Genomic DNA, 114,490 nt, shown 5'->3' on the forward strand with positions numbered 1-114,490 from the left:
ACGTCAACGCCCACCTTTCAAGGACCCGACGATGAGAACAGCCGATTCGCTATGGAATCGCGTGCGCCGTGCACGCGTTGTGTCGACGTGTCTGGCGGCCGGCGCGCTCATGCTGATGACTGGCCACGCCGCCGTCGCAGCCGATACGAAGATTCCAGTCGTCGCGGCTGAGAACTTTTATGGCGACGTCGTGCACCAGCTGGGCGGCGATTACGTCAGCGTGACGAGCATCCTCAGCAACCCGGATCAGGATCCGCATCTGTTCGAAGCCAGCCCGAAGACAGCGCGCGCGTTGCAGAACGCCAGCCTTGTCGTGTACAACGGCGCCGACTACGATCCGTGGATGGCGAAGCTGCTCGCTGCATCGAAGAACGGGAAGCGCACAACGATCGTCGCCGCTGACCTTACCGGCCGGAAAAGCGGCGACAATCCGCATCTCTGGTACGCGCCGTCGACGATGCCGGCGGTTGCGCGCGCGGTGAGCGCGGCGCTCATTGCCGCTGATCCGTCGCACAAATCGGCGTACGATGCGAACCTCGCGACGTTTCTGGATTCGCTGAAGCCGCTCGATACAAAGGTTGCCGCGTTGCACGCGAGCTATGCGCACGCGCCGGTCACCGCGACGGAACCGGTGTTCGGCTATATGTCGGACGCAATCGGTCTCGACATGCGTAACCAGCGCTTCCAGCTCGCCGCGATGAACGACACTGAAGCGAGCGCGTCGGATATCGCCGCGTTCGAGCGCGATCTGCGCGAGAAGCGCGTACGCGTGCTGATCTACAACAGCCAGGCCACCGAAGCACTGACAAAACGGATGCTGAAGCTCGCGCAGCAATCGAATGTGCCGACGGTGAGCGTCACCGAGACGCAACCGGCGGGCAAGACGTTCCAGCAATGGATGCTGTCGCAACTCGACGACCTCGGTGCGGCGCTGGCAAAGAGCGGCGCTGCCGACAAGGCAAAAGGAACTACGCAATGACACCGACTGGCGCCGCGCCGCGCGGCTCCGCTCCCGTGCTCGAACTCGATCACGTCACGCTCGAACTGGGCGGACGCACGATCCTGAACGACGCGAGCCTCGTCGTGAACCAGAACGAGTTCATTGGCGTGCTCGGGCCGAACGGCGCGGGCAAGACCACCCTGATGCGCGCGGTGCTCGGCCTCGTGCCGGCTGCGAGCGGCGCGATCCGCGCGCTTGGGCAGCCGGTCGAGCGCGGTAATCCGTCGATCGGTTATATGCCGCAGACGCGCAGCGCGCTCGCCGGCCGCCGCGTGCGCGGGCGCGATTTCGTCGCGATGGCCGCCGACGGACACCGCTGGGGTCTGCCGCATGGCGGCGCCGCGGCGCGGACGGAAGTCGATCGCGTGCTCGATCTGGTTGGCGCACGCGATCTCGCCTTGCGGCCGTTGTCGGAGCTGTCGGGCGGTGAGCGCCAGCGTCTGCTGCTCGCGCAATGCCTGCTTGGCAATCCGCGTCTGCTGCTACTCGACGAGCCGTTGATCAGCCTCGATCCGCATCATCAGAAGAGCGTCGTCGAACTCGTGCGACGCGTACAGCAGGAACTGGGCATCACGGTGCTGTTTTCCGCGCATGAGCTGAACCCACTGCTGCATGCGCTGGATCGTGTTCTGTATCTCGGCAGCGGCGTGGCGGCGCTTGGCACCGTCGATGAAGTGATCACGAAGCCGGTGCTGTCGCGACTCTACGGTTCGTCGATCGACGTGATGCGTGTGAATGGCCGCATCTTCGTGATGTCTGGCGACGTCGAAGTCGAAAAGCACGACCACGAGCACGAAGACGATCACGGCGGCGGACATTCGCACGGGCATGACCACAACGGCCATTCGCATTCACACTCGAAGGCGCACAGCCACACAAACCGCGACGGACACACGCACGATGTTTGAATACGATTTCATGGTGAACGCATTCGCCGCTTCGGGGATCGTCGCGGTGCTGGCGGGCATCGTCGGCTATTTTCTGGTGATGCGCGGGCAGACGTTCGCCGGCCACGCGCTGTCGCACGTCGGCTTCACCGGTGCGACGGGCGCTGTGCTGATCGGCATTTCGCCGATCTGGGGGATGATCGGCTTCACGCTTGCGGCGGGCGTCGGTATGGGCGCGCTCGGCGAACGGCTCGCCGGACGCGACGTCGCGATCGGCGTGATTCTGTCGCTCGCGCTCGGCTTCGGTTTGCTCTTTCTGCATTTCTTCACCGCGTACGCGACGCAGGTCACCGCGCTGCTGTTCGGCAACGTGCTCGGCGTGAATACGTCGACGCTCGCGGTGCTCGCCGCGCTTGGCATCGTGAGTCTGCTGGCGCTCGCGGCGATCATGCGGCCGTTGCTCTTCGCATCGTTGCAGCCGGAACTCGCGGAAGCGAAAGGCGTGTCGCTGCGGCTCGTGTCCGTGCTGTTTCTCGCGATTGCGGCGCTCGCCGTCGCGGCGTGTACGCAGATCGTCGGCGTACTTCTGGTGTTCACGCTGATGGTCGGGCCGGCTGCCGCCGCGCAGAATCTCACGACGCGCCTTTCCACCGGTCTCATCCTCGCCGCGCTGCTGGCGCTGGCGCAGGCGTGGCTCGGCGTGACGCTCGCGTTCTACACGGACTGGCCCACGAGTTTCTGGATCACCGCGCTCGCCGCGCTGGTCTACGGTGGAAGTTTTTTAGGCCGACGTTAAACGCTTCTCGCGCCCAGGGAGAAGGGACGCCGGAGAACATCCGGCGTCCCTTTTTCACATCGTCACGAACGCAACGCTTTATCCGAGCAGCACCTTCGCGTGATGCGCGACATGATCCTGGATGAAGCTCTGGATGAAATAATAGCCGTGGTCGTAGCCTTCATGACGACGCAACGTCAGCGGCTGTCCTGCGGCACGGCACGCGGCCTCGAACACATCCGGATTCAGTTGCTCGGCCAGAAACTGGTCCGACAAACCCTGATCGACCAGAATCCCTTCGGCGAACCTGTGCGACGCACTCGCAACCAGTTCGCTCGAATCGTACTGCCGCCACGCGTTGCGATCGTCGCCGAGATATCCGCTGAACGCCTTCACGCCCCACGGACATCTTGAAGGCGCGGCAATCGGCGCGAACGCCGATACCGATCGATAGATCCCGGGATTACGCAGCGCCATCATCAACGCACCGTGCCCGCCCATCGAATGGCCGAAGATGCCGAGCCGCGAGCCATCGACCGGCAGATTCGCCAACACGGTTTCGCGCAGTTCGTCGCGCATGTACGAGTACATCCGGAAGTGCTTCGACCACGGTTCCTGCGTCGCATCGACGTAGAAGCCCGCGCCGACGCCAAAGTCCCACGCGGCGCTTTCGTTCGGAATGCCGGCGCCGCGCGGGCTGGTATCCGGCGCGATCAGCGCGATGCCGTGCTGCGCTGCGAAGCGCTGCGCACCCGCCTTGATCGGAAACGTTTCCTCGGTGCACGTCAAACCGGCCAGATAGAACAGCGCCGGCACGTTACCGTGCGACGCCTGCGGCGGCAGAAACACCGAGAAGCGCATCGGCAGGCCGATCGTCGACGAATCGTGACGATAGAACCGCTGCACGCCGCCGAAGCATGCGTGCGAAGACAGAAGTTCGAGCATGAAACGCCCCTGGTACGTTAGTACAGTACGACCGAGCGGATCGACTCGCCCTTCTTCATCAGATCGAAGCCTTCGTTGATGCGTTCGAGTGGCAGACGATGCGTGATCAGATCGTCGATATTGATCTTGCCTTCCATATACCAGTCGACGATCTTCGGCACGTCGGTGCGGCCACGCGCGCCGCCGAATGCCGAGCCTTTCCACTCGCGGCCCGTCACGAGCTGGAACGGACGCGTGCTGATCTCTTCGCCCGCTGCCGCCACGCCGATGATGAACGACTGGCCCCAACCCTTGTGCGTGCACTCGAGCGCCTGACGCATTACCTTCGTGTTGCCGATGCACTCGAACGAATAGTCGGCGCCGCCATCGGTGAGCTGCACGATATGGTCAACCACGTTCTCGACTTCGTTCGGGTTGATGAAGTGCGTCATGCCGAACTTCTTCGCGAGTTCGACGCGGCCCGGGTTCAGATCGACGCCGATGATCTTGTCCGCCCCAACCATCTTTGCGCCCTGAATCACGTTCAGGCCAATCCCGCCCAAACCAAACACGACGACATTCGCGCCTGCTTCAACTTTCGCCGAATACACCACGGCGCCCACGCCCGTCGTCACGCCGCAGCCGATGTAGCAGATCTTGTCGAACGGCGCGTCTTCACGCACTTTCGCCACCGCGATTTCCGGTACGACGATGTAGTTCGAGAACGTCGACGTGCCCATGTAATGGAACAGCGGCTTGCCGTCGAGCGAGAAGCGCGACGTCGCGTCGGGCATCAAGCCTTTGCCCTGTGTCGAGCGGATCGCCTGACACAGGTTCGTCTTGCGCGACAGGCAGAACTTGCACTGGCGGCATTCCGGCGTGTAAAGCGGAATCACGTGATCGCCTTTCTTCAGCGTACCGACGCCCGGACCGACATCGACGATCACGCCCGCGCCTTCATGGCCGAGAATTGCCGGGAAGATGCCTTCCGGATCGGCACCCGACAGCGTGTAGTAGTCGGTGTGGCAGATCCCCGTTGCCTTCACTTCGATCAGCACCTCACCGGCGCGTGGCCCTTCGAGATCGACTTCCTCGATCGTCAACGGTGCGCCGGCTTTCCAGGCGATGGCTGCTTTTGTCTTCATCGTGAATGCTCCTTTGAGTCTGTGAATGCGGAGATCGACCTTCAGGGTCGATCGACATGTTGCGTGTTCTGTTCAGGTTCGCGTGGAAGCCGTGGAAAGTGCGGGAAACCAGTCCTCCACGCGTCCATATAGATCGAGGAAGCGCGCATAACGCGCGGCCAGCGCACGGTCGCCTTGCGGACCCGCGACGCGTGTCGTCGCAGGCGCAAGCGCCGCGAGATCCGACGCGTGCCAGTGGCCGCTCGCGAGACCGCCTAGTATCGCCGCACCGCGCCCCGCTGCGTTAGGACAATCGACCGCGTGCAGTTCGACATCGAGCGCGTCGGCCAGCATCTGACGCCAGCGCGCATCGACGGAACCGCCGCCCGCCAGCCTGAGCGACGCGACCTCGGCGCCGCTGCGACGGATCGCGTCGAGCCCGGCGCGCAGCGAAAACGCGACGCCTTCGAATGCAGCACGCATCATCGTGCCACGCGTGTGACCGAGCGCGAGGCCTAGCCAGCCGCCGCGCGCCGACGGATTGAGCCACGGCGAACGCTCGCCGGTGAGATACGGAAGGAAGGTGAGCCCGGGCGCAGCAGCATCGGCGAATGCCTCGCGATAGGCGTCCGGCCATTCGTACGACAGCCAGCCGCGCACGGCTTCGAGCGCGACACCGACGTTCTGCATCGCCGCCATGCGATACCAGTGATCGGTCGCCGCGCGATAGCGATGCAGACCGCGCGATGTGCTGGGCTCGTCCGTCGCGAGGACGACGATCTGGCCGCCACTGCCCGTGGTAAGCAGCGCGTCGCCATCGTTTGCAAGGCCGCTGCCGAACGCGGCGCACGGCGTATCGGCCGCGCCCGTCGCAAGCGTAATGCCCGCGCGCAAACCCAGCGCGCGCGCTGCCGCTTCGGATAGCACTCCCCCCGCCGCATACGAAGGCGCAAGCGGCGCGAACCATTCGTGCGGCACGCCGAGCCGCTCGAACAGCGCGTGATCCCACACGCCGGCCGGATCGGCAAGCGCGGTCGCACATGCATCGGACGGATCGGTGACGACCGCGCCACCCAGCGCGACGCGCAGCCAGTCCTTCGGTTGCAATGCCCAGCGCGTGGATTCCGCCATGCGCGGCTCGTTCAGCATGATCCAGCGCAGCAACGGCCCAGCCATGCCAGGCGCAACGGGATTGGGTTGCGGCTCCGGCCACGCATCCAGCAGCGACAGCGCACGCGTATCGGGCCACAGCATCGCGGAGCGCACCGCGCGACCCTGCGCGTCGGTGAGCACGACGCCGTGCATCTGCCCGGAAAAGCCGATCGCGCGAACGTCATCGCGCTCGTCGGCGGGCAGTTTGGCTGCGGCTTCGCAGAGCGCGCGCCACCACGTATCGACGGAGATTTCGGCCCAGCCCGGATGCGGCGTCGCGATTGCGTACGCGACGCTCGCTGTCGCACGCTCGTGCCCCTCCTCATCGACGGTCGAAAGTTTCAGTGAGCCTGTGCCGAGGTCGATGCCGAGAAAACGCATGGGCGAGGAATATGAAAAAGATGGAGAAATTGACGCGAAAGCGAGGTGCGTTCAACGCGCCGCAGTCGGGACGTAAAAAGCGCAAATCGCGGGTTAACCCCGCCACGCGGACGAGCGCGTCGAAACGACACTATGCGCTGCGCCGAATACGTCTCATCGATTTTCACACATATCGCGTCATATGCACCTCGCCGGCCGCATTCGCGTTGCACACCGCCTCACGGGCCTCAGCGCCGGATTGGCTCGCCCGCGTATTTCGGACGGCTTTCAAACGCGCGTCCGGCATATGATCGCCGCGAAGCCCGGAATAGGCCACAGCGGTCTTGTTGCATCTTTTCATTCCCCCTACCTTGGAGTCATCCCGAAAACGAGATGTGGAGAGAGACAAAATGCAATCGAACACGGTTCACCCGTGCGACGAGCGGCTGCCCGCCGGCCAGTTGCTCACGTTAGGTATTCAGCATGTGCTCGTCATGTACGCCGGGGCGGTTGCCGTCCCGCTGATCGTCGGCAGCGCGCTCAAGCTTCCGAAAGAGCAGATCGCGTTTTTGATCAGCGCCGACCTCTTCTCATGTGGTATCGCGACACTGATCCAGACGCTCGGGCTGTGGATCTTCGGCATCCGTCTGCCAGTCATCATGGGCTGCACGTTCGCAGCCGTCGGCCCGATGGTCGCCATCGGCACCAATCCGTCGCTCGGTATTCTCGATATCTTCGGCTCGACGATCGCCGCGGGCATCGTCGGCATTTTCCTTGCGCCGGCGATCGGCAAGCTGTTGCGGTTCTTTCCACCAGTCGTGGTCGGCGTGGTCATTTCGGTGATCGGGCTGTCGCTGATGGAAGTCGGCATCAACTGGGCAGCGGGTGGCGTCGGCAATCCGGATTATGGCAACCCGGTCTACCTTGGTCTGTCGTTTGTCGTGCTGATGCTGATCCTGTTGATCAACAAGTTCGGCAAGGGCTTTATCGCGAACATTTCCGTGCTGCTCGGCATCGTCGCGGGCTTCGTGATTGCCGCGCTGCTCGGCCGCGTCAACATGGAAGGCGTGACGGCGGCGCCGTGGGTCGGCTTCGTGATGCCGTTCCACTTCGGCCTGCCGCACTTCGATCCGCTCTCGATCGCGACGATGGTCACCGTGATGTTCGTCACCTTCATCGAATCGACCGGCATGTTCCTCGCGGTCGGCGACATGGTCGATCGCCCGGTGGATCAGAAGACGCTCGTGCGCGGCCTGCGTGTCGACGGTCTCGGCACGCTGATCGGTGGCATCTTCAACTCGTTTCCGCATACGTCGTTCTCGCAGAACGTCGGCCTGATCGGCGTGACGGGTGTGAAGAGCCGCTTTGTCTGCGCGATGGGCGGTGTGATCCTCGTGCTGCTCGGCCTCTTTCCGAAGATGGCGCAGGTGGTGGCGTCGGTGCCGGCGTTCGTGCTCGGCGGCGCGGGCATCGTGATGTTCGGGATGGTCGCGGCGAACGGCATCAAGGTGCTGTCGAAGGTCGACTTCGTGAAGAATCACCACAACCTGTTCATCGTCGCGGTGAGCATCGGGCTCGGCCTGGTGCCGGTCGTCTCGCCGCACTTCTTCTCGAAGCTGCCGCCCGCGCTGTCGCCGTTGCTGCATAGCGGGATCCTGCTGGCGTCGGTTTCTGCGGTCGTGCTGAACCTGATCTTCAACGGCGTAAAAGGCGAGCGGGCGGCGAAGAACGCGATCCGGCACGCAGGCCACGATTTCGACGGCCGCGTGAACGCTGAACTGCTGTCGCGCGACGACACGCTGCATACCGCGCACGATTTCGATGCGCGTGCCGCAGACGCGCACTGAAGGGCGGGCACCGCGCGATCCACGGCGGGCGCCAGAACGTTGGGATGTGGGGGAACGCGGGACCGAACGAACGCCGGTTCGCCGGATCGCCACAACTTAAAACGCCACGGTTTGACGAAACCGTGGCGTTTTTTTTGCTGCTTCCGATCCCAGCGATTACAGCTACAGCCCGCCGGATCAGTCAGACCCCAGGCATCAACCCGCCGAAGCAGGCGCCGAAGCCGCTGCCGGCGCACTAGCCGCGCCGTAGTCGACCGGCGCATCGGCCGGACGCGGCTGCTCGCCTGCCCGCTCGATCCAGCCGCCGCCGAGGAACTGGTACAGATCGACCAGGTTCGTCAGGCGCTGCAGACGCGCGGTAATCAATGTCTGCTGTGCCAGATAAAGATCGTTCTGTGCAGTCAGCACCGCCAGATAGCTGTCGACGCCGCTCCGGTAGCGCAGGTCCGACAGTTCGAAGCGGCGTTGCTGGGCGAACGTATTGCGCTCGCGCGCTGCAATTTCCTGATCGAACGTGCCACGCGCCGCCAGACCATCGGCGACTTCGCGGAAAGCCGTCTGGATCGCCTTTTCATACTGCGCGATCTGGATGTTCTTCTGTACGTTCGCGAGATCGAGATTCGCCATGTTCGCGCCACCCTCGAAGATCGGCAGCGTGATCTGCGGCGCGAACGACCACGCTGCGGAACCCGCCTTGAAGAGACCACCCAGCGTCGGACTCAACGTGCCGAAGCTGCCGGTCAGCGAAACCCGCGGGAAGAACGCAGCGCGCGCCGCCCCGATATTCGCGTTGGCCGCCAGCAGGTTCTGCTCGGCTTCCATGATGTCCGGACGACGTTGCAGCAGGTCTGACGGCAACCCAGCCGGAATGTCCGTCAGGACATTCTGGTCGGTCAGCGGCAGGCCCGGCGGCAGATCGGACGGAAGGGGTTCACCAATCAGCAGCACCAGCGCGTTTTCCGCCTGCGCCCGCAGCCGTGTCTGTACCTGCAGGCTCGCGAGCGCCTGCTCGACCACGGTCTGAGCCTGACGCAGATCGAGCTCGGAACCCGTGCCTGTGTCGAACTGCAGCTTCGTGATGTTGTACGAATCCTGCGCGGTCTTCAGCGTGCCTTCCGTGACCTTCAGCAGGTCGTCGGTAGAAAGCAGCGTCAGATACTGATCGGCAACCGACGACACCAGCGCGATTTCCGCCGCCTTGCGCGCCTGCGCCGTGGCCAGATATTGCGCCAGCGCCTGATCCTTCAGGCTCTGAATCCGCCCGAAGAAGTCGATTTCCCACGATGCATTCAGTCCGACCGAATAGGTGTTGGAGATCGTCTGGCGGCCAATCGACAGGTCCTTCGGCGTGCGCTGCTTGCTCTCCGAAGCGGCAGCATCCAGCGTCGGGAACAGCGCAGCGCGCGTGATCTGATACTGCGCGCGGGAAGCCGCGATATTCAGCACCGAAACGCGCAGATCGCGATTGTTCTTCAGCGAAATCTCGATCAGCCGCTGCAGACGCGGATCCGTGAAGAAATCGCGCCAGCCGATATCGGTCGCCGCCTGGCCGTTCGCACTACGGGTGCCGTGATCGGCCGCACCTGGCTGCGTCGAGTAGACGCCGCCCGTCGGGAAGCTGTCCGACACGGGCGCGGCCGGGCGCTCGTACTTCGGCGCCATCGTGCAGCCCGCGGCGAGGAACGCCACCGCGACTGCAATCAAAGAATGTTTTTGCATCTCAATGCCCTTCCTTGCCCGAGCCGTTGCCACCCGCGCCGCCTTCCGGATCATGCGGATGGTGCTGGTTGTAGTGTTCCATCGCAGCATCCGGGTCTTCCTTCTCGCCGCCGAACTTCGCGCGGATCACGACGAAGAACATCGGGATCATGAAGATGGCGAGGAACGTCGCCGTCAGCATCCCGCCGATCACGCCGGTACCGATTGCGTGCTGGCTTGCCGAACCCGCGCCGTTACTGATCGCGAGCGGCAACACGCCGAGAATGAACGCGAGCGACGTCATCAGGATTGGACGCAGCCGCAGACGCGAGGCTTCGAGCGCCGCTTCCACCGGACCCATGCCTTCCGACTGCTGCAGTTCGCGGGCGAATTCCACGATCAGAATCGCGTTCTTCGCCGACAGCCCCACCGTCGTCAACAGCCCGACCTGGAAGAACACGTCGTTTTCGAGCCCGCGCAGCGTGGCCGCCAGCAGCGCGCCGATCACGCCGAGCGGCACCACCATGATTACCGAGAACGGGATCGACCAGCTTTCGTACAGCGCCGCGAGACACAGGAACACGACGAGGATCGAGATCGCGTACAGGATCGGCGCCTGCGAACCGGACTGACGTTCCTGGAACGACAGACCCGTCCATTCGTAGCCGATACCCACCGGCAGTTTCGCCGCGATGGATTCGATGGCCGTCATTGCCTGACCGGTCGATTTGCCCGGCGCTGCCGCGCCCTGGATTTCCACCGCCGAGATACCGTTGTAACGCTCGAGCTTCGGCGAACCGTACGTCCACGTACCGCTGGCGAACGCCGAGAACGGCACCATCCCGCCCGCGGAATTCCGCACGTACCAGTCGCTCAGGTTTTCCGGCGTCATACGGAACTGCGCGTCACCCTGCAGGTACACCTTCTTGATCCGGCTGTCGGTATCGAGGAAGTTGTTGATGAACTGCGAAGCCCACGCGATCGAGAACGTCTGGTCGATCGCCGCCAGCGACACGCCGAGCGCCGCAGCCTTCTCGTGGTCGATGTTCACCTTGAACTGCGGCGTGTCGTTCAGGCCGTTCGGTCGCACCTGAGCGAGCGTCGGATCCTTCGCAGCCATGCCGAGCAACTGGTTCCGCGCGGCCATCAGCGCCTCGTGGCCGACACCCGAGCGATCCTGCAACTCGAAGTCGAAACCGGCTGCTGTACCCAGTTCAGGAATCGACGGCGGATTCACCGGGTACACCAGCGCGTTCTTGTAGCCGCCGAAGTGCATGAACAACCGGCCCACCAGCGCCTGCACCTTCTGGTCGGAATGCTGGCGCACGGCGTAATCCTTCATCCGCACGAACACGAGACCCGCGTTCTGGCCGCGACCGGCGAAGCTGAAGCCGTTCACCGTAAAGGTCGACTCGACGATGCTCTTTTCGCTGTTCAGCAGGTAGTCGGAGATGTCCTTTAGCGCGCGCGCCGTCGTTTCCTGCGTCGAGCCGGAAGGCGTCTGCACCAGCACGAACATCGTGCCCTGGTCTTCGTCAGGCAGGAACGACTTCGGCAGCTTCACGAACAGCAGCCCGACCGCGAGGATCACCACCATATAGATGATGAGCCAGCGACCCGAACGCTTGATCACGTGGTGAACACCGACGTGGTATTTGTCCCGGCTTTTATCGAACGTGCGGTTGAACCAGCCGAAGAAGCCCTTCTTCTCTTCGTGGTGACCCTGCGGGATCGGCTTCAGGATCGTCGCGCACAGCGCCGGCGTCAGAATCAACGCGACGAGCACGGACAGCACCATCGCCGCCACGATCGTCAGCGAGAACTGCCGGTAAATCGCACCGACCGAGCCGCCCGAGAACGCCACCGGCACGAACACCGCCGACAGCACGAGCGCCACGCCGACCAGCGCGCCGGTAATCTGGTCCATCGCCTTGCGGGTTGCGTCGCGAGGCGATAAACCCTCCTCTGCCATCACCCGCTCGACGTTTTCCACCACCACGATCGCATCGTCCACCAGCAGACCAATGGCCAGCACGAGCCCGAACATTGACAGCGTGTTGATCGAGAAGCCCACCAGCCCCATGATCGCGAACGTGCCCAGCAGCACCACCGGCACGGCGATCGTCGGGATCAACGTGGCGCGCAGGTTCTGCAGGAACAGGTACATGACGAGGAACACCAGCACGATACCTTCGAGCAGCGTCTTGACCACTTCCTCGATCGACAGGCGCACGAACGGCGTCGTGTCATACGGATACTTCACGACGAGACCGTGCGGGAAGTATTTCGACAGCTGGTCGACCTGGGCGCGGACAGCCTTCGCCGTTGCCAGCGCGTTGGCGCCGGTGGCGAGCTGGATACCGAAACCGGCGGTCGGCGCACCGTTGTACTTCGTGTCGAAGTTGTAGTTTTCGCCGCCCAGATCGATACGCGCCACGTCCTTGATCCGGACCTGCGAACCGTCCTGGTTCACCTTCAGCAGCACGTTGCCGAACTGCTCCGGCGTCTGCAGCAGCGTCGCTTCGGTGATGGTGGCCTGCAGCAGCTGGCCCGGCACCGACGGCGTGCCGCCCAGCGAACCGCCGGCCACCTGAACGTTCTGCGCCAGCAACGCGGTCTGCACATCGACCGGCGTGAGACCGAAGTTGGTCAGCTTGCTCGCATCGAGCCAGATCCGCATCGCGTACTGCGAGCCGAACAGCGTCACCGTGCCCACGCCGTCAAGACGGCTGACCGGATCCTGAACGTGCGACGCGACGTAGTTCGCCAGGTCGTACTTGCTCATGCTGCCGTCTTCGGACACGAACGCCATCACCATCAGGAAGCTGCTGCTCGACTTCGTGACCTTCGTACCGAGTTGCTGAACGACCTGCGGCAACAGCGGCGTGGCGAGCTGCAGCTTGTTCTGCACCTGCACCTGCGCGATGTCGGGGTTGGTGCCGGCCGCGAAAGTCAGCGTAATCGTCGCCGTACCCGAATCGTCCGAAGTCGACGACAGGTACAGCAAGTGGTCGAGACCACTCATCTGCTGCTCGATCACCTGCGTGACGGTGTTTTCAACCGTCTTCGCCGATGCGCCCGGGTACGTTGCGCTGATCTGCACGGCCGGCGGCGCGATGGTCGGGTACTGCGCGATCGGAAGCGTAAAGATCGACGCGACACCCGCGAGCATCAGAATAATGGCGATCACCCATGCAAAAATCGGGCGATCGATAAAGAACTTTGCCATGAAGCGGGCTCCCTGTTATTGCGCGCCCGATGCAGCAGAGGCAGCCTGAGCCGTCTGCGCACCGCTGGCCGCTGGTGCGCCTTGAGCCGTAACGCCGGAGGCGGGGGTGGCCGGCAGTTGCGCGGCGACCGGCTTCACTGTCGCGCCCGGACGGACCTTTTCGGTGCCCTGCACGATCACACGATCACCCGGGTTCAGGCCGCTCTCGACGACCCAGCTCGACTGATACGTAGTCGGTGCCACGAGCTGACGCAGCGCCACCTTGTTGTCCGGGCCGACGACGAGCGCCGTCGGCTGGCCCTTCTGGTCGTGCGTAATGCCGATCTGCGGCACCAGCAGCGCCTTTTCGTTCACGCCTTCCTCGATGCGCGCGCGCACGAACATGCCCGGCAGCAGCACGCGGTCCTTGTTCTGGAAAATGGCGCGAATCGTGACCGAACCGGTGGTCTGGTCGACCGTGACGTCGCTGAACTGCAGCTTGCCGGTTTCCGGATAGGCACGGCCGTCTTCCAGTATCAGCGTGACCTTGGCGGCGTTGATACCGCTCGTCTTCACACGACCTTCCTGGATTTCGCGGCGTAGCTTCAAACCGTCGAGGCTCGACTGCGTCAGGTCCACGTAGACCGGATCGAGTTGCTGAACGGTCGACAGCAGCGTGGCCTGGCTCGCCTGCACATATGCACCCGGCGTGACCGACGATTTGCCGATGCGGCCTGTGATCGGCGACGTGACATCCGTATAGCCGAGGTTGATCTGGGCGCTGTCGACGGCGGCCTTGCCGGCGGCGACATCAGCCGCGGCCTGACCTTGCGCGGCGACCGCGTTGTCATAGTCCTGCTTGCTGACCGCGTTCGCTGCGACGAGCACCTTGTAGCGGCTGGCCTGAGCGGACGTAGACGCAAGATTCGCCTGCGCCTTCGCGAGCGACGCCTTTGCGTTATTCAGCGTCGCGATATACGGCGCCGGATCGATCTTGTAGAGACGTTGACCGGCCTTGACCTCAGTGCCTTCCGTGAATTCGCGGCGCAGCACGATCCCGTCGACCCGCGCGCGGACTTCCGCGACGAGGAACGCACTGGTGCGGCCCGGCAGATCGGTGGTGACCGGTACAGCCTGCGGCTCGACGGTCACGACGCCGACTTCGGGCGTCTGTGGCGGAGGGGCCGATTGTTTTTGTCCGCATGCTGCAAGAAATATTGCAACCGTCGCGGCACTGATTAAGCGGAATGGAACCCGTTCGACGCGCATGGAGCGACCTCTGTCAAAGACTGAGAATGAAAAAGTGCGCGCATCCCTACCCCGGGGACGACGGCGCACACATGCGTCTTGAGACGCCTGATCGATAGCCCTGTAAATTCCAGGCCCGAGTCGTAGCCAGATCGTAGCCAACGCGTGGCCGGACCCTGGCCGAATCCAGGCAAAAGCGCGCCAAACCGGGAAATGCCGCACTGCGACGCCCTCTCAGGCGATTCGCAAGCGTTTTAAAAGACAACAGTGTCGGATATTAACCGGTCGACACGGCTTGGGCTATTCGATCGATGGGGTGCTATTATATATACATTCATGAATGCACGTAAAAGACCGTTTGTAACGTGCTGCGTGCCGTAGCGGCAAGATCAATCCGGAAACAGGCTGGCTATTGAACGGATTGTCATCGGCCGTACTTAATAACATCCGGGACAACCCGCAATCCCGCATACACCGCAGGGCAGACAGATATGGTTCGCCGAACCAAGGAAGAAGCGCTGGAGACGCGCAACGGCATCCTCGACGCCGCAGAGAAGGTCTTCTTCGAGAAGGGTGTATCGCGCACCTCGCTGGCGGACATCGCGCAGGTTGCCGGTGTGACGCGCGGCGCCATCTACTGGCATTTCGCCAACAAGGGCGATCTCTTCACCGAAATGTTCGACCGCGTGCTGCTGCCGCTCGACGAACTGAAGGCCGCGTCGCTCGATCCTGAGGAACCCGATCCGCTCGGACGCATGATCGATATCTGCATCGTGTGTCTGCGCGATACGGCCAACGACCCGCGTCGCCGGCGCGTGTTCGACATCCTGTTTCTGAAATGCGAGTTCGTCGAGGAAATGGGACCGGTGATGGCGCGCTATCAGAACAACATGCGAGACGGGCTGGAAGGCATCAAGGGCGGTGTGCGCAACGCAATCTCGAAAGGCCAGTTGCCGGCCGATCTCCACGTAGCGCGCGCGGCGTCGATGATTCATGCGTTCATCAGCGGGTCGTTGCGCGACATGCTGTTTCTGCCAGGCGCCTTCGACTTCGGTGAGCATGCCGAACACATGGTCAAAGGCATGTTCGACGCGCTGCGCACGAGTCCAGCGTTCCTCAGGGGCAGCGCGGCCGGCTCCTGAATTTCTGCGGGTTGTGCGGACCTGAATGCGAAAGGCGGAAACCTTGCGGTCTCCGCCTTTTTTCATGCGCAGCGTCGCTTCAACGCGACGCTGGAGGCGCGAGGTTGACTTACGCCGTCGCCTGCGTCGCCCGTGCCTTCTGGTTCGACGCATAGATCGAGCCGCGCCCGAGCGGCTTGCCTGTGGTGAGTGCGTCGATCCATTGATCCGTGCTCGCCACCGCCGCAAAACGCGACTGCAGCACGACGCTGAACACGCGATGAATGTCCTCGGCGCTCGCGAAGCCCGCGCTGTTTTCGTACGGCACCGAACCGCTCGCATCATGCAGGAATTCGACCGCGAGGCCCGAGTGCAGCGCGTGGTTGATCGTCGACGCGTCACAGTTGTGCGTCATGTAGCCGACCACCGTCAGCGTGTCGATGTCGTGCCGCGCGAGCCACTCGCCGAGATCGGTGTCCGTGAACGCGCTCGGCAGGGCTTTCGTGATCAGGTGATCGTGCTCACGCGAGGCGACCACCGTGTGCAGTGCGGCGCCGTCGGACCCGCTCGCGAAGATCGGCGACGCAGCCGGCGCCAGATTCTGCACCACGATCACCGGCACCGCCGCGGCGCGCGCCGCATCGATCGCCCGACCGATATTCGCGAGCGACGTCTCGACTGGCGGAAATTCGATCGGCAGATCGCCGGTCACATATTCGTTCTGCACGTCGATGACGATCAGGGCGCGGCGCGGCGTTGTCATGGCAAAACTCCTTTCGGGTGAGTGGTTCGCCGCGCGTCGACCGTTCGGGTCGTTCCAGTGCGGCGGCGATGACTGCATTCTTCACTGCTGACCGTTGCGATGATAGTGACCCGAATGACAACTTTCGATAAGATCGGGCCAATCGCGTTTTTGCGGCGCGCGTTTTGCGTCGCGTCGCGTCGCTTCCTTCCTGCGCTCGCTTACGGAACCCGTCATGACCCGTCCGGTTTCTTCTGCCGATTCCCGGCCTGCCCGTCCGTCGACTCCGCTCCGGGCGGAGGGCGCAAAGCCGGTGATTGCTGTGGTCGCGTTCGACCACATCAGTCCGTTTCATCTTTCGGTGCCCTGCGTTGTCTTCGCCGAAGACCGCGGCGAAGGTGGCGTGCCTGCGTTCGACTTCCGCGTCTGTGCGTCAGAGCCTGGCACGCTGTCGACCACCGCGGGTTTTTCGATCGCCGCGTCGCACGGTCTTGACGCGCTCGCTGACGCCGACACGATCATCGTGCCCAGCTGGCGCGATCCGGACGAACCACCGCCGGCCGCGCTGCTCGACGCGTTGCGCGCGGCGCACGCACGCGGCGCGCAGCTGGTCGGCCTGTGTCTGGGCGCATTCGTGCTGGCGGCGGCGGGCCTGCTCGACGGACGCCCGGCGACCACGCACTGGGCATGGGCCGACGATTTCGCGCGCCGCTATCCGAAGGTGAAGCTCGATGCGAACGTCCTCTACATCGACGACGGCAACGTGCTGACGTCGGCCGGCACTGCGGCGGGCCTCGACTGCTGCCTGCACGTGCTGCGCAAACAGTGCGGCGCGCAGGCCGCGAGCTACGTCGCGCGCCGGCTGGTCGTGCCGCCGCATCGCCAGGGTGGACAGGCGCAGTACATCCAGCAGCCTGTTCCCGACAATGCCCACGGCGACCGGCTGTCCGGCCTGCTCGACTGGGTCTGCCGCAACCTCGACGCACCGCACACGCTCGACACCCTCGCCGGGCGCGCGTTGATGAGCCGCCGCACGTTCACGCGCCGCTTCCGCGAGGCGACGGGCACCACCGTCGGCGCGTGGCTGCTCGCGCAGCGTCTGACGCGCGCGCAGCAACTGCTCGAAACGACGGATCAACCGGTGGATGCAATCGCCGACAGCGCAGGCTTCGGCTCGACGGCTTCGCTGCGCCAGCATTTCGCCGATGCATTCAGGACATCGCCGTCGGCGTACCGCCGGGAATTTCGCGGCGGATGAGATGTGATTGAAGCAAGAGAAACGCGGCGGCGAGAGCACCGCCGCGTCGTGCGGTTCAGTTCTGGCTGAACCACCGCGCCAGATACAGCAGCACCGCGACGAAGAAGATCATCCCCGCCCACGCCCAGTTCGGCACGGCGTGCGGATCGTGCTCGTGGTGATGCGCACGCGCGCTCAGCATCGTGCTCGCCGCGCGTCCGGTGATCGCGCCGCCGTGGTCATGCGGCCGGACGCGGCGCGCGAGGGCGCTCAGGTTGACCGGCCGCAGAAACACATGCTGACGCCGCGCCGGCGTGCCGTGCACCCGGTTCGGCTTCATGCCGTGTTTCGCCTGCACGACTTCGCAGAACTCGGTGAAGAACGTGTCAGCGAGGTCATGCAACGCATTTTCGATCTGACGGGAGGGGAGTTGCGTAAGCGGCCCGGTCAGCGTCGCCCAGACCGAGTAGTCGATGCGCGTGTGCGGATGTTTCGCGCCGCCGATCCAGTGGTCGTCCGCGCGCAGCCGCACCTCCATTTGCCCGCGCAACGCGCCGACGCCCTGCGCGCGCGCCTTGAAGTTGAGCATCCGGTGCATGGTTTCCGGCTCCACGCCGTCCGGGCTGACGATATGTGCGCGCACGTCGTAATGCGCGCGCAGCGGCCCGAGCGGCACCGTCATCGTCAGCGCGTATTCGCCACCGTGCAGTCGCGTGAACGACTCGCAGTTGTCGAGACTCGCGCGCAGCAGCGCGAGATCCTGCAGCGCTTCCCACACATCCGAAGGTGCAAGCGGAATCCGTAACGCATCGTTCAGTTCCATGACGGCCTCCCCGATAAGCCTCTTTCACCGCCAGATCACGACGTCTGATCGATGCGGTCCACCCGCGACGTGTAAAACGCCAGATAGCCCTTGATCTGCTTGACGCTGTCGATCGGCGTCTCGTACGTCCAGACGGCGTTTTCGACGACGCCTTCCTCAGTCAGCAGATGATAGTAGGACGCCTCGCCCTTGAACGGACATCGGGAGGTGTGTGCGGAACGCTCGAGCCGCGCCATGTTGACGTCGGCGCGCGGGAAATAGAAGACGTCGGGAAGACCCGTCTCGGAGACGGTCAGTGCCGCCTGCGTATCGGCGACCGTGACGCCGAGATGGATCACCCGCACGCGATGCCGGTTGATGACGACGTCAACGCGATGGCCGCCGCCCTGGCTGCCATGCGCAGCGCCAGGCGGCTCGCCCGACTGTTTGCCGGTAGCATCGTCCGCGTTGGGACTTGCGTTGCCTGCCGGGGCGTCGTCCATCATGTCCAGCTCCGAGATGCGGTGGGAAACCGCGCGATATCCGGCTGCAAGCCGCTGCCGATCTGCATCACGCGTGCGCTTTCCGGCAGGCTGCGCGGCTTCACGAAAAAAAAGCCACGGGCCTGCCCGTGGCTTCATTATCGGCGAAACTTCGGCGGCTTGCGCGCCCTTTGCGTACTCCGGCGTACCTTCGCACACCGTTTGTGCAGTGCAGCGATTACGGGCGTATTTACGGCGTGTTCCAGTAAAACGCCGCGCGCGCCGTGCCCTTACCTGTCACCGAAACTGCCTTGCTCTGGTCGCTATCCTTGTAGGTCGCATGAACCGTGTAGCGGCCGGGGCGCAGCCTGACCAGCATGTACGGGCCGCGCGACTTCGTGTCCAGCACCTCGGCGCCATGCGCATCGACGACCTTCACCGCGACGTCGGCGAGAAACTCGGAGCCCGGGCCGGTGAAACGCAGCGACAGCGGCCACTGGCTTTGCGCGGCCTGCAACGCCGTCGATTCGTCGAGACCGACGCCGCCCGATGTGAACGACACGTCGCCCTGCTGCTGGACCTGCGGCAGGCCACCGCCGTTGGCGTTGCCCGCGCTGGTGTTATCCGTCGTGGTGCCGCCCGTGGTATCGCCCGCCTGCTGTGCGTACGCGCCGGCCACGGTGGCAAGCGTCAGGGTCGCCGCGACAGCCGCGGTCATGATCCTTCGCTGGGTATCTCGTGTTTTCATGTGCATCGCTCCTTGCTATGGTTCGTGCAGGAAACTAGCCTGCAAGCTCCGTGCCCGAGCGCCGGCCAACGGCTGCGATCGCACCATGGCAAAGGCCCGCGGGTCATGCGACACGCGGGCCTCACTCGCTGAAAACAGACCAGCGACGGTACTTCTTACATCAGCCGAGGTCGACCGGCACAAAGATCTGCGCGTCGTCGCGCTGGATCAGCAGCGCGATGCTGTCGCCGGCCTTCGCCACCATCTGCTTCAACTGGTCGACGCTCGTGACCGGATTGCCGTTGACCGCCAGGATCACGTCACCCGGCTGGACGCCGGCGCTTGCTGCGGGACCGTCCGCCTGCTGCACCAGCAGGCCGTGCGTCAGCGACGTGCCGCTCTTTTCCTGCGGCGTCAGCGGGCGCACCGCGACGCCGAGACGCCCCTGCTCCTGCGCAGGCGCGTCCGCCGAAGCCACCTTCGCGTCCGACAGCGCGCCGATCGTCACCTTCAGGTCCTTCGTCGCCTTGTTGCGCCATACCTGCACATTGGCGCTCGTGCCGGGCTTCAGACTCGCGACCTGCGACGGCAGATCCGCCGAATCCGACACCGGCGAGCCGTTCACCGACAGGATCACGTCGCCTGGCTGCAGACCCGCCTTCGCAGCAGGGCCGCTGGCATCGACCGAGCTCACGAGCGCGCCCTGCGGCGTCTTCATGCCGAACGAATCCGCGAGCGTCTGGTTCATCGACTGCACCGCGACGCCCAGGCGCCCGCGGCTGACGTGACCGGTTGCGACGAGGTCGTCCTTGACCTTGATCGCCTCGTTGATCGGGATCGCGAACGAAAGACCCTGGAAGCCGCCTGTCTGCGAATAGATCATCGAATTGATGCCGATCACTTCGCCCTGCAGGTTAAACAGAGGACCACCCGAATTGCCCGGGTTCACCGGCACGTCGGTCTGGATGAACGGCGTGTAGTTCTCGTTCGGCAGCGAGCGCGACTTCGCGCTGATGATGCCCGAGGTCACCGTGTTGTCGAAGCCGTACGGCGACCCGATCGCGACTACCCACTGACCGACCTTGCTCTGACGCGGATCGCCGATCTTCACGGTCGGCAGGTTGCTCGCGTCGATCTTGAGCACCGCGACGTCCGACTGCTTGTCGGCGCCGACGACCTTCGCCTTGTATTCGCGCTTGTCGGTCAGCTTGACGGTGACGACGTTCGCGCCGTCCACAACGTGCGCGTTCGTCAGGATGTAGCCGTCGCTGCTGACGATGAAGCCGGAGCCAAGGCTCGCGCTCGGCGTATCGGGCTGATCGCCGCCGCCTGCGCCGGGACCGCCAGGCATGCCACCGAAGAAGCGCTTGTAGAACTGGTAGAACGGGTCACTCGGGTCGATCGGCAACTGGCCGGCGTTACCACCGCCGCGTTGCGCGACATTCTTGACGACGTGCTTTGCGCTGATGTTGACGACCGCCGGGCCGTACGTTTCCACGAGACCCGAGAAATCAGGCACGCCGGTTCTGGCGGCCGCTTCGGCAGGCATCATCGCGGCCTGTGCCGGCGCGATGACTTCGGGCGGCGCAACGTTGCGGTGACCGGCCACATAACCCGCCGACAGCGCAACAGCAACCGCCAGAGCCGTGGCGCTACGTTTGATGGTCTTCGCTTGCATCATGTACTCCTGACAGAGAGGGGTGCTCCAGAATGATTCGAAGCGTACGCGGCCTCACTTAAAGGAGTCTTAAGTGCGCTACATGCCGCAAAACCTTTTCTGTCAGGGGTTTCAGCGATCCCGACGGCCTTTTCAGAACCGCACGGCGACGAGCAGACCACCGGACACCGATTCGCCGAGCGTCACCTCGGCGTGATGCTGAAGCGCGATGCGCTTCACGATCGCGAGCCCGAGACCGCTGCCCGCAACATCGCTACGCACGCGATTCACGCCCGCGCCCGCGCGATAAAAACGGTCGAACACGCGGTCGCGCTCTTCGACGGGAATGCCTGGGCCCGTATCGGCAATCCGCACGACCGGATGTCCTCCCTCGACCTTCAGACTCACATCGATACGCCCCCGTTCGGGCGTGTACTTCGTCGCGTTGTCGAGCAGGTTGTTGAGCATCACACGCAACGCTTCGGGGTCGCCGACCACCGTGGCAGACGTGGTCGCTTCAATGCCGAGATCGATGTTGCGCTGCTGCGCGAGCGGCGCGCGCGACGCGACGCATTCTTCGAGCATCGCCTGCAGATCGACGGCAGTCGTTGCCGCATGACCGTCGGGTTCCGCGCGGGCCAGCGCGAGCAGTTGCTCGGCAAGGCGCGTTGCACGCGTGACCCCGGCCTGCAGATCGGTGAGCGCTTCCTGGCGCGTGTCGTCATCCCGCGCGCGGGCGACGAGTTGCGTCTGAATCTGCACGGCAGCGAGCGGCGTGCGCAGTTCGTGCGCGGCATCGGCGACGAACGCCTTCTGCGTATCGAGCGCGGCGGCGAGACGCGCGAGCAGCCCGTTCAGCGCGCGCACCAGCGGCTGCACTTCGAGCGGCAGACGCTGGTCCGGCAACGGATCGAGCGCTTCAGGATGACGCGTGTCGAGCGCCACGGCCACGCGACGCAACGGCTTGAGCCCGCGCCCGACGACCATCCATACGGCGACGCCCAGCAGCGGCAGCAGCACGATCAGCGGCCACAACGTTCGCAGCGCGACGTTCGCGGCCAGCCGGTTGCGCACCGAGAGCGGCTGCGCAAGCTGCACGACGTTGTCGCCGACGATCGCGCCGTACACGCGCCAGTCGCCACGCTCGGTGCGTTGGGTCGAAAAGCCGAGTTCGGCGCGCGGCGCGAGTGGCGCACGCGGTGTCGAGTAATAGATCAGCATGCCGTTGCGATTCCAGATCTGCAACACGATGCCTTCTTCGCCGGTGTCGCGCGAACCGAGCACCTGCGAGAACGACTCGGATGGCAGGGCCCCGGCAATCTCCTGCAGCTGGTAATCGAACAGCTCGTTCGCTTCTGCGAGCGCCTGACGGTAGATGAGCCAGCCTGCGATGCACACGCCCGTAAGGACGATCGCGAGCAGCCAGAACAGCAATTGACGGCGAATCGAACGCATCAGGTCAGGCTTCCTTCGCGAGCATATAGCCGAGGCCGCGCACGTTGCGGATCAGATCCGCGCCGAGCTTCTTGCGCAGCGCGTGGATGTACACCTCGACCGTATTGCTGCCGATTTCCTCGCCCCAGCCGTACATTTTTTCTTCGAGCTGACTCTTCGACAGCACCGCGCCTGGACGCGCGATCAGCGCTTCGAGCAGCGCGAATTCGCGCGCCGACAGCGCGACCGGCGCGCCTTCGAGCGTCACCTGATGCGACGCCGGGTCGAGCGTGAGCGGACCGTGACGGATCATCGAATCGCTGCGGCCCGACTGGCGACGGATCAGCGCGCGCATGCGTGCGCCGAGTTCGTCGAGATCGAACGGTTTGACGAGGTAATCGTCCGCGCCGGCGTCGAGTCCTTTCACGCGATCGGCGACGGCATCACGCGCGGTGACGATCAGCACCGGCAGCGCGAGACCGCGCGAACGCATCGTGCGCAATACATCGAGGCCGTCGCGCTTCGGCAGTCCGAGGTCGAGCAGCACAAGATCGTACGGCTCGCCCGAGACGGCATTCAGCGCGGCCTCGCCGTCCTGCACCCAGTCGACCGCAAAGCCTTCGCCGCGCAGCGCCTTGCGCACGCCTTCCGCAATCATCCGGTCATCTTCGACAAGCAGTATCCGCATGGCTCTACCGTTCCATGATTCAGTGGTGTTCGTGATCACGCATTCTAGCGTCCACCGGGCGACGCACGACGTGAACGCGTTTGAAGGTCGCCCGATGCCTGCGTTTTCGCGCAGCGTCACGGGTTATCTCTACAATGAGCGCTTTTGCGTGACGCCGCGTGGCTTTCAGTCTGATTGCCCGGCCGCCCCGCGCAACGCGCAGCCCCACCAGGCCCTGATCTCCCGCCCGCTCGCATGACGACCGCTTTTCTTTCCGCCGTTGCGCGCAGCCTCACGCTGCGCCGTGTTTTATCCGATCGTGCTGCTACGTCGTGGCGCCAGGCCGAGGCGGATGGCGCGCTGGCTTCCGGTTTCCGTGCCGCGCCGCGTACGCATATCCCACTCGCGGCCCGCGTGCCTTTTGCAGGCGTCGTTGCGCTTGCGCTCACGCTCGCCTTTATTGCGACGCCCGCACCGGCCTACGCACGCACGAAGGCGAAGAACCCCGCCGTCAACGTCACTACGGTGCTGCCGGCGTCCGTCATGGCAGGACTCGCGCGCGCGCACGTGCCGCTTTCGTCGGTGAGCGTGGTTGTCGAGAAAATCGGCGACCGTACGCCGATCCTCGCGCTCAACGCAGGCAAACCGATGATGCCCGCTTCGACGATGAAGCTCGTCACGACCTACGCCGGCCTGTCGATACTCGGCCCGGATTATCGCTGGCGCACGAGTGCCTTCGCCGACGGCACCGTCGACGGCAACGGCGTACTGCACGGCAATCTCTACATCCAGGGCACGGGCGACCCGAAGCTCGTGCCAGAAGAACTGATCGACCTCGTGCAGAAGATCCACACGTCAGGCATCAAGGGCATCGACGGCGCACTTGTGCTCGACAAGCGTTTCTTCGACGCATCGACACGCGATCTCCCGCCATTCGATGACGACACCACCGCGCCGTACAACGTCGGCCCCGATCCGCTGCTGTACGCGTTCAAATCGCTGTCGTTCTCGCTGACACCTTCGCCCGACGGCACCGTCGCCATCGACGTGTTGCCCGCGCTCGCGCAACTGCAGATCGACAACCAGCTTCGCGCGACGAACGGCCCGTGCCGCGGCAACCTGACCGCCGTCACACCCACGGTGACGCCGATGCAGAACGGCACCGTGTCGGCCTCGTTCAGCGGCGACTATCCGGTGCGCTGCGGCGACCGTACGGTCAACGTCGCCGTGCTCGATCACACGGCATTCTTCGCGGGCGGCTTCCTCGCGCTATGGCAGCAAAGCGGCGGCACGTTCACGGGCACGACCCGCGAAGGGCCGGTGCCCGCCACCGCCAGACCGGTCGCCGTTCACCAGGGGCCAGCGCTCTCGGACATCGTTCGCGACATCAACAAGTTCAGCAACAACACGATGGCGCGCAACCTGTTCCTGACGATCGGCGCCGTGATCAGCAAGCCGCCCGCGACGCCGGAAAAATCAGTCGACGCCATCGATACCTTCATGCATCGCAGCGGCCTGCCCACCGAATATCTGCAGCTCGAAAACGGCTCAGGTCTCTCACGGGATGAGCATATCCCGGCTGTCTCGCTAGCGGACCTCCTCCAGTCGGCTAACGCGAGTCCTGTTGCGCAGGTGTTCGTCGAATCGCTGCCGATCGCCGGCGTCGACGGCACGATGCGCAACCGGCTGACGTCGCAGCCCGTCAACGGCAACGCGCACATCAAGACCGGCACGTTGCGCGACGTGCGCGCGATCGCGGGCTACGTGGCGTCTGCGGATGGCGTGAGTTACGTCGTCGTGAGCTTCATCAACGATCCGCACGCCGAAGCCGCGCGTGCCGCGCATGACGCGCTTCTCGAATGGATCTATAAGGGGCCGTCGATGCCGATGTCGGATATTTCTGACGCACCACGTGCAAAGCCCAGGAAAAACCCGCATCCGCGCGGCGGGCATTGAAGGATTCTTCTACGGAAGCCATTCGTGACGCGTGCATGTAGCGTGTACGCTGTCGGACAACGTCCAGGATGCAGCTTCAAACAATCGCATGAGGACCCACATCGTGCGCCGCCCGGCGCCGCGCGATGCAATCAAACGACAACGACAGGTACAGGGGACGAGGAGGAAGACGACCATGCAATTCGATGCTGAATTGCTTCTGCTCGCCATGGCGCCCGTGTTTCTCGCATGCATCGGCTGGGAGGCGTGGCACCTCCATCGCACGCGTCCGGAAGCCGGCATCTACAGCTGGCGGGACACGCTGTGCAACGCCGCGCTCGCGCTGCTTCAGCAGGCCGCGGACAAGCTCGCATGGCCCGCGATCATTCCCGTCTACGCGTTTTTCTACGACCACTACCGCCTCTTCACGTGGCAGGCAGGCTGGGCGTCGTTTGTCGTGCTGTTCGTCGCTCAGGATTTTTTCTACTACGTCTTTCATCGATGCAGCCATCGCGTGCGCTGGCTGTGGGCCGCGCACGTCGTGCATCACTCGTCGGAGCGCATGAATTTTTCCACCGCCTTCCGGCAAAGCCTGATGTATCCGGTCGCGGGCATGTGGCTTTTCTGGGCGCCGCTTGCGGTACTCGGTTTTCCGCCGACACAGATCGTCGCGATCGTGCTGATCAATCTCGGTTTTCAGTTTTTCGTCCACACGCAGCTGTTCGGTCAGCTCCGGTGGCTCGGATACGTGTTCAACACGCCGTCGATGCATCGCGTTCATCACGCGCGCAACGACCGTTATATCGATCGCAACTACGCGGGCGTGCTGTCGGTCTGGGATCGTCTGTTCGGCAGTTATGTCGACGAGGATCCGGTCGATGCGCCGGTGTACGGCATCGTCGAGCCGCTTCACACCTTCAACCCGCTGAAGGCGACGTTTCATGAGTGGGGTTCGATGTTCGCCGATGCAGCGCGCGTGTCGGGATGGCGCAACAGGCTGCGCGCGCTGTTCGCCCCGCCCGCGTGGGCCGCGGCCTTTCACGCGCAGATGTCGGGTATGAATGATGCGAGCGATGCTGGCAGTCGCCGGCGAGGAGACGCGATCGTGTTTCGCACAGCGCACGATGAAAGAGAAAATCTGTAAGCACCCGTCACGCCGTCGAAACGGCGGACGCTGCCTGCATCACATGGCATAAGGCCAGACACACGAGGAGATGAAGTCAACATGAAGCACAACGGAATCGGACACCGGGGATTGGTGCGGGTCGCGCAGTGCGCGATCGCAGGCGCAGCGTTTGCGTTGCTCGCCGCCTGTGGCGGCGGTAGCGATAACAACAACGCGAGCAGCACGCCGCCGGGCGGAGTGAAGCTGCAGGTGGTGTCGTTTGGGGACAGCCTGTCGGACGTGGGTACGTATGCGCCGGTGGTTACGGCGAGTTTTGGTGGCGGGCGATTTACGACCAATCCGGGTGAGATCTGGACCCAGAAGGTTGCCGAATACTATGGGGATACGTTGACGGCGGCGAATCAGGGTGGTTTCGGCCAGCCGCTGGTCGCGACGAGCGGGCTAGGCTATGCCCAGGGTGGATCACGCGTCGGGACCCAGCCGGGTATCGGCTTTGCGAGCCCGCCGCTGCCCCCTTACGCGCAACTGACCACAGTGCCGATCGTCGATCAGGTCAATCAATACATCACGCAACACGGCACGTTCAATTCGAACCAGCTGGTGCTGATCAACGGTGGTGCCAACGACATTTTCTACTGGGCAACGGTCATCCAGAAAACTGCCGCAGCCGTCCAGGCTGGCACGGCCCCGCCTTCGGCACTGGCGGCGGCACAGGCGCAAGCGACTACCGGTATGACCACGGCAGCAACGCAGTTCGTCGGGGCAGTTCAGCTGATCCTTTCAAAGGGCGCGGCGCATGTCGTCGTATCGGACGTGCCTGATATCAAACTGACGCCCGAAGGTGTTCAGGGCGGCGCAACCGCTCAGGGGCTGTTCGATTCACTCGTCGTGCCCTACAACAACGCGCTGAAACAGTATTTGAGCAACGTCCCGCAGGTCATCTATGTGAGCGCGTATGCGTGGCTGGACCAGTCACTGGCCAACTACCAGTCGCTGGGCTTCACGGTATCCAACACCGATACGGGGTGCGCGCTGGCGAAGATGGTGCAGTCGGCAACCACCTATGCCCAGCAGAACCCGAGCGTGCTGGCACCGGGCCAGACCGCAAGCGACTTCGGCACCTCGTTTGGCTCGTCGCTGTTCTGCTCACCGCAAACCTACACGGTGGCCGGCGCGGATCAGACGTACATGTTCGCGGATCAGGTCCATCCGTCCACGCACCTGCATGCGCTCTTCGCCCAGACCGTCGAGCAGGCGATCGCCCAGCACGGCATTGGGAAGTAAGCTGATGTGGCTGGATTAGCGATCGGCTCGTGTGCTGATCAGCGATGCCCGGTTCGGTTGAGCCGGGCATTTTTTATTACGTTGGCTGGATGGCGTTGCGCGATCCAGTGGATGGCGTGACCACGCCGGCTGCATACACCTGTCGGGCTCTCCGCAAGCGGAGTCCTTCCTCGCGTACGCCTGCGTCTACGCCTGGCCCTGCGCCTCAAACGCCGCCGCCGCCCGTCCCAATCGGTCATTCACCGCGATCCACTCGATCGTATCAGGTAGCTTCTCGATCAGGATGCGCGTCACGTTGGCACGATCGAGCGCACGCAGCAGGCTGTACAACTCGCGTGCGTAGACATGCGGATCTTCCGGCGCCGCGACGAAATACACCCCGTCGGCGTCAGCCCATTCTCCCGCGCGCGAAACGCGTGCCACTAACGCGACACGCTCGTCCGACAGACGCGCTTCCAGCATCGGCTCCAGCGCCTCGAACGGCAGCAGCGCGAGCGGTGTACGCGGCGCGTAATGCGCCTTCAGTGTGCCCGACGCGCGCGGCGCCGTGGCGTCCGAGCCATCCGGCAGGCGCGGCATCTCGCCCAGCACGTCGGCGATATCCTGCGGCGTAACGCGCCCCGGACGCAGCAACGCCGGAAATCCGCGCGACAGATCCACAATCGTCGATTCGATCCCGACCTCCGACGACCCGCCGTCGAGCACATGAATCGAATCGCCAAATTCCTCACGCACATGCTGCGCGGTCGTCGGGCTCACGTGACCAAACCGGTTCGCCGACGGCGCAGCGACGCCGCCATGCCCGCCACGCAGCGCGCTGAACGCAGTGAGCAACGCCTGCGCGACAGGATGCGAGGGACAACGCAACCCGACCGAATCCTGTCCGCCGCTCACGGCGGACGGAATATGCGCGGCACGCTTCAAAATCAGCGTAAGCGGACCGGGCCAGAACGCATCGATGAGCCGTTGCGCCTCGGAAGGCAGATGCTCGACCCAATAGCCCGGATCGCCGCCCGGCGCGAGGTGGACGATCACCGGATGATTCGCCGGCCGGCCCTTCGCGGCATAGATGCGCGCGACCGCATCCGCGCTTTCAGCATCGCCGCCAAGCCCGTAGACGGTCTCGGTCGGAAATGCGACCAGTTCGCCTGCGTCGAGCAGCGCCGCCGCCTTCGCGATGTCCGCCTCGCCGACTGGGAGCGCGCCTCGATCCCGCGATTTCGGTTGTTCCGGCATCGTGTCAGCCGTCTCAGCTCTTGAGGATGTGCAAGAGACGCGCACAGTCACGCGCCGCCGTGCGCGCTTCCTCGAGCGTCGCGGCGGTAAAGTTCACGTGGCCCATCTTGCGGCCCGGTCGCGCCTCTTCCTTGCCATATAAATGCAGCCGCGCCGAGTGCATCGCCGCCACTTCGTGCCATGGCGGGGTGACCGCCGCGCGCTTCGGGCCGTCCTTGAACCAGACGTCGCCGAGGATATTCAGCATCACCGCCGGCGAGTGCTGGCGCGTATCGCCAAGCGGCATACCCGTCATCGCGCGAACCTGCTGCTCGAACTGGCTGGTCGCGCACGCATCGACGGTGTAGTGACCGGAATTGTGCGGACGCGGCGCCATCTCGTTGGCGACCAGCGAGCCGTCTTCCAGAATGAAGAATTCGACGCACAACACGCCGACGTACTCCAGCTTCGCGGCGATCTGCATCGCCGCCTGCTGCGCCTGCTCCACGAGCGACGCGCTCGCATCCGGCGCCGGCACGATCGTGTGCGACAGCACGCCGTCGCGATGCGTGTTCTGCGCGAGCGGGTACACCGCCGACGTACCGTTCGCGCCACGCGCAATCAGCGCCGAGACCTCGAACTTCAATGGCAGACGCTTTTCCAGCACGCACGCCACACCGCCCAGCGACGCATGCGCCTCGCGGACCTCCACGGCGTTGCGCACGCGGATCTGGCCTTTGCCGTCGTAACCGAGTCGCGCCGTTTTGAGAATGCCGGGCAACACCGCTTCGAGCTTCGCGTCGTCGATCGCTTCAAGCGCTGCGGACGATTCGATCACCACATGAGGCGCAACCGCCACGCCCGACGCTGCAATAAAGCACTTTTCAGCGATACGGTCCTGCGCGATCGCCACGCATCGTCCAGCCGGACTGACGAACGTATAACGCGCGAGGAAATCGAGGCTCGCGGCGGGCACGTTCTCGAACTCCGTCGAAACGGCCGCGCACAACCGCGCGAGTTCGGTAAGCGACGCTTCGTCGTCGTAAGCCGCGCGCAGATGGCGGTCGGCGACGGCGCCCGCCGGACTGTTTTCGTCCGGATCGAGCACGGCGACGCGATAACCCATCGCCTGCGCGGCAAAGCAGAACATGCGGCCAAGCTGGCCGCCACCGACCATGCCCAGCCATGCGCCAGGCAGAATCGGTGAAACCGGAGTGTTGTCTGAATTCATCTCAGTGGTCGGCAGCGGCCGCAGCGCAGGCAGCCAGGAAGTCTGATGCGCAACGGCCGGGGTCAGGCAGGAAACATCGGTTCGCGCTTACAGCGCGGGCAATACCATCGCATGTGCAGCTTCGTTCTGACGTACACGGAACGCAGCAAGCCGGTTCGCGTACTCCGTAGACGTCACGCTCAAAATCGATACGGCAAACAGCGCCGCATTCGCGGCACCGGCTTCGCCAATCGCAAACGTCGCGACGGGCACGCCCTTCGGCATCTGGACAATCGAATGCAGTGAATCGACACCCTTCAGATACTTGCTCGCCACCGGCACGCCAAGCACCGGCACCGTCGTCTTGGCGGCCAGCATGCCGGGCAGATGCGCGGCACCGCCCGCACCCGCGATGATCGCGCACAGGCCGCGCTCGCGCGCGCGCTCCGCGTACTCGAACATCTCGTCGGGCATGCGGTGCGCCGAGACGACTTTCGCTTCGTAGGGCACGCCAAACTCCTGCAGGAGTGCCACGGCGTGTTTCATGATGTCCCAGTCGGAACTGGAGCCCATCAGCACGCCAACGAGTGGCGCGGGATGCGTGTGGGCAGTCTGTGCTTCGCTCATCTTACGAACTTCCTTATCGGGCGGCTTCAGTGACCGAGGCGTCTTAAGCGAGCTTCTGCCCGGTCAGGCGTTCGAGCGCTTCCTGATACTTTTCGCCCGTCTTCGTGACGACGTCGTCGGGCAGCTTCGGTGCGGGCGGCTCTTTCTTCCACGGCTGGGTTTCGAGCCAGTCGCGCACGAACTGCTTGTCGAACGACGGCGGATTCGTGCCGACCTGGTATTGATCCGCCGGCCAGAAACGCGACGAATCGGCGGTCAGTGCTTCGTCCATCAGATACAGCCTGCCGTGATTGTCCAGGCCGAATTCGAACTTGGTGTCCGCGATGATGATGCCGCGCGTGGCTGCGAACTCAGCCGCTTCCTGGTACAGCCTGATCGAGATGTCGCGGATCGTGGCCGACAGTTCGGTGCCGATGCGGCGTTCCATCTCGTTGTACGTGATGTTCTCGTCGTGGTGGCCCATTTCGGCCTTGGCTGCCGGCGTGAAAATCGGCTCGGGCAGCTTCTGCGCGTTCTGCAGACCCGGCGGCAGTTCCACGCCGCAGACGGAACCCGTTGCTTGATAGTCTTTCCAGCCGCTGCCGGCCAGATAACCGCGCACCACCGCTTCCACCAGAATCGGCTCCAGACGCTTCACGACCACTGCGCGGCCCTTCACCTGCTCCACTTCATCCGCCGCCACGACCGTTTCCGGCTCGACGCCCGTCAGGTGATTCGGGACGATGTGCTTCAGCTTGTCGAACCAGAAGTTGGCCATCTGGTTCAGCACGCGACCCTTGTTGGGAATCGGCTCGCCCATGATGACGTCGAACGCCGACAGACGGTCGGTCGTGACGATCAGCAACTGGTCGTTGCCCACCGCGTAGTTGTCGCGGACCTTGCCGCGGCCGAGCAGCGGCAGCGAGCGGAGCGTGGATTCGTAAAGGGTAGACATCGTCGTAGTTCGCTAGAAATGAGGCAAAAAGTAAGACCGGAACAAAAGGGAAACGCCGTTCCCCAGATCATGCGGGAACGGCGGTCTGACAACAACCTGGCCGGATGGCTAGCCGCTTCGCCAGCCCGGTGACCAGGTCAGTGCTGGGCAAAGAGCCTAGCGGACAACCTGCTTGAGGTCACCCGATTTGTACTTCTCCGCCATTTTATCGAGCGAGAGCGGCTTGATCTTCGAAGCCTGGCCTTCGCAGCCGAACGCAATGTAGCGGTCCACGCACACCTTCTTCGCGGCTTCACGCGCCGGCTTCAGGTAATCGCGCGGGTCGAACTTCGACGGATTTTCCGCCATCGCGCGACGGATCGCACCGGTGATCGCGAGACGCAAGTCCGTATCGATATTGATCTTGCGCACGCCATTACGGATGCCTTCCTGGATCTCTTCGACCGGCACGCCGTAGGTTTCCTTCATGTCGCCGCCGAATTCGCGGATTTCCGCGAGCAGTTCCTGCGGCACCGACGACGAACCGTGCATCACCAGGTGCGTATTCGGAATGCGCTGGTGAATTTCCTTGATGCGCTGAATCGACAGGATATCGCCCGTCGGCTTCTTCGTGAACTTGTACGCGCCGTGCGACGTACCGATCGCGATGGCCAGCGCATCGCACTGCGTGAGCTTCACGAAATCCGCCGCCTGTTCGACGTCGGTCAGCAACTGTTCGCGGGTCATCGTGCCTTCCGCGCCGTGGCCGTCTTCCTTGTCGCCCTTCATCGTTTCCAGCGAACCGAGCACGCCCAGTTCGGCTTCGACGGTCACGCCGATCGAGTGCGCCATTTCCACGACCTTGCGCGACACGTCGACATTGTATTCATACGACGCCACTGACTTGCCGTCCGCCTCCAGCGAGCCGTCCATCATCACGCTCGTAAAACCGCTGCGCATCGCCGCCATACACACCGCCGGCGACTGCCCGTGATCCTGGTGCATCACAACCGGAATATGCGGATACGACTCGATTGCCGCTTCGATCAGATGGCGCAGGAACGGCTCACCGGCATACTTCCGGGCGCCGGCCGACGCCTGCATGATGACGGGCGCGCCGACCTGATCCGCCGCCGCCATGATCGCCTGCACCTGTTCCAGGTTATTCACGTTGAATGCCGGGAGGCCATAGCCGTTTTCGGCGGCATGGTCCAGCAATTGACGCATTGATACGAGAGGCATGGTGAAACTCCTTAGATTGAAACGAAACCTGTGCCGTCGGCATCTAATTTTTACGATTTTATCGCGAAGCAAGCCGCAATCCCGTGCGTGCCTTCCCTGAGCGTCTCTCAGGGGCGCGCCGCCTCTCCCGGGAACACGGCCTGCCCGCCGTGCCGATCGTGCAAAAATCCAGTCTGATCAGTACGGTTCACCCACCCGCACGATTTTCAGCGTGTTCGTTCCGCCGGCCTGACCCATCGGCTCGCCGACCGTCAGCACCACCATATCGCCGTGCGACGCATAGCCCTTGCCGACCACCGCCTCAAGCGCCTGCGCGAGCGCCGTGTCGCGGTCGGTGTTGGTGTCGAGGTGCAGCGACGTCACGTTGCGGTACAGCGCCATCGCGCGCTCGCTGCCGGTACGCGGCGTGAGCGCGAAAATCGGCACGTGCGTCCAGTGACGCGACATCCACAGTGCGGTCGAACCCGATTCGGTCAACGCCACGATCGCCTTCGCGCCGAGATGATAGGCGGTGAAGAGCGCGCCCATCGCGATCGACTGGTCGATCCGCGTAAACGTGCGATCGAGGAAGTCCTTGTCCAGTTCCGACTGTTCCGACTTTTCCGCCTCGAGGCAGATCGCGGCCATCGTTTCGATGGTCTGCACCGGATACTTGCCCGCCGCCGATTCCGCCGACAGCATCACCGCATCGGTGCCGTCGAGCACGGCGTTCGCGACGTCCGACACTTCGGCGCGCGTCGGTACCGGGGCGTGGATCATCGATTCCATCATCTGCGTGGCGGTGATGACGAACTTGTTCGAATCACGCGCCATACGGATCATGCGCTTTTGCAGCGCCGGGACTGCGGCATTCCCCACTTCCACAGCCAGATCGCCGCGCGCGACCATGATGCCGTCCGAAGCGTCGAGGATGCCCTGCAGCGCCGGAATGGCTTCGGCGCGCTCGATCTTCGCGATCATCTTCGGCTTGATGCCGTAAGGCGCGCCCGCGATGTTGGCCAGCTGGCGGGCCATTTCCATGTCGGTCGCGTTCTTCGGGAACGATACCGCGACGAAATCCGCGCCCAGGGACATCGCCGTCTTGATGTCTTCCATGTCCTTTTCGGTCAGCGCCGGCGCCGTGAGGCCGCCACCCTGGCGGTTGATGCCCTTGTTGTTGGACAGCTCGCCGCCGACCTTCACCGTGGTGTGAATCTCGGTGCCGAGCACGCGCGTGACGTTCAGGACGATCAGGCCGTCGTTCAGGAGCAGCACGTCGCCTGGTTTCAGGTCGCGCGGCAGATCCTTGTAGTCGAGGCCGACGCGATCGTCATTACCGAGTTCGCAGGCTGAATCGAGGATGAATGAATTGCCGGCGATCAGCGTCGTCTTGCCGTTTTCGAACTTGCCGACGCGGATCTTCGGGCCTTGCAGGTCAGCCATGATGGCGACTTCGCGGCCAGCCTGGCGCGCGGCTTCGCGGACGAACTCAGCGCGTTGGCGATGGTCGTCGGCAGTGCCGTGCGAGAAGTTGAGCCGCACCACATCGCAGCCGGCCTGAATCATTTGCAGCAGGATTTCCTGGGTACTGGAAGCCGGGCCGATGGTGGCGACAATCTTGGTGGCGCGATGCATGAGTCTCCTCGTCTGGATAGGTTCGCTGGATTGAGCGCTGCGAGTCGGATTCGGTGGCGTTGCCGGGTGAGCGGCTGCCTGGGGTTGCGCGCTGGCTTGGGCCTGCGTCGCTTTGTTTGATGTGTGCAGAGCAGCTTTGGCCGGTGCTGCAGTGTCTGGAGCCTGCGCGCCGGACTGGACCGGCGCTGCGTGATCGGGTGTGACGGGCGTTGCCGGCACGGGGGTTTGCTGCGCCAATGCTGCATCGTCCTGAGCCGCCAGGGTGGTTACGCCGGCTGGCGCCGGCGCCGCCTTGCCGGGGCGCGCGCTGCGCTCCCCTGCGGCTGTCGCGCGCGACGTGGGCCGCGCCTTGGCTGATTTCGTCGGGGAGCGCGTCACCACGTTATGCCCGCGATTCCAGGATTTCGACGGCGGGCAGTTTCTTGCCTTCGAGGAATTCGAGGAAGGCGCCGCCGCCCGTCGAGATGTAGCTGACCTTGTCGTGGATGCCGTATTTGGCGATTGCCGCGAGCGTGTCGCCGCCACCGGCAATCGAGAACGCCGGCGACTTTGCGATCGCGTCAGCCAGTGTTTTCGTGCCGTTGCCGAACTGGTCGAATTCGAACACGCCGACCGGGCCGTTCCATACGATCGTGCCGGCTTTTTCCAGTTGCGCGGCCAGTGCCTTCGCGGTGTCCGGGCCGATATCTAGGATCAGGTCATCGTCCGCTACGTCAGCGACGGCCTTCACTTCGGCCTTTGCCGTCGGCGAGAATTCCTTCGCGGTGACGACGTCCGTCGGGATCGGCACCGATGCGCCGCGGGCCTTGGCGGCGTCGATGATCGCCTTCGCTTCCTTCACCAGATCGGCTTCGGCAAGCGACTTGCCGATCTTCAGGCCAGCGGCCAGCATGAACGTGTTAGCAATGCCGCCGCCGACGATCAGCTGGTCGACCTTGCCGGCCAGCGAATCGAGAATGGTGAGCTTCGTCGACACCTTCGAGCCGGCGACGATCGCCACCAGCGGACGCTTTGGCGCGCCGAGCGCCTTGCCGAGCGCGTCGAGTTCGGCGGCCAGCAGCGGACCCGCGCAGGCGACCGGGGCGTACTTCGCGATGCCGTAGGTGGTGGCTTCGGCGCGGTGCGCGGTGCCGAATGCGTCGTTAACATAGACGTCGCACAGCTTCGCCATTTTCTGCGCGAGTTCGTCGGAATTCTTCTTTTCGCCCTTGTTGACGCGGCAGTTCTCGAGCAGCACGACCTGGCCGGGCGCGACGTTCACGCCGTTTTCGACCCAGTTCGCGACGAGCGGCACATCACGGCCAAGCAGTTCGGCGAGGCGCTTTGCGACCGGCGCGAGCGAGTCTTCCGGCTTCAGTTCGCCTTCAGTCGGACGGCCGAGGTGCGAGGTGACCATGACGGCCGCGCCAGCGTCGAGCGCATCCTTGATGGCAGGCACCGAGGCGCGGATACGGGTGTCTTCGGTGATATTGCCGTGATCGTCCTGCGGCACGTTCAGATCGGCGCGAATGAACACGCGTTTGCCGGCGAGCTTGCCTTCGGCGATCAGATCGGTGAGACGCTTCACTTGGGTCATGGTGTCAGGATGCAGTTGATTGGAAGGCGGTGACGGACAGCGCGCGCTACCTGCAAAACAGGCGGAACAGGCGCCGGCGGCATCGGCCGCGGCTTCGCGCAGTGATCCGGAAGAGAGCTATTTTAACCGATACCCATGACGTTCTTACCCGCGCGGCCGCGAATGTCCAGCATTTGAGCGCAGGCGAAAGCATGCTGCGACGCAACATTGCCGGCAAGCCAATGCTAGACAACCAGTCGCAGGAAGGTGAACACCGCCATACCGACGAGAATCGTGCCGAGCATGCTGCGTCGCCATAGATACCACGCGAGACCGGCAAGTGTCGCGTAGAACTCGTGGTTCGACAGGCCGAACGACAGCCCGTTGGCCGTTTCGAGCACGTCGGGCAGGACAACCGCTGCCAGCGCGGCCGCCGGCGCGTAGCGCAGCATGCGCTGCACGCGCTCCGGCAAGACCGTGCGTTCGCCGCCGATCAGGAACATCGCGCGCGTGAAGGCGGTGACGAACGTCATGCCGAGAATGGCGAGCCAGACCTGCGTGGTGGTCATCTGGAATCTCCGGCGCTGTTGCGGATGCGGCGCAGGTCGGCGCGCTCGACGATCGAATCGGTGATGCTGCCGGCGACGATCGCCGTGATTACCGCCAGCGGCAGCGCGAGCCGGTACGGCAGGTCGAACGCGAGCAGCGAAACGACGCCCGCGATGGCAACCGCCACCGCCGTGGAGCGCGTAACGATCGCCGAGACCATGAGCGGCAGCAGCACAAGCGTGCCGGCCAGTTCGAGCCCCCAGTTGTCGGGGAACAGGCTCGCGAGCAGGATGCCGACCACTGAGGACACCTGCCACGACGTCCAGCTGGCAATCGCCATTCCCCAGAAATACGCTTCCTTGCCCGGCTGGAAACCGGTCGGGAAGCTTTTCTTCTGGAACAGCAGATAGATGATGTCGCCGTTGAAATAGCCGATCAGCATGCGCCGCCACAGCGGCAGATACGCGAAATGCGGCGCGAGGCCCGCGCTGAAGATCACAAAGCGTGTGTTGACCATCGCGGCGGTGAGCAGGATCGTCCATACCGGCAGCTTCGCAGCGAACAGCGGCAGCACGGCCAGTTGCGACGAGCCGGCATACACCGCGAGCGACATGCCGAGCGCCTGAGGCAGCGTCAGCACGGATTTGCTCATCGCGATGCCCGTGACGAGCCCCCAGGAAAAAATCGCCATCAGGGTTGGCGAATAGTCGCGCAGGCCCTGGCGAAAGGCGCGGCGATCAACATCAGAGAGGCGAGCGGGCATTGGACGGAGCATGGCGCCGCGCGATGCGCCGCCGTAGCAGAAAGGACACACCGTGTCGGAAAACATCCGCCGGCGCATCCGGAACTGATTTATGTGTGCGCAGAATTATAGCGTCCGTAAGGTGGCTGAATGCCCGTTCCGTGTGCAAAAGACGCTAAAATAACGGACTTCGCCGCTTGACGAATCTGTGTTTTGGCTTTCTGCGCCGCGCCGCCTGGCCTGTTTTTGGGCCCGTGATGACGCCGCGCGTTTCGGCCAGATCGTCCCGACGGCATCACGGACACCTCATTACGCACCGCCTGGAGAATCGTATGTCAATGGCCGACCGCGACGGCAAGATCTGGATGGATGGCAAGCTTATCGACTGGCGCGATGCCAAAATCCACGTCCTCACCCACACGCTGCATTACGGCATGGGCGTCTTCGAAGGCGTGCGCGCGTACAAGACGGCCGACGGCGGTACGTCGATCTTCCGTCTGCAGGAACACACCAAACGCCTGTTGAACTCGGCGAAGATCTTCCAGATGGATGTCCCGTTCGACCACGAAACGCTCGCCGCCGCGCAGCGCGAAGTCGTCCGCGAGAACAAGCTGGAGTCCTGCTATCTGCGCCCGATCATCTGGGTCGGCTCGGAAAAGCTCGGCGTGTCGGCGAAGGGCAACACGATTCACGTGGCGATCGCCGCGTGGCCGTGGGGCGCTTATCTCGGCGAAGACGGGCTGAAGAAGGGCATTCGCGTGAAGACGTCATCGTTCACGCGTCACCATGTGAACGTGTCGATGGTCCGCGCGAAGGCGTCGGGCTGGTACGTGAACTCGATTCTGGCGAACCAGGAAGCCACCGCCGACGGTTACGATGAAGCACTGCTGCTGGACGTGGACGGCTACGTGTCGGAAGGCTCGGGCGAGAACTTCTTCCTCGTGAACAACGGCAAGCTGTACACGCCCGATCTGGCATCGTGCCTCGACGGCATCACGCGCGACACCGTGATTACGCTGGCGAAAGACGCGGGCATCGAAGTGATCGAAAAGCGCATCACGCGCGACGAGGTCTACACCTGCGACGAAGCGTTCTTCACCGGCACGGCCGCCGAAGTCACGCCGATCCGCGAACTCGATAACCGCACGATCGGTTCGGGCGCGCGTGGTCCGATCACGGAAAAGCTGCAATCCGGCTTCTTCGACATCGTGAACGGCAAGAGCACGAAGTACGCGAACTGGCTGACGAAGGTTTAAGCCTTCGTTCGTTGCTTACGTCACGCTACCCACCGCACGCCGCGTTTTCATCCGAATACAACGAGAAAGTCCTCATGAGCGAAATCAAGGAAATGCCGCTGGTTGAACTGTCGGCAAAAGATCTACCCGCGTATTGCCCGAATCCGTCGATGCCGCGCTGGAGCACGCATCCGCGCGTCTTCATCGACGTCACGCACGGCGAAGCACGCTGCCCGTACTGCGGCACGCGCTACAAGCTGCGCGCAGGCGAAGTGGTCAAAGGCCACTGAGCTCGCACGCGTCGCGGCAGGCAGCCGCGCCGGGCCGGATATCGTTCCGGCCTGTCGCACTTTGCCCAGCCGTCTACCCCTAACACCCTGAACGCCGCGCGCCTCCGTGCGCGGCGCTTCATTTCGACACCGGAAACACACCCTGATGCGTCGCGCGTTGGTAATCGCACCGAACTGGATCGGTGACGCATTGATGGCGCAGCCGCTTTTCTCGCGGCTCGTGAAACTGCATCCGCGCATCGCGATCGATGCGGTTGCGCCAAGCTGGGTCGCGCCCGTGCTCGAACGCATGCCCGAGATTCGCGACGTCTACGCCACCGATCTCGCACACGGCAAGCTGCAGATGCTGCGCCGCTGGCAACTGGCAAGCGATCTGCGGGACGTCGGCTATGACGCCGCCTATGTGCTCCCGAACTCGCTGAAGTCGTCGCTGATCCCATGGATGGCGGGTATTCCGCTGCGCATCGGCTATACCGGCGAGAGCCGCTATGGTCTCTTGAACGTGCGTCACGCGAATCCGCGCAAGGACGAGCGTCCGCCGATGGTTGGCCAGTACGCCGCGCTCGCGTACACGCCCGGCGCGAAGGTGCCCGAGGATCTGCCGATGCCGCGCCTCGACGCCGATCTGAACGAAGCGTCGCGCGTATCGGCGCGCTTCAATCTGGATACGCGCGTGCCGCTGGTGGTGTTCTGTCCGGGCGCCGAATACGGTCCGGCCAAGCGTTGGCCGCCGGAGCATTTCGCGGCGCTCGCGAAGATGATCGGCCAGTCGTTTCCCTACACGAAGATCGTCGCGCTCGGCTCGCCGAAAGACGCGCCGATCGCAGAGGCGATTGCCGACCGTGCGTCGAATGTGCGCAACCTGTGCGGCCAGACTGCGCTCGGCGAAGCGTGCGCGCTCATCTCGCGGGCGAGTGCCGTCGTCACCAACGATTCCGGATTGATGCACGTCGCAGCGGCGCTGCGCCGGCCGCTGGTGGCCGTCTACGGCTCGACTGATCCGCGCCACACCCCGCCCCTGTCGGAGCTTGCAAAGGTACAATGGCTGCATCTCGAATGCAGTCCCTGTTTCCAGCGCGAGTGCCCGCTCGGCCATCTGAACTGCCTGCGGCAGCTCAGCGCGGAACAGGTTTTCGATGACCTGCGCGGCATGCTGGTCGCGCAACGCTAGAACCGTCTGATCGCCATACGCATGCTTCATCGCGTCATGCCTGCGCCTCACGGCGCGGGCATCCTCGCGGAAGTCCTGCATTGCCGGGGCCTTGCCGCTGACTGTCGAGACGTCCGGAGACGCACCCGGACACGCAACCGCGCGCGCCGCGCACATGAGACTGACGAGCCATGCCACGTTTTGCCCATATCTTCGAAGCCGCCGCCGACACCCTCAACGCCTGGTATCAGGCCATCGCCGAGGTCAATATCGACAGCTTGATGGGCCTGTGGATCGATGAAGAGTTCGTCAGCTGCATCTGGGCGGACGGCTCGCACCTGCATGGCCTCGATAGCATCCGCGCGGGCCTTTCCGTGCAGCTCGAAGTCAATCGGGTGTCCATCGAACCGCTCGATATCCGCGTCTACGACAGCCTTGGCACCGTGGTTTACGCGATCGCCGAAGCGCATCGCCCGGCCGATCCCACCGCCCAGCCCGCGATGGTTTTCACCACCTACGTGATGGTTCATGAGCGCGGCGAATGGCGCATTGCGCATATTCACGCGAGCCCGATGCCCGACACCGCGGCGAGCCAGTTCGCGGCCAAGATGCGGCACGGCCAGGGGCCGCTGCACTGACGGTTGCTGTTTTTCTGTTTCTTCGATTCGATTCGATCTGATCTGGCTGGTTGCTGGTATGAGTACGACGCACAACAACAATGGTTCTGCCCCGTCGCCCATCAAGGACGTCGCGGAACTGCTTGCCGATCTCCGCTATCGCGCGCCGTTATGGCTACCGAACGGCCACGTTCAAACCATCATTCCCGCGCTGTTTGCACGCCTGCCTGAGGTCGCCTACCGGCGCGAACGCTGGGACACGCCCGACGGCGATTTCATCGAACTCGACTGGCTGGTTCGCGAGTCTTCGTCTGCCGCTGGCGAGCATGAGCGTGCGACAGATGCCCGCAACGAAGACAAGCCGCTGTTCGTGCTGTTTCACGGCCTCGAAGGCAGTTCCGCGTCGCACTATGCCCGCGCGTTGATGGCCGCCGCGCGCGATCGCGGCTGGGACGCCGTCGTGCCGCACTTCCGCAGTTGCAGCGGGCCGCTCAATCTGCTGCCGCGCTTTTATCACCTCGCCGATAGCAATGAAGTCGACTGGATGCTGCGACGTCTGCGCAGCATTCATCACGGGCCGATTGTCGCGGCAGGCGTGTCGCTTGGCGGCAATGTGCTGCTGCGCTGGCTCGGCGAACGCGGTCGGGATGCGTCGTTTGTCACAGCCGCCGCCGCGATTTCCGCACCGCTCGATGTTCACGCAGGCGGGCGCGCGCTCTCGCAGGGTTTCGGCAGGATCTACACGCGCAACTTCCTGAAGACGCTGAAGCTGAAAGCGGATCAGAAGCTCACGCAGTTTCCTGGCCTGTTCGATCGTCACACGATGCTCGCAAGTCGCACGATGTACGAATTTGACAACGTCGTGACCGCGCCGCTGCATGGCTTTCGCGATACCGACGACTACTGGACCCGCGCGACGACGCGTCCGCTGCTGCCTGACATCGCTGTGCCGACGCTCGTGCTGAACGCGCGCAACGATCCGTTCCTGCCGGGCTCAGTGCTGCCGTCGCGGCATGAGGTGTCGGCGTCGGTGGAACTCGACCAGCCGGATCACGGTGGTCACGTCGGCTTCATGACCGGGCCGTTCCCGGGCCGCATCGACTGGCTCGCGCAGCGGGTTTTCGGCTACCTCGCACCCTTCGCCCATCATGGATGAGATCGTCAAACAGGCGCTAGCCAAATGGCCAAACGTGCCGCATTGCACCGGCTGGCTGCTGCTCGACCGGCGCGGCAACTGGCGGATGCGGGACGAAGCCGCGCAGGCGCGTGGCGCGCCTGGCGAACCGATCCGTCATGAGGCGCTGCTCGGCTTTATCAATCGCAATTACGAATCCGACGCGCGCGGCCAGTGGTTCTTTCAGAACGGCCCGCAGCGCGTGTATGTAGAGCTGGTCTATACGCCGTGGATCGTGCGCCTCGCCGTGGATGCAGAAGGCGCGCTGGCGCTCACTGATCAGGCCGGCGGCACGTTCGTGCCCGCTGCGGTGTTTCTCGACGATGAAGGCGGCATCCTGTTCGCGGATGCGGCGAATCCGCTGCGCGTAGCCGCGTTGCACGACCACGATCTCGATCTGTTCTCGGAGCACGCCGTCGTTCTGCCGGACGGCAGCGGCGGTGAATTCCACTGGCGCGCCGACGCGACGTTGCCGCTACAGCCGATCCCGCGTGCCGAAGTCGCCGCACGCTTTGGCTTTGTCGCGAGTCCTGCCGCCGAAGCGGACCATTAAGGTTTATCGGCCTCGACCCCAGGCCCAATCGGGCCCATCCCGCCTCAACCCCGATTCTTGTCGTCTTCGCGCTCTTCCTTGTAGCGCGTCTCGAAGTCATGCAGACGCGCGTCGATCGTCGACAGCTCGTAGTAGCCGGCGGTTTTGATGTCGCGCGCTTCCTTCAACTGGCGAATCGCCGACGGCCACGCCCCTTCCAGCGCAAATTTTTCCGCGAGCGCGCGATGCTGCGTAAGCGCGTCGCCGGTGCCGACGCTCGCCTGCGCAAGATAACGCCACCACAGCGGCTGCTGCGGGTCGCTACGCGTTTCCTTGAACGCGAGCGCCTGCGCATCGGCAAAGCGGCGGGCGCTGAGCAGCGTCTGCAGGCGCATTTCGATGGCGGCGTGCGAGTCCGGCCAGCGACGTTGCGCCACTTCGGCGAGGCGCACCGCTTCGTCGTTACGACCGGCGCGGCGCGCAATATCGACGGCCAGCACGTCGAGACTCGGCGAGCTGCGCGCCGCAGCGCCTTCGCTGCGCTCTGTCGCGTCGAACGTTTTCAGCGACGTGGCAAGCGATGCCGAGGCGTCGTCGTAACGTTCGAGCAGCATCTGCGCGAACGCGATGCCATACCAGTTAGCCGCGACGTTCAACGCGGTTTTCTCCTCGATCTCGGTGCGCATCCGCGAAATCTCGTCAGCGTAGTCGCTACGCGAACGGTCCTGCAATACCCGGGCCCGGGCGCGTACAAATCCGTATTCCGGAGACTGACGCGGCTGGCGATACGGCGTGCGTCGCGCGCGATCTTCCATGTCGGCGATCCGGTCGCCCGTCAGCGGATGGGTACGCGCGTAGACCGGAACGCCGGCGTCGCCCATCGACGCGCGGTCGAGCCGCCCAAAGAACGTCGACATGGCGTACGGGTCGTAGCCCGCCCCGGCCAGCATCTGGAAGCCGACGCGATCGGCTTCGTGCTCGGCCGCGCGGGAGAACCGCAACTGGTTGTCGAGCGCATAGGCCTGGCCGCCCATCACGATCGCGCTGCCCAGGTCGCCGCTGTGCGCGGCGACGCCAGCGAGAATGCCCAGCAGCAGCGCGGCGAGCGCCGCGTAGCCGCTGTGCTCACCGGCGGTGATCATCCGCGCGATGTGCCGCTGCAGCACGTGTCCCATTTCGTGGCCGATCACGGAAGCCAGTTCGGACTCAGTTTGCGTCGTGACGATGAGGCCTGTGTTCACGCCGATAAAGCCGCCAGGCAACGAGAAGGCGTTGATCTGCGGATCGCGCATCGCGAAGAGGTCGAAGTCAGGCTGGTAGCCGCCGATGTACAGCGTGCTGGCCGCCGTCGACAGTTTGCGGGAGACCGAATTCAGGTAGTCGCGCACGAGCCAGTCGTCGAGATAATCGGGATCGGCGCGGACTTCGCGCATCACGCGCTCGCCGAGCTTGCGCTCGGCTTGCGGCGTGAGCGTGCCGCCTGAGCCGTCGCCGAGATCGGGCAGTTGCAGCGTCGAAATCGGTGCGCGCAGACTGACGTTGGCGCCCGGCGTGCCGGCAAAGCGGCTCTGGGCGCCGCCGTACGTGCCGAACACGCCGGGCGCGATATTGTCGGGAATCAGCGGCGAGGCGTACGAACTGATCGGCCCGATTTCGAGCGACGGCGCGTCCGTCGACGCGACATGCGTCGTTTTTGGCGCCGAGGATTGCGCAAACGCGCCCGGCGGCGCCGCGAGCGCGATCGACAGACAGACTGCAAGAAGCTGTTTCAGACGCATTGCGTGATGAGCAAAGGCAAGGTCAGGAACCAGTCGGGGCGCCTCGGCGCGGCGGCGTCGGGCGCGCTTCAATTGTACTCAGTGGCGGGGCGGTATCGTGAGCGCTGTGGCGTGAGATGTTGCGCCTGAGGTCACACCAGCAGTCGCGCCCGTTTCGGGCGAAAGCTGCGCGTACGCCGCGAGGGGCGGAGAATCACCGTCAATCACCGTGGAATGGGCGCTGTTATGATAGGCGCCCTCTAAGGAGCCAACCATGCCGGAACTTACCCATTTCGACGCGGCCGGTCAGGCGCATATGGTCGACGTCGGCGGCAAGCAGGAGACCAAGCGCATCGCGATCGCGAGCGGCACGATCCGCATGCTGCCGGAGACGTTCGCGCTGATCCGCGACGGCAACGCGAAAAAAGGCGATGTGATCGGCATCGCGCGGATTGCGGCCATCCAGGGCGCGAAACGCACCGCCGACCTGATCCCGCTGTGTCATCCGCTTGCGCTCACCCGCGTCGCAGTCGATTTCACGCTCGATGAAGCGTTGCCTGGCGTGCATTGCACCGTGCAGGTCGAAACGCTGGGGCGAACGGGAGTGGAGATGGAAGCGCTGACCGCTGTGCAGGTCGGACTGCTGACTGTGTATGACATGTGCAAGGCGGTGGATCGCGGGATGACGATCACCGAGGTGAAGGTGCTGGAGAAGCATGGCGGGAAGTCGGGGGATTGGGTGGCGGGGAGCTAATTCGCTGTCCTGGATGCGCTTTTCCCTCAATGCATTTCGCGATACCACCCCAGGGGGTCGTCGACGACCCCGATCGCTGCAGTGCGGAACGGAGAAACACGGCGGATCGGGTGGCGGACGCGCCGCCACCGTTCACTGCGTTGTGATGCGCTATGACACACGCGGTTTCACGCCCGCGCTTCGAGTACGAGATTAAACGGCGTCTCCGTTGCACGACGAAACTGTGTGAAGCCGCCCTTCGTCACCACATCGCGCAGCCGCGCTTCGCCGGCCTGCGCGCCGAGCCCCATCTGGCCTTCCTGCGAAAACGACGCCGGCGTGCAGATCATCGTCGACGCTGAGTAGAAAATGCGTCCGACGGGATTCATGTTGTCAGCGGGGAGATCGTTGGCGAAAGGCTCGACGATCATCCATGTGCCGCCCGGTTTCAGCGACTGCCGCACATGCGCCGCCGCGCCGATCGGATCGCCCATGTCGTGCAGGCAGTCGAAGAACGCTACGAGGTCGTAGTCGTTGCCCGGGAATTCCTTCGCGGGCGCCACTTCGAATGTCACACGGTCGCGCACGCCGCCTTCGCCTGCCATTTGCCGCGCGCGTTGAATCGACGGCTCGTGATAGTCGAAGCCGACGAAGGTCGCATTCGGATAAGCCTGCGCCATCAGCACCGTCGACGCGCCGTGCCCGCACCCGACATCCGCGACTTTCGCGCCGCCGGATTTCAGCTTCGCCTCGACGCCGTCGAGCGCCGGAATCCACGCGCTGACAAGATTCGCCGCGTAGCCGGGACGGAAGAACCGTTCGGTGCCGCGAAAGAGCGAATGATCATGCTGATGCCACCCGAGGCCGAGCCCCGTGCGGAACGTGCCTTCGAGTTTGTGGATGTCGCGGAACATCGATTCGGCTACCTGAAAGAAGCCCGGTATGAAAACCGGACTCGTCTCATCGGCGAAACACATCGCCTGCTCGTCTTCGAGTTCGAAGGCGTCGGCGCCGGCATCGTAGCGAAGGAAGCCGGCCGCCGCCTGTGCAAGCAACCATTCGCGCACGTAGCGCTCGGTGACCTGCGCGGCCTCGGCGACCTGCGCTGCGGTCATCAGCCCCTGCCCCGCCATCGCCTTGTACAGTCCGAGCCGGTCTCCCAGCAGGATCAGCGGTGCCGACGCGACTGCGCCAAATTCGCCCACCATCCGACCCATGAAATTCTGCAGCTTGTCCTGATCGATCTGCATGACCTGTCTCCCGTTTGAGTTAGAAATGAAACGGGCATGCCGCAGGGAAATTGAACGATTTCAGTACGATTCGCTTTCGCGGCGCTCGCTCGGTACGCGAAAGTATAGGTTTGCAGCGGGAAGTTGAAAGGCGATTCAGGGGCGCGCACACATTGCACGTGAGCGCCCGGTCAATGTATTAACGACATCACTCGTCGCCGGATTCGTCGTCGTCCTGATTGATGTCTTTCGGCGGCGTGCCGTACTTCTTCACAAGTTCGGCCTTGAAACCGGTGAGCGTTTTCTGCTCGTCGCAAAGGTCATACAGATAGCTGAGTTGCGACGGCCAGTCCTTCAGCAACTGCGCAAAAATCTTCAGACGGTCGACCGTGTCGAACGCAGCCTCGGTGTCGCCATTCAACGCCTGCAACACAGCATAGCGACGCAGCACCGTCTCGCCTGGCAACAGTGCGAGCGCCTGCTTGTGCATGGCCAGCTTGTGCGGCAGATCCTGAGCGTTCATCGGCAGCAGCGTCGCCATGCCGTATTCGCCCCATGCCTGGAACAGGAACGTAGGATCCGCCCGATACTGCTCAGCCGGACGCGTTCCGTAGTACAGCACTTCGGCACGCGCATAGTCGCGATAAACCGGATACAGCGAAGCGAGTCCGCCGAAAACAACAAGTGCATAAATGCCGAACGAGACGCCTTGCGGTAAAAGACGCAACGGCTTCGTTTCGAGCACCCCGAAAACAAACATCGCCGGCAGCAGGAAGAACATGTACTGCTGCGGATACTCGACGAGCGCGTGCATCACCAGCACGCCAATCATCGCCAGCCCGAAAATGCGCGCTGCCGTGTGCGGTGCGCGAACGACGCGGACCAGCCAGCTCACCAGCCCGATAAGGACAATCGCGACGCCGAGCAGGCCCGTTTTCGCGAGCAGATCGATAAAAATATTGTGCGAGTTGTTCGCGATTTCCACGCCGCCGAGCGTCTTCGCGAGATCGAACTGAAAGCGCGGAAACTCACCCCAACCGACGCCCATCAGCGGATGCATCTTGAACATCGTCCAGCCGTATTTCCACAACGCAAGACGCGGCGCGATCTGGCCGGCGTCTTTCATGCGCTCGGCCGCCGACCGGGCGAGGTCGAGATGGTAATGCACGTTCGCCCAGCGGATCGCCGCGTTGGCGACGACAAATAACGTAGCCAGCGCAATCGGGACCAGCCACGACCGGTCGCTGCGCTTTCCTGTCTGCCGGTTCGCAGGCTCGTTCCGTCGTTCGGCAAACGCCATCCAGAACCCGGCCAGGACGATCACGCCCATCTGCAGCCACGGCCCGCGCGACACAGTCAACGCGAGGCCCACACTGAAAATCGTCGAGACGATCGCCCATAGCGCGACATTCAGACGCCGTGTCTGGACGAGGTACAGTGCACCGGCCATCGCGAACGCGATGTACGACGCGAGGTGATTGGCCTGCGCCATGTTGCCGAACGGCCGACGATCAATCGTAATGTTGTAGGCCACCACAAGCGGTGTGACCTTGGCCTCCAGGTGAAACAGCTGCACGACCTGACAGAACACCGCGAACAGCCCGCCGACGATCAACGCAGCCGCCATCCAGCGCAACGCCGTCTCGCTCATGTTCGCGCGCGCGAAGCCGTAGCCCGCGTGTGTCGCCATGAACGCGGCCAGCAGGAAACCTGCGCCGAGCCAGTTCATCGACGGTTGCGCGACCGGCAGCACGAACGACTGCGCGACCAGCACGAGCCCAAATGCGAGCGGCACAAGCGCGACAACCGGCGAAGCAAACGAAACCCGCGGCCGCGCGCTCGTGACCAGCAGCGCGACGGCGGCACCCGTCAGCAGATATAGCGAAAGCGCGGTGAACTCGGCGTAGAACGTCGGTATCGGGTACGTGTGATTGACTACCGCGTAGGGCAGAATCAACGCCAGAGCCAGCAAAACGAGAGAAAGATAGCGCGCGAATGGGGTGGGCATGAGTAACCGGGGGCGTCAGGTAGGGTAGCCCCCCTTCCTTGCGGAAGAGGGGCCCCCTAAGAACCGTACGTGCGAGTCTCCCCGCATACGGCTCAAGCCTACATATTTCTTTTGCAAAGCCCCGTCAGTGCAAAGACGGAGCCGGCTTAGTTACCACAAGTTTACCAACGTGTACCTGCCGGTGGCAGTCGGGGTGCAGCAAAACCCTGTTGGACAGAGCGTCGGTCCCGCCATGCATCCGATATTCCAGATGATGGTCGTGCCAACTGGTCTCATTCGTCAGAGCCCAACCACAGTGCGCGCACAACCCGCCCTGTGATTTGTACAGCGCCACCCATTGCTTGCGATAGCGCATTGAATACTCCATGCGATCCTGCCGCAATTGCTCGCTGTACTGCTCCCACAATGGATCAAAAGGATTGAATTCCCCTTTGACCTTCCTGTGGCGCCTGATGTCCGTACCGCTGATCTGGTACAGCTCAAGCAAACCCTTGCTGCCGTCCTCTTGAACTACGGGAGCGGCGAACACCCAATGCCGATTGCCGAGCGAGTGAAAGTACTTCCGTTTCACCCACTCCGCGTTCTTGTTTGGATGCCTCCGCTTCGACCACCGCCAGAGCCTGTAAAACACCAACGACTCCATGCGGCTATACGCCTGCTTGGCTACTACAGGGCTGTGATATTGCGCCCAGCCTCGTAGCATCGGATTCAGCAATCGGATCAACTCCTCCTGCTTTACCGCTTTGTGACCGCTGATCGTATCCGCCACCTTGCGATAGAACGTCTGCACGTTCTTCCTGCTCGGCTTGATGAGCAGCGTTCCCGAATACTTCCGGAAATTCCACCCAAGGAAATCAAAGCCTTCGTCAATGTGAACGATCCGGGTCTTTTCCTCCGATAGTTGCAATCCCCGTACTTCAAGGAAAGTTTCTATCCAAGGCCTGACTTCGTGTTCCAGCATCTCTTTCGAGTCGCCGGTGATGACGAAGTCGTCCGCGTATCGCACCACATTTACTTTCAGCTTCTTCGCTTTCCCGATCCCAAATTTCGCACCGAGGTGCGCAATCAGTTCACGTTCCAGCGCGTTCAGCGTCACGTTTGCCAGCGTCGGGGAAATGATGCCTCCCTGCGGCGTACCGGCCTCCGTCGCCTTTAGCTGCCCTTTGTAAATCAGGCCAGCCTTCAACCATTTGCGAAGGATCACCCTGTCCATCGGGACATTGTTTTCCAGCCACTTGTGGTTGATGTGGTCAAAGCATCCCTTGATGTCCGCTTCAAGCACCCATTGCGCTGAACTGCGACGGGCCATGACAACGAAAATCTGAGACATGGCGTCAGCCGTCGAACGGTTGAGCCTGAACCCATAAGAGTTCGGGTCACTCGTCGACTCTGCTACCGGCTCCAAGGCCAGCAGATACAAGGCTTGCATCGCCCTGTCCCGCATGGTCGGAATGCCCAGAGGGCGCGCCTTCCCATTGGCCTTGGGGATAAAGACTCTCCGTAAAGGCAGAGGCTTATATCCGTGCCGCTTCAACCTGCCGACAGCAAGCCACCGGCTTTCAGGCGAATCCCATAGCTCGCGATCGACTCCAGCCGTTCGCGCACCCTGGTTCTGCGTAACACGTCGCACCGCATACAGCTTTGCGGACAACGTGCGGGTCAGCATCCGTTGCAGGGCTTTCACCCTCCGCCAGTCGCCTTCCCGCGTCGCCTTCGCAATTCGAATCTGCATCCCTCGCACGTTCCTCTCAACTCGACGCCAATCTACGGCGTGCCAGTTGTCCGGCGCGTGGGAAAGCGCAGATCCGGTCTTTCGACCAGATACTTTCATGCTGCTCTCCTACCTGGAAAAGTCCCCAGACAGAAGGCGCATCTCCCCCAGCGGGGTAGATACACCCCGCTGGGGAACAACAAAACTCAATGCAGGCGCATGCGCCTGCATCTGACCAAGTTACAGAGGGTAGTCAGCCGTCTTGCGACGGTAGACCAGACGGAAGTCTGCCCGCTTTCGCGTGGGGTGATGTTCCAACCCCTATCCGAACCATTACAGCCCGGCTTTCGCGTTTTCCGTCCTCCCATACCTGCACAATCAACAGCGTCCCTTGCGGTTCGCCTGCCAGCCTTACTGCGCTGGCAACCATACAGGCTTACCACGTTCCCGGCATGTCACACGACTGACGTAGGTTCTGCCTCTTCCCCGGTGGCTAAGTGACGACGTAATCCGACGGTTGAGCGGAGTAACCAGCCACGTACCTTTTGGTTAGAGCCCAATGTTCAAGCAGCTTTGGCTCCTCAGTGCTTACGAGGTTTATCAGCAGTTCACTTACGTTAACCTTATCAGCCAGCCTAGCTCCTCGACCCCCTTGCTGCTGGGAGTCTCCAGACCGTTCCTCACGGAACCGATCTGCCCGAAACGTCCGGGGGCTACATTGTCAGAAGAGCTTCACACCCCACCGTTACCAGTGACGCATGTCTTCCTAGGCTACTGCTGGTCGTACAGCAGGTTCACTTCCTCACCCGGACATCAGGCGAGGCAAAACAATGACACACCGAGCTTTCGCTCGTATCGGTTTGCGAATCCGTTGCCGTTGAAAGCACAGGAATTGCACACGACATCCCGCCTTGTCGGCGGGGATGAAGCCGCTGACTGGGCGGGACCTGACGGTAATCAGGTCAATACAATGCGATCCTCCGGCTGGAAAAGCCCGGGTCACGCTTCACAAATATGGGGCGTAGTCCCGAAGGACCACACACTCAGCTACTAGAAATTGCCCCTAGGGGCCTAAAGCACATCTACTGCAGTCGATGCTCGTAACGTGAGCGAACGGACACGAGCGTGCGTGTCGCACCAACCGGCGCACTATACAAAAAAATCAATGACCTGTGCGCCGGCTGGCCTAAATATCGCCAGATTACGAATGCTGGCGCACGTCCCCCTTGCGCTTCACATGCTCCCTCACATCGTCCATTACATTGCCCCTTACGCCTTCTGCCCGCTACCGGTCAATCGTCACGCACGGCATTCAGGTGGAGCGAGATTCGACGGCAACGTCGCCGCTTCAGCCGGCCCCGGCCCAGCGCCCGGTGCGGGCAACGATGACGCGCTCTTGCCGCTGGCGAAACACTCCCATGTCAGCGTGCCCGGCTGCAACGTCCCTTTGGCCAGCCCGACCCGCGCAGTGGGCGCGTCAGCGTTGTCCGGCACCGAAGGCACGAGCACGATCGTGTTCGATCCCGCTGCCGCGACGCGCGTCGTGAAGGCCACGGTGATCTGGCCATTGTCGTCGTCGACGTGGATCGACTCAACGTTGCGCGTGGCCGGCGGCGACGCATAACCACCGCCAAACGCGCTGCCACTGGCGGCGTTCTCGGCGACCGCGAGACGCGCCGATGCAGCCAGCGATAATCCCTCGCCCACCCGGCTGCGCGCCAGATAGTCCTGATACGCGGGAATCGCATACGCGGCTATCACGCCGACGATCGCCAGCACGATCATCAGTTCGATCAGCGTGAAGCCGAAATGGCCCCACCGTGCGTATTGTCCGCATGCGCGAGCGAGCTGGACAGGCCAGCGCCTGAAACGCATCGACGCACGCGCCTCCGGCTGGCGCGATGAAGACAAAGATAAAGAGGGCAATACAGAACAAGGTAAAGACACGATCATCAACAGGCTCCTGAAACGAAAAACGCCTGCTTCAGTATTGAGGCAGGCGCTTCGATCGTAGCCAGAGGTGATCGCGCTATACAGTCGGCCGGATGGCCAACGTTACAGCATCAATGCGCACCAGGCGGCGCCTGCGCGGCTTCGCGGCGTTCGTTGCGGCGCTTCACCGCATAGCCAACGATCACGACGAACAGCGCGCCCGCGATGCTCATGCCGTACTCGGCGGCTGGCATGTCAAGCACGGGCCAGCGATCGCCGGCCGGATCGTTGATGATGAGCCCACCTGCGATCCATCCAAGCAGCGCGGCGCCCAGCGTGATGACGATCGGGAACCGGTCGAGCAGTTTCAGCACCAGCTGGCTGCCCCACACGATCAGCGGAATGCTGACGATGAGGCCGAAGATCACCAGCGCAATGCGATGCTCCGGGTCGGCCGCTTCGGCCGCACCGGCAATCGCGATCACGTTGTCGAGGCTCATCACGGCGTCGGCGACGATGATGGTCTTGATCGCTGCGACCAGCTTGTCGGCCGGCTTGACGTTGGCGTGCGCGTCGTGCGCGGGCGCCAGCAGGCGCACGCCGATCCACAGCAGCAGCAATCCGCCCGCGAACTTCAGCAGCGGCACGTCGAGCAGCACCACCGCGAATGCGATCAGCGCCACGCGCAATATGATCGCGCCCGCCGTGCCCCACAGCACACCTCGCGTACGCTGTGCAGGAGGCAGATTGCGACAGGCAAGCGCGATCACGACCGCGTTGTCGCCACCCAGCAGGATGTCGATCACGATGATCTGGATGACGGCGCCCCAGTGGAGCGTGGCGAAGAACTCGAGCATGGCAAGGAGAATAGAAGGAAGCGAAACGGAAAGCCAAACGGAAAACAAAGCGCGAAGACAAATAAAAAAAGCGAGGAAGCAGATGCTCCCTCGCTTTAAAACTTCGCTCTCACGAAAGGGATTCGTAAGAGTATCAAAATTTCGGGACGGCCGGGGCCGTCGTCGATATTTCGATTACAGCATCGCCTTCAGAAGACGCGCCATTTCCGACGGGTTCTTCGTGACCTTGATACCGCATGCGTCCATGATTTCCAGCTTCGCTTCGGCCGTATCCGCACCACCCGAGATCAGCGCGCCGGCGTGGCCCATGCGCTTGCCCGGAGGCGCCGTGACGCCAGCGATAAAGCCAACCACCGGCTTCTTCATGTTGTCCTTGATCCAGTGCGCAGCGTTCGCTTCGTCCGGACCACCGATCTCGCCGATCATGATGACGGCGTCCGTTTCCGGATCGTCGTTGAACATCTTCATCACGTCGATGTGCTTCAGACCGTTGATCGGGTCGCCGCCGATACCGACTGCCGACGATTGACCGAGGCCGATCGCGGTCAACTGGCCGACTGCTTCATACGTCAGCGTGCCCGAACGCGACACGACGCCGATGCGGCCCTTGCGGTGGATGTGACCCGGCATGATGCCGATCTTCAGTTCGTCCGGCGTGATCGTGCCCGGGCAGTTCGGTCCGAGGAGCAGCGTCTTGCGATTTTCGCGACGCATACGGTCCTTGATCTCGATCATGTCGCGGACGGGGATGCCTTCCGTGATACAGATCGCGAGATCGAGGTCGGCCTCGACGGCTTCCCAGATCGCGGCAGCAGCGCCTGCCGGCGGAACGTAGATGACCGACACGGTCGCGCCCGTTTCAGCCTTGGCTTCAGCGACGCTTGCGTAGATCGGAATGCCTTCGAAGTCTTCGCCGGCTTTCTTCGGGTTCACACCCGCGACGTACGCTTCGCGGCCGTTTGCGTATTCACGGCAGGCGCGCGTGTGGAACTGGCCAGTCTTGCCGGTAATGCCCTGCGTGATGACCTTGGTGTCTTTGTTGATCAGAATCGACATGTATTGACCTCTGTTCGTCTGGCGCCGCAAGCGCGTGGGCGAGATATTCTTCGCCCGCGTCGCGTGAGCGCCGCCATTCGTAATCCGTGGTGAGCGCCGGGCTGGCTTACGCCTTGCCTTGAGCGGCCGCGACGACCTTCTGCGCAGCTTCTTCCATGCTGTCCGCCGCGATGATCGGCAGGCCGGACTCGGCGAGCATCTTCTTGCCGAGGTCTTCGTTCGTGCCCTTCATGCGGACCACGAGCGGCACCTTCAGCGAGACAGCCTTCGAGGCCGCGATCACGCCTTCTGCGATCACGTCGCAGCGCATGATGCCGCCGAAGATGTTCACGAGAATCGCCGTCAGGTTCGGGTTCTTCAGCATGATCTTGAACGCTTCCGTGACCTTCTCGGTCGTGGCGCCACCGCCCACGTCCAGGAAGTTCGCCGGTTCGCCGCCGAACAGCTTGATGGTGTCCATCGTTGCCATTGCGAGGCCAGCGCCGTTCACGAGACAGCCGATGTTGCCGTCGAGCGAGATGTACGCGAGGTCGAACTTCGACGCTTCGACTTCAGCCGGATCTTCTTCGTCCAGATCGCGATACGCGACGATTTCCGGATGACGGAACAGTGCGTTCGAATCGAAGTTGAACTTGGCGTCGAGCGCGATGACCTTGCCGTCGCCGGTCAGGATCAGCGGGTTGATTTCGGCGAGCGATGCGTCCGTTTCCCAGAATGCCTTATACAGACCTTGCAGGATCGCGCGCGCTTGCGGCAGCGAAGCGGCGGGCACGCCGATCTTCGTCGCGAGGTCGTCTGCTTCAGCGTCCTTCAGGCCCGTCGACGGATCGACTGCAACCTTGTGGATCAGCTCAGGCGTCTTTTCCGCGACTTCTTCGACGTCCATGCCGCCTTCGCTCGATGCCATCACAACGATCTTCTGCGAAACGCGATCGATCACGAGGCCGACATACAGTTCCTTCTTGATGTCAGCGCCTTCTTCGATCAGCAGACGATTCACCTTCTGGCCTTCCGGACCGGTCTGGTGCGTGACGAGCTGCATGCCGAGGATCTGGTTCGAGTACTCACGAACCTGTTCCAGCGACTTCGCGACCTTCACGCCGCCGCCCTTGCCACGGCCACCCGCATGGATCTGAGCCTTCACGACCCAAACCGGGCCGCCGAGCTCTTCTGCGGCCTTGACCGCGTCATCCACCGAGAAGACCGGCTTGCCGCGCGGTACCGCGACGCCGAATTTCCGCAGGATTTCCTTACCCTGGTACTCGTGAATCTTCATGCGTGATTCCCTTCAGTCTGAGAGTTGGATTGAACTTCGTTTCCGCTTTTATCGCTGGTGCGGGACGCGCCGCTCACGCGGGTTGTCCGGTCGGCTGTACCTTCCGCGCGCTCCGCTGCCCGGGGCGCACGGCCGTACCAGCGCGGATAAAACTGTTGCACCGCTTCACCGTCGAATCGCAGCGTGTGGCAGCGACCGAGCTGGAAAGGCGGTTTGTCGGTTGATTCCCCTGCCGGCTCGTCGGCCCGTTTGTCTGACTGTTCGTCAGACTTTTCGTCGGCCGCAGCATGCTCATCGCCGGCGTCCGCGTTTCCGGAGTCTGCTTTCTCACCTGGCGCGCCCTTGTCGATATTCCAGACATCGCCTGCGAACGCCTGAATGGCGGCCGTGGGCAGGACCGCACACAATTCGGTGAGGTGCGTGCAGCCAGCGGTGCCACCCAGCAAACGGTTGGCATCGCGACGGAAGTTGTTGAACAGGTTGAGCCCGATAAGGGCCCGATAGGCGGGACTGGCGGTTTGACAGATGCCCGGATAGGGCACCCAGTCGGACGACGCTTCGGCGTCGACGACGTTGAGCTTGCGATCGATCGTAATGCGGAGCCAAAGTTCATGGATCGGCAGACCGTTGGGCCGGACGCCCGACGCAAGCACCACATCGCGCGGCTTTTCGTCGGTGAGGCATGCCTCAATGTCCCACAGCCCATCCTCGCGCTCATAGGCTTCCGCTCGTATTGCGCGACGATGGCGCAACTGACGGGAGGCTGGCGGGGAAAGCGGCATGCGAGAGGTAAGGCCGGATTGGGAAACCAGTGGATTTTAGCATACTGGGTATTTGAAACTATTCGGATACGGCAGCCCCGCCCGGCAAGGCCTGGCGGGCGATTTACGGCTATTCGCCGCCTTCGGCCCAGTCTTCGGCGATGCCCTTCAGGATCTTGCCGATCGTCGCACCCGAAAAGCCGCGCGCGGCCAGAAAACGCGCCTGCCTTGCGCGTTCAGCTGGCGTTTCTGGAACCTGCCCGAATTTCTTGCGCCACACGGCCTGGGCGCGGACAAGTTCGGTTTCGCGTAACTGGGCACTGGCTTCTTCGATCAGCGTCTGGCCGACGGCGTGCTGCTTCAGTTCATTCACGATGCGGCTTGCGCCCATGCGCGATGCGCGCCGGTGAATCAGGCTTTCGGCGAAACGCGAGTCGGAGAGCCAGCCTTCGGTTTCCAGCACATCGAGCAGCTGCTCGAGGCTGTCGGATTCTTCGGCGAAAGGTGTCAGCTTGCGCGCGAGTTCGGCACGGCTGTATTCGCGACGCGACAGATAGCCAAGTGCACGGCCTTTCAGCGAGCGTGCGGGACGTTTTGAGTTGGCGTCGCGGTCTTTACCTGCGGGCGGCGGATCGCCGGGCGCGCGACGCGAGCGGGTGTAGGTGGGCTCTGCGGGTGCTTCGGGTTCTTGATCGCCTGTGGCACTTGCAGTATTTGCAGCACTTGTGACGCCGGCGCCGCGAGAAGACGCCGATGTGGACGCCGATGCAGACGCCGACGCCGATGCAGACGCAGTCGACGAACGACGCCCCGCAGCCCGATCATGCGCATCAAACGACTCGAACGGATCAAACGAGTCACCTTCATGCGGGCCGTCCGCATCATGTCCTGCACGTCCCACAGACCGTGATTCAGGTTGTGGCTCAGGCGGTGATGCAGGCCGGCCCTTACGTATCACTCGACGATTACTCTTCTTCGCCCGCGATTTCGGCGCTGACCACGGCTACGTCTGCCATCGCGTTCACGCCAAGCGATTCGCGGATGCGGTTTTCGATTTCGCGCGCGATGTCCGGATTCTCACGCAGGAATTCGCGCGCGTTGTCCTTGCCCTGACCAATGCGCTCGCCGTTGTAGCTGTACCACGCGCCTGCCTTGTCGACGATCTTCGCCTGCACGCCAAGGTCGATGACTTCACCCTGACGCGAAATACCTTCGCCGTACAGAATGTCGAAGATCGCTTCGCGGAACGGAGGCGCTACCTTGTTCTTGACGACCTTCACGCGCGTTTCGTTGCCGATCACTTCGTCGTTCTTCTTGATCGAACCGATACGGCGAATGTCCAGACGCACCGACGCGTAGAACTTGAGTGCGTTACCGCCCGTGGTGGTTTCCGGGTTGCCGAACATCACGCCGATCTTCATCCGGATCTGGTTGATGAAGATCACGAGACAGTTCGTACGCTTGATCGTGCCGGTGAGCTTGCGCAGCGCCTGCGACATCAGACGTGCCTGCAGACCCGGCAGCGAGTCGCCCATTTCGCCTTCGATTTCAGCCTTCGGCACGAGTGCCGCGACCGAGTCGATCACGATCATGTCGATCGAGCCCGAGCGCACCAGCGCATCGGCAATTTCGAGCGCCTGTTCGCCGGTATCCGGTTGCGAAACCAGCAGATCGGACACGTTCACGCCCAGCTTGCCCGCGTATTGAATATCGAGCGCGTGTTCTGCGTCGATAAACGCTGCCGTGCCGCCGAGCTTCTGCATTTCAGCGACGACCTGCAGCGTCAGCGTGGTTTTACCCGACGATTCCGGACCGTAGATTTCGACGACGCGACCACGCGGCAGACCACCGACGCCCAATGCGATGTCGAGGCCGAGCGATCCGGTGGAGACCACCTGGATGTCTTCGACTGCCTCGCCCGCGCCGAGCCGCATGACCGACCCCTTGCCGAACTGCTTTTCGATCTGCGCGAGCGCGGCAGCCAGCGCCTTGCTCTTTTCAGCAGTCAGTCCAGCCGGGCCTTTCTTGCTTTCTTCCATGAATCGTCCTTTGCTATGATGAACGGCGTCTGACGCAGGGTTGCGGTCCGTTTTTGCGGACGGCGCTCTAAACGCAGACACTGTATAAAAAAACAGTGGTTTTGGCAAGCTCGTTTCGCATTCATTTCAACGCATGCGCCACGGGCAGTGCAAAGCCACCACGATTGTTTCGGAGACCGCCGCGCGCCGGGCGACACCACGACGCGGGCAATGCCAGAGCCTCAACGCCTCATGCGAATTCTCATTGCCGAAGACGACAGCATACTCGCGGACGGCCTTGTCCGATCACTCCGCCAATCGGCCTATGCCGTCGATCACGTGAAGAACGGCGTCGAAGCCGATACCGCGCTTTCGATGCAGACTTTCGACCTCCTGATCCTCGATCTCGGCCTGCCGCGCATGTCCGGTCTCGAGGTGCTGCGGCGTTTGCGGGCACGTAATTCGAACCTGCCGGTGCTGATCCTGACCGCTGCGGACAGCGTCGACGAACGCGTGAAGGGTCTCGACCTCGGCGCGGACGACTACATGGCCAAACCCTTCGCGCTCAACGAACTCGAGGCGCGCGTACGGGCGCTCACCCGTCGTGGCGCCGGCGGCGGTCCGACCGTCGTGAAGCACGGTTCGCTGTCGTTCGATCAGGTCGGGCGTATCGCGTACGTCAACGACCAGGTGATCGATCTGTCGGCGCGGGAACTGGGTCTGCTGGAAGTATTGCTGCAGCGGATCGGACGGCTGGTGTCGAAGGAGCAGCTCGTCGATCACCTGTGCGAATGGGGCGAGGAAGTCAGCAATAACGCGATCGAAGTCTACGTGCACCGGCTGCGCAAGAAGATCGAGCCGAGCGGCGTGCGCATCATCACCGTGCGTGGCCTCGGTTACTGCCTCGAAAAGGCCGCGCCAGCACCGGCAGCCGGAGCGACCACTACCGCCACGACTGCTTCAACCACCGCACCCGCTGCGCCCGCTCCCGGCGCGATGCCTGCGAGCCACCACTTCAAGTAGGACCGCGCATGCCCGCTCGCGCCGAGCACACTGCCGCGCCTCGCGTAGAGCAGGCCGCGCCGCCCATCGCGAGCCTCGACGACGAAGCCCGCGACGCCCGTTACGCCAACCCGTTCGCGCCGCCCGACGAAAGCGAAGCCGCCGCGGAGGCGCGTCCGCGCTCGCTGTTCGGCGAAATCCTCGACTGGATGCTCGCGCCGCTTCTGCTGCTGTGGCCGATGAGTCTCGCGGTGACGTACCTCGTCGCCAAATCGATCGCGAACGGTCCGTTCGACCGCGCGCTCGAAACCGACGCCTACGTGCTCGCGCGGCAGATTCATCCGGTGAACGGCGTCGCCGAGCTGTCGCTGCCTGATTCGACACGCGATTTCCTGCGCGCGGACAACATCGATAGCGTGTTCTATCAGGTGCTCGGCACGCGTGGCGAACTGGTGGGCGGCGACCACGACATGCCGTTGCCGCATGAGGAAGACCGGCCGCAGCCGGGCATTGTCGAGTTTCGCGATGACGTGCTGCGCGGCAACGACATCCGCGTCGCGTACACGACGGTCGAGTTTCCGCAGATGCCGGGCGCACAGCCGGTGCTGCTGCAGGTAGCCGAAACGCTCGACAAGCGCAGCCAGCTTGCCAACGACATCATCAAAGGCGTGATCCTGCCGCAGTTCGTGATCCTGCCTCTGGCCATCCTGCTGGTGTGGTTCGGGCTGTCGCGCGGGCTCGCGCCGCTTCACGCGCTGCAGTCGAACATCCGCGCGCGGCGCCCGGACGATCTGTCGCCGCTCGAAGCCCGGCGCGCGCCGCCGGAAATCGAGCCGCTCGTGACGTCGTTCAACGATCTGCTGACGCGCCTCGAACAGAACATGGAACTGCAAAAGCGCTTTATCGCGGACGCCGCGCATCAGATGAAGACGCCGCTCGCCGGTCTGCGCACGCAGGCGGAACTGGCGCTGCGGCAGGATGCGTCGGCGGAAGTGCATCGCTCGCTCGAGCAGATCGCGACCAGTTCCGAACATGCGGCGAGGCTCGTCACGCAGCTGCTGGCGCTGGCGCGCGCCGAAAACCGGATGTCCGGGCAGATCTTCACGCCGGTCGAGATCACGGAAGTCGCGCGCAACGCGGTGCGTGATTGGATTCAGGCCGCCCTCGCCCGGCAGATGGATCTGGGCTACGAAGGCCCGGAAGGGCTCGACGAGCCGGACGGGCGCATCGAGGTGGACGGCAATCTGGTGATGCTGCGTGAAATGCTGTCGAATCTGATCGACAACGCGATCCGCTACACGCCCGAAGGCGGACGCATCACGGTGCGCGTGAAGCCGGAACCTGCCGCGCGACTCGTGCATCTCGAAGTCGAAGACACGGGACTCGGCATTCCCGCCGCCGAGCGCGATCGCGTGATCGAGCGTTTCTACCGGATTCTCGGCCGCGAGGGCGACGGCAGCGGACTGGGTCTTGCGATCGTCCGCGAGATCGCGACGATGCACGGCGGCACGCTGACGATCGGGGACAACGTCTATCAGGCGTCGCCGCGGCTTGCCGGAACGCTCGTCCGTGTCAGTTTGAGGATGCTGGAACGTGCCGGGACTTACCCTAACTGACGGCTTTCCAGCAAACTCGATGGCACGCAGGCGCACGTACTTACCAACTTTTCGGCGCAATTTGACACCGCGTTAGAAGACGAAGCGCACATTTACGCGAGTAACATATCACCCTCAATATCAGGATAAGCGTCAGTACGCCGTAAGTTTTAGCTCCAATAATCGGCTCACGGGATCGCCTTGCCGGCGGGCCCGCATGCTTATATCAATATTGGAGACGACATATGGCAACCGTTGGCGGGCAAATCTCGCACGCGCCGATGACGAACGAGGAGAAGCGGGTGATCTTCGCCTCGTCGCTCGGCACCGTTTTCGAATGGTACGACTTCTATCTGGCCGGCTCGCTGGCGGCATTCATCAGCAAGAGCTTCTTCTCCGGCGTCAACCCAACCGCAGGCTTCATCTTCACGCTGCTTGGCTTCGCGGCGGGCTTCGCCGTGCGGCCGTTCGGCGCGATCGTGTTCGGCCGGCTGGGCGACATGGTCGGCCGCAAGTACACGTTCCTCATCACAATCGTGATCATGGGTCTGTCGACGTGCGTGGTCGGTTTCCTGCCGGGCTACGCGTCGATCGGCTTCATCTCGCCAGTGCTGTTCATCGCGATGCGCCTGCTGCAGGGCCTCGCGCTCGGCGGCGAGTACGGCGGTGCGGCGACTTACGTCGCGGAACACGCGCCGGCCAACCGTCGCGGCTTCTACACCGCGTGGATCCAGACGACGGCCACGCTCGGCCTGTTCCTCTCGCTGCTCGTGATTCTCGGCGTGCGCACGACGATGGGCGAAGACGCATTCGGCGACTGGGGCTGGCGCATTCCGTTCGTCGCTTCGATCGTGCTGCTCGGAATCTCGGTGTGGATTCGCCTGCAACTGCATGAATCGCCGGCATTCGAGCGCATCAAGGCCGAAGGCAAAACGTCGAAGGCGCCGCTGACCGAAGCATTCGGTCAATGGAAGAACCTGAAGATCGTGATCCTCGCGCTGGTCGGCCTGACGGCCGGTCAGGCTGTCGTGTGGTACACGGGTCAGTTCTACACGCTCTTCTTCCTGACGCAGACGCTGAAGGTCGATGGCACGAGCGCGAACATCCTGATCGCGCTGGCACTCCTGATCGGCACGCCGTTCTTCGTGTTCTTCGGCTCGCTGTCAGACCGGATCGGCCGCAAGCCGATCATCATGGCCGGCTGCCTGATCGCGGCGATCACGTACTTCCCGCTGTTCCATGCACTGACGCACTACGCGAACCCGGCGCTCGAAGCCGCGCAGCAGAAGTCGCCGATCGTCGTGGTCGCGAACCCGGATGAGTGCTCGTTCCAGTTCAACCCGGTCGGCACGGCGAAGTTCACGAGCTCGTGCGATATCGCGAAGAGCGCGCTGTCGAAGGCGGGTTTGAACTACGACAACGTCGCCGCTCCGGCGGGCACGCTGGCGGAAATCAAGGTCGGCGACACGATCATCAACACCTATGACGGCAAGGCCGCCGACGCGAAGGAACAGGGCAAGACGTTCGACAAGACGCTCGGTTCCGCGCTGAAGACGGCCGGTTACCCGCCGAAGGCCGATCCGTCGCAGATCAACTGGCCGATGACGGTCGTGATCCTGACGATCCTCGTGATCTACGTGACGATGGTGTACGGACCGATCGCGGCCATGCTGGTGGAAATGTTCCCGACGCGGATCCGCTATACGTCGATGTCGCTGCCGTATCACATCGGCAATGGCTGGTTCGGCGGCTTCCTGCCGGCGACCGCCTTCGCGATCGTCGCGGCGAAGGGCAATATTTATTCGGGGCTGTGGTATCCGATCGTGATCGCGATGGCGACGTTCGTGATCGGCATGCTGTTCGTGAAGGAGACCAAGGACTCGAACATCTACGCCAGAGATTGACGGCGTGGCTGTGGCGCCCTCTGCCGCATCCGGTTAAGGGCGTTCCTGGATAGAGAGTCAGCAAATGTGACGCGCGGGGGTTGACAGCCCCCGCCGTCATCCGCATAATTTCGCTTCTTTCGGCGAATTAGCTCAGTTGGTTAGAGCGACGGAATCATAATCCGCAGGTCCGGGGTTCGAGTCCCTGATTCGCCACCAGTTGCAAGAAAAAGCCGCTGTTCCGCAAGGAACAGCGGCTTTTTTGTTTTCGCTCGCCAGCGGAGGGCGGGCGGGGTGGCGAGCCCGGCGCGAGGCAGGGCTACTTCACCTTCGGCGTCGCAAGCGGCTGCGACAGCTCGAAGCATGCAAACTGCCCTTCTGGCGTCCTCGTCTTCGGTTCGACCTGATGCTGCTCGACGCATTTGAACGCGCCCTGCTCCCGCTGCAGATAAAACGTCTGCGTCGAGTTCGCCTCGCCGTGCCGCTCGTCGATCACCGACACAATCCTGTAGCCGTCCTGCACGAGTGTGAACAGCGTTACCTGACTGGCCTGCCACTGGCTGTCAGGCACAGGCTCGGCATGAGCAGCCAGCGAAGCCATCGCGAGCGGGAACGTGAGTGTAAGCGCGGCAAAACGGGCTGACATGAACGATTTTCTCCTTTGCACGGTTGATTGAACGCATCGACATCTAACGGCAACATCAGCGTCGCAACCCAGGCATCCGACCTTAGCATGCAGCGCGCACACGCTTACCCTTCAATACGCCCACGCGTCACACCGAGCAAACCCGCCATCGCCTGCCGCGCCGCTTCAGCATCGCGATCGCGGATCGCCTCGAACACCGCCGTATGTTCCGCCAGCGACGCGTTGTACACGCCTGCCCGCTTCGCATTCAGCCGCAGTTGCGCCTCAAGCGTGCGTTCGATCAGCGTCCCAAGCGGGATCAGCAGTTCATTGCTGCATGCCGTCAGCACGTTCAGATGGAATTGCAGATCCGCGCGCACCCATTCGTCGACATTGCGCGCCGCCACCATCGCCGCATGCGCCGCGTCCAGCGCGGCAAACGTATCGTCGCTCCACGACGACGCGGCAAGCGCGGCCGCATACGGCTCGATCATCTCGCGCATTTCCTGCAGCTTGAGAGCGAATGTCATCGGCGGCGCGACGCGCGAATACCAGTCGAGTACGTCCGCATCCAGCAGATTCCACGCGCTTTTCGGACGTACCCGCGTGCCTACCCGCGGCCGCGACTCGATCAGACCTTTCGACGTCAGCGTCCTGAGCGCCTCGCGCAGCACCGTGCGGCTGACACCGAACGACTCCATCAACTCCGCTTCGCGCGGCAGGATGGAGTCGGGCGCGTAGTCGCCGCGCAGGATGGCGGTCGCAAGCAGATGGGCGACGCGCCCGTGCAGATCATGCTGAATGACGGTTCTCCGCTACGCCTTCCGGCGTTATTTATTGTTGGAACGACCGCGATTATCCAGCATCGGCCTGGCAGAACGTCCCGGCGGTATAGACCGGACGGCCAGAACAGCTGGACGATGCCCACGTCAATAGTACTATTAATACTACTTAACCGCGATTCTGTTGTAGGATGTGCTCCCCGGATCCACGATTCCACCGTTCCACGATTTGGCCCGCAGCGGCAGTCAGGAGACTCTCAGCATGAAAATCACCCAACTCGAAACCTTCATCGTCCCGCCGCGCTGGTGCTTCCTGAAGATCACGACGGACGAAGGCATCGTCGGCTGGGGCGAGCCGGTTGTCGAAGGTCGCGCGCATACGGTGGCAGCGGCGGTCGATGAACTGTCGGATTATCTGATCGGCAAGGATCCGCTGCTGATCGAAGACCACTGGCAGGTGATGTATCGCGCCGGCTTCTATCGCGGCGGCCCGATCACGATGAGCGCGATCGCCGGCGTCGACCAGGCGCTGTGGGACATCAAGGGCAAGCATCATGGCGTGCCGGTACACGCGCTGCTCGGCGGCCAGGTGCGCGACCGCATCAAGGTGTATTCGTGGATCGGCGGCGACCGTCCGAGCGACGTCGCGAACAACGCGCGCGCCGTAGTCGATCGCGGCTTCAAGGCCGTCAAGATGAACGGCTCGGAAGAACTGCAGATCATCGATACGTTCGACAAGGTTCAGGGCGTCATCAACAACGTCGCTGCCGTGCGTGAAGCGGTCGGTCCGGACATCGGCATCGGCGTCGACTTCCATGGCCGCGTGCACAAGCCGATGGCGAAGGTGCTGGCGAAGGAACTCGATCCGTACAAGCTGCTGTTCATCGAGGAGCCGGTGCTGTCGGAAAACGCCGAGGCGTTGCGCGACATCGTCAATCAGACGAACACGCCGATCGCACTGGGCGAGCGTCTGTACTCGCGCTGGGATTTCAAGCACATCCTGTCGGGCGGTTACGTCGACATCATCCAGCCGGACGCGTCGCACGCCGGCGGTATTACCGAGTGCCGCAAGATCGCGTCGATGGCCGAAGCCTATGACGTCGCGCTTGCATTGCACTGCCCGCTCGGCCCGATCGCGCTGGCCACCTGCCTGCAGATCGACGCGGTGAGCTACAACGCGTTCATCCAGGAACAGAGCCTTGGCATTCACTACAACCAGGGCAACGACCTGCTCGACTACATCAAGAATCCGGAGGTCTTCAAATATGAAGACGGCTTCGTGTCGATTCCGCAAGGCCCGGGCCTTGGCATTGAAGTGAACGAAGAGAAGGTCCGCGAGATGGCGAAGGTCGGTCACCGCTGGCGCAATCCGGTGTGGCGCCACGCAGACGGCAGCGTCGCGGAGTGGTAAGCGCATGACCGTCTGAATGCTTGAATGCATGAGCAGAAACGCCGCCTTCGGGCGGCGTTTTTTTCGCGTGAAGCTGGCAGCGTTTCAGCTACGTAACGTTCCACTCCATATTCGCTGAAGAGGGACCGCGCGCGCCATCGCACAGGTTGCGCTCCGGTTCGCTTAAGCCTTGCTGCGCAACGCTTTACGCCCGATGCGCTGCGTTCCACCCGGCTTCTGGCTTGCTCCTTGCTGAACTGCATGGAAAGGACACCAACCAGAGGCAGACATGGGCGAATTTCTTCCCGACTATCTGATCCGCGAACAGGCTGCAGTGGGCGCGCTCGTCGTATTCGCGGTGTCGCGGATCATCTTTGCGGCCGTCGCGTGTGATCGCGGCTGGCGCATCTCGATCGTCGAAAGATGTTTCATTGCTGCAGCAGTGCTGTACTGCGTGCCGCAACTGTTCGATCTGCTCACGCATGCGTACGGCACGCGCGTTGCGGCGGCTGAGCTCGAAGGCAAGGTTGCGGGCGCCGCGATCGCGCTGTTCTTCGCGCCGATTCTCGGCCACAAGCTGGGCTACGAGTAGCCGGTCACGCTCTATAAGCAATGCGGGTGCTCGCGCAGCACGCATTCGCCGCTTAACGGGCACCCTGCAGCAGCCCTGGTAACGGATAGCCCGCTCCTCGCCGGGCGACCCTGTGTTTGCGCCACACACGTTCCTGTGCGGCGCCTCTTTACGTGTCTTTTTGCCGGCGAGTCGGCAGCGTGGAATTCGATTAGCCGGATCAGTCCAGTGCAGCGAAGCCCGGAATGCTGTGCGACAGCACGGCAGCCGCGACGAACACGCCGAGCATCGCAAGCGCTTCCAGATAAATCACGTTGTTGAACGTGTGTGTATCCATGGTCGACGCGGTACGACGCAGACGCGGCAGCGCCGAAAAACGGTTGAGCCCGCCGAGGACGAGCGCAAGCGCGACCAGCGCAAGCTTGAGCGTCAACACGTGACCCCACGTGCTGAACTCGATGGCTTCGAGCGAACCGCCCGAACCGCGCGCCGCATTGAACGCGCCCGTCAGCAGCACGAACACAACGGCCATGAGCGACACGCCCGACACCTGTCCCGCCGTGCGGATCAGCACACCACGCGCGGTCGACGTATCCAGCGCCGGCAGCACCGCGAGTCCCGCCGACAGCGTGAGGCCGCCCCACACGCTGGTGACGAGCACATGCAGCGTGTGCATGCCGATCGCGGCCGAAGCAATTCCGGCATCCGCCGCATGACCCAGCGCCGCCTTGCCTGCCGCGACCGCGATCACCGCAAGCCACAGCAGCGCATTGCGCAACGTGCCGTGATGACTTGCAAGCGACGTGAACAGCAGCACGACCGCCCCGCCGAACGCGAGACTCCACGCGAAGCCGACATGCGTCTGCGTGAGGACGGAAGGGACGACGCCGAGCGCCTCAGGCAGTCCAACACCGCTCATCGTGGCGCTCTGATACACGAGCCAGCCGAGATCGGCGAGCACCAGGACGACAGCGCCCATCACCAGCGATCGTTGCGCACGCAACAGTGCCGGACGCGCCGGCGCGACGGTCTGCACGCCATCTTTGGCGAGCCACGCGGCCAGCAACGCCGACCCTACGGCAAACGCAAACGCGATATTCATGAGCGCGGCCATCGCGACCTGCCCGATCCACAGTCCATCGATGCTCATTGCGCGGCGCCCACGTTATCAGCGCGAACGACGGCATCCGGCGCGGCTTCGTGCGAAACGGATGATGTCACAGCATGCGGGGGCGGACAGGCAAGATCAGTTGGCTTCATGAATGAAATCAGGAAATAGAGCGAAACAGATAGAAGGCGAAAGCAGGCCAGGCGGCGGGCGCATAGGCTGGCAAGACCCGCGAGTGTACGCTTCGATGCCCTCGACGCGCGACGGTTCCACATATCCTGCGGGTCCCTGCGATGCGGGTCGACCGCGTTCTGCGGCAAACTGTCGCATCGATGGATACACCCGGAACTCACGTCAATGAGTCAAATAGTCAGCATCAATCATCGATGATAGAATGCTGCGTCGCCGCAGCGCCGGCTGGCTTCCACACCGAGCCGCTCGAAGTTCGGTCAGGTCCCCGATTTTGATGGAGTTACGCGTGTCTTCAAGACGCATTTTCCGCCCATTGCTCGCCGTTCTGTTGATCGGCAGTGCAGGCGTCTTCAGCGCAGCGAATGCGCAGACCCAGCCCAAAGCCCCGGACACGATGGAGTCACGCGTGCAGGGCTGTACGGCGTGTCACGGCTCCCATGGTCAGGGCACCGATAACGACTACTTCCCGCGCCTCGCTGGCAAACCGGCTGACTATCTGTTCAACCAGTTGCAGAATTTCCGCGAAGGCCGTCGCAAGTACCCGCCGATGAACTACCTCGTCACGTATCTCTCGGACGACTACCTCCATCAGATCGCAACGTACTTCTCGCAGCAGCGTCCGCCATACCCGACGCCCGCGAAGCCGACGGTGTCGGCCTCGACGCTCTCGCGCGGCCAGCAGATCGTGCTGAACGGCGATGCATCGAAGCAGATTCCTGCCTGCGCGGCCTGCCACGGCAAGGGCCTGACGGGCATGGAACCGGCAATCCCGGGTCTGGTCGGCCTGCATGCTGACTACATCAGCGCGCAGCTCGGCGCATGGCGCTCGGGTTCGCGTCACGCGGTCGAGCCTGACTGCATGCACACGATCGCCACGCGCCTCACCGACGATGATGTGAACGCCGTCGCGGCATGGCTTTCCACGCAACCGGCTCCGCATAACCCTGTGCCGGCCCCTGCCCGTTCGATGAAGACTCCGCTTGCCTGCGGCAGCGAACCGCAATAAGGCACCGGGAGAGATATTCAAATGAAACGCAAGTCCCTGTTCGCACTTTCGGCTGTTGTCGTCGTCGCAGCCGCTGCGCTTGTTCCGGTCCTGTGGTCCGGCGGCGACAACCTGCATAACGGCTCGGCCGTCGCGGCAACGCCCGCCGACCAGGCCGCGCTGATCAAGAAGGGCGAGTACCTCGCCCGCGCCGGCGACTGTATCGCGTGCCACACGGTGCGCGGCGGCAAGGAATTCGCCGGCGGCCTGCCGATGGCGACGCCGTTCGGCACGATGTTCACGCCGAACATCACGCCGGATGATCAATACGGCATCGGCAAGTGGACGCAGGACGACTTCTACCGCGCGATGCATACGGGCCGTTCGAAGGACGGCAGTCTGCTGTATCCGGGCTTCCCGTTCACGAGCTACACGAAGGTCACGCGCGCCGACTCGGACGCGATCTACGCGTACCTGCGTTCGGTCACGCCGGTCAACGTGGCGAGCCGTCCGCACGAACTGAAGTTCCCGTTCAACAACCGCAACCTGCTGATCGGCTGGCGCACGCTGTTCTTCCGTGAAGGCGAGTACAAGGCGGACCCGACCAAGTCGGTCGAATGGAACCGGGGCGCGTACCTGATCGAAGGCCTTGGCCACTGTGGCATGTGCCACACGTCGATCAACGCGATGGGTGGCCCGGTGAATTCGGCGGCGTTCGCAGGCGGCCTGATTCCGCTGCAGAACTGGTATGCACCGTCGCTGACGTCGAACAAGGAAGCCGGCCTCGGCGACTGGGAAACGAAGGACATCGCCGATCTGCTGAAGACCGGTGTGTCGAACCGTGGCGCCGTGTTTGGTCCGATGGCTGAAGTGGTTCACAACAGCCTGCAGTACATGTCGGATGACGATATCCACGCGATGTCGACGTATCTGAAGACGATTCCGCAGAAGAGCGAAGCGCCGGAAGGCCTGCAACTCGAAACGTCGGAAAAGTTCGGCGGCGAACTGTTGAAGCAAGGTCAGAAGATCTACGCTGACAACTGCGCGAAGTGTCACGAAGCGAATGGTCTCGGCCAGCCGTCTAACTTCCCGCCGCTCGCGAACAACCAGTCGATCCAGATGCCGTCGGCTGTGAACCCGATTCGCATGGTGCTGAACGGTGGTTATCCGCCGAGCACGGATGGCAATCCAAAGCCGTATGGCATGCCGCCGTTCGCACAGTCGCTGTCGAATCAGGAAGTGGCCGCAGTTGTGACGTACATCCGTATGTCGTGGGGCAACCACGGTACGCCGGTGTCGCCGCAACAGGTTAGCGATCTGCGTTCGGCGCCGCTCGATTAAGCGACGCCGGGTGCACCCGGGGCGCGGCCAGCGGATTTCGCGGGCTGCGCCCTTTGCTTTTTGCTGAATTCTGCTTTCGAGGATCAACTGCCGGTCACGCGTGTAGCACAAAGCGCCTGAAGGCAGGCAGGAGAGAGTACCGTGCATTTCGGTGAGCGATTCAACAGCATTACCCACCTCGTCGGCGCCGCGCTGTCGGTGGCGGGGCTCGCGACGCTCGTCACGATGGGCGCGCTCGATGGCGATGCGTACAAGGTCGTCAGTTTCGCCGTCTACGGTGCAATGCTGTTCGTGCTGTATGCTATCTCCACGCTTTATCACAGTGTTCGCCATCCGCGTCTGAAGGCGATCCTGCAGAAATGCGACCATTCGGCGATCTATCTGCTGATCGCCGGCAGTTACACGCCGTTCACGCTGGTTACGCTGCGTGGTCCGTGGGGCTGGTCGCTGTTCGGTGTGAGCTGGGGGCTCGCAGCCCTCGGTATTACGCAGGAACTCACGCTCGGGCGACGCACCCGCAGCGTTTCGATGGTGCTGTATGTCCTGATGGGATGGCTCGCGCTCGTTGCCATTCGTCCGCTGGTGGAAGCATTGCCGCCAGCAGGCACCGCATGGCTCGTGGCCGGCGGCGTCATCTACAGCGTCGGCATCTACTTCTTCATCAACGACGAGCGCATCCGGCATGGACATGGCATCTGGCACCTGTTCGTGCTGGCCGGCAGTCTGTGTCAATTCGTCAGTGTCGCGCGCTACGTCGCATGACATTCCACGGCGGCGAAATGCAACTTAACGCCAGTCGACGTGTCTTGATAGCGCGTTGATGCATTCGGTACGCCAGCGAGCGTGCCGCCGATTTCCCGGCGATCAGCTTCAGGCGCAGGCCTCAGCTTTGGCTTTCAATCGCGCCTTTCCGGCTGCGAACAAGCGGGTCGCCACATCTGCATTTGCAAAGAGTTTCTATGTCTTTTGATTCCCTCGGCTTGTCCGAACCGCTGGTCCGTGCTGTTCACGAACTGGGCTACACCTCCCCTACTCCAATCCAGACGCAGGCGATTCCTGCTGTCCTCAATGGCGGCGACCTGCTCGCCGGCGCACAGACCGGCACGGGTAAGACCGCCGGCTTTACGCTGCCGATCCTGCAGCGTCTGACGACGATGCTGCCGGTCAACAACGCGTCGGGCAAGCGCGCCGTGCGCGCGCTGATTCTTACACCGACGCGCGAACTCGCCGCACAGGTCGAAGAAAGCGTGCGTCAGTACGGCAAGTACCTGAAGCTGAAGTCGACCGTGATGTTCGGCGGCGTCGGCATCAATCCGCAGATCGACGCGCTGCGACGCGGCGTCGATATCGTTGTGGCGACGCCGGGCCGTCTGCTCGATCACATGCAGCAGAAGACGATCGATCTGTCGCAGCTCGATATCCTCGTGCTCGACGAAGCCGACCGCATGCTCGACATGGGCTTCATCCACGACATCAAGCGCGTGCTCGCGAAGCTGCCGCCGAAGCGCCAGAACCTGCTGTTCTCCGCCACGTTCTCCGACGAGATCAAGACGCTCGCCGACAACCTGCTCGACTCCCCTGCGCTGATCGAAGTCGCACGCCGCAATACGACGGCGGAGACAGTGGCGCAGAAGATTCACCCAGTCGATCGCGACAAGAAGCGCGAACTGCTGACGCATCTGATCCGCCAGCACAACTGGTTCCAGGTGCTGGTGTTCACGCGCACGAAGCACGGCGCGAACCGCCTCGCCGAACAGCTGACGAAGGATGGCATCAGCGCGCTCGCGATTCACGGCAACAAGAGCCAGTCGGCGCGTACGCGCGCGCTGGCCGAGTTCAAGGACGCGACGCTGCAGGTGCTCGTCGCGACCGATATCGCCGCGCGGGGTATCGACATCGACCAGCTGCCGCACGTGGTCAACTTCGATCTGCCGAACGTGCCGGAAGACTACGTTCACCGCATCGGCCGTACGGGTCGTGCGGGCGCGACGGGCGAAGCCATCTCGCTGGTTTGCGTCGACGAACTGCAGTTGCTGAAGGACATCGAGAAGCTGATCAAGCGTCCGGTGCCGCAGGAAGTCATCGCCGGTTTCGAGCCGGATCCGACTGCAAAGCCTGAGCCGATCCTGCGACGTGGGCAAGGTGGCGGCGGTAATGGTGGTCGTCAGCCGCGTCAATCGCAAGGCGGCGCACCGAAGCGCGACGGCGGATCATCGTCAGGCAGGCCGGCGCAGCCGCGCGCGAACTCGCGTGGCGGTGCATCGCAACAGCCACAGCAGGCGAAGCCGCAAGGCGCGAAGCCGTTGAGCAACGGTCCGGCCCAGGTGCGTAAGGACAATCCGCGACACGAGACGACACGTCATCACGACAAGCCGCGTGCAGCCGCGCATGAAGGCGGCAACGGGAACACGCATGCACCGCGCAAGCCGCAGCAGGCTGGCGGCGGCAATCCGGGCGCACTGCTCGGCGGTGGCAAGCCGCGTGGCGCGCATCCGGCGCGCAATGGTGGCCAGCGCGGCCGCTAGGCTTGCTGGATTTATCGCGATCAGCGAACTAACGGCCGGGGCTTGCTCCGGCCGTTTTTTTCAGGTGCTCGATCTGCTGCTTCCATCGATCGATTACCGTCTCACGCTCTCCTTCCAGTTCGAACGCGATGCCGCCTGTGAGGCGCGCATAGCGCACACGTTGCGCCTCTCCCGTATCGATTGACCCAGTGAAACAGGCGAGGCCGCCACCGGTGTCGGGCAATGGCTCGATGTCCAGTTGCACCTGATAGAACGCGTCGTCGAAGACGAAAGTCAATGCCGCGCGTCCGCCCTTGGCCATCGCACGTGCCGCGCGCGATTGCGGCCACAGCGCGAGACACAGCGTGCGCGAATCGGGTGCATACAGTTCACCGACGCCCAGCAGCGATGTCCGCAGATGACCGTTGTCATCGCGCGTGATGAGCGACGCGGTGAAGCCGACCTTTGTCTCCAGCGACGTGCCGTCGAATGCCGCGCGCAATGCGGGCGGCCATTCGTCGAATACGCTTTGTTCGAGTGCTCGCTCGCGATCCGTTGAGGCGTTCATCACGTCGCTCCATAAGGAATTCACAAACAGAATGGCCCGCGCAGGCGGGCCATCCGGTCACTGCCGCACGACGACACGCGCCGCACGTTGCAAACGACTATCGAAAGAACACGTGCTGTGTGATCTTCGCGAGCGGATAGTGGACGCCCGGCTGGATCTTCGCGGGAAGATCCAGCGGCTTGAGCAGCATTTTCACACACATATCGGCCGACAGATTACGGCGCACCAGCGTGTTGACCCGCGCTGCGCGGTCGCGGTTATAGGCTGAATCATTCACCCGTTCGGGATAACGGATCGCGAATACATGACGCAGCGCAATTTCCGAATCCTCGTTCTTGATTTCCATCACACGACGCATCAACGCGCCCAGCACCGCGAGCCGGCCGTTGCCTTCGATCCTGTTGTACTTCTTGAAGTATTTGAAGAAGTGCTTGTAGTGGCGCACTTCGTCGGTACGGATGTTATCGGTGATTTCCTTCAGCACCGGTTCGTCCGAGCATTCGCCAATGGCGCGATACAGCGTTGCCGTGCCGGTTTCGACCACGCAACGCGCGACCATTTCGAGCGCGCGGGTCTTCTCGAAGTCCTCGACCGAGCAGGTGAGTTTGTATTCTTCGAAGAAATTATGGAAGGCCGTATCCCAGTCGAATTCCGGCCACACGTGCGCGACGTATGTCTTCAGCGCGCGCCCATGCTGCATTTCTTCGGGTTCCCATTCGTTGTTGAGCCACGCGGACACCTCCGGGTCGCCGTTGAAGAACGTGCTGAGGTTGCTCGTGTAGAGATCGGTGCCGCTTTCAATAAACGACGCCGCACACAGCAGCAACAGCAGATCTTCGTTGACGACCGCCTTCTGCCGGTCGATCCGGCTGAGGTCGATGTCCTCGATACGCCAGGGCATCACGTGGATGGAGTCTGTTTGCATTGTTCGTGCTCCCAAAAGCTGTTGCGCGACGGGAGCGTGCCTGGCCGTATGCCCCTGGCCGGCCAGCTGCTCACCGCTGCCGTATACAGCGCTTTGAAATGTTTAACCCCTTCTTTACTGCATCTTAGCCAATGTTGCGCAAATGTGCAGATACCACAGCACAGACCGTGCCGGATCGTCACAGTTCCATTGAATACAGGGATAGCGCTCACAGAGATGATCGGAGTCATTAAACAACGAAGCAACAGGGCTCAAAGCCGGTTGCGATCGCCGCGATGCGAACGCAAAAAAACAGGCAGCCCCCTGGAAGGCTGCCTGATTCTATTACGCAAAGGGTCGCCCAGGCTCGCGGCGGTTGACGCGTCCCGCGGCACGCGTCTTCAACCGTCCGGCTTTACAGGCGATCAGACGGCATGACGCACACGCCGCATCCGCAACGCGACGATCACGAGCGACACGCCCGACAACGCCGCCGCGAGCAACACGTAGTAACTCGGTGCGAGCTTGTCGCCAGTCAGATGAATGAAAGTCTCGACGACGGTCGGCGCGAAGCCGCCGAAGATCGTCACGCCGATGCTGTAGCCGATCGAAAGACCTGTCGAGCGCACGCGCACCGGAAAGATCTCCGACATCAGCGCCGGCATCGGCCCCGAGTACGCGGCCTTGAAAATGCCCGCCATGGCTTGCAGCAGCAACAGCCAGCCGATCGTCGGATGACTTTGCAGCAGTGCGAACATCGGATAGATCAGCGTGCCCATCAGCACCGATGTCGTCAGCATGATGCGGATACGGCCGATACGGTCGGAGAGCGCGCCCATCACCGGCGACAGCAGAAACTGCAGGCCGCCGTTCAGCACGACAACGCCGAACGAAGCAGCCGCCGGCATATGCAACTGCTTCACCGCATAGAGCGGCATGTAGAGCTGGAGCACATACACGCCGACCGTCGATTGCGCGACGATGCCGATCGCGAGAATCAGGTTGACCCACTGGTTGCTGAATGACGCGCCCTGATCCTTGACCTGGCTTCTGCTTTCCGCCGCGCGCTCGCGCTGTGCGGCGACGAACTCGGGCGTCTCGTCCAGATGCGAACGGATGTAATAGCCGACCGGCCCGACCAGCAGACCGAAGACGAACGGAATGCGCCAGCCCCAGGCATTGAGCTGCTCAGGCGGCAACCAGGCCGTCAGCAGCGAGCCGAACGCCGCAGCCGTGATCGCGGCCAGACCCTGGCTCGCGAACTGCCAGCTCGCGTAATAGCCGCGCCGCGTCGAGCTGTGCTCGACCATGAACGCCGTCGCACTGCCGAACTCGCCGCCTACCGCGAAGCCCTGCACCAGCCGCGCGAAAAGAACCATGAGAGGCGCGGCGATGCCGATCGCCGAAAACGGCGGCATCACGGCCATCGCGAGCGTGCCGACCATCATCAGTGCAATGGCGAGCGTCAGCGCCGCCTTGCGGCCTTTGCGGTCGCCGTAGATGCCAAGCACGATGGCACCGAGCGGTCGCATCAGAAACGAGATGCCGAATGTGCCGATGGCGAGGAGCGTCGACAGCCACTCGTCGTGCGTGGGGAAGAACTGCTTCGCGATGATGGTCGCAAAGTAGCCGTAGACGAGAAAGTCGAACCATTCGAGCGCGTTGCCGACGGACGACGAAAACACGATGCGCCGTACTGTCGCTTTCGGAAGCGGCGCGAGCGCGAGTTGTGAGGAAGCGGTCGCGACGTGCGACGCGTGAGTGCTCATGATGTCTCCTGCCTTGCCTGTGGATGCTTTTATTGCTGTTGCGCTGACGTCGCGCAATGCGAATCGCGGCGCGCAACGTCAGAACCTGTGGTCTAGAATCCGGCGGCGAGTCCATCGCGGCGGCTGTCGCTCGCCGCCACATAGCCGCGCTCCGGCTCATTGCGGTCGAGCTTCCAGATGTACTGGCCGGAGCCGAAGTCCATATACGGATCGTCGACGGACTTGATCGTGTGGCCGAGTTCCTGCAGCGCGCTTGCGGTCTGCTGGTCGAGCGTGGCTTCGATATCGACCGTGAAGTCGCGGTTGACCTTCCAGCGCGGCGCGTCGCACGCGGCCTGCGGCTGCTGGCCGTAGTCGAGCATGCGCACGATCGATTGCAGATGGCCTTGCGGCTGCATGTCGCCGCCCATCACGCCGAAGCTCATCACCGCTTCCTGCTGGCCCTCCACCTTCTGTGTGAGGAACGCGGGGATGATCGTGTGGAACGGCCGCTTGCCGCCTTCAACGACGTTCGGCGACTTCGGATCCATCGAGAAGCCGCAGCCGCGGTTCTGCAGCGCGATGCCGCTGTCCGGCACGACGATGCCCGAGCCGAAGCCCATGTAGTTCGACTGGATGAAGCTCACCATCATGCCGCGCTCGTCCGCCACCGACATGTAGATCGTGCCGCCCGCCTTCGGCATGCCGAAGTCGAACTGCGTTGCGCGCTTCGGATCGATCAGCTTCGCGCGCGACGCGAGATACGCATCGTCGAGCATCTGCCCGGGCGTGACGTCCATCGAGCGCGGATCGGCGACGTAGCGGTAGACGTCGGCGAACGCGAGCTTCATTGCCTCGATCTGCAGATGCTGCGACTCGATGTTGTCGACTGCGAGCGACTTGATGTCGAAGTGCTCCAGGATACCAAGCGCAATCAGCGCCGCGATGCCCTGGCCATTCGGCGGGATTTCGTGCACGGTGTAGCCGCGATAATCTTTGGCGATCGGCTCGACCCAGTCGGCGCGATAGTTGCGCAGGTCGTCAAGCGTCAGCGCCGCGCCGCTCGTGCGGGCAAACCCTGCGATCTGTTCGGCGATCTCGCCTTCGTAGTACGCACGCGGGCCGAGCTCAGCCAGCTTGCGAAGCGTCTTCGCGTGACCCGGGAATCGCACCAGTTCGCTCACTTCCGGCGCGCGACCGCGCGGCATGAACGTCTCCGCGAAACCTGGCTGATCCCTCAGCTCCGGCACCGCCGCAGCCCACTTGTACGCAACGATGCTCGCCACCGCATGACCACGCTCGGCGATCTCGATCGCGGGTTCCATCAGGTCGGCGAACGGCAGCGAGCCGAATTTCTGGTGAAGCGCTTCCCAGCCGGCGATCACGCCCGGCACCGTAACGGCATCCCAGCCGCGCTTCGGCTGCTTCGCGAGGCCGTTTTCCTCACCGTACTTCTGTTTGAAATAGTCGACGTTCCACGCTGCCGGCGACACACCCGACGCGTTCAGCCCGTGCAGCTTCCTGCCGTCCCAGACAAGCGCGAACGCGTCGCCGCCGAGCCCGCACGACACCGGCTCGACCACCGTGATGGCGGCTGCCGCCGCGATCGCCGCATCGACCGCATTGCCGCCCTTCCACAGCATGCGCAGGCCAGCCTGCGCCGCGAGCGGGTGCGACGTCGAGACGATGTTGCGGGCGAAGACCGGCAGACGCGGCGTCGGGTAAGGGTTTTGCCAGTTGAAGCGGGTCATGTCAGACACTCTTTGAAGGACGCGATCCGACACGCCATGCGATGTCGAACCGCTAGAAACGGGAACCCGAAATTGCAGCGTGTTCGGGCACAAAAAACAAATTCATTTATTGACTGAATAAATGCGCCAGGCGTCTGAATGCGCACCGGTGCCTGCACACGTCCGGCAACCTTGCTGGCAAGGTGCCCGAAGGTCTTACAATACGTCGACTCCAATACCTGCCCGCCAGAGGCGCGACATGCGGCCCGCGGCTCACCGGCAATCGACCTTGACGCCATGACCCGAGACCCCCGCCTGACCCTGAATGCACGCCAGCAGGAACTGCTCGAATGGGTCCAGCGCGACGGTTTCGTGACGGTGGACGACCTCGCCGCCCACTTCGACGTGACGCCTCAGACCATCCGGCGCGACGTGAACTGGCTCGCGGACATCAACCTCCTGCGGCGCTATCACGGCGGCGCCAGCCTGCCGACCAGCTCCGAGAACGTCTCATACACCGCGCGGCAGCGCATGTTTCATGACGAAAAGCGCCGCATCGCCACGTTGGTGGCCACTCACATCCCTGACCAGGCGTCGCTTTTCATCAACCTCGGCACGACCACCGAAGAGGTCGCGCGCGCGCTCAACCGCCATCGCGGGCTGCGCGTGATCACCAACAATCTGAATGTCGCGAGCATGATGAGCGGCTACCCGGACTGCGAGGTGCTGGTGACGGGCGGGATTGTGCGGCCGTGGGACAAAGGTATCGTCGGCGAACTCGCCATCGATTTCATCCGTCAGTTCAAGGTCGACTTCGCGATCATCGGCACGTCGAGCATTGAGACCGACGGCACCCTGCGCGACTTCGACACCCGTGAAGTGCGCGTCGCGGAAGCGATCATCGAACACGCCCGTACCGTCTTCCTTGCCGCCGACCACTCGAAATTCGGCCGTCCGGCGCTGGTGCGCCAAGGGCATCTCGACCAGATCGACGCGCTTTTCACCGACGCCGCTCCGCCGCCGGATATGGCCGAGACGCTCGCCACCGCCGGCACGCAGGTCTACATCGCCGACTGACGGCGATCCGATCTGGGTTTCCTGGGAACAGGCGTTGCGTTTGCTGCACCGCACGCAAAACTTCGAGTGAAATCAAGAATCTGGCGGCGAATGTAGACCGCCTCTCGAACATCATTCTGTCAACGGGAAAATTTTCCGGGGACGGTTTGGTGTTCTGCGTGCGGTTGACTACACTCCAGTTCCCCAACGCCCATACCGTGCGTTGGCGGACTGCCCATGCCACTGGCGTTCAGCAAGCTGTCCACGCTGATCCGCTGCCTGGCGCGCAGTCCGGAACATTGACATGGAGAGAACAATGCTGAGTCCGCATGAATTCGCCACGTTGTTGCTCGTAAAAGACTCCCCCAATCAGACCGACATGGAACGCGACGAACTCGACGCGCTCCTCGAACGTCAGCTCGTCCAGCTCGAAAAGCTTGCGTCCGGCCTCCAGCAGTGGCGTCTCACCGAAGTCGGCGATTCTGCACTCAGGGCAATCAAGCGCTTCTCCTGATCGTAGCCCGACCGCCACCGTTAGTAAGTACCGTCGTTCCCAGCGCTCATGGCGTGCGGATATCGCACGCCTTCACACCGCAAGCTCGCCATGGCAACCGCCGCGCTGCTGCTTCCTAGCCGCCGCGCAAGGTCGGATCGACCGCAGCGCGCCAGCTGAGCGCCTTCGCGCGCTGTGTAGTGAGATACGCGACCCACTGGTTGCGCGCCTGCGGGTCGCTGCTCGCGCCGTGCGCCGCGTACTGCTGCGCGAGCCCTGTCTGCAACGCGCAGTAATCTTCCTTCGATCGCTTCCCGCGCCGGCTGCCGACGTAAGCGTCGAATAACGTCGAATACACCGATTGCGCATCGCTGCCGTAGTCGACCGGCTGCCCGCCGCACATTTCCTGCAGCGAAGCGAACGATGGCGCGCCCATCGTGCCGCTCAGGCTCGGCGTGCCGACGCACCCCGCCAGTAGCGCCGCCGCGCCGGCTATCCAGATTCCACGCATGTTTCACCTCTTGATGGCTCGTCTCGTGAGTATCGTCTGCGAGCGTATCCCGTGTCACCCTGGCCGGATGGCCATCGGAGGATCGAACTTTACTTTTTCGAATATGCTCCTTAAAGTTCGAAAACGAACATTAAGGTTTCGTCATAATTTCCTTCAGAATTCAGGGGACACAGCCGGTGACGCAAGGCGCGAGGTACGATCTGCTCGTCGTGGGCGGCGGAATCAATGGTGCGGGCATCGCGCGCGATGCCGCCGGGCGTGGTCTTTCGGTGTTGCTGTGCGAGCAGGACGATCTCGCGTCGCATACGTCGTCGGCGAGTACGAAGCTCATTCATGGCGGTCTGCGCTATCTCGAGTACCGGGAGTTCGGGCTCGTGCGCAAGGCGCTGCAGGAGCGTGAAACGCTGTTGCACGCCGCGCCGCACATCATGTGGCCGCTCCGTTTCGTGATGCCCCACATGCCGGACCTGCGTCCGGCGTGGCTGATCCGCGCCGGCCTCTTTCTCTACGATCACCTCGCGCGGCGCGAACTGTTGCCCGGCTCGCGCGGCATCGACATGCGGCGCCATCCGGCCGGCGCGCCGCTCATCGACTCGATTCGCCGCGGCTTCGTCTACTCGGACGGCTGGGTCGACGATGCGCGGCTCGTCGTGCTGAACGCACTCGATGCTGCCGAACGCGGCGCGACCATCCTCACCCGCACGAAACTCACGAACGCCGTGCGCGCTGGCGGCGAATGGCACGCGCGGCTCGAAAGCGCGGACGGCCGCGTCATCGACATGCGCGCCGGCGCGATCGCCAACGCCGCCGGGCCATGGGTTGGCGAGCTGCTGCAAGGCGCGCTCGGGCGCGGCGCGACGCACAGCGTGCGTCTCGTGAAAGGCAGTCACATCGTGACGCGGCGTCTCTTCACGCACGATCACGCCTACATCTTCCAGAATCCGGACAAGCGGATCATCTTCGCCATTCCGTACGAGCACGACTACACGCTGATCGGTACAACCGACATCGAGTATCGCGACGACCCGGCCAAGGTCGCGATCAACGCCGAAGAAACGCAGTATCTGTGCGACTCGATCAACCGCTACTTCAAGCAGAAGATCACGCCGAAGGACGTCTGCTGGACGTATTCCGGCGTGCGCCCGCTGCTCGAAGAGGAAGGCGCGGACAATCCGTCGGCCGTCACGCGCGACTATCGGCTCGAACTGGACGCGCCGTCTGGCCAGGCGCCATTGCTGTCGGTGTTCGGCGGCAAGATCACGACGTTTCGCAAGCTCGCGGAAGAAGCCGTCGACGAACTCTCCCGTGCGCTCGAATCACCGGCGCCGGCATGGACGGCCGGTGCGACGCTGCCGGGCGGCGATATCGCGAAGGCTGACTTCGAGCGTTTCGCCGCGCAGTTCCAGCAGCAGCACGCATGGCTGCCCGCCGGCCTCGCGCGCCGCTACGCGCGCGCTTACGGTACGCGCGCGGCCAGCGTTGTCGGCCAGGCACGCTCGCTCGCCGGTCTCGGCCGCGCGTTCGCCTCAGGCATCTACGAATCGGAACTGCGTTATCTTCGCGATACCGAGTGGGCGCGCACTGCACACGACGTGCTGTGGCGGCGTTCGAAGCTCGGCCTGCATCTCGTCGAGCCGGGCACGCTAGACGAAGTCAGCCGCGAGATCGACGCGTGGTTCGCGCTCGAGGACGTCACGCCGCCCGCGTGATGCACGCCTGATACACGCGGGCGCGCCGCGTCACAAAAAATCATGGAGAAGACACCATGCAGGACCAGTACATCCTCGCGCTCGATCAGGGCACGACCAGCTCGCGCGCGATGCTGTTCGACCATGACGGCAATGTCGTGTCGATCGCGCAGAAGGAGTTCCAGCAGTACTATCCGCGGCCGGGTTGGGTCGAACACGACCCGCAGGAAATCTGGTCGACGCAGGCTGGCGTCGCCGCCGAGGCCGTCACGCGCGCCGGCCTGAACGGTGCATCGATTGCCGCGATCGGCATCACGAACCAGCGCGAAACGACAATCGTCTGGGATCGCGAGACAGGGCACCCGATCTACAACGCGATCGTCTGGCAGGACCGCCGCACCGCCGATTTCTGCGACCAGCTGAAGGCGCAGGGCCTCGAAGAAAAAGTGCGCGCGAAAACCGGCCTGCCGATCGATTCGTATTTCTCGGGCACGAAGATCCGCTGGATTCTCGACAACGTCGAAGGCGCGCGCGAAAAGGCGCGTCAGGGCAAGCTCGCATTCGGCACGGTCGACAGCTGGCTCGCGTGGAATTTCACGCAGCACGGCCTGCATATCACCGACGTCACCAACGCATCGCGCACGATGCTCTTCAACATCCACACACTGCAATGGGACGACGAACTGCTCGACGCGCTCGACATTCCACGCAGCATGTTGCCGGAAGTGCGGCCTTCGTCTGAAGTCTACGGGCCGACGAAGACCACGGTTTTCGCGTCGAAGATTCCGCTCGCGGGCATCGCGGGCGACCAGCACGCGGCCCTCTTCGGCCAGATGTGTACGCGCTCGGGCATGGTGAAGAACACGTACGGTACGGGCTGCTTCCTCGTGATGAACACCGGCGACAAACCGATCGAGTCGAAGAACAATCTCGTCACGACGATCGCGTGGCAGATCGGCGACCAGATCAACTACGCGCTCGAAGGCAGCATCTTCATCGCGGGGGCGGTCGTGCAGTGGCTGCGCGACGGGCTCGGCATCATCAGGAGCGCGGCGGAAATCGAGGCGCTCGCGCGCAGCGTGCCGCATTGCGACGGCGTCTATCTCGTGCCCGCGTTCGCGGGACTCGGCGCGCCGCACTGGAACGCACGCGCACGCGGCACGCTGTTCGGTGTCACGCGCGGCACGACGTCCGCGCATATCGCGCGCGCGGCGCTCGATTCGATCGCGTATCAATCCGTCGATGTGTTGCGGGCGATGGAAGCGGATTCGGGCATTCGCGTCGGCGAACTGCGCGTCGACGGCGGCGCGTGCGCGAACAACCTGCTGATGCAGTTCCAGGCCGATATTCTCGGCGTCGATGCAGTGCGTCCGAAGGTCAGCGAAACGACGGCGCTCGGCGCGGCCTATCTTGCGGGACTGGCAGTCGGGTACTGGAAGGATGTCGGTGAACTGCAAAGCCAGTGGAAACTCGACCACCGCTTTTCGCCCACGATGCAGCCGGACAGCGTGAAGAACTGCATGGACGGCTGGCATCGCGCCGTGCGTGCCGCAACGGCGTGGGCCGATTCACCGGAGCATTGAACGGGCCGCGGATGACGGCGCAGATCCGGACGTCGCGAAACGGACGGGAGATCGCCCCGGCACGACGCGCTCGCAAGCGTACGCGCGGGACAACCACGTATGATGGCGTTTTAAGCCGTGCCGGCCGATGCGTCCCCAGGCCGGCCAGTCCGCCGACTCCTCCTCCGCTCCCGTTTTTCGCATGCTGCTCGACCACCTCATCTGTGATTGCGACGGCGTCCTCGTCGATAGCGAAGTCATCGCCGATCACGTCATGCTCGACACGCTGTCGACCACCTTTCCCGGCATCGACTTCGCACCTGTCGTGAAGACGGCGTTCGGCCAGCAGACTTCGCGCTTCCTGGAAAACCTCGAAGCCAGCCTGAACATCAGGTTACCGGCGGATTTTCTGCAGACCGTCGAGCAGAACGTCGAGCATGCGCTGGCTTCGTCGCTGAGTGCGATCAGCGGCGTGCGCGACGCATTGCAACGTGTGTCGCTACCGGCGGCGGTCGTGTCGAACAGCAGGATGTCGCGCGTGCTCGCCTCGGTGAAGCGTGCCGGGCTCACGGAAATATTCGCGGGACGCATCTTCAGCGCCGAGCAGGTCGCCCGGCCGAAGCCCTACCCGGACGTCTATCTGCTGGCTGCGAAGCAACTCAACGTGGAACCGGCGCGCTGTGTCGTCGTCGAGGACAGCATCGCGGGGCTGAACGCCGCGCGCGCAGCCGGAATGAAGACGATTGCGTTCGTCGGCGCGAGTCACATCCCCGATGGCTACGCGGATGTACTGCGCAACATGGGCATGACGCGGATCATGCAACACATGGACGAACTGCCCGCGCTGGTCGAAGCCGGTGTACGCGGCGAATTCGGCGACGTGCAGTCGTAGGGTGGGGTTGCAGGGCGCAGTAAAAGCGATCACGCGCGGGCTGGCAACAACTGCCACGGCCCACGCATTCGCTTCTCAAAAGCAGGTTCGTGCGAAGAGCCTGCCTCTTACCAGTTCAGGCAGCGTCCGTGCAGCACTCACGCACGGTCGCCAGCGCTTCACGAAACTCCACCAGTTCCGCGATCGTCAGCATCGGCAGATTGTGTTGCGCAGCGAAGCGCTCCACGTCCGCGCCGCGCGTCATCGTGCCATCGGCGTTCATCAGTTCGCACAGCACGCCAGCCGGCTTGAGACCCGCGAGAATCACGAGATCGACGGTGCCTTCGGTGTGCCCGCGCCGGGCAAGCACGCCGCCTGGCATCGCGCGCAGCGGGAACACGTGACCGGGGCGCACGATGTCGGCGGGCTTCGCGTGATCGGCGATCGCGGCGCGAATCGTCGTCACGCGGTCCGCGGCGGAAACACCCGTCGACACGCCCACGCGCGCCTCGATCGAAACCGTGAACGCGGTGCCGTTACGGCTCTCGTTGTTGATGGACATCGGCGGCAGTTCGAGCGCGCGGATTTTCTCGTCGGGCAGACACAGACACACGATGCCGCTGCATTCGCGGATCAGCAGTGCCATCGTTTCGTTCGTGAGACGCTCGGCGGAAACGATCAGATCGGCTTCGTTCTCGCGGTCGTGATCGTCCTGAAGGACGACGGCGCGTCCATCGCGCAGCGCCTCTAGTGCAGCGGCGATACGGGGCGGAACAGCTTCGGTGGAAAGCAGGGGGAGATCGGCGAAAGCACTCTCAACGTGCGTAGCCGGTGCAGGAAATGTAGCAAAAGACATGTGAAACGCTCCTCGCGGAAGTTGGGCGAAAAACGTTTCAGGGCATTGCAAACAGACAGAACCACGTGCCCGCATCAAATCGTTAAGCGAAACACGCCCGTGCGCCGCCGCCCGCGATAACGGGCGAAACGCATGGGATGGACCATGACTATCTGCACATCTTCTCTCATCCGGACTATGACCGTCGGCTCTGGCATTTCACCAGATCTGCTGACCCCGCTACACCATGAAGCGCGGGCGCTCGCGGGCTCGCGGGCCGAACTGCCAAGGCCTGCATACCGCCGGTGGGGAATTACACCCCGCCCTGAAGACGCACTGATTGCCGGAAAAACCGGCCGGCAAAGGATACAACAGTCGCGCCATTCGTGCTGCGCGACGACTTCGGATCAGACAATCGCCTCAAATCAGGCGACCACGCAACGCTCAAGGCGCAACCGGCCGCCCTGCTGCGTCATGCGGCACGTCCCAGCGCGGCGGCGTCTCGGCATTGAGCGTCACGCGGTACGCGCGCGCTTCGGTGTCGCCGGGATTGCGAAAGCTGTGCGGCTGGTCGGCATCGAAGACGATCGCATCGCCCGTGGCCAGCAGCTGACGCTGGTCGTGCACACTGACTTCCAACGTGCCGTCGCTCACGACCAGATTCACGGTCGTGCCCGGCGCGCGGCGCGTACCGGCTTCGGTATGCAGCGGCGCGATGCGCAGTTCGTGAAACTCGGCCGCGACACGCTCGGCGTCGGGATACAGCGCACGCGCGGAATACCGTCCGCTAGCGCTGACGACGCGCACCGCCCGCCCTGCCGGCAGATGCTCGAAGCCATTCACCGCGTGACGCCGCAAAAACGCCGCCACCGACACCTTCAGCGCCGCTGCGACCTTGCATAACACCTTGATCGACGGCACGCTGCGCGCGGATTCGATCTGCGCCAGCATCGCGCGCGATACGCCGGAAGCACGCGCTAACGCATCGAGCGAAAGCTGGCGCTCGGAACGCAGCCGGGCCAGATTGACACCGACGAGCTGTTCGAGCGCATCGAAAGGTTCGGGGGTGCGCGAACCCTCGGGCAGATCAGCCGCGGGGTCGCGAACCAGCGCAAGCGGGGAATGCATGGTGGCCTCCAGGAGCGCCGCCGACGGGCGGACGCGCATCAGTAGAGGGCCAGACTATCAGCAGATTCCACCACGCCCAACGAAGTTATCTTCACACTGATATCAGCATTGCGGAGGGCGCTTCGTGGATTGCTTGTGCGCTTCTTTCATATCCGCTGCGGCACGACCGACGACGGCGCGTCCATGCGCGCCGCGACGAACGTCAGCAGAAGCGCAAGCACCGTGACGCCAGCCGCAACCCACGGCAGCACGTCGAGCGCATAGCCGTGGCCGATCGCCAGACCGCCGAGCCACGCGCCGCCCGCATTGCCGACGTTGAACGCGCCGATGTTCAGCGTCGATGCAAGATTCGGCGCCGCCGTCGCCTTTTCGACAACGCGCATCTGCAGCGGGGGCACCGTCGCGAACGCAGCAATACCCCAGACGAACACCGTGACGGCAGCCGCGATCTGCGAGTGGCTCGTCTTCGCGAAGATCGCCATCACCACAGCCAGCGCGACGAGAATGCCGGTCAGCGAAGGCATCAGCGCACGGTCCGCGAGCTTGCCGCCGATCGTGTTGCCGATGGTCAGCCCGACGCCGAAGATCACGAGGATCAGCGTCACGCCGCGCGGTGTGAAGCCACTCACCTGCTCCAGGATCGGCGCGATGTAAGTGAACACGACGAACACGCCGCCGAAACCGAGCACCGTCATCATCAACGCGATCCAGACTTGCGGGTCCTTCAGCACGCGCACTTCGTGGCCGAGGCCGGTCGGGCCGGAATCATGACGGTTCGGCACCAGCGCCGCGACGCCCGCGAGCGACAGCACGCCGAACGCAGCGACGATCCAGAACGCCACGCGCCACCCGAATTCCTGGCCGACGAACGTGCCGAACGGCACGCCGAGCACGTTCGCGAGCGTGAGACCGGTGAACATCAACGCGATCGCGCTCGCCCGCTTCTCCTGCGGCACGAGCGAAGCCGCCACCACCGCGCCGATACCGAAAAACGAGCCGTGCGCAAACGACGTCACCACACGCGCGATCATCAGCATCGTGTAGTTGCCCGCGACCGCGCACAGCACGTTGCCGACGATGAACACGCCCATCAGCAGTTGCAGCGCGAGCTTGCGCGGCATCCTGCTCGTGACGACAGCGAGCAGCGGCGCGCCGACCGCCACGCCGAGCGCATAACCGCTGACGAGCAAACCCGCCGACGGCAACGACACCGCCAGATCCTGCGCGACCTGGGGCAGCAGGCCCATGATCACGAACTCGGTCGTACCGATGGCAAACGCGCTGATCGCCAGCGCCAGAAGTGGAATGGGCATCTGAATCTCCAGGTATCAGGGTTGCGCTTCACGTGCAGCCAGGTGGCTCAGGTGGCTCACGTTGCGTTCGGCAGCGCCGTCACGAATTCGACGACGACGCCCGCGCCCAGCGCGACAAACAGTTGCGTTTCGCCCGCGAGGGCAACCTCGGCGAGTTGATAAGGAACCTCGGCGGCCCGAAGTCTTTCGCCGAGTGCGTGCCATTCGGCATGGGTGTCGATGCGAAAGGCGAAGTGATCGATGCGCGGCACGGCGCGGCCGGCGTGGCCCGGCAATGTCGCGTCGATCAGATGAAGCGCTGGCCGGTCGTTCGCATACAGCCAGTAGCCGCCGATCCCGAACGGCGGCCGCCAGCCCGCCGTCAGGCCGACGACATCGACGAAAAACCGTCGGACGTCTTCCAGATCGGGCGTGACGATCGTCGCGTGATCGAGGTGCATGGAACGATGGCCTCCGGCCAGAAAACAGTTCACAGGTGCGCATTGTCCCTGGTACGTAATATTTTGATAATTGGCGTAGCATTTGAATCATTATCAAATTATTTTGAAAGATCGATGGATAACCTCGGAGATATCCGCCTGTTCGTCGAGGCGGCGCAGCTGGGCAGCCTGTCTGCCGCGGGCCGCAAGCTCGGCCTCACGCCCGCCGCCGCCAGCGCGCGTCTGACGAAGCTGGAAACCGGCCTGCGCGCCCGACTTTTCGAGCGCACCACGCGCCAGCTCAGGCTCACCGACGAAGGCCGTCTGTACCTGAACTGCTGCCGCCAGGCGCTGCAATCGCTCGACGACGCCGAAGCCGCGCTGCAGGCCGGCCAGAACGTCGTGCGCGGCAAGGTGCGGATTTCCGCCACGTCCGACTTCGGCCGCAACCTGCTGATGCACTGGCTCGACGAATTCAACGCGCAATATCCGGAAGTCACGTTCGCGCTGACGCTCTCCGATTCGCTGTCGAATCTGCTGCAGGACGACATCGACCTCGCGATCCGCTTCGGCGTGCCGCCCGACAGTTCGCTCGTCGCGAAGCCGCTCGCGCCGAACCGGCGTGTCCTGTGCGCGTCGCCGGAATACATCGCGAAACACGGCGAGCCCAAAGACCCGAACGATCTGGCGCGCTTTCATTGCATCGTGCTCGGCACGGCGTCCGGGCCGATCAACGAATGGCGCTTCACGCGCGGCGACGAAGTGCAGCACTACACCGTGCCGCTCGACACGGCCCACGAAACCAACGACGGCGCCATCGCCCGCGAATGGGCGCTGCGTGGCTATGGGATCGTGGTGAAGTCGATGTGGGACGTCGAAGCCGATCTGCGCTCCGACGGGTTGCGCATCCTGCTGCCGGACTGGCGCTATCCGGACGCGCCGCTGCACGCGCTCTATCACCGCAACCGCTTCATGGCGCCGCGCGTGCGGGTGCTGCTCGATTTCCTGAGCGAGCGTTTCGCGCAGGTTTCCGGCGAACTGGAAGCGTTGCTGGGCTTCCCTCCGCCCGCGCCGGCGCGCAAGACCATCCGCCAGCAAGGGATATAATGTCGGGCTACGCTATACGGGTGAGCGGCACGTAAAAAGCCGCCGTAAAACCCGTGCAGTTCCTTCGTTCCCCATTACTACCGCGCCCCCAGGTTAACCACTGCGACCGGCGAAATTCGATGACCAAGAAAGTTTATGTAAAGACCTTTGGCTGCCAGATGAACGAGTACGACTCCGACAAGATGGTCGACGTACTCGGCGCGGCTGAAGGCCTCGTGAAGACCGATACCCCGGAAGACGCGGACGTCATTCTCTTCAACACCTGCTCCGTGCGCGAAAAAGCGCAGGAAAAGGTCTTCTCCGACCTCGGCCGCGTGCGCGAGCTGAAGGAAGCGAACCCGAACCTGATCATCGGCGTCGGCGGCTGCGTGGCGAGCCAGGAAGGCGCGTCGATCGTTGCCCGTGCGCCGTATGTCGATCTGGTGTTTGGCCCGCAGACGCTGCACCGCCTGCCGCAGATGATCGACAAGCGCCGCGAAAGCGGCCGTCCGCAGGTCGACATCTCGTTCCCGGAAATCGAAAAGTTCGACCATCTGCCGCCGGCGCGCGTCGACGGCCCGAGCGCGTTCGTGTCGATCATGGAAGGCTGCAGCAAGTACTGCAGCTACTGCGTCGTGCCGTACACGCGCGGTGAAGAAGTGTCGCGTCCGCTCGACGACGTGCTGACCGAAATCGCCGGTCTCGCCGACCAGGGCGTGCGCGAAGTCACATTGCTCGGCCAGAACGTGAATGCGTATCGCGGCGCGCTTACGCTGGGCGAAACGGAAATCGCCGACTTCGCGACGCTGATCGAATACGTCGCCGATATTCCGGGCATCGAACGTATTCGCTATACGACGTCGCATCCGAAGGAATTCACGCAGCGCCTGATCGATACCTACGCAAAGGTGCCGAAGCTCGTGAGCCACCTGCATCTGCCGGTGCAGCACGGCTCCGACCGCATCCTGATGGCGATGAAGCGCGGCTATACGGTGCTCGAATACAAGTCGGTGATTCGCAGGCTACGCGCCATTCGTCCGGACCTGTCGCTGTCGACGGACATGATCGTCGGCTTCCCCGGCGAGACCGAAGAAGACTTCGACAAGATGATGACGCTGATTCACGAGATGCAATACGACACGAGCTTCTCGTTTATCTACAGCCCGCGTCCCGGCACGCCGGCCGCGAACCTGCACGACGACACGCCGCGCGAAGTGAAGCTCAGGCGCCTGCAGCATCTGCAGGCGACCATCGAGGAGAACGTCGCGCGCATCAGTGCGGCGATGGTCGGCAAGGTCGAGCGGATTCTGGTCGAGCGCCCGGCGCGCAAGGACCCGAACGAACTCGCGGGCCGCACCGAGAACAACCGTGTAGTGAATTTCCCGGCGCCGGTTGAATCGCACGCGAGGTTGATCGGCCAGATGGTCGACGTGAAGATCGTCCACGCGTATCCGCACTCACTGCGCGGCGAACTCGTGCTGCTGCACGACGACGTCCCGACGACCACGCATTAAGCAACTTCCCGAAGCGCAACGAAACCGACAGGATCGACCCACCGCCTTGAAGACCACTCAGCAGCATCTGGAATTCACCGCGCCGCGCGAAGACAACACGCGGCTTGCCAACCTCTGCGGCCCGCTCGACGAAAACCTGCGGCAGATCGAGCAGGCGCTCGACGTCACGCTACAACGCCGCGGCCATCGCATCGCGATTCGCGGACGCGGCGCGAAGATCGCGCTCACGGCGCTCGAAAACTTCTACAACAACGCGCGCGACCCGCTGTCGGTCGACGATATCCAGCTTGCGCTGGTCGAAGCGCGTCATCCGGCACGCGGCCGCGCGAACGGCGGGGACCACGCGGACGCGCGTTTTCCCGGCAATCCGGATCACCCGTTCGATCAGCCTGCCGATGACAGCGACGAAGACCTCGAAGAACTCGGTCCGAAGCTGTACACGCGCCGCGCGGATCTGCGCGGCCGTACACCGGCCCAGCGCGAGTATCTGAAGCAGATCGTCTCTCACGACGTGACGTTCGGCGTCGGGCCGGCCGGTACGGGCAAGACGTATCTCGCCGTAGCATGCGCGGTCGATGCGCTGGAGCGCGATCAGGTGAAGCGGATCGTGCTGACGCGTCCGGCCGTCGAAGCCGGTGAACGGCTCGGCTTCCTGCCGGGCGATCTCGCGCAGAAGGTCGATCCGTATCTGCGTCCGCTTTACGACGCGCTGTACGACCTGCTCGGCTTCGACAAGACCGCGAAGATGTTCGAGCGCCAGATGATCGAAATCGCGCCGCTCGCGTACATGCGCGGCCGCACGCTGAATCACGCGTTCATCATCCTCGACGAGGCGCAGAACACCACGCCCGAGCAGATGAAGATGTTCCTCACGCGGATCGGCTTCGGCTCGAAGGCCGTGGTGACCGGCGACACGACCCAGGTCGACTTGCCGCGCGGCGCGAAAAGCGGGCTGATCGAGGCGCAGCAGGTGCTGTCCGAAGTGCGCGGCATCGCGCTCACTCGCTTTACCAGCGTGGACGTGGTGCGGCATCCGCTGGTCGCGCGCATCGTCGAGGCGTACGACGCGCATTCTGCGAAAGCCCTCGAAAAGCCGTCCGACTCCCGCTGACCGAAAACCAGTGCTAGCCGACCGACGACACGAAAAAGCATCCGCATGAGCCGCGCCCCGAAACTGACGCTGAACCTGCAATTTCCGGCTTCGAAAGCCTTTCCTGAGCACAAGGCGATCCTGCCGCGCGCGACTGTCGCCGCCTGGATCAAGGCCGCGCTCTTCGCGGATGCCGAACTGACGGTGCGCCTCGTCGACGCCGAAGAAGGCCGCACGCTGAACCGCACGTATCGCGGCAAGGACTACGCGACCAACGTGCTCACCTTCGCGTATGCCGAATCGGAAAACGATCCGGTAACCGGCGATCTGATCCTGTGCTGTCCGGTGGTCGAGAAGGAAGCCGCTGAACAGGGCAAGTCGCTGGAGGAGCACTATGCGCACCTTTTAGTCCACGGTACGCTGCATGCGCAGGGCTACGATCACGAAGTCGAAGAGGAAGCGCAGGAAATGGAAGGCATCGAGACGGACATCCTCCTTAAACTCGGCTTCTCCGATCCTTACTGACACCGCCGGAATTTCACCGTGAGCGCCCGTTACCCCACTCCCAGCGAAACCAGCCATTCACCGTGCCCGGACTATCCGCCGGCGCTCGGCGAATCGCGGCTGCTGACGGACGAGGAGCGGACCGAATCGCTGGAATGCGCGCTGCGCTCATGGGACCGCAGGAGCGACCTTTGGCTCTTCGGTTACGGCTCGCTGATCTGGAATCCCGGTCTGCCGACGGTCGAGGCCATGCGCTCGAAAGTGCATGGGTATCACCGGGGGCTGTACCTGTGGTCGCGCGTGAATCGCGGCACGCCGGAACAGCCGGGGCTTGTCCTCGCGCTCGATCGCGGTGGTTCGTGCATCGGCATCGCTTTCCGGCTCGCTGCTAATGGCGCGATGCCGCATCTCGAAGCGCTCTGGCGACGCGAAATGGCGATGGGCTCGTACCGGCCGGCGTGGCTGCCGTGCGTGCTCGCAGACGGCCGCCGTGTCGACGCGCTCGCCTTCGTGATGCGGCGCGACGTACCAAGTTACACCGGCAAGCTGCGCGACGACACGATCAGGACCGTCTTCGGCTGCGCCAGCGGCCGCTATGGCACGACGCTCGATTACGTCAGCCGCACGGTCGCGGCGCTGCGCGAAAGCGGGATGCCCGATCGCGCGCTCGAAGCACTGCTCACCCGCTGCCGGTGACTTTTCGGCCCGAACCCAGCTGGATTCTTGTTGGGTCAACCCAAAACCACGTCCATTTTTGACGAGACATCCCGCCACCTGGTTTCTGCGTTAGGATTAAACCTCACCTCGCACTTTCCGCGATGCTGTCCCCAGGCACCCGGAACCGCGGGACTAGCTATCCGGCCAGGTGCGGCCGGACACGGAGCCGCCATGTGCGTGGTGTATCCTTAACGCTCTGCCACAACGCGCCCAGTCTTGCCGGGCGCACCACCATGAACGACACGTATCCCAGTCGACGCCATACCGACAAACCGCCAGAAAAGCGCTCACTGCTTGAGCGACTGACCGACTTCATCTCGCCCGAGCCCGACTCCCGCGGCGAACTCCTCGAAATCCTGCAGGACGCGCACGAACGCAATCTGATCGACGCCGATTCGCTGTCGATGATCGAAGGCGTGTTCCAGGTGTCCGAGCTCTGCGCGCGCGACATCATGATCCCGCGTGCACAGATGGACGCGGTCAACATCGCGGAAACACCTGAAGAATTCATGCCGTACGTGCTGGAAAAGGCGCACTCGCGCTACCCGGTGTACGACGGCAATCGCGACAACGTCATCGGCGTGCTGCTCGCGAAAGACCTGCTGCGCTACTACGCCGAAGAAGAATTCGACGTGCGCGGCATGCTGCGCCCGGCCGTGTTCATCCCGGAATCGAAGCGCCTGAACGTGCTGCTGCATGACTTCCGCGTGAACCGCAATCACATCGCGATCGTCGTCGACGAATACGGCGGTGTGGCGGGCCTGATTACGATCGAAGACGTGCTGGAACAGATCGTCGGCGATATTGAAGACGAATACGATTTCGACGAGGAAAGCGGCAACATCATCGCCTCGCCGGATGGACGTTTCCGCGTGCGTGCGCTGACCGAGATCGCGCAGTTCAACGAAGCGTTCAATACGCACTATTCCGACGAGGAAGTCGACACGATCGGCGGACTGGTGACGCATCACTTCGGGCGCGTGCCGCATCGCGGCGAAAAAGTCCGCATCGACGACCTGATCTTCGAGATCCTGCGTGGCGACGCGCGGCAGATTCACATGCTGCTCGTGCGTCGTGACCCGATGGCCGGCCAGCGCGAGCGCGACGCCCAGCACGTCCAGACCTGATCTTTCCTGACGCGTCCCTGATCTTTCTCTCACCTTTCCCGCCGACCGCGTAACGATGGCCGACCCGATCTCTTCCCGTCTGCGCCGTGGCGTGACGTCCACCGCCGCAGAAGCGGGCGGGCGCGCGCTGCCGCGCTGGCACTACCTCGTCGCGCTGGTTGCTGGCGCGGCGAACACCCTCTCCTTCGCCCCGACGCCGCATGGCGGCTGGCTCGAACTCGCGCTCTTCGCGTTCTTCTACGCGTGGCTCACGCGCACGACCGGCTGGAAAAGCGCGGCGCTGACTGCCGGCGCGTTCGGCTTCGGCAATTTCGTCACCGGCGTGTGGTGGCTGTACGTCAGCATGCACTTCTACGGCGGCATGCCGGCGCCGCTGGCGGCCACGGCGCTCGTGCTGTTTTCGCTGTACCTCGCGCTATATCCGGCTCTTGCCGCCGGCGTCTGGTCGTTCTGCGCCGGCCACGCGCGTAACGGCAGGCTCGGCGACAAACCGTTTTCACCGACGTGGCACGGCGCGTTCGCGTTCGCCAGCGCATGGGCGATCGGCGAATGGCTGCGCGGGACGATATTCACCGGCTTTCCGTGGCTCGCGAGCGGCTATGCCCAGGTCGACGGGCCGCTTGCCGGATTCGCGCCGGTCGCGGGCGTGTACGGCGTCGGCTGGATGCTGGCGCTCGTCGCCGCGCTGATCGTGCAGGCGACGACGCGCGCTCGCGAAGCGGTTGCGACAGTTGACGCCAGCCGCCCGCGCAACAGGCGCATCGGGCGCGTGCTCACGCCTGCTATCGTCGCTATCGCGCTGCTCGCGGCCGGCATGCTGCTGCCGCTGGTGCAATGGACGGTGCCGTCCGGCGCGGCGCTTTCCGTGCGTCTGCTGCAAGGCAACGTGAAGCAGGAAATGAAGTTCGAGGAATCGGGCGTGATGGCCGCGATCAACGAATTCCAGCAGATGATCACCGCGAAGCCCGCAGATCTGATCGTCACGCCGGAAACGGCGATTCCAGTGCTCGCACAGCAGGTTCCGCAACCGTTCGCGAGCGCCGTGCGCCAGTTCGCCGACACGACGAATTCGTCGATCGTATTCGGCGCGGTCGGCGGCACGGTGACGCCGGAAGGTCAGGTCGTCGACTATACGAACAGTCTCTTCGGGATCACGCCGGGTTCGCACGACGTGTATCGCTACGACAAGCATCATCTCGTGCCGTTTGGCGAATTCGTGCCGTGGGGTTTTCGCTGGTTCGTGAACCTGATGAGCATTCCGCTCGGCGATTTCGCGCGTGGCGATCCGGTGCAGAAGCCGTTCCTGGTTCACAACCAGGCGATCGCGCTCGACATCTGCTACGAAGACATCTTTGGCGAAGAGATCGCACGGACGGTGCGAGAAAGCGACACGCCCGCCGGCGTGCTCGTCAACTCGACAAATCTCGCGTGGTTCGGCGACACGATCGCACTGGACCAGCATCTGCAGATCGCCCGCATGCGCTCGCTGGAAACCGGCCGCCCGATGTTGCGCGCGACGAATACCGGCACCACGGCTGCAATCGACGCACGGGGCAATGTGATCGCGCGGTTGCCTGTCTATACGGCCGGTTCGCTCGAAGCGACCGTGCAGGGCACGGCCGGTGAAACGCCGTACGTGACGAGCGGGAACAACACGGTGCTGGCGGTTTCGCTGTTGTTGCTCGCGTTTGGGTTTGCGTTTGGGCCGGGGCGGGAGAACGGCAAAAGCCGCATACGCCGCGACCAGAACGGCGATCAAAACGACGAACACAACGCCTGACCACTGCCGAAAGTCTCAACGCACCGTCAATCCGGTAAAATTCAACGTTTTAGCACTTGGGCCGCGCGACCGGCCGGCTGCTGTGCGAGGCAAGTCCTCGCGTCCAGCAATCGGGCCGCGGGCCGCGTCCTGCCTGAAAGGCACTTCATGCTCACGTTTCAGCAAATCATCCTGACGCTGCAGTCCTACTGGGACAAGCAGGGTTGCGCGCTGCTCCAGCCGATCGACATGGAAGTCGGCGCGGGCACGTCCCACGTTCACACGTTCCTGCGGGCGATCGGCCCTGAGCCGTGGCGCGCGGCATACGTCCAGCCGTCGCGTCGTCCGAAAGATGGCCGTTATGGCGAGAACCCGAACCGTCTGCAGCACTACTACCAGTACCAGGTCGTGCTGAAGCCAGCACCGGAAAACATCCTCGACCTGTACCTCGGCTCGCTCGAAGCACTCGGCTTCGACCTGAAGCAGAACGATGTGCGCTTCGTCGAGGACGACTGGGAAAATCCGACGCTCGGCGCGTGGGGTCTCGGCTGGGAAGTCTGGCTGAACGGCATGGAAGTCACGCAGTTCACGTACTTCCAGCAGGTCGGCGGTCTCGACTGCAAGCCGGTGCTCGGCGAAATCACCTACGGGCTCGAACGTCTCGCGATGTATCTGCAGAAGGTCGAGAACGTGTATGACCTCGTCTGGACCGAGTGGGAAGAGCAAGGCCCGAACGGTGCGGAAATGCGTCGCCTCACGTATGGCGACGTGTATCACCAGAACGAAGTCGAACAGTCGACGTACAACTTCGAGTACGCCAACGTCGATCTGCTGTTCACGTTCTTCAACAGCTACGAGGCGGAAGCGAAGCGCATGATAGACGCGCAGATCGCCCTGCCCGCGTACGAACTCGTGCTGAAGGCCGGCCATACGTTCAACCTGCTCGACGCGCGTGGCGCGATTTCCGTGACGGAACGTGCGGCGTATATCGGCCGCATCCGCGCGCTGTCGCGTCTCGTTGCGCAGGCTTACTACGATTCGCGCGAAAAGCTCGGTTTCCCGATGCTCGGCAATCCGGTGCACGGCGTGCCCGGCCTGACCACCGACGCACAGGACGCCGCGATGCCCGCCTGGGCGCCGCCGCTCAAAGTCGAACGCAAGATCGACGCCGACTGACGAGACCAAGAACACATGACTCATCCCCAACACACCCTGCTCGTCGAACTGCTGACCGAGGAATTGCCGCCGAAAGCGCTCGCGCGTCTCGGCGATGCATTCGCTGAAGGCATTGCGCAACGCCTCGCGGCGCGCGACCTGGTCGACGGTGAACCTTCGTTCGAACGTTACGCCACGCCGCGCCGTCTCGCGATCGTCATCCAGAACGTGCGCGACGTCGCGCCCGAAAAGCATGTGCGTGAAAAAGTGCTGCCGGTGTCGGTCGCGCTCGATAAGGACGGCCAGCCCACCGCACCGCTCGCCAAGAAACTCGCCGCGCTCGGCTTTCCCGATTTCTCGGTGAACGATCTCGAACGCGCACCGGACGGCAAGGCCGAAGCATTCTTCCTGCGCTATGCAGCGCCTGGCGCCACGCTCACCGAAGGTCTGCAGGCCGCGCTCGACGAAACGCTCGCCAGGCTGCCGATCCCAAAGGTCATGACGTATCAGCGTCCCGACGGCACCAACGTGCAGTTCGTGCGTCCGGCGCATCGTCTGACCGCCCTGCATGGCGACAAGGTCGTGCCGGTCAGCGCACTCGGCGTCGACGCCGACGAGACGACGCTCGGCCATCGTTTCCTGTCGGAAGGTTTCGTGCAGATCCAGCACGCCGACACGTACGCTGAAACGCTGATGCACAAGGGCCGCGTGATTCCGAATTTCGCGGACCGCAAGGAAACGATCCGCACGCATCTGCTCGCGCAGGCGAACGGCGATCAGGTCGTGATGCCGGAAGCGCTGCTGGATGAAGTGACGTCGCTGGTCGAATGGCCGGTGGTGTACGCGTGCAATTTCGAGGACGAATTCCTGCAGGTACCGCAGGAATGTCTGATCCTCACGATGCAGACGAACCAGAAATACTTCGCACTCACCGATGCCGCGGGCAAGTTGCGTTCGCGCTTCCTGATCGTGTCGAACATCGAGACGAAGACACCCGGCGACATCATCGAAGGCAATGAGCGCGTCGTGCGTCCGCGTCTTGCCGATGCGAAGTTCTTCTTCACGCAGGACAAGAAGAAGCCGCTCGCCGACCGTGTACCGCTGCTCGCGAACGTCGTATATCACAACAAGCTGGGCTCGGCGCTGCAACGCGTCGAACGTGTCGAAGCGCTGGCTGGCGCAATCGCCGTGCTGCTGAACGCTGACGTCGCGCTCGCCAGGCGCGCCGCGCGTCTTGCGAAGGCGGATCTGATCACCGACATGGTCGGCGAATTCCCCGAGCTGCAGGGCACGATGGGCACGTACTACGCGCGCCACGATGGCGAGCCGGAAGAAGTCGCGCTCGCGTGCTCGGAACACTATCAACCGCGTTTCTCGGGCGACGCATTGCCCTCGACGACAACCGGCACGATCGTCGCGCTCGCGGACAAGCTCGAAACGCTCGTCGGCATCTGGGGCATCGGCCTGCAGCCGACCGGCGAGAAAGATCCGTTCGCGCTGCGCCGTCACGCGCTGGGCGCGCTGCGGATTCTGGTCGAGAAGCAGTTGCCGGTCGACCTCGTCGAACTGCTGCGCGCGGCTTACGCGCAGTTCGCGTCGGTACCTGATGTCGCGGATTCGACCGATGCGATCTACGAATTCAGCATGGACCGTCTGAAGGGTCTGCTGCGCGAACGCAGCTACGCGCCGGGCGAAATCGACGCGGTGCTCGCGCTGAACCCGACGCGTCTCGATGACATCATTGCGCGCCTCGATGCAGTCCGCGAATTCGCGACGCTCTCTGAAGCGGCGTCGCTCGCGGCGGCGAACAAGCGGATCTCGAACATCCTGAAGAAGTCCGAAGGCGCGACAACGCGTGACGTGCAGGCTGCGCTCTTCGTCGAACCGGCGGAAAAGGCGTTGTTTGCGCAACTCGAACAGGTCGCACCGCGCGTGCAGACGCAACTGGCCGAACGCAACTACACGGGCGCATTGACCGCGCTCGCGGCGCTGCGTGAACCTGTCGATGCCTTCTTCGATGACGTGATGGTCAACGCCGAAGATCCGGCGTTGCGCGCGAACCGTCTGGCCTTGCTCGGCGCACTGCATCAGCAGATGAACTGCGTCGCCGACATTTCGCGGCTCGCCGCCTGAGCGCCGCACCATGCCGACCAGCGCGAAAAAAATCGTGGTGCTCGACCGTGATGGCGTGATCAACGTCGATTCGGATGCGTTCATCAAATCGCCAGACGAATGGGTCGCGCTGCCAGGCGCGCTCGAAGCGATCGCGCGCCTGAACCAGGCGGGCTATCGCGTGGCGATTGCGACGAACCAGTCCGGCATCGGGCGCGGTCTCTTCGACATGAACGCGCTGAACGCGATGCATCTGAAGATGCACAAGATGGCTGCGAACGTCGGCGCTCGCATCGATGCTGTATTTTTCTGCCCGCACACGGCGGAAGATCAATGCGAATGCCGCAAGCCGAGGCCGGGCATGCTGAAGATGATCATCGAGCGCTTCGAGATCGATCCGGAGGAGACACCGGTGGTCGGCGATTCGCTGCGCGATCTGCAGGCGGGTGCCACGCTCGGTTTCATCCCGCATCTGGTGCTGACCGGCAAAGGCCAGAAAACGCTCGCCGCCGGCGGCCTGCCCGAAGGCACGGTTGTGCATGCGGACCTGCGCGCGTTCGCGCTCGACTTCCTCTCCGAAGAACACGAGTGATGCGACCCGCGCGCATCACCCTCACTGATTGACACGCCGATGCGCTTTATTCGTTCACTGCTGCTGCTGGTCTATTTCGTCGTTTTCACGGTGCCGTACGCCACGGCATGCTTTATCGCGTTTCCGTTCATGCACGCCGACACCCGTTACTGGATGGCGGCCGGCTGGTGTCGCGCGACGCTGCATGCCGTGCGATGGCTGAACGGCATCCGCTACCGCATCGAAGGCTTCGAGAATCTGCCTGACGGTCCCGCGGTGCTGCTGCCGAAACATCAATCGGCGTGGGAGACGCTCGCGTTTCCAGCGCTGATGCCGCGCCCGCTCTGCTACGTGTTCAAGCGTGAACTGCTCTACGTGCCGTTCTTCGGCTGGGCGCTCGGCTTGCTGAAGATGGTCCACATCGATCGCAAGGAAGGCAAGTACGCGTTCGACTCCGTGATCAAACAAGGCAAGGCGCGCATGGCCGAAGGCGCATGGGTGATCATGTTCCCCGAAGGCACGCGCACGCCGACGGGCAAGAAAGGCAAGTACAAGACGGGTGGCGCGCGCTTCGCGATTGCGTCCGGCGCGCCGGTCGTGCCGATCGCACACAACGCAGGACGTGTGTGGCCGCGCAACTCGTTCATCAAATATCCGGGTATAGTCACGGTGTCGATCGGCAAGCCGATTGAGACGACGGGGCTCACGCCCGACGAAGTGAACACGCGCGTCGAAACGTGGATCGAAGCGGAAATGCGTCGCATCGATCCTGCTGCGTACAGCGCTGCGGAAAGCACGCCCACCGCTGCCCGAATCTGACGCGCCCCACGCCACCACGTGGCGTATAGCGCGAAGCCGAAGCCGATGCAGAAGTCTCCCACGCCGCAGCCCGCTGCGGCGCTCGATAGCCGGCAACTCGATCTGCCGCTCTTCGCCGAGCCGGCTGTCCCGATGCCGTCCTCTCCCGCGTCACCCCCAACCTCGCCTCCATCACAGAAGCCGGGCGCCCTGTACGCGCCCGATGGCACGAAGTTGCGCAGCCTGACGCTCGGCGCGCAGACGTTGCACTATCTGTTGAAGCGGTCGGCGCGTCGTTCGATCGGTTTCGCGATCGACAGCACGGGGCTCACGATCACCGCGCCGCGCTGGGTGACGCTCGCCGATATCGAAACGGCCATCACCGAAAAGCAGCGCTGGATATTCACGAAGCTCAATGAATGGCAGAACCGCGTCGAGCAGCGCGCGCTGCCGCGCGTCGACTGGAAAGATGGCGCGCAGGTGCCGTATCTCGGCAAGCCCGTCAGCGTGACGCTGGCGGCGTCGCGTGGCACGCTCGCGTTCGATGCACGACACGCTGCACTGCTCCTGCCATTGCCACAGCACGCCGATCCGCAGCAGATCAAGGATCGCGTGCAGGGCTGGCTGCAGAACGAGGCGAAGCGCATCTTCGGCGAGCGGCTCGCGATCTATGCGGAGAAGCTGGGTGTGAGTTATCGCGCGTACGCATTGTCGTCGGCGGCGACGCGCTGGGGCAGTTGCTCCAGCGACGGGCGCATCCGTCTCAACTGGCGGCTCATTCACTTCCCGCTGTCGATCATCGATTACGTCGTCGCGCATGAACTCGCGCATCTGCGTGAGATGAATCACAGTCCGCGATTCTGGGAAACGGTCGAATCGATTTTTCCGGAGTTTCGTGAAGCGCGGCAGACGCTCAAGCATCATCCGCCCGAATTGTTGCCCACGCTTTGATGCGCCGGGCAACGCGCTTACGAATCTATCGATAAGCAAAAAAGCAGAAGGCCCGCTCACCGAGCGGGCCTTCTGCTTTGTCTTGCATGCGCAGACGCGCGTTACGATTTCTTCTGGATGAATTCGATCTTGTAGCCATCCGGGTCCGTGACGAACGCGATCACCGTCGTACCGTGTTTCATCGGACCGGCTTCGCGAACGACCGTGCCGCCCTGTGCCTTGATCTTTTCGCAGGCGGCGTAAGCGTCGTCGACTTCGACAGCCAGATGGCCGAACGCCGTGCCGAGGTCATACGATTCCGTATCCCAGTTGTGCGTGAGTTCGAGCACGGTGCCGTCGCGCTCGTCTTCGTAGCCGACGAACGCAAGCGTGAATTTTCCTTCCGGATAGTCATTGCGGCGCAGCACTTTCATGCCGAGCAGTCCGGTATAAAAAGCGATCGAACGGTCGAGGTTGCCGACCCGGAGCATGGTGTGTAGCAGGCGCATCGTGGACTCCCAGTTGCATTGATGTCGAGGACGTAAATGTACCAAGGAACCCGCGACGCCGCTGAACGCCGGCTCGTTTCCCCGCTCAGCCGGCGCCGTCGCGCAGCACCCGCCGCAGGATCTTGCCGACCGCACTCTTCGGCAGTTCCGTGCGGAATTCGATCAGCTTCGGTCGCTTGTAACCAGTGAGCTGCGTCGCGCAGAACGCGAAGATATCCGCCTGTGAGAGCGCCGGGTCTTTCTTCACGATGAAAAGCTTTACGACTTCACCGGAATGCGCGTCCGGCACACCAAGCGCGGCCACTTCGAAAACGCCCGGATGTTTCGCCACCACATCTTCGATCTCGTTCGGATACACGTTGAAGCCCGACACAATGATCATGTCCTTCTTGCGATCGACGAGCTTCACGAAGCCGCGCTCGTTCATCACGCCGATGTCGCCCGAACGGAAGAAGCCGTCGGGCGTCATCACGCTCGCCGTTTCCTCGGGACGGTTCCAGTAGCCGGCCATCACCTGCGGACCGCGGATGCAGATTTCGCCGGGCTGACCTTGCGGCACTTCGTTACCTTCGTCGTCGCGGATCGAGATTTCCGTCGACGGTAACGGCACGCCAATCGAGCCGCTGAATTGCGTCGCGCCGGGCGGATTGCTGCTCACGGACGGCGACGTCTCCGACAAACCGTAGCCTTCGACGATCGGCACACCGGTCACCGCTTGCCAGCGTGCGGCGACGGCGTGCTGAACGGCCATGCCACCGCCCGTCGCCTGAACGAGCTTCGAGAAGTCGAGTGATGCGAAATCGGGATCGTTGACGAGTGCGTTGAAGAGCGTATTCACTGCGGGAAACGCGTTGATCGCGTAATCGCGCAGCGTGCGGACCATCGCGGGAATATCGCGCGGATTCGGGATCAGGATGCCGAGGCCTCCGGTGCGCATCGACAGCAACCCGCAGACGGTCAGCCCGAAGACGTGATACAGCGGCAGCGCGACGACCGTGACGTATTGCTCGATATCGTCGCGGCCACGGCAGGCAGCTTCACGCCACGCTTCCGATTGCAGCACGTTCGCGATCAGATTGCGATGCAGTAGCGTCGCGCCTTTCGACACGCCGGTTGTTCCGCCCGTGTATTGCAACACGGCGACATCGTCCGGTGAAATCGCGACGCGCGTGAAGGGGGCGTCCGCGCCTTGCTGAAGCGCCCGCTCGAATGACACATGCGAAGGTGGAAGCGTACCGGCGTGACCGGCAACCGAGGCGACAACCACATGACGCACCTGCGTATTGCGCTCGACTGCATGCAGCGTCGGCAGGAAAGCGTCCAGCAGCACGAGCGCTTCCGCGCCGCTGTCGTTCAACTGATGTTCCAGTTCACGCGACATGTACAACGGATTCACATTCACGACGACATAGCCCGCACGCAGGATCGCGGCCAGCGTCACCGGATAGTGCAGCAGGTTCGGCAGCATCACCGCGATGCGCGCGCCACGTTCGAGCCCTTGCGACTGGAACCACGCGGCGAGCGCGCGCGACCGGTTGTCCAGATCCGCGTAAGTCAATTCCCGGCCCATGCACACGAACGCGCGCCGTGTCGCGAAGGTGAGAAAACTCGCTTCGAGCAGATCAGCAAGCGAACCGTGCGGCGTGGTATCGATCTCCGCGGGCACGCCGGGCGGGTATGACTTCAGCCAGATTTTTTCCATGTCTCCTCCTTTTTTGGGGCGCGTCGCGCGCGGCCTGGCGCGTGGCGAGCGCCGGCATACGTCGTGACAAACAAAACCGGAATTTCTATTCCGTTTTCTATTTAAAAAAATCAGCCAGCTGCCGGCAGATCCAGGCAACGGCGAAACTGCTTTTGAAGGTAAGGCGCAAGCCGGCGGCTGGTCAGCGACAGCGGCCCCGGATCGTTCAGCACGCTGTTCACCAGCATGCCGAGCATCAGCTGCAAGGCGGCGAGCACTTCGAATTCGAGCGCGGCGCGGTCAACTTTCTGCGCGTTCCGCTCATTCGCGAGTACGAGCGCATCGACCAGCTTCGGCACGATCAGTGTCTGGACTTCCTGATTGCCGTGCCTGATCGCATCCCACGTCGACTTGCGCTGCGAAGCGCGCAGCAACGACGCGTGATACAGCCCGCGATTGCGGCGAAACGCGCGCACGTACACCAGAACCATGGCATCGGCGATGGCGCCGGCATCGTTCGACTCCCATGCCGCTTCGGACACCATGACCTCGCGCACCTTGTCGAGCCCTCCGGCGATCACGCCGTCCTGCACGACGTCGAAGAACGTGTCCTTGTTGTCGAAGCGCCGGTAAAACGCACCAATCGACGTGCCCGCACGCTCGACGATATCGGTGATCGACAGGTCGTCCAGATTGCCGCACTCCTCGATCAGTTCGCGGCCGGCCTGCAGCATCTTCGCGAAGCCGAGCTGACTGCGGGTCTGAAGCGGAGCGCTGGTTGTCTGGAGCGGTTCGCGGGGGCGTCGTTGAGCGGTGGACATGCGTGCAAAAGGTGGTCTTACGGTGTTTCGCGGGGGTCCGCGGCACAATGCCGACGAACATCAAAACCGGAATCTGGATTCCGGATCGTCCGCGATCGGATGGACTTTGTCAACGGCGCGCGGGGCAAGCTCAGGGAAGTACGGGGTCTGGGGATCGGCTTGCAGGCTCAACGCCGGCTGGCTCAGGTGGACGCGCTCTGCGGCACGCGCGAAGCTACCTTCCTCGGCCAGCGCAACGAGATGCGTGAGGCGGCGGGAACTGATCCCATGCATGTTCTGCAACGTCCTTATAAAGAGATTGCACTTGATTTATTTCGTTATACCACCTCAAATGGGCGAAAACACGGCGACCCTGACCCGGATACCGGCCAGCGGCGCTACACAGGAGACAGGTTTTGCCCACTTCATATACCGCATTGTGCGTGGCTGAGCCAACGCGCATAAACCCTCGCCGACCGCACGACGACGCCCTCTGCCACTCCCCGCGACTCACAGCGCACAATGCACGCCGTGTCCTGTTGCATCCGGCATCGCAGCGCAAATCGCAAGGAGTCGCCCATGAGTGAAGCGCAAGGTTCGGGGTTTGGCGTCGCAGACGCGGCACCCGTCACGACGACGGGAAACCGTCGCTGGGTGATCGTCGCGTCGCTGTTTCTCTTCATGCTGATCAACTTCGCCGACAAGGCCGTGCTCGGTCTCGTCGCGGTGCCGATGATGCGTGACATGCAATTGACGCACGCGCAGTTCGGGCTGGTGGGCAGCGCGTTTTTCCTGCTGTTTTCGCTGTCGGGAATCGGCTTTGGCCTCATCGCCGATCGCATCGACGTCAAATGGCTGCTCGCCGGGCTCGCGCTGACGTGGGCCGTCGCGCAGTTGCCGCTCGCGTGGCCAGCAGGCTTCGCGACGCTGATCGCGTGTCGCGTGCTGCTCGGCGCCGGTGAAGGTCCCGCTGCGGCGCTCGCGCTGCACGTCGCCTACACATGGTTCGACGATCACGAGCGCAGCCTGCCGACGACGTTCGTCCAGCAAGGCGCAACTGCGGGCGTCGTCATTGCCGGCCCGCTGCTCACCTGGGTCACCGTGCGCTGGGACTGGCACGCGGCGTTTCTCGCGCTCGGCGTCGTCGGCGTGCTGTGGACGCTGCTCTGGCTGTGTGTCGGCAAGACGGGCAATGCCGGCAAAGGTAACGGCAATGCGAGCGGCATGCCGCACAACCGCGTGCCTGCATTGCGGATCGCAACCGGTTCGCAGACGCGCGTCAGCTACCGACGGCTGCTCGCCGATCGCACCGTGATCGGCGTGCTGCTGCAATGCTTCGTCGGATATGCAGTGATCGCAATCGGGCTCACGTGGGTGCCGGCGTATTTCCGCGTCGGGCTTGGCTTCAGCGCCACGCAGACGGGCAACCTGTTCGGTTTGCAGGTCGCGACGCAGATTCCCATCGGTATCGCGCTCGCCGTGTTTTCACATCGTCTTCTGAAGCGCGGCGTGCCGTCGCGCCGCGCGCGGGGCACGCTGATCAGCGTGGCGTGTGTCGTCAGCGGCATCGCTTACTGCATGCTGCATTCGGACGCACCTGCTCTCGTGAAAGTCGGTCTGCTGGCGGTCGCGTTCGCACTGGCGAGTCAGGTCTTCACGTTTGGACCGCTGCTCATCGCGGAAATCGCGCCGGGCGCGCAACGCGGCGCGCTGCTGGCGATCACGAATGCGATCGTGACGACGGCAGGCCTGATCGGGCCAGTAGCGATGGGCAAGCTGCTCGGCGTTGCCAGCGATCACCATGGCTATGAAACCGGCTTCGCGATCACCGGTGCACTGCTGGTTTTGACCGGTGTCGCGGGTTTCGCGCTGCTCGACCCGCAGCGCTCGCGCGGGAAACTGCAGGCGACCCAATAGCCTCAGAACAAATGCCGCAAGCCAGCCATGATGCCAAGCTGCGTACTCTTCTGCGCGAGCCCGATCCCATTCACGCCCTGCAACTGCGCGCCGATCAGATCGCCGTGATACTGCGCGTAGTCGCCCTCCAGGTAGACGTCGGTGCGTTTTGACAGCGCGTAGTCGGCGACCAGCTGGTATTGCCACGCCGAGCCGTCCTGCGCCGCCGTCTTGCCGTCCTGTAGCGTGCGCCAGACGTTGGCGGCCAGATGCCACGTGGCGCCAAGCTGCTGCGTGATGCCGCCCATGATCATGCGACGCCTCGAAAAATCCGTGTACTTGAGCGCGGCGAGCGCGGGCGCCGTGAACGGCCCGTTCGCGAAGTTCGAAAATCCGGCGTCATTCTGGTTGACGATATAACCTGCGGCGAAACGCGTCTTGTCCCACGTGTACGAACCGCCGACGGTCCACGCCAGCGAACCCGACCCGTTGACCGAATCTTTCGACTCCTCATACGCGCCGCCGATGTTGACCGGACCGCCCTTCGGCGCCCACGCCATCGCCGCGCCGTACTGGCTGCCATACGACGTGTGACCCGCGACGCCGCCGAACGCGTAAGCCGCCGAGAACATGACATCGTGAAAATGCGCCTGGTACTGGACCTGATTGCTGGTCCAGATCCCACCGGAAAGCGTCACTTCCGGCTGGAAACTGAAGTCGTACGGAATCCACGGATTACTGCCGTAACCGCCAATCGTGATGCCTTCGATCATCACGTTGAACTGCCGCCCAATGACGACCTGTCCATATGACGTCGACCGGATGCCGACATTCGCCTCATTGAAGAACGGCAACGTCGGATCGTTCTGGCCGCTGTTCAGGTAGAAGCGGTTTTCGAGCTTGAAGAACGTGGACCAGCCGCCGCCCAGATCTTCTACGCCCTTCAGCCCCCAGCGGCTTTCGCTCATGCCACCGTTGCCCATCACGACTTTCGAATCGCCGGCCTTGTCGACGTTCGTCAAATAGCGGATGCTGCCGTCGACGATTCCATAGAGGGTGACGCTGGATTGCGCGTGCGCCATCTGGCACGCGAGCGCCGCTGGAATCAATGCAAAACGCCACTTGCTCAACTTCGTCATACGGTCTCCCTGACAGCGCAGGATTGCGAACCTTGCATGACGGTCACTCCCGCAAGCGGGAGGTCCGTGGAACGTCGGACGAATGTACCCCAGAGCGCAAACTGCGGCCAGAACGCACTTTCAGGGCGTGGCGAAATGGAAGCACATGTGCGCAGTGGGGTCATCGCATCGGTGACACACGGCTTTTGATATGGTATGGCCTGCTTTCACCTGAAAAAGACAATGATCCTGCGTTTTTGCACGACGGCATGCACGACGGCGCGCATGACGGCGGTGAGCCGATGAGCACCGGTGCCGTTGCGGTCCGGCGTCCACCCGATACCTTCGCCATCCTGCTGATGGTCGCGCTGTGCGCGATCTGGGGCATGCAGCAGGTCGCCATCAAGAGCGCGAATGTTGCACTTGCACCGGTCTTTCAAGCGGGACTGCGCTCGGCGATTGCCGCGGTGCTCGTGTGCGGCTGGGCGCGCATGCGCGGCACGCCGCTCTTTCGCGACGACGGCACGCTCAGCGCTGGACTGCTGGCAGGCATGCTGTTCGCCGGTGAGTTCGTCTGCATCTTCCTCGGCTTGACGCTGACGAGCGCGTCGCGCATGGCTGTGTTTCTGTACACGGCACCGTGCTTTACGGCGCTCGGACTGCACTGGTTCGCCGATGGCGAACGCATGCGGCGCATCCAGTGGATCGGCATCATCACCGCATTTGCCGGCATGGCGCTCGCGTTTGCGGACGGTTTCGCGCGCGGCGGACCGGCGAATCATGCGTCGATGCTGGCGGGCGTGGCGGGCGATGCGTTAGGCGTGACTGGCGGCATCGTGTGGGCCGCAACGACGGTCGTTGTACGCGCAACAAAACTCGCGCATACGAGCGCGAGCAAAACGCTGTTCTATCAGCTGGCGGTATCGGCGGTGGTGTTGCTCGCGCTGTCCGTGCCGCTCGGGCAGGTGCATGTGGAAACGGTCACGCCGCTCGTGGTCGCGAGTCTCGCGTACCAGGCCGTGGTGGTCGCGTTCGTCAGCTATCTGATCTGGTTCTGGCTGCTGACGCGCTATATGGCGTCGCAACTTTCCGTATTTTCGTTTCTGACGCCGCTCTTCGGCGTGACGTTCGGCGTGCTGCTGCTCGGCGAATCGTTCAGCCTGCGGTTTCTGATGGCGGCCGCGCTAGTGCTCGTCGGCATCGCGCTGGTGAATGCGCCAGCACGCCGGCGCGTCGCGTAATACCCGACACGAACGATCAAACAGGTTCCACGCCGCCCGACTGGCGTGACGGCGACGCCGACACCGTCTGCGCAACGCGCACGTACTCCTCGACTGGCACATCTTCCGCGCGGCGCTGCAGATCGAAGCCGAGCGCGTCGAAATCGATTACATAGCGATACGCGGAGAGCGTATTGCGCAGCATCTTGCGGCGCTGCGAAAACGCGGCGGTGACCACTTCGCCAAGCGTGCGCACGTCGACATCCGGCAATTCATGCGGCGCGTAGGGAATCATCCGCACGATTGCCGAATTCACCTTCGGCGGCGGCTGGAACGACTCGGGCGGTACATCGAGCAGCTTGTCGATCACGTAACGATACTGCAGCATCACGGAGAGCCGGCCGAACGCCTTGCTGCCCGGCTCCGCGACCATCCGCTCGACTACCTCATCCTGCAGCATGAAATGCTGGTCGATCACGACCGGTGCGAACGTCGTCAGGTGAAACAGCAGCGGACTCGAAATGTTGTACGGCAGATTGCCGACGATCCGCAGCGACGGTGTGTCGCCCGGCGCGGCCAGCGAACCGAAGTCGAACGCGAGCGCATCGCCCGCGTGCAGTTCGAGCAGATCGCCGAACTGCTTCGTGAGACGCGCGATCAGATCGCGATCCAGTTCGACCGCGTGCAACGGCGCGTCGGGCGTCGAAAGGCGCTCGATCAGCGGACCGGTGAGCGCGCCGAGGCCAGGCCCGATCTCCACCATGCGTTCGCCGCGTTTCGGCGCGATCACGTCGACGATCGAGTCGATCACACCCATGTCGACCAGAAAATTCTGTCCGAACCGCTTGCGGGCGAAATGGCCCTGATGCTGTCTGCTGCCTGGGCTGTTGGACATCGGAAAAACAGTAGAAAAGAGGTCAGGCCGCGCGACGATGGCGCGCCATCGAAACGGCGGTATCGATAGCGGCGATCAGGCTGCCCGCGTCCGCGCGGCCGGTGCCGGCGAGATCGAGCGCGGTGCCATGATCGACAGAAGTACGGACGATCGGCAGGCCGAGCGTGATGTTGATGCCTTCGCCGAAGGTCGCATATTTCAGGACCGGCAGGCCCTGATCGTGGAACATCGCGAGGACGCAATCGGCATCTTTCAGATAGCGCGGCTGGAACAGCGTGTCGGCCGGATAGGGGCCGCGTGCATCGATGCCCTTGCTGTTCGCGAGCGTCAAGGCAGGCGCGATCACATCGATTTCCTCGCGGCCCAGATAACCGTTTTCACCGGCATGCGGATTGAGGCCGGTGACGAGAATACGCGGTGCAGGAATGCCGAAGTGATGACGCAGATCGTGATCGACGATGCGAAGCGTATCGACGATACCGTCGACTGTCAGCGCCGCCGACACATCCTTCAGCGGCAGATGCGTGGTGGCCAGCGCGACGCGCAGCGGCCGCGGGCCGGTGCCCGCAAGCATCATGACGACGCGTGGCGTCTGCGTGCGCTCAGCCAGATATTCGGTATGGCCGGTGAAGGGAACGCCGGCGTCGTTGATCGTGCTCTTTTGCAGCGGCGCGGTGACGATCGCGTCGAAGGTGTGCGCAACCGCGCCGTCGATCGCGAGGTCGAGCAGCGTCAGCACGTAACGCCCATTCGCGGGGTCGAGCTTTCCGGCCTTCGACGGCACGCCAAGCGGCACGTGCTGCATGCGGACGCGTCCGCCCGCACGCTCACCAGAAAGCGCAGCCCAGTCGACGCCCACTACTTTCGCCCGCTGCGCCAGCAGGTCCGCATCGCCCAGGACGGTGAACTGCGCGTCGGGCCAGTGCGCTGCCGCAGCCGCGAGCGCCTGCGCTGTCAGTTCCGGACCGACGCCGGCGGGTTCGCCGGTCGTGATGGCAATCTGCAGCGGGACGCCTTTCGGCTGGGCGGAGGGGCTCATGGCGATTATTGAAGGCTCGGCTGATCGATCTTGTAATCGATGTACGCGGTGTCGCGCAGTTCACGCAGCCAGTCGGCATAGGCCTGCTCGGCCTTGCGCTGGCCGATCGCCTGACGCGCCAGATCCATCTGCTGCGAAACTGACCCTTCTGCTTCGCGACGGCCCAGCACCTGGATCAGGTGATAGCCGTATTCGCTGCGCACCGGATCGCTGATCTGACCGTCCTGCAGCGAGTTCATCGCGCGTTCGAATTCCGGCACCGTTTCGCCCGGGCTGATCCAGCCGAGATCGCCGCCCTGCGACGACGAGCCGTCCTGCGAATACGTGCGCGCGAACTTGTCGAAATCGCCCTGGCCCGACTGGATTTCACGCTTGATCTCAAGCAGCTTCTGGCGCGCGGCCGGCTCCGACATGCCGTCGCCGATACGCAGCAGGATGTGGCGCACATGTGTCTGCGTGAGCTTCGACGCATCGGCGGAAGCCGCGCCCTGGCCGCTGCGACGCTCGACGAGACGCACGATTTCGAATCCGTCGGCCGTGCGGATCACCGACGGGTTCACCTCGCCCGGACGCAGCGTCGACGCTGCCGTGACGAACTCAGGCGGCAACTTCGATTGCGACAGGAAGCCCATGTCGCCGCCCTTTGCCGCATCGGGTGCCTGCGAATTCGCCTTCGCGAGCTTTCCGAAATTCGCGCCGCCCGTTGCTTCCTGCAGGAGTGCCTGTGCGCGTTGTTGCGCGGCCTCGATCTCGGTCTGCGGCGCGTTTTGCGCGGCCTTCAACAGAATGTGTTCGAAGTGCAGATCGCTCGTCTGGCCGGGGTTCGGTCCGCGCTGGCTGGCGATGTAATTCGCGACTTCGCCGTCGGACACGATGACCTTGCTGTCCACTTCCTTCTCACGCAGCTTCGACAGCGTCAGTTCGGTACGCGCGTCGTTCGTGAATACCGGCCAGGGCACGCCCTGTGCCTCGATCCGCGCATGGTAGACGTCGAGCGTCATGCCGTTCGACTGCGCGAGACGCTCCAGTGTGCGCTGCACAGTGGCGTCGTCGACGACGATGCCATCTTCCTTCGCGCGTTGCAGCTGGATGCGTTCGAGCACCATCTGGTTCAGCACCTGCGCCCGCAGCTGGTCGGCCGGCGGTATCGGCGCGTTCTGCTGCGTAAGACGCCGTGAGATCAGGCCGACGCGCTGATCGAGTTCGCGTTTTGTGATGACCCCGTTGTTCACCACGGCAGCGATCGTGTCGACCGTCTGGCCGTTGCTGTTGCCGAGAGCCTGTGCCTGTACGGACGAAACCGGCAGAAAGGACGCCGCGGCGGCGATTCCCGCTGCGAGCGTTGCGAGGCGAAGCTTTTTCATGATTGCCACAGATACTCCAGTGATGTCGGGCGCGCCCCGCCCGCTTTTTCGCATTTTATAAATGATCGGGCGACGGTCATTCGTAGTTCGTGAAACGCGCCTGAGGCGGCGTACTCGTCGGCAGCGGCGTGTAACCCGGCACGCTGTTGCGGAACGCCGAGACCAGCCCGTTGTCGACGTTCGACAGCCCCTTCAATGTCAGCTGCGCGAGGAACTTCGTACTCGTCGTGTGTTGCCCCGCTGTATTCAGACCGTTCGCATAGCGCTGGATACCCATGCCGAGCGTCCAGCAGTCGGCATCGTATTGCAGGCCGAGCAGGCCGTCGACCAGTCGATGCCCAACCACGTCGTAGTTCACCCGCGCGACGCTGTAAACACGATGCGTCAGCGGCCATTGCCCCGAGACCAGCACCTGGTTGATCGGCTGGTTGTCGAGCGTGGTGTTCGCGCGCGTGTAGCGGTACGCGACGTTGATCACCTTGCCCGATTCCGGACTGAAACCGAAACCGACGCTGGTTTTGGTCAGCTGATTGTTGTCGGCATTATATTGGAAGGCAGTTTCCGACGCGAAACCGGCCCCCAGCTTCAGCGACGCGCCCGCGATCAGGTCCGAATGCGTTGCCTGCGCGGTCGACTGTCCAGGTTGCAGCGTGACACGCTGGTCCTGGAAGTAATACTGCTGCGCGATCACGAAACGCGCGCGTTCGTCGCCGGTGGCCGGATTGATGAAGCGCGTCGTGAGTGCTGCCGTGATCCGGTTCGCATCGGCGATCCGGTCGCCACCGACGAACGTGTTCGGCGTGAAGATTTCCGCGAGACCGAAGTCGGAATCGGCGGTATCGAAGAGCGGCGCGAAGTTCTGGTTCTTATACGGCGTGTAGACGTAGTACAGCCGCGGTTCCAGCGTCTGGATGTAATCCTGGCCGAAGAGCCGCACCGAACGGTCGAAGATCAGCCCGGTATCGAAACTGAAGGTCGGGATCGATTCGGTGAAATTCTTCGGCTGCCCTGCTGGTGCTGTGCTCGCAATATTGTTGAGATCGTACGAGGCGAAGTGCAACTGCACCTTCGGCGTGACGAAGTAGCCGGGCCCGACCACCGAATACGACAGGTACGGGTTGAACATCACCCGTTGACCTTCGGTCGTATTGTCCTGCGCGATCTTGAAGCGCGTGTAGTCCGCTTCCGCGCCGAAGTCGAAGCCGTCGACGTTGTACTTCGTGTACTTGACGTTCAACTGCGGCTCGCGCGAGTACGGCGGCGTCGAAGGCTCGAGCGTCTGCCAGTGCTGCTCGCGTGCGAGCACAGACCACGGGCCGTTGTTGTACGTCAACCCGGCTTCCTGCTGGTACAGCAGCTGCGTGCCGTTCAGGAACTGGCTGGTCGACGACGAAAGGTCTTCGGGATAGGTATTGTCCGAAACCTTGTTGTAGTAGATGTAACCGCCGAACCCGTTGCCGAAGTTCTGGTTGTGCTGCAGGTAGATCGCGTAGCGGTCGGTCTTCGTGATCGCGTCGTGCGGCAGGAATTCGCCGGTGATCGTGCCGGAATAGGTCGGCGACAGGTAGCGGAACGTCGCCTGGGTCTGCACGCCGCGCTTCGAGATGATCCGCGGTGTCAGCGTCAGGTCGCGATCCGGGGCGATGTTGAAGTAATACGGAACCGACAGCTCGTAACCGTTGTTCGAACTGAGCGATGCGACCGGCGGCAGAAAACCGCTGCGCCGCTCGCCCGACAGCGGGAACGACAGCCACGGGCTCGCGAAGATCGGCACGCCCTGGAAAAACAGCACACCGTTATGCGCGACGCCTTCATCCGCGCCGGTGTCGAAATTGAATTCGGTGCCCTTGATGTACCACGCAGGGTCCGTCTCGCACTGGCACGCCGTGTAGGTGCCGTGCGTGAACACGGAGCGCTCGTTGTCGAGCATGTCGACGCGTTCGGCGCTGCCCGAGCCGCCCGTGATGTTGAAGCGGTACTTCGGCACGGGCATGTAGCCTTCGCTCGCCTCGACGCGCATGTGCGCCTCGGGGCCGGCGAACGAAATGCCATTGTTGATGACGTGCACCGAGCCGTAAGCGTCGGCTATATCGGTGTCTTCGTCGTAGTGCAGTGCGTCGGCCTTGATGACCGACGTGTAGCGCCGCACTTCGGCCGAGCCTTTCGCGGCCATGTCCTGGCCGCCCGTGCCTGTGGTGGTGTCGCCGAGCACGAACGTGGCGGGACGCTGGCCGCTCGCGACCGGGTGCTCTTCGAGTTGCGGGGCCAGCCGCAGGCCCCAGGGCGCGTCGACAGGCTGCGCCTGCGCAGCGTCGCCGACCAGCTGGGCGTGCGTCAGCGCGGGCATCAGGCCCGGCACGGCGATCAACGCCGCGACGAGCCGCCTTTTGCGCGGTACGCCGTCACAAGAAGGTGTCGTTTGGAAAAGCTGTCTGGGCGGCATGTATCGTTTGGCGAATCGACCCGCCGCCAGCCTACGCAGTCACCGTCCGCCGCCAGCGCAATCGGGCCATGTCAGCCAGAGTGCAGACAAATAAGCACAATCTGTCGATCGATAACGCGGGCGGTCAAACGGGATGGGCGAAAGCTGGCGCAAGTCGCGTCAAAAAAGTCGTGGGGTATTATATGGCAAGACGTTGCCCCTCAGAATTTGCCTCTGGTTTTCATGACCCTCTCCACGCCTTCAGCCGCTTCCGCCGCCCCCCGAACCCCTGACGATCGTCTGGATCTGCTCACCGCCTGGCTTCGCCCCCACGCCGACCGTTACGGCCTCGAACTGGCCACGCTCGCGCCGGCTTCGTCGGATGCGAGCTTCCGGCGCTATTTCCGGCTGGCTGCCAGCGGCGGGCACGGCGCGTCGCTGATTGCGGTCGATGCGCCGCCGCCCGAAAAGTGCCGCGAGTTCGCGCAGGTCGCGCAGTTGCTGGAGAAAGCGGGCGTCCACGTGCCGCGCGTGCTGGAGGTCGATTTCGACGCGGGCTTCATGCTCGTCACCGATCTGGGCACGGCGTCGTATCTGCGGGCGCTGACTGACGCCGAGAGCGAAGAGAAAGCCGAAGGCGCCGCCGGTCACACGCCGCGCACCCTGATGCGCGACGCGCTCGACGCGCTGATCCGCTGGCAGCTCGCCTCGCAGGTAGACGTGCTGCCGCCGTTCGACGAAGCGTTCCTGCGCCGCGAAATGGAGTTGATGCCCGAATGGTTCATCGAGCGCCATCTCAATCAGACCGTCGGTGAAAAAACCCGCGGCGTGCTCGACCGCACCTTTGCGCTGCTGGTGGCGAGCGCGCGTGCTCAACCGCAGGTGTTCATGCTGCGCGATTTCATGCCGCGCAACCTGATGATCGCGAATCCGAACCCCGGCGTGCTCGATTTCCAGGATGCCGTGTACGGGCCGATCACGTACGACGTCGCGTCCTTGCTGCGCGACGCCTTCCTCAGCTGGGACGAGGAGTTCGAACTCGACTGCTTCGTGTACTACTGGGAACGTGCGAAAAAGGCGGGCTTGCCGGTCGATCCTGATTTTGGCGAATTCTTCCGGCAGCTGGAATGGATGGGACTGCAACGGCACATCAAGGTGCTCGGCCTCTTCTGTCGCATCCACTATCGTGACGGCAAGCCGCATTACATGGCCGACCTGCCGCGCTTCATCGGCTATGCGCGCAAGGTGTCGGAACGCTACCGCCCGCTCGCGCCGTTCGCAAAGCTGCTCGACGAACTCGAAGGCCGCGCCGTCGATACCGGCTACACGTTCTGAATGCATCCACCGAAGACCAATCTGTGACTTCCCTGACGAAAGCGATGATTTTTGCCGCGGGACGCGGCGAGCGGATGCGTCCGTTGACCGATTCGCGGCCGAAGCCGCTGCTCGAAACCGGCGGCAAGGCATTGATCGTATGGCAGATCGAACGGCTCGCGCAGGCGGGTTTTGAAACCATCGTCATCAATCACGCATGGCTCGGCCAGCAGATCGAAGACGCGCTCGGCGACGGCTCACGATGGAACGTCGCGCTGCGCTATTCGCCCGAAGGTGACCCGCTGGAGACGGCGGGCGGCATCGCGCAGGCGCTGCCTTTACTCGAAGACGCAGCGAAGCCGGAGGTTTTCGTCGCCGTGAGTGGCGACGTGTATGCGGATTTCGACTACGGCACGTTGAACGCGCACGCAACGCGTCTTGCCGGGTTGCCCGAACCCGGCATGCATCTGGTGATGGTGCCGAATCCGCCGTTTCATCCGTCGGGAGATTTCGGGCTTGTCGATGGCGTGCTGTCGCTCGACGCGCTGCCGCGCTTCACGTTCGGCAACATCGGCCTGTACGACACGCGCATGTTCAGCGATCTGGCGCCCGGTACGCGGCGCGC

100 protein-coding genes, 1 tRNA gene and 1 riboswitch (1 of these 102 only partly in view) are annotated in these 114,490 nt (G+C 63.3%); of the genes, 47 read left to right on the forward strand and 54 right to left on the reverse strand.

Translation table 11 applies throughout. The annotated features are described in order from the left end of the window. Window positions 1-31: 31 nt before the first annotated feature. The 3 genes from P3T21_RS04175 to P3T21_RS04185 are packed head-to-tail and all read left to right on the forward strand — an operon-like array spanning window position 32 to window position 2,683. Window positions 32-979, forward strand: coding sequence for a metal ABC transporter solute-binding protein (locus P3T21_RS04175; protein ID WP_429254669.1), 948 nt, complete (start codon window positions 32-34; stop codon window positions 977-979). Next, complete coding sequence (locus tag P3T21_RS04180; RefSeq protein WP_429254670.1) at window positions 976-1,908, forward strand: ABC transporter ATP-binding protein; 933 nt, start codon at window positions 976-978, stop codon at window positions 1,906-1,908. The genes P3T21_RS04175 and P3T21_RS04180 overlap by 4 nt, the downstream gene beginning before the upstream one ends. After that, complete coding sequence (locus tag P3T21_RS04185; RefSeq protein WP_429254671.1) at window positions 1,901-2,683, forward strand: metal ABC transporter permease; 783 nt, start codon at window positions 1,901-1,903, stop codon at window positions 2,681-2,683. The genes P3T21_RS04180 and P3T21_RS04185 overlap by 8 nt, the downstream gene beginning before the upstream one ends. A 78-nt stretch (window positions 2,684-2,761) precedes the next feature. On the opposite strand, the gene fghA is transcribed toward P3T21_RS04185, so the two are convergent. The 3 genes from fghA to P3T21_RS04200 all read right to left on the reverse strand — a co-directional run bounded on the left by fghA (window position 2,762) and on the right by P3T21_RS04200 (window position 6,243). Continuing rightward, the gene (fghA, locus tag P3T21_RS04190) at window positions 2,762-3,607 is read right to left on the reverse strand and encodes an S-formylglutathione hydrolase (RefSeq protein WP_429254672.1); all 846 of its coding nucleotides are present in this window, start codon (window positions 3,605-3,607) and stop codon (window positions 2,762-2,764) included. Window positions 3,608-3,624: 17 nt separating this feature from the next. After that, window positions 3,625-4,731 (reverse strand): S-(hydroxymethyl)glutathione dehydrogenase/class III alcohol dehydrogenase, encoded by a 1,107-nt coding sequence (locus tag P3T21_RS04195; RefSeq protein ID WP_028197996.1) that lies wholly within the window; start codon window positions 4,729-4,731, stop codon window positions 3,625-3,627. Between the two features lie 72 nt (window positions 4,732-4,803). Then, window positions 4,804-6,243 (reverse strand): xylulokinase, encoded by a 1,440-nt coding sequence (locus tag P3T21_RS04200; protein WP_429254673.1) that lies wholly within the window; start codon window positions 6,241-6,243, stop codon window positions 4,804-4,806. 389 nt (window positions 6,244-6,632) lie between these two features. Here P3T21_RS04200 and P3T21_RS04205 point away from each other — a divergent pair, with 389 nt between their 5' ends. Continuing rightward, window positions 6,633-8,069 carry a nucleobase:cation symporter-2 family protein gene (locus P3T21_RS04205; protein ID WP_429254674.1) on the forward strand — a complete coding sequence of 479 codons (1,437 nt, stop codon included), beginning with the start codon at window positions 6,633-6,635 and terminating at the stop codon, window positions 8,067-8,069. A 195-nt stretch (window positions 8,070-8,264) separates the two neighbouring features. Here the strand turns inward: P3T21_RS04205 and P3T21_RS04210 are convergent, their stop codons facing one another. Genes P3T21_RS04210 through P3T21_RS04220 form a run of 3 tightly spaced genes read right to left on the reverse strand, consistent with a single transcriptional unit; the run spans window position 8,265 to window position 14,244 of the window. Next, on the reverse strand, window positions 8,265-9,788 hold the full coding sequence (locus tag P3T21_RS04210) for an efflux transporter outer membrane subunit (RefSeq protein ID WP_429254675.1): 1,524 nt from the start codon (window positions 9,786-9,788) through the stop codon (window positions 8,265-8,267). Between the two features lies 1 nt (window position 9,789). Beyond that, complete coding sequence (locus P3T21_RS04215) at window positions 9,790-12,996, reverse strand: efflux RND transporter permease subunit (protein ID WP_429254676.1); 3,207 nt, start codon at window positions 12,994-12,996, stop codon at window positions 9,790-9,792. 15 nt (window positions 12,997-13,011) lie between these two features. After that, window positions 13,012-14,244, reverse strand: a complete 1,233-nt coding sequence (locus tag P3T21_RS04220; RefSeq protein WP_429254677.1) for an efflux RND transporter periplasmic adaptor subunit — start codon at window positions 14,242-14,244, stop codon at window positions 13,012-13,014. A gap of 470 nt (window positions 14,245-14,714) precedes the next feature. Between P3T21_RS04220 and P3T21_RS04225 the strand changes: the two genes are divergently transcribed. Further along, entirely contained in the window at window positions 14,715-15,365 is a 651-nt protein-coding gene (locus tag P3T21_RS04225) for a TetR family transcriptional regulator (protein WP_429254678.1), read from the forward strand. A 109-nt stretch (window positions 15,366-15,474) separates the two neighbouring features. Here P3T21_RS04225 and P3T21_RS04230 read toward each other — a convergent pair whose 3' ends face one another. Beyond that, a complete protein-coding gene (locus P3T21_RS04230; RefSeq protein ID WP_429254679.1) occupies window positions 15,475-16,107 on the reverse strand; it encodes a cysteine hydrolase family protein in 633 nt (210 codons plus the stop codon). A gap of 214 nt (window positions 16,108-16,321) precedes the next feature. On the opposite strand from P3T21_RS04230, the gene P3T21_RS04235 reads away from it, so the two are divergent. Continuing rightward, a complete protein-coding gene (locus P3T21_RS04235) occupies window positions 16,322-17,344 on the forward strand; it encodes a helix-turn-helix domain-containing protein (RefSeq protein ID WP_429254680.1) in 1,023 nt (340 codons plus the stop codon). Between the two features lie 55 nt (window positions 17,345-17,399). On the opposite strand, the gene P3T21_RS04240 is transcribed toward P3T21_RS04235, so the two are convergent. From P3T21_RS04240 to P3T21_RS04265, 6 genes are all read right to left on the reverse strand, one after another. After that, on the reverse strand, window positions 17,400-18,146 hold the full coding sequence (locus tag P3T21_RS04240) for a CoxG family protein (RefSeq protein WP_429254681.1): 747 nt from the start codon (window positions 18,144-18,146) through the stop codon (window positions 17,400-17,402). Between the two features lie 35 nt (window positions 18,147-18,181). Then, window positions 18,182-18,628: a DUF427 domain-containing protein gene (locus P3T21_RS04245; protein WP_429255158.1), complete on the reverse strand. Its 447-nt coding sequence runs from the start codon at window positions 18,626-18,628 to the stop codon at window positions 18,182-18,184. 229 nt (window positions 18,629-18,857) lie between these two features. Then, window positions 18,858-19,355: a carboxypeptidase regulatory-like domain-containing protein gene (locus tag P3T21_RS04250; protein ID WP_429254682.1), complete on the reverse strand. Its 498-nt coding sequence runs from the start codon at window positions 19,353-19,355 to the stop codon at window positions 18,858-18,860. Window positions 19,356-19,515: 160 nt separating this feature from the next. Next, a complete protein-coding gene (locus P3T21_RS04255; RefSeq protein WP_429254683.1) occupies window positions 19,516-21,012 on the reverse strand; it encodes a DegQ family serine endoprotease in 1,497 nt (498 codons plus the stop codon). Between the two features lie 132 nt (window positions 21,013-21,144). Beyond that, a complete protein-coding gene (locus P3T21_RS04260; protein ID WP_429254684.1) occupies window positions 21,145-22,446 on the reverse strand; it encodes an ATP-binding protein in 1,302 nt (433 codons plus the stop codon). Between the two features lie 4 nt (window positions 22,447-22,450). Further along, window positions 22,451-23,113, reverse strand: a complete 663-nt coding sequence (locus P3T21_RS04265; RefSeq protein ID WP_429254685.1) for a response regulator — start codon at window positions 23,111-23,113, stop codon at window positions 22,451-22,453. Between the two features lie 234 nt (window positions 23,114-23,347). Between P3T21_RS04265 and dacB the strand changes: the two genes are divergently transcribed. The 3 genes from dacB (at window position 23,348) to P3T21_RS04280 (ending at window position 27,437) form a co-directional block, all read left to right on the forward strand. Continuing rightward, window positions 23,348-25,048, forward strand: a complete 1,701-nt coding sequence (gene dacB / locus P3T21_RS04270) for a D-alanyl-D-alanine carboxypeptidase/D-alanyl-D-alanine endopeptidase (protein ID WP_429254686.1) — start codon at window positions 23,348-23,350, stop codon at window positions 25,046-25,048. A gap of 175 nt (window positions 25,049-25,223) precedes the next feature. After that, on the forward strand, window positions 25,224-26,171 hold the full coding sequence (locus P3T21_RS04275; RefSeq protein WP_429254687.1) for a sterol desaturase family protein: 948 nt from the start codon (window positions 25,224-25,226) through the stop codon (window positions 26,169-26,171). An 81-nt stretch (window positions 26,172-26,252) separates the two neighbouring features. Continuing rightward, a complete protein-coding gene (locus P3T21_RS04280; protein WP_429254688.1) occupies window positions 26,253-27,437 on the forward strand; it encodes an SGNH/GDSL hydrolase family protein in 1,185 nt (394 codons plus the stop codon). Between the two features lie 186 nt (window positions 27,438-27,623). Here the strand turns inward: P3T21_RS04280 and P3T21_RS04285 are convergent, their stop codons facing one another. The 9 genes from P3T21_RS04285 to P3T21_RS04325 form a co-directional block, all read right to left on the reverse strand. Continuing rightward, window positions 27,624-28,673, reverse strand: a complete 1,050-nt coding sequence (locus tag P3T21_RS04285; RefSeq protein ID WP_429254689.1) for an L-threonylcarbamoyladenylate synthase — start codon at window positions 28,671-28,673, stop codon at window positions 27,624-27,626. A gap of 13 nt (window positions 28,674-28,686) precedes the next feature. Beyond that, window positions 28,687-29,883 (reverse strand): 5-(carboxyamino)imidazole ribonucleotide synthase, encoded by a 1,197-nt coding sequence (locus P3T21_RS04290; protein ID WP_429254690.1) that lies wholly within the window; start codon window positions 29,881-29,883, stop codon window positions 28,687-28,689. An 87-nt stretch (window positions 29,884-29,970) separates the two neighbouring features. Then, window positions 29,971-30,489: a 5-(carboxyamino)imidazole ribonucleotide mutase gene (gene purE, locus P3T21_RS04295; protein ID WP_429254691.1), complete on the reverse strand. Its 519-nt coding sequence runs from the start codon at window positions 30,487-30,489 to the stop codon at window positions 29,971-29,973. Window positions 30,490-30,532: 43 nt separating this feature from the next. Then, complete coding sequence (locus P3T21_RS04300) at window positions 30,533-31,423, reverse strand: phosphoribosylaminoimidazolesuccinocarboxamide synthase (protein WP_429254692.1); 891 nt, start codon at window positions 31,421-31,423, stop codon at window positions 30,533-30,535. 156 nt (window positions 31,424-31,579) lie between these two features. After that, window positions 31,580-32,644: a class II fructose-bisphosphate aldolase gene (gene fba, locus P3T21_RS04305; protein WP_429254693.1), complete on the reverse strand. Its 1,065-nt coding sequence runs from the start codon at window positions 32,642-32,644 to the stop codon at window positions 31,580-31,582. A 177-nt stretch (window positions 32,645-32,821) separates the two neighbouring features. Continuing rightward, complete coding sequence (pyk, locus tag P3T21_RS04310; protein ID WP_429254694.1) at window positions 32,822-34,258, reverse strand: pyruvate kinase; 1,437 nt, start codon at window positions 34,256-34,258, stop codon at window positions 32,822-32,824. Between the two features lie 382 nt (window positions 34,259-34,640). After that, window positions 34,641-35,834, reverse strand: a complete 1,194-nt coding sequence (locus P3T21_RS04315; RefSeq protein WP_429254695.1) for a phosphoglycerate kinase — start codon at window positions 35,832-35,834, stop codon at window positions 34,641-34,643. 224 nt (window positions 35,835-36,058) lie between these two features. Then, on the reverse strand, window positions 36,059-36,382 hold the full coding sequence (locus P3T21_RS04320) for an AzlD domain-containing protein (RefSeq protein WP_429254696.1): 324 nt from the start codon (window positions 36,380-36,382) through the stop codon (window positions 36,059-36,061). After that, window positions 36,379-37,125 carry an AzlC family ABC transporter permease gene (locus P3T21_RS04325; protein ID WP_429255159.1) on the reverse strand — a complete coding sequence of 249 codons (747 nt, stop codon included), beginning with the start codon at window positions 37,123-37,125 and terminating at the stop codon, window positions 36,379-36,381. Before P3T21_RS04325 ends, P3T21_RS04320 begins: the two co-directional genes overlap by 4 nt. A 311-nt stretch (window positions 37,126-37,436) precedes the next feature. Between P3T21_RS04325 and P3T21_RS04330 the strand changes: the two genes are divergently transcribed. From P3T21_RS04330 to P3T21_RS04355, 6 genes are all read left to right on the forward strand, one after another. Further along, the gene (locus P3T21_RS04330; protein WP_429254697.1) at window positions 37,437-38,360 is read left to right on the forward strand and encodes a branched-chain amino acid transaminase; all 924 of its coding nucleotides are present in this window, start codon (window positions 37,437-37,439) and stop codon (window positions 38,358-38,360) included. Window positions 38,361-38,434: 74 nt separating this feature from the next. After that, a complete protein-coding gene (locus P3T21_RS04335) occupies window positions 38,435-38,629 on the forward strand; it encodes a zinc-finger domain-containing protein (RefSeq protein ID WP_090528136.1) in 195 nt (64 codons plus the stop codon). A gap of 145 nt (window positions 38,630-38,774) precedes the next feature. Next, on the forward strand, window positions 38,775-39,800 hold the full coding sequence (waaF, locus tag P3T21_RS04340; RefSeq protein WP_429254698.1) for a lipopolysaccharide heptosyltransferase II: 1,026 nt from the start codon (window positions 38,775-38,777) through the stop codon (window positions 39,798-39,800). A gap of 170 nt (window positions 39,801-39,970) precedes the next feature. Further along, complete coding sequence (locus P3T21_RS04345; RefSeq protein ID WP_429254699.1) at window positions 39,971-40,417, forward strand: nuclear transport factor 2 family protein; 447 nt, start codon at window positions 39,971-39,973, stop codon at window positions 40,415-40,417. A gap of 58 nt (window positions 40,418-40,475) precedes the next feature. After that, window positions 40,476-41,552 carry a hydrolase gene (locus P3T21_RS04350; RefSeq protein WP_429254700.1) on the forward strand — a complete coding sequence of 359 codons (1,077 nt, stop codon included), beginning with the start codon at window positions 40,476-40,478 and terminating at the stop codon, window positions 41,550-41,552. Further along, complete coding sequence (locus P3T21_RS04355; protein ID WP_429254701.1) at window positions 41,545-42,123, forward strand: DUF2946 family protein; 579 nt, start codon at window positions 41,545-41,547, stop codon at window positions 42,121-42,123. Before P3T21_RS04350 ends, P3T21_RS04355 begins: the two co-directional genes overlap by 8 nt. A gap of 44 nt (window positions 42,124-42,167) precedes the next feature. Here the strand turns inward: P3T21_RS04355 and P3T21_RS04360 are convergent, their stop codons facing one another. Continuing rightward, complete coding sequence (locus P3T21_RS04360) at window positions 42,168-43,880, reverse strand: M48 family metalloprotease (protein WP_429254702.1); 1,713 nt, start codon at window positions 43,878-43,880, stop codon at window positions 42,168-42,170. A gap of 253 nt (window positions 43,881-44,133) precedes the next feature. Here P3T21_RS04360 and moaC point away from each other — a divergent pair, with 253 nt between their 5' ends. Beyond that, a complete protein-coding gene (moaC, locus tag P3T21_RS04365) occupies window positions 44,134-44,613 on the forward strand; it encodes a cyclic pyranopterin monophosphate synthase MoaC (RefSeq protein WP_429254703.1) in 480 nt (159 codons plus the stop codon). Between the two features lie 167 nt (window positions 44,614-44,780). Here the strand turns inward: moaC and P3T21_RS04370 are convergent, their stop codons facing one another. The 10 genes from P3T21_RS04370 to recA all read right to left on the reverse strand — a co-directional run bounded on the left by P3T21_RS04370 (window position 44,781) and on the right by recA (window position 57,461). Continuing rightward, a complete protein-coding gene (locus P3T21_RS04370; protein ID WP_429254704.1) occupies window positions 44,781-45,842 on the reverse strand; it encodes a class I SAM-dependent methyltransferase in 1,062 nt (353 codons plus the stop codon). Between the two features lie 187 nt (window positions 45,843-46,029). Further along, on the reverse strand, window positions 46,030-47,829 hold the full coding sequence (locus P3T21_RS04375; RefSeq protein ID WP_429254705.1) for a PglL family O-oligosaccharyltransferase: 1,800 nt from the start codon (window positions 47,827-47,829) through the stop codon (window positions 46,030-46,032). Between the two features lie 124 nt (window positions 47,830-47,953). Beyond that, on the reverse strand, window positions 47,954-49,660 hold the full coding sequence (gene ltrA, locus P3T21_RS04380; RefSeq protein WP_429254706.1) for a group II intron reverse transcriptase/maturase: 1,707 nt from the start codon (window positions 49,658-49,660) through the stop codon (window positions 47,954-47,956). Between the two features lie 1,179 nt (window positions 49,661-50,839). After that, entirely contained in the window at window positions 50,840-51,415 is a 576-nt protein-coding gene (locus P3T21_RS04385) for a pilin (protein ID WP_429254707.1), read from the reverse strand. 188 nt (window positions 51,416-51,603) lie between these two features. After that, complete coding sequence (locus tag P3T21_RS04390) at window positions 51,604-52,329, reverse strand: TerC family protein (protein ID WP_429254708.1); 726 nt, start codon at window positions 52,327-52,329, stop codon at window positions 51,604-51,606. Between the two features lie 174 nt (window positions 52,330-52,503). Continuing rightward, a complete protein-coding gene (sucD, locus tag P3T21_RS04395; protein WP_429254709.1) occupies window positions 52,504-53,385 on the reverse strand; it encodes a succinate--CoA ligase subunit alpha in 882 nt (293 codons plus the stop codon). A gap of 106 nt (window positions 53,386-53,491) precedes the next feature. Continuing rightward, on the reverse strand, window positions 53,492-54,661 hold the full coding sequence (gene sucC, locus P3T21_RS04400) for an ADP-forming succinate--CoA ligase subunit beta (RefSeq protein ID WP_429254710.1): 1,170 nt from the start codon (window positions 54,659-54,661) through the stop codon (window positions 53,492-53,494). Beyond that, complete coding sequence (locus P3T21_RS04405) at window positions 54,658-55,443, reverse strand: DUF2889 domain-containing protein (RefSeq protein WP_429254711.1); 786 nt, start codon at window positions 55,441-55,443, stop codon at window positions 54,658-54,660. The genes sucC and P3T21_RS04405 overlap by 4 nt, the downstream gene beginning before the upstream one ends. Before the next feature lie 109 nt (window positions 55,444-55,552). Next, a complete protein-coding gene (recX, locus tag P3T21_RS04410) occupies window positions 55,553-56,380 on the reverse strand; it encodes a recombination regulator RecX (protein ID WP_429254712.1) in 828 nt (275 codons plus the stop codon). A gap of 7 nt (window positions 56,381-56,387) precedes the next feature. Continuing rightward, window positions 56,388-57,461, reverse strand: coding sequence for a recombinase RecA (gene recA / locus P3T21_RS04415; RefSeq protein ID WP_429254713.1), 1,074 nt, complete (start codon window positions 57,459-57,461; stop codon window positions 56,388-56,390). A gap of 231 nt (window positions 57,462-57,692) precedes the next feature. On the opposite strand from recA, the gene P3T21_RS04420 reads away from it, so the two are divergent. From P3T21_RS04420 to P3T21_RS04435, 4 genes are all read left to right on the forward strand, one after another. Continuing rightward, complete coding sequence (locus tag P3T21_RS04420; protein ID WP_429254714.1) at window positions 57,693-58,463, forward strand: response regulator; 771 nt, start codon at window positions 57,693-57,695, stop codon at window positions 58,461-58,463. An 8-nt stretch (window positions 58,464-58,471) separates the two neighbouring features. Next, on the forward strand, window positions 58,472-60,058 hold the full coding sequence (locus P3T21_RS04425; protein WP_429254715.1) for a sensor histidine kinase N-terminal domain-containing protein: 1,587 nt from the start codon (window positions 58,472-58,474) through the stop codon (window positions 60,056-60,058). A 224-nt stretch (window positions 60,059-60,282) separates the two neighbouring features. Next, window positions 60,283-61,941: an MFS transporter gene (locus P3T21_RS04430; RefSeq protein ID WP_429254716.1), complete on the forward strand. Its 1,659-nt coding sequence runs from the start codon at window positions 60,283-60,285 to the stop codon at window positions 61,939-61,941. A gap of 121 nt (window positions 61,942-62,062) precedes the next feature. Next, window positions 62,063-62,139: transfer RNA gene (locus P3T21_RS04435), tRNA-Met, on the forward strand. A gap of 100 nt (window positions 62,140-62,239) precedes the next feature. On the opposite strand, the gene P3T21_RS04440 is transcribed toward P3T21_RS04435, so the two are convergent. Continuing rightward, on the reverse strand, window positions 62,240-62,566 hold the full coding sequence (locus P3T21_RS04440; RefSeq protein ID WP_429254717.1) for a hypothetical protein: 327 nt from the start codon (window positions 62,564-62,566) through the stop codon (window positions 62,240-62,242). Between the two features lie 104 nt (window positions 62,567-62,670). After that, window positions 62,671-63,348: a FadR/GntR family transcriptional regulator gene (locus P3T21_RS04445; protein WP_429255160.1), complete on the reverse strand. Its 678-nt coding sequence runs from the start codon at window positions 63,346-63,348 to the stop codon at window positions 62,671-62,673. Between the two features lie 241 nt (window positions 63,349-63,589). On the opposite strand from P3T21_RS04445, the gene dgoD reads away from it, so the two are divergent. Together dgoD and P3T21_RS04455 are read left to right on the forward strand one after the other, a co-directional pair. Then, window positions 63,590-64,738, forward strand: a complete 1,149-nt coding sequence (dgoD, locus tag P3T21_RS04450) for a galactonate dehydratase (protein ID WP_429254718.1) — start codon at window positions 63,590-63,592, stop codon at window positions 64,736-64,738. Between the two features lie 268 nt (window positions 64,739-65,006). After that, complete coding sequence (locus P3T21_RS04455) at window positions 65,007-65,309, forward strand: hypothetical protein (protein ID WP_429254719.1); 303 nt, start codon at window positions 65,007-65,009, stop codon at window positions 65,307-65,309. Window positions 65,310-65,508: 199 nt separating this feature from the next. Here the strand turns inward: P3T21_RS04455 and P3T21_RS04460 are convergent, their stop codons facing one another. Further along, on the reverse strand, window positions 65,509-66,438 hold the full coding sequence (locus tag P3T21_RS04460) for a CopD family protein (RefSeq protein WP_429254720.1): 930 nt from the start codon (window positions 66,436-66,438) through the stop codon (window positions 65,509-65,511). 424 nt (window positions 66,439-66,862) lie between these two features. On the opposite strand from P3T21_RS04460, the gene P3T21_RS04465 reads away from it, so the two are divergent. The 4 genes from P3T21_RS04465 (at window position 66,863) to P3T21_RS04480 (ending at window position 71,439) form a co-directional block, all read left to right on the forward strand. Further along, complete coding sequence (locus P3T21_RS04465) at window positions 66,863-67,594, forward strand: c-type cytochrome (protein WP_429254721.1); 732 nt, start codon at window positions 66,863-66,865, stop codon at window positions 67,592-67,594. Between the two features lie 21 nt (window positions 67,595-67,615). Further along, the gene (locus P3T21_RS04470; RefSeq protein ID WP_429254722.1) at window positions 67,616-68,914 is read left to right on the forward strand and encodes a c-type cytochrome; all 1,299 of its coding nucleotides are present in this window, start codon (window positions 67,616-67,618) and stop codon (window positions 68,912-68,914) included. 141 nt (window positions 68,915-69,055) lie between these two features. Beyond that, window positions 69,056-69,676 (forward strand): PAQR family membrane homeostasis protein TrhA, encoded by a 621-nt coding sequence (gene trhA / locus P3T21_RS04475; protein WP_429254723.1) that lies wholly within the window; start codon window positions 69,056-69,058, stop codon window positions 69,674-69,676. A 197-nt stretch (window positions 69,677-69,873) separates the two neighbouring features. Continuing rightward, window positions 69,874-71,439 (forward strand): DEAD/DEAH box helicase, encoded by a 1,566-nt coding sequence (locus tag P3T21_RS04480; protein ID WP_429254724.1) that lies wholly within the window; start codon window positions 69,874-69,876, stop codon window positions 71,437-71,439. 28 nt (window positions 71,440-71,467) lie between these two features. On the opposite strand, the gene P3T21_RS04485 is transcribed toward P3T21_RS04480, so the two are convergent. The 4 genes from P3T21_RS04485 to P3T21_RS04500 all read right to left on the reverse strand — a co-directional run bounded on the left by P3T21_RS04485 (window position 71,468) and on the right by P3T21_RS04500 (window position 76,389). Further along, window positions 71,468-71,986 carry a hypothetical protein gene (locus P3T21_RS04485; RefSeq protein WP_429254725.1) on the reverse strand — a complete coding sequence of 173 codons (519 nt, stop codon included), beginning with the start codon at window positions 71,984-71,986 and terminating at the stop codon, window positions 71,468-71,470. 97 nt (window positions 71,987-72,083) lie between these two features. Continuing rightward, a complete protein-coding gene (locus P3T21_RS04490; protein ID WP_429254726.1) occupies window positions 72,084-72,911 on the reverse strand; it encodes a ferritin-like domain-containing protein in 828 nt (275 codons plus the stop codon). 404 nt (window positions 72,912-73,315) lie between these two features. Further along, complete coding sequence (locus tag P3T21_RS04495; RefSeq protein ID WP_429254727.1) at window positions 73,316-74,659, reverse strand: MFS transporter; 1,344 nt, start codon at window positions 74,657-74,659, stop codon at window positions 73,316-73,318. A gap of 92 nt (window positions 74,660-74,751) precedes the next feature. Further along, window positions 74,752-76,389: a gamma-glutamyltransferase family protein gene (locus tag P3T21_RS04500; RefSeq protein WP_429254728.1), complete on the reverse strand. Its 1,638-nt coding sequence runs from the start codon at window positions 76,387-76,389 to the stop codon at window positions 74,752-74,754. 276 nt (window positions 76,390-76,665) lie between these two features. On the opposite strand from P3T21_RS04500, the gene P3T21_RS04505 reads away from it, so the two are divergent. Beyond that, complete coding sequence (locus tag P3T21_RS04505; protein ID WP_429255161.1) at window positions 76,666-77,445, forward strand: DeoR/GlpR family DNA-binding transcription regulator; 780 nt, start codon at window positions 76,666-76,668, stop codon at window positions 77,443-77,445. Between the two features lie 295 nt (window positions 77,446-77,740). Then, window positions 77,741-77,938, forward strand: coding sequence for a hypothetical protein (locus tag P3T21_RS04510; RefSeq protein WP_176954051.1), 198 nt, complete (start codon window positions 77,741-77,743; stop codon window positions 77,936-77,938). 115 nt (window positions 77,939-78,053) lie between these two features. Here P3T21_RS04510 and P3T21_RS04515 read toward each other — a convergent pair whose 3' ends face one another. Further along, the gene (locus P3T21_RS04515) at window positions 78,054-78,428 is read right to left on the reverse strand and encodes a hypothetical protein (protein WP_429254729.1); all 375 of its coding nucleotides are present in this window, start codon (window positions 78,426-78,428) and stop codon (window positions 78,054-78,056) included. Between the two features lie 176 nt (window positions 78,429-78,604). Between P3T21_RS04515 and glpD the strand changes: the two genes are divergently transcribed. The 3 genes from glpD to P3T21_RS04530 all read left to right on the forward strand — a co-directional run bounded on the left by glpD (window position 78,605) and on the right by P3T21_RS04530 (window position 82,570). Then, entirely contained in the window at window positions 78,605-80,137 is a 1,533-nt protein-coding gene (gene glpD / locus P3T21_RS04520; RefSeq protein WP_429254730.1) for a glycerol-3-phosphate dehydrogenase, read from the forward strand. Window positions 80,138-80,193: 56 nt separating this feature from the next. Continuing rightward, complete coding sequence (glpK, locus tag P3T21_RS04525; protein ID WP_429254731.1) at window positions 80,194-81,699, forward strand: glycerol kinase GlpK; 1,506 nt, start codon at window positions 80,194-80,196, stop codon at window positions 81,697-81,699. A 184-nt stretch (window positions 81,700-81,883) separates the two neighbouring features. Further along, window positions 81,884-82,570, forward strand: coding sequence for an HAD family hydrolase (locus P3T21_RS04530; protein WP_429255162.1), 687 nt, complete (start codon window positions 81,884-81,886; stop codon window positions 82,568-82,570). Between the two features lie 115 nt (window positions 82,571-82,685). Here P3T21_RS04530 and ribB read toward each other — a convergent pair whose 3' ends face one another. From ribB to P3T21_RS04550, 4 genes are all read right to left on the reverse strand, one after another. Beyond that, window positions 82,686-83,405, reverse strand: coding sequence for a 3,4-dihydroxy-2-butanone-4-phosphate synthase (gene ribB / locus P3T21_RS04535; protein ID WP_429254732.1), 720 nt, complete (start codon window positions 83,403-83,405; stop codon window positions 82,686-82,688). A 154-nt stretch (window positions 83,406-83,559) separates the two neighbouring features. Further along, window positions 83,560-83,721, reverse strand: a riboswitch (FMN riboswitch). Between the two features lie 107 nt (window positions 83,722-83,828). Then, window positions 83,829-84,512, reverse strand: coding sequence for a helix-turn-helix domain-containing protein (locus P3T21_RS04540; RefSeq protein ID WP_429254733.1), 684 nt, complete (start codon window positions 84,510-84,512; stop codon window positions 83,829-83,831). Between the two features lie 146 nt (window positions 84,513-84,658). Continuing rightward, on the reverse strand, window positions 84,659-85,825 hold the full coding sequence (locus P3T21_RS04545) for an MFS transporter (protein WP_429254734.1): 1,167 nt from the start codon (window positions 85,823-85,825) through the stop codon (window positions 84,659-84,661). A 56-nt stretch (window positions 85,826-85,881) separates the two neighbouring features. Further along, entirely contained in the window at window positions 85,882-86,265 is a 384-nt protein-coding gene (locus P3T21_RS04550; RefSeq protein WP_429254735.1) for a VOC family protein, read from the reverse strand. 114 nt (window positions 86,266-86,379) lie between these two features. On the opposite strand from P3T21_RS04550, the gene P3T21_RS04555 reads away from it, so the two are divergent. From P3T21_RS04555 to P3T21_RS04610, 12 genes are all read left to right on the forward strand, one after another. Next, a complete protein-coding gene (locus P3T21_RS04555) occupies window positions 86,380-87,351 on the forward strand; it encodes a LysR family transcriptional regulator (protein ID WP_429254736.1) in 972 nt (323 codons plus the stop codon). A gap of 119 nt (window positions 87,352-87,470) precedes the next feature. Then, window positions 87,471-88,844, forward strand: coding sequence for a tRNA (N6-isopentenyl adenosine(37)-C2)-methylthiotransferase MiaB (miaB, locus tag P3T21_RS04560; protein ID WP_429254737.1), 1,374 nt, complete (start codon window positions 87,471-87,473; stop codon window positions 88,842-88,844). Window positions 88,845-88,890: 46 nt separating this feature from the next. Further along, window positions 88,891-89,955 (forward strand): PhoH family protein, encoded by a 1,065-nt coding sequence (locus tag P3T21_RS04565; RefSeq protein ID WP_429254738.1) that lies wholly within the window; start codon window positions 88,891-88,893, stop codon window positions 89,953-89,955. Between the two features lie 45 nt (window positions 89,956-90,000). Then, a complete protein-coding gene (ybeY, locus tag P3T21_RS04570) occupies window positions 90,001-90,459 on the forward strand; it encodes an rRNA maturation RNase YbeY (protein ID WP_429254739.1) in 459 nt (152 codons plus the stop codon). Window positions 90,460-90,477: 18 nt separating this feature from the next. Continuing rightward, window positions 90,478-91,134 (forward strand): gamma-glutamylcyclotransferase, encoded by a 657-nt coding sequence (locus P3T21_RS04575; RefSeq protein ID WP_429254740.1) that lies wholly within the window; start codon window positions 90,478-90,480, stop codon window positions 91,132-91,134. A 254-nt stretch (window positions 91,135-91,388) separates the two neighbouring features. Continuing rightward, the gene (locus P3T21_RS04580; RefSeq protein WP_429254741.1) at window positions 91,389-92,282 is read left to right on the forward strand and encodes an HlyC/CorC family transporter; all 894 of its coding nucleotides are present in this window, start codon (window positions 91,389-91,391) and stop codon (window positions 92,280-92,282) included. A 55-nt stretch (window positions 92,283-92,337) separates the two neighbouring features. Continuing rightward, window positions 92,338-94,062 carry an apolipoprotein N-acyltransferase gene (lnt, locus tag P3T21_RS04585; RefSeq protein ID WP_429254742.1) on the forward strand — a complete coding sequence of 575 codons (1,725 nt, stop codon included), beginning with the start codon at window positions 92,338-92,340 and terminating at the stop codon, window positions 94,060-94,062. Window positions 94,063-94,209: 147 nt separating this feature from the next. Beyond that, complete coding sequence (glyQ, locus tag P3T21_RS04590) at window positions 94,210-95,217, forward strand: glycine--tRNA ligase subunit alpha (RefSeq protein ID WP_429254743.1); 1,008 nt, start codon at window positions 94,210-94,212, stop codon at window positions 95,215-95,217. A 15-nt stretch (window positions 95,218-95,232) separates the two neighbouring features. Further along, window positions 95,233-97,329: a glycine--tRNA ligase subunit beta gene (gene glyS, locus P3T21_RS04595; protein ID WP_429254744.1), complete on the forward strand. Its 2,097-nt coding sequence runs from the start codon at window positions 95,233-95,235 to the stop codon at window positions 97,327-97,329. Between the two features lie 10 nt (window positions 97,330-97,339). Beyond that, complete coding sequence (gene gmhB / locus P3T21_RS04600; protein WP_429254745.1) at window positions 97,340-97,900, forward strand: D-glycero-beta-D-manno-heptose 1,7-bisphosphate 7-phosphatase; 561 nt, start codon at window positions 97,340-97,342, stop codon at window positions 97,898-97,900. A 39-nt stretch (window positions 97,901-97,939) separates the two neighbouring features. Next, window positions 97,940-98,698 carry a lysophospholipid acyltransferase family protein gene (locus P3T21_RS04605; protein WP_429254746.1) on the forward strand — a complete coding sequence of 253 codons (759 nt, stop codon included), beginning with the start codon at window positions 97,940-97,942 and terminating at the stop codon, window positions 98,696-98,698. Between the two features lie 45 nt (window positions 98,699-98,743). Beyond that, window positions 98,744-99,628 carry a M48 family metallopeptidase gene (locus P3T21_RS04610; RefSeq protein ID WP_429254747.1) on the forward strand — a complete coding sequence of 295 codons (885 nt, stop codon included), beginning with the start codon at window positions 98,744-98,746 and terminating at the stop codon, window positions 99,626-99,628. Window positions 99,629-99,729: 101 nt separating this feature from the next. Here the strand turns inward: P3T21_RS04610 and gloA are convergent, their stop codons facing one another. The 4 genes from gloA to P3T21_RS04630 form a co-directional block, all read right to left on the reverse strand. Continuing rightward, window positions 99,730-100,116: a lactoylglutathione lyase gene (gene gloA / locus P3T21_RS04615; RefSeq protein ID WP_429254748.1), complete on the reverse strand. Its 387-nt coding sequence runs from the start codon at window positions 100,114-100,116 to the stop codon at window positions 99,730-99,732. An 85-nt stretch (window positions 100,117-100,201) separates the two neighbouring features. After that, the gene (locus tag P3T21_RS04620) at window positions 100,202-101,818 is read right to left on the reverse strand and encodes an AMP-binding protein (RefSeq protein ID WP_429254749.1); all 1,617 of its coding nucleotides are present in this window, start codon (window positions 101,816-101,818) and stop codon (window positions 100,202-100,204) included. Window positions 101,819-101,928: 110 nt separating this feature from the next. After that, complete coding sequence (locus tag P3T21_RS04625; protein ID WP_429254750.1) at window positions 101,929-102,618, reverse strand: TetR/AcrR family transcriptional regulator; 690 nt, start codon at window positions 102,616-102,618, stop codon at window positions 101,929-101,931. 60 nt (window positions 102,619-102,678) lie between these two features. Further along, window positions 102,679-102,891 carry a helix-turn-helix domain-containing protein gene (locus P3T21_RS04630; RefSeq protein ID WP_429254751.1) on the reverse strand — a complete coding sequence of 71 codons (213 nt, stop codon included), beginning with the start codon at window positions 102,889-102,891 and terminating at the stop codon, window positions 102,679-102,681. Between the two features lie 285 nt (window positions 102,892-103,176). Between P3T21_RS04630 and P3T21_RS04635 the strand changes: the two genes are divergently transcribed. Continuing rightward, window positions 103,177-104,514 carry an MFS transporter gene (locus tag P3T21_RS04635; RefSeq protein ID WP_429254752.1) on the forward strand — a complete coding sequence of 446 codons (1,338 nt, stop codon included), beginning with the start codon at window positions 103,177-103,179 and terminating at the stop codon, window positions 104,512-104,514. Between the two features lie 2 nt (window positions 104,515-104,516). Here P3T21_RS04635 and P3T21_RS04640 read toward each other — a convergent pair whose 3' ends face one another. Continuing rightward, window positions 104,517-105,632 (reverse strand): porin, encoded by a 1,116-nt coding sequence (locus tag P3T21_RS04640; RefSeq protein ID WP_429254753.1) that lies wholly within the window; start codon window positions 105,630-105,632, stop codon window positions 104,517-104,519. Between the two features lie 281 nt (window positions 105,633-105,913). Between P3T21_RS04640 and P3T21_RS04645 the strand changes: the two genes are divergently transcribed. Next, window positions 105,914-106,852, forward strand: coding sequence for a DMT family transporter (locus tag P3T21_RS04645; protein ID WP_429254754.1), 939 nt, complete (start codon window positions 105,914-105,916; stop codon window positions 106,850-106,852). A 16-nt stretch (window positions 106,853-106,868) separates the two neighbouring features. On the opposite strand, the gene rsmA is transcribed toward P3T21_RS04645, so the two are convergent. The 4 genes from rsmA to P3T21_RS04665 all read right to left on the reverse strand — a co-directional run bounded on the left by rsmA (window position 106,869) and on the right by P3T21_RS04665 (window position 112,572). After that, window positions 106,869-107,726, reverse strand: coding sequence for a 16S rRNA (adenine(1518)-N(6)/adenine(1519)-N(6))-dimethyltransferase RsmA (gene rsmA, locus P3T21_RS04650; RefSeq protein ID WP_429254755.1), 858 nt, complete (start codon window positions 107,724-107,726; stop codon window positions 106,869-106,871). Between the two features lie 22 nt (window positions 107,727-107,748). Beyond that, window positions 107,749-108,765, reverse strand: a complete 1,017-nt coding sequence (pdxA, locus tag P3T21_RS04655; RefSeq protein ID WP_429254756.1) for a 4-hydroxythreonine-4-phosphate dehydrogenase PdxA — start codon at window positions 108,763-108,765, stop codon at window positions 107,749-107,751. Between the two features lie 5 nt (window positions 108,766-108,770). Beyond that, the gene (locus P3T21_RS04660; protein WP_429254757.1) at window positions 108,771-110,138 is read right to left on the reverse strand and encodes a peptidylprolyl isomerase; all 1,368 of its coding nucleotides are present in this window, start codon (window positions 110,136-110,138) and stop codon (window positions 108,771-108,773) included. A 67-nt stretch (window positions 110,139-110,205) separates the two neighbouring features. Then, a complete protein-coding gene (locus P3T21_RS04665) occupies window positions 110,206-112,572 on the reverse strand; it encodes an LPS-assembly protein LptD (protein ID WP_429254758.1) in 2,367 nt (788 codons plus the stop codon). Window positions 112,573-112,794: 222 nt separating this feature from the next. Between P3T21_RS04665 and P3T21_RS04670 the strand changes: the two genes are divergently transcribed. Beyond that, window positions 112,795-113,886, forward strand: coding sequence for an aminoglycoside phosphotransferase family protein (locus P3T21_RS04670; protein WP_429254759.1), 1,092 nt, complete (start codon window positions 112,795-112,797; stop codon window positions 113,884-113,886). 44 nt (window positions 113,887-113,930) lie between these two features. Beyond that, a protein-coding gene (gene murU, locus P3T21_RS04675) for an N-acetylmuramate alpha-1-phosphate uridylyltransferase MurU (protein ID WP_429255163.1) crosses the window boundary here: on the forward strand, window positions 113,931-114,490 show its 5' portion. 133 nt of this gene lie beyond the right edge of the window; only the first 560 of its 693 coding nucleotides appear in the window; it begins with the start codon at window positions 113,931-113,933; the stop codon falls past the right edge of the window.

Source organism: Paraburkholderia sp. GAS334, assembly GCF_050436625.1.
In the GTDB taxonomy this organism is placed as follows: Bacteria; Pseudomonadota; Gammaproteobacteria; order Burkholderiales; family Burkholderiaceae; genus Paraburkholderia.

Excerpts from the sequence above, each read along its gene's own strand:
- P3T21_RS04645 (WP_429254754.1), top strand. The coding sequence starts at position 105,914 with ATGAGCACCGGTGCCGTTGCGGTCCGGCGTCCACCCGATACCTTCGCC.
- P3T21_RS04500 (WP_429254728.1), bottom strand. The coding sequence starts at position 76,389 with ATGACCCGCTTCAACTGGCAAAACCCTTACCCGACGCCGCGTCTGCCG.
- P3T21_RS04440 (WP_429254717.1), bottom strand. The coding sequence starts at position 62,566 with ATGTCAGCCCGTTTTGCCGCGCTTACACTCACGTTCCCGCTCGCGATG.
- P3T21_RS04605 (WP_429254746.1), top strand. The coding sequence starts at position 97,940 with ATGCGCTTTATTCGTTCACTGCTGCTGCTGGTCTATTTCGTCGTTTTC.
- recA (WP_429254713.1), bottom strand. The coding sequence starts at position 57,461 with ATGGAAGAAAGCAAGAAAGGCCCGGCTGGACTGACTGCTGAAAAGAGC.
- P3T21_RS04375 (WP_429254705.1), bottom strand. The coding sequence starts at position 47,829 with ATGCCCACCCCATTCGCGCGCTATCTTTCTCTCGTTTTGCTGGCTCTG.
- P3T21_RS04465 (WP_429254721.1), top strand. The coding sequence starts at position 66,863 with ATGGAGTTACGCGTGTCTTCAAGACGCATTTTCCGCCCATTGCTCGCC.
- P3T21_RS04265 (WP_429254685.1), bottom strand. The coding sequence starts at position 23,113 with ATGCGGATACTGCTTGTCGAAGATGACCGGATGATTGCGGAAGGCGTG.
- P3T21_RS04630 (WP_429254751.1), bottom strand. The coding sequence starts at position 102,891 with ATGCATGGGATCAGTTCCCGCCGCCTCACGCATCTCGTTGCGCTGGCC.
- P3T21_RS04300 (WP_429254692.1), bottom strand. The coding sequence starts at position 31,423 with ATGTCTACCCTTTACGAATCCACGCTCCGCTCGCTGCCGCTGCTCGGC.
- P3T21_RS04235 (WP_429254680.1), top strand. The coding sequence starts at position 16,322 with ATGACCCGTCCGGTTTCTTCTGCCGATTCCCGGCCTGCCCGTCCGTCG.
- rsmA (WP_429254755.1), bottom strand. The coding sequence starts at position 107,726 with ATGTCCAACAGCCCAGGCAGCAGACAGCATCAGGGCCATTTCGCCCGC.
- P3T21_RS04195 (WP_028197996.1), bottom strand. The coding sequence starts at position 4,731 with ATGAAGACAAAAGCAGCCATCGCCTGGAAAGCCGGCGCACCGTTGACG.
- P3T21_RS04230 (WP_429254679.1), bottom strand. The coding sequence starts at position 16,107 with ATGACAACGCCGCGCCGCGCCCTGATCGTCATCGACGTGCAGAACGAA.
- P3T21_RS04370 (WP_429254704.1), bottom strand. The coding sequence starts at position 45,842 with ATGCAGATCGATCAGGACAAGCTGCAGAATTTCATGGGTCGGATGGTG.
- P3T21_RS04335 (WP_090528136.1), top strand. The coding sequence starts at position 38,435 with ATGAGCGAAATCAAGGAAATGCCGCTGGTTGAACTGTCGGCAAAAGAT.
- P3T21_RS04425 (WP_429254715.1), top strand. The coding sequence starts at position 58,472 with ATGCCCGCTCGCGCCGAGCACACTGCCGCGCCTCGCGTAGAGCAGGCC.
- P3T21_RS04405 (WP_429254711.1), bottom strand. The coding sequence starts at position 55,443 with ATGCCGCTTTCCCCGCCAGCCTCCCGTCAGTTGCGCCATCGTCGCGCA.
- fghA (WP_429254672.1), bottom strand. The coding sequence starts at position 3,607 with ATGCTCGAACTTCTGTCTTCGCACGCATGCTTCGGCGGCGTGCAGCGG.
- P3T21_RS04545 (WP_429254734.1), bottom strand. The coding sequence starts at position 85,825 with ATGCCCATTCCACTTCTGGCGCTGGCGATCAGCGCGTTTGCCATCGGT.
- P3T21_RS04315 (WP_429254695.1), bottom strand. The coding sequence starts at position 35,834 with ATGACCCAAGTGAAGCGTCTCACCGATCTGATCGCCGAAGGCAAGCTC.
- P3T21_RS04185 (WP_429254671.1), top strand. The coding sequence starts at position 1,901 with ATGTTTGAATACGATTTCATGGTGAACGCATTCGCCGCTTCGGGGATC.
- waaF (WP_429254698.1), top strand. The coding sequence starts at position 38,775 with ATGCGTCGCGCGTTGGTAATCGCACCGAACTGGATCGGTGACGCATTG.
- glpK (WP_429254731.1), top strand. The coding sequence starts at position 80,194 with ATGCAGGACCAGTACATCCTCGCGCTCGATCAGGGCACGACCAGCTCG.
- glyQ (WP_429254743.1), top strand. The coding sequence starts at position 94,210 with ATGCTCACGTTTCAGCAAATCATCCTGACGCTGCAGTCCTACTGGGAC.
- P3T21_RS04345 (WP_429254699.1), top strand. The coding sequence starts at position 39,971 with ATGCCACGTTTTGCCCATATCTTCGAAGCCGCCGCCGACACCCTCAAC.
- fba (WP_429254693.1), bottom strand. The coding sequence starts at position 32,644 with ATGCCTCTCGTATCAATGCGTCAATTGCTGGACCATGCCGCCGAAAAC.
- P3T21_RS04510 (WP_176954051.1), top strand. The coding sequence starts at position 77,741 with ATGCTGAGTCCGCATGAATTCGCCACGTTGTTGCTCGTAAAAGACTCC.
- P3T21_RS04175 (WP_429254669.1), top strand. The coding sequence starts at position 32 with ATGAGAACAGCCGATTCGCTATGGAATCGCGTGCGCCGTGCACGCGTT.
- P3T21_RS04320 (WP_429254696.1), bottom strand. The coding sequence starts at position 36,382 with ATGACCACCACGCAGGTCTGGCTCGCCATTCTCGGCATGACGTTCGTC.
- lnt (WP_429254742.1), top strand. The coding sequence starts at position 92,338 with ATGGCCGACCCGATCTCTTCCCGTCTGCGCCGTGGCGTGACGTCCACC.
- moaC (WP_429254703.1), top strand. The coding sequence starts at position 44,134 with ATGCCGGAACTTACCCATTTCGACGCGGCCGGTCAGGCGCATATGGTC.
- P3T21_RS04495 (WP_429254727.1), bottom strand. The coding sequence starts at position 74,659 with ATGAGCACTCACGCGTCGCACGTCGCGACCGCTTCCTCACAACTCGCG.
- P3T21_RS04620 (WP_429254749.1), bottom strand. The coding sequence starts at position 101,818 with ATGGAAAAAATCTGGCTGAAGTCATACCCGCCCGGCGTGCCCGCGGAG.
- P3T21_RS04470 (WP_429254722.1), top strand. The coding sequence starts at position 67,616 with ATGAAACGCAAGTCCCTGTTCGCACTTTCGGCTGTTGTCGTCGTCGCA.
- pdxA (WP_429254756.1), bottom strand. The coding sequence starts at position 108,765 with ATGAGCCCCTCCGCCCAGCCGAAAGGCGTCCCGCTGCAGATTGCCATC.
- P3T21_RS04210 (WP_429254675.1), bottom strand. The coding sequence starts at position 9,788 with ATGCAAAAACATTCTTTGATTGCAGTCGCGGTGGCGTTCCTCGCCGCG.
- P3T21_RS04550 (WP_429254735.1), bottom strand. The coding sequence starts at position 86,265 with ATGCACCTCGATCACGCGACGATCGTCACGCCCGATCTGGAAGACGTC.
- P3T21_RS04490 (WP_429254726.1), bottom strand. The coding sequence starts at position 72,911 with ATGCAAACAGACTCCATCCACGTGATGCCCTGGCGTATCGAGGACATC.
- ribB (WP_429254732.1), bottom strand. The coding sequence starts at position 83,405 with ATGTCTTTTGCTACATTTCCTGCACCGGCTACGCACGTTGAGAGTGCT.
- glyS (WP_429254744.1), top strand. The coding sequence starts at position 95,233 with ATGACTCATCCCCAACACACCCTGCTCGTCGAACTGCTGACCGAGGAA.
- P3T21_RS04390 (WP_429254708.1), bottom strand. The coding sequence starts at position 52,329 with ATGCTCGAGTTCTTCGCCACGCTCCACTGGGGCGCCGTCATCCAGATC.
- ybeY (WP_429254739.1), top strand. The coding sequence starts at position 90,001 with ATGAGCCGCGCCCCGAAACTGACGCTGAACCTGCAATTTCCGGCTTCG.
- miaB (WP_429254737.1), top strand. The coding sequence starts at position 87,471 with ATGACCAAGAAAGTTTATGTAAAGACCTTTGGCTGCCAGATGAACGAG.
- P3T21_RS04580 (WP_429254741.1), top strand. The coding sequence starts at position 91,389 with ATGAACGACACGTATCCCAGTCGACGCCATACCGACAAACCGCCAGAA.
- P3T21_RS04330 (WP_429254697.1), top strand. The coding sequence starts at position 37,437 with ATGTCAATGGCCGACCGCGACGGCAAGATCTGGATGGATGGCAAGCTT.
- P3T21_RS04290 (WP_429254690.1), bottom strand. The coding sequence starts at position 29,883 with ATGAATTCAGACAACACTCCGGTTTCACCGATTCTGCCTGGCGCATGG.
- P3T21_RS04430 (WP_429254716.1), top strand. The coding sequence starts at position 60,283 with ATGGCAACCGTTGGCGGGCAAATCTCGCACGCGCCGATGACGAACGAG.
- P3T21_RS04515 (WP_429254729.1), bottom strand. The coding sequence starts at position 78,428 with ATGCGTGGAATCTGGATAGCCGGCGCGGCGGCGCTACTGGCGGGGTGC.
- dgoD (WP_429254718.1), top strand. The coding sequence starts at position 63,590 with ATGAAAATCACCCAACTCGAAACCTTCATCGTCCCGCCGCGCTGGTGC.
- P3T21_RS04625 (WP_429254750.1), bottom strand. The coding sequence starts at position 102,618 with ATGTCCACCGCTCAACGACGCCCCCGCGAACCGCTCCAGACAACCAGC.
- P3T21_RS04240 (WP_429254681.1), bottom strand. The coding sequence starts at position 18,146 with ATGGAACTGAACGATGCGTTACGGATTCCGCTTGCACCTTCGGATGTG.
- P3T21_RS04215 (WP_429254676.1), bottom strand. The coding sequence starts at position 12,996 with ATGGCAAAGTTCTTTATCGATCGCCCGATTTTTGCATGGGTGATCGCC.
- sucD (WP_429254709.1), bottom strand. The coding sequence starts at position 53,385 with ATGTCGATTCTGATCAACAAAGACACCAAGGTCATCACGCAGGGCATT.
- P3T21_RS04250 (WP_429254682.1), bottom strand. The coding sequence starts at position 19,355 with ATGAAAACACGAGATACCCAGCGAAGGATCATGACCGCGGCTGTCGCG.
- P3T21_RS04540 (WP_429254733.1), bottom strand. The coding sequence starts at position 84,512 with ATGCATTCCCCGCTTGCGCTGGTTCGCGACCCCGCGGCTGATCTGCCC.
- P3T21_RS04200 (WP_429254673.1), bottom strand. The coding sequence starts at position 6,243 with ATGCGTTTTCTCGGCATCGACCTCGGCACAGGCTCACTGAAACTTTCG.
- P3T21_RS04360 (WP_429254702.1), bottom strand. The coding sequence starts at position 43,880 with ATGCGTCTGAAACAGCTTCTTGCAGTCTGTCTGTCGATCGCGCTCGCG.
- P3T21_RS04460 (WP_429254720.1), bottom strand. The coding sequence starts at position 66,438 with ATGAGCATCGATGGACTGTGGATCGGGCAGGTCGCGATGGCCGCGCTC.
- P3T21_RS04275 (WP_429254687.1), top strand. The coding sequence starts at position 25,224 with ATGCAATTCGATGCTGAATTGCTTCTGCTCGCCATGGCGCCCGTGTTT.
- P3T21_RS04455 (WP_429254719.1), top strand. The coding sequence starts at position 65,007 with ATGGGCGAATTTCTTCCCGACTATCTGATCCGCGAACAGGCTGCAGTG.
- P3T21_RS04610 (WP_429254747.1), top strand. The coding sequence starts at position 98,744 with ATGCAGAAGTCTCCCACGCCGCAGCCCGCTGCGGCGCTCGATAGCCGG.
- P3T21_RS04285 (WP_429254689.1), bottom strand. The coding sequence starts at position 28,673 with ATGCCGGAACAACCGAAATCGCGGGATCGAGGCGCGCTCCCAGTCGGC.
- P3T21_RS04255 (WP_429254683.1), bottom strand. The coding sequence starts at position 21,012 with ATGCAAGCGAAGACCATCAAACGTAGCGCCACGGCTCTGGCGGTTGCT.
- P3T21_RS04245 (WP_429255158.1), bottom strand. The coding sequence starts at position 18,628 with ATGGACGACGCCCCGGCAGGCAACGCAAGTCCCAACGCGGACGATGCT.
- P3T21_RS04420 (WP_429254714.1), top strand. The coding sequence starts at position 57,693 with ATGCGAATTCTCATTGCCGAAGACGACAGCATACTCGCGGACGGCCTT.
- P3T21_RS04480 (WP_429254724.1), top strand. The coding sequence starts at position 69,874 with ATGTCTTTTGATTCCCTCGGCTTGTCCGAACCGCTGGTCCGTGCTGTT.
- P3T21_RS04180 (WP_429254670.1), top strand. The coding sequence starts at position 976 with ATGACACCGACTGGCGCCGCGCCGCGCGGCTCCGCTCCCGTGCTCGAA.
- P3T21_RS04350 (WP_429254700.1), top strand. The coding sequence starts at position 40,476 with ATGAGTACGACGCACAACAACAATGGTTCTGCCCCGTCGCCCATCAAG.
- gmhB (WP_429254745.1), top strand. The coding sequence starts at position 97,340 with ATGCCGACCAGCGCGAAAAAAATCGTGGTGCTCGACCGTGATGGCGTG.
- pyk (WP_429254694.1), bottom strand. The coding sequence starts at position 34,258 with ATGCATCGCGCCACCAAGATTGTCGCCACCATCGGCCCGGCTTCCAGT.
- P3T21_RS04640 (WP_429254753.1), bottom strand. The coding sequence starts at position 105,632 with ATGACGAAGTTGAGCAAGTGGCGTTTTGCATTGATTCCAGCGGCGCTC.
- P3T21_RS04485 (WP_429254725.1), bottom strand. The coding sequence starts at position 71,986 with ATGAACGCCTCAACGGATCGCGAGCGAGCACTCGAACAAAGCGTATTC.
- P3T21_RS04325 (WP_429255159.1), bottom strand. The coding sequence starts at position 37,125 with ATGCCCGCTCGCCTCTCTGATGTTGATCGCCGCGCCTTTCGCCAGGGC.
- P3T21_RS04555 (WP_429254736.1), top strand. The coding sequence starts at position 86,380 with ATGGATAACCTCGGAGATATCCGCCTGTTCGTCGAGGCGGCGCAGCTG.
- dacB (WP_429254686.1), top strand. The coding sequence starts at position 23,348 with ATGACGACCGCTTTTCTTTCCGCCGTTGCGCGCAGCCTCACGCTGCGC.
- purE (WP_429254691.1), bottom strand. The coding sequence starts at position 30,489 with ATGAGCGAAGCACAGACTGCCCACACGCATCCCGCGCCACTCGTTGGC.
- P3T21_RS04225 (WP_429254678.1), top strand. The coding sequence starts at position 14,715 with ATGGTTCGCCGAACCAAGGAAGAAGCGCTGGAGACGCGCAACGGCATC.
- sucC (WP_429254710.1), bottom strand. The coding sequence starts at position 54,661 with ATGAAGATTCACGAGTACCAGGGTAAGGAAATCCTGCGGAAATTCGGC.
- P3T21_RS04205 (WP_429254674.1), top strand. The coding sequence starts at position 6,633 with ATGCAATCGAACACGGTTCACCCGTGCGACGAGCGGCTGCCCGCCGGC.
- P3T21_RS04355 (WP_429254701.1), top strand. The coding sequence starts at position 41,545 with ATGGATGAGATCGTCAAACAGGCGCTAGCCAAATGGCCAAACGTGCCG.
- P3T21_RS04670 (WP_429254759.1), top strand. The coding sequence starts at position 112,795 with ATGACCCTCTCCACGCCTTCAGCCGCTTCCGCCGCCCCCCGAACCCCT.
- P3T21_RS04280 (WP_429254688.1), top strand. The coding sequence starts at position 26,253 with ATGAAGCACAACGGAATCGGACACCGGGGATTGGTGCGGGTCGCGCAG.
- ltrA (WP_429254706.1), bottom strand. The coding sequence starts at position 49,660 with ATGAAAGTATCTGGTCGAAAGACCGGATCTGCGCTTTCCCACGCGCCG.
- P3T21_RS04505 (WP_429255161.1), top strand. The coding sequence starts at position 76,666 with ATGACCCGAGACCCCCGCCTGACCCTGAATGCACGCCAGCAGGAACTG.
- gloA (WP_429254748.1), bottom strand. The coding sequence starts at position 100,116 with ATGCGCCTGCTACACACCATGCTCCGGGTCGGCAACCTCGACCGTTCG.
- P3T21_RS04220 (WP_429254677.1), bottom strand. The coding sequence starts at position 14,244 with ATGCGCGTCGAACGGGTTCCATTCCGCTTAATCAGTGCCGCGACGGTT.
- P3T21_RS04260 (WP_429254684.1), bottom strand. The coding sequence starts at position 22,446 with ATGCGTTCGATTCGCCGTCAATTGCTGTTCTGGCTGCTCGCGATCGTC.
- P3T21_RS04385 (WP_429254707.1), bottom strand. The coding sequence starts at position 51,415 with ATGCGTTTCAGGCGCTGGCCTGTCCAGCTCGCTCGCGCATGCGGACAA.
- P3T21_RS04665 (WP_429254758.1), bottom strand. The coding sequence starts at position 112,572 with ATGCCGCCCAGACAGCTTTTCCAAACGACACCTTCTTGTGACGGCGTA.
- P3T21_RS04635 (WP_429254752.1), top strand. The coding sequence starts at position 103,177 with ATGAGTGAAGCGCAAGGTTCGGGGTTTGGCGTCGCAGACGCGGCACCC.